Origin of the sequence: Colwellia sp. BRX8-9 (genome assembly GCF_014077245.1) — a bacterium.
Classification (GTDB): Bacteria; Pseudomonadota; Gammaproteobacteria; order Enterobacterales; family Alteromonadaceae; genus Colwellia_A.
On record NZ_JACGVN010000013.1, the window covers coordinates 1 to 115,343 of the forward strand.

The 115,343-nt window shown below is 37.3% G+C and carries 103 protein-coding genes and 6 tRNA genes (1 of these 109 running past the window's edge); 55 read left to right on the forward strand and 54 right to left on the reverse strand.

The genetic code is table 11. The features are described from left to right. Positions 1–265: 265 nt before the first annotated feature. Together H4J70_RS12075 and H4J70_RS12080 are read right to left on the reverse strand one after the other, a co-directional pair. A complete protein-coding gene (locus tag H4J70_RS12075) occupies positions 266–4,894 on the reverse strand; it encodes an EAL domain-containing protein (protein ID WP_182251212.1) in 4,629 nt (1,542 codons plus the stop codon). Between the two features lie 259 nt (positions 4,895–5,153). Further along, the gene (locus H4J70_RS12080; protein WP_182251213.1) at positions 5,154–7,937 is read right to left on the reverse strand and encodes an insulinase family protein; all 2,784 of its coding nucleotides are present in this window, start codon (positions 7,935–7,937) and stop codon (positions 5,154–5,156) included. Between the two features lie 218 nt (positions 7,938–8,155). On the opposite strand from H4J70_RS12080, the gene sixA reads away from it, so the two are divergent. Beyond that, the gene (sixA, locus tag H4J70_RS12085) at positions 8,156–8,629 is read left to right on the forward strand and encodes a phosphohistidine phosphatase SixA (protein ID WP_182222081.1); all 474 of its coding nucleotides are present in this window, start codon (positions 8,156–8,158) and stop codon (positions 8,627–8,629) included. A gap of 8 nt (positions 8,630–8,637) precedes the next feature. Here sixA and smrB read toward each other — a convergent pair whose 3' ends face one another. Continuing rightward, a complete protein-coding gene (gene smrB / locus H4J70_RS12090; protein ID WP_182215041.1) occupies positions 8,638–9,195 on the reverse strand; it encodes an endonuclease SmrB in 558 nt (185 codons plus the stop codon). A gap of 282 nt (positions 9,196–9,477) precedes the next feature. Here smrB and prmB point away from each other — a divergent pair, with 282 nt between their 5' ends. From prmB to H4J70_RS12105, 3 genes are read left to right on the forward strand one after another with little or no spacing between them, the layout of a single operon-like run. Further along, positions 9,478–10,422: a 50S ribosomal protein L3 N(5)-glutamine methyltransferase gene (gene prmB / locus H4J70_RS12095; RefSeq protein WP_182215039.1), complete on the forward strand. Its 945-nt coding sequence runs from the start codon at positions 9,478–9,480 to the stop codon at positions 10,420–10,422. Between the two features lie 53 nt (positions 10,423–10,475). Further along, positions 10,476–11,567, forward strand: a complete 1,092-nt coding sequence (gene aroC, locus H4J70_RS12100) for a chorismate synthase (protein WP_070376082.1) — start codon at positions 10,476–10,478, stop codon at positions 11,565–11,567. A gap of 29 nt (positions 11,568–11,596) precedes the next feature. Then, entirely contained in the window at positions 11,597–12,760 is a 1,164-nt protein-coding gene (locus tag H4J70_RS12105; protein ID WP_182222082.1) for an MFS transporter, read from the forward strand. An 84-nt stretch (positions 12,761–12,844) separates the two neighbouring features. On the opposite strand, the gene H4J70_RS12110 is transcribed toward H4J70_RS12105, so the two are convergent. Then, positions 12,845–15,712, reverse strand: a complete 2,868-nt coding sequence (locus H4J70_RS12110) for a pitrilysin family protein (RefSeq protein ID WP_182251214.1) — start codon at positions 15,710–15,712, stop codon at positions 12,845–12,847. Positions 15,713–15,882: 170 nt separating this feature from the next. Beyond that, positions 15,883–16,686 carry an inositol-1-monophosphatase gene (gene suhB, locus H4J70_RS12115; protein WP_070376083.1) on the reverse strand — a complete coding sequence of 268 codons (804 nt, stop codon included), beginning with the start codon at positions 16,684–16,686 and terminating at the stop codon, positions 15,883–15,885. Between the two features lie 351 nt (positions 16,687–17,037). Here suhB and trmJ point away from each other — a divergent pair, with 351 nt between their 5' ends. From trmJ to H4J70_RS12190, 15 genes are all read left to right on the forward strand, one after another. After that, positions 17,038–17,844 (forward strand): tRNA (cytosine(32)/uridine(32)-2'-O)-methyltransferase TrmJ, encoded by an 807-nt coding sequence (gene trmJ, locus H4J70_RS12120; protein ID WP_182215033.1) that lies wholly within the window; start codon positions 17,038–17,040, stop codon positions 17,842–17,844. 115 nt (positions 17,845–17,959) lie between these two features. Further along, positions 17,960–18,766 carry a serine O-acetyltransferase gene (gene cysE / locus H4J70_RS12125; protein ID WP_182215031.1) on the forward strand — a complete coding sequence of 269 codons (807 nt, stop codon included), beginning with the start codon at positions 17,960–17,962 and terminating at the stop codon, positions 18,764–18,766. 172 nt (positions 18,767–18,938) lie between these two features. Continuing rightward, the gene (gene iscR, locus H4J70_RS12130; RefSeq protein ID WP_070376086.1) at positions 18,939–19,451 is read left to right on the forward strand and encodes a Fe-S cluster assembly transcriptional regulator IscR; all 513 of its coding nucleotides are present in this window, start codon (positions 18,939–18,941) and stop codon (positions 19,449–19,451) included. A 32-nt stretch (positions 19,452–19,483) separates the two neighbouring features. Next, positions 19,484–20,698 (forward strand): IscS subfamily cysteine desulfurase, encoded by a 1,215-nt coding sequence (locus H4J70_RS12135; protein WP_070376087.1) that lies wholly within the window; start codon positions 19,484–19,486, stop codon positions 20,696–20,698. Positions 20,699–20,767: 69 nt separating this feature from the next. After that, a complete protein-coding gene (gene iscU / locus H4J70_RS12140) occupies positions 20,768–21,148 on the forward strand; it encodes a Fe-S cluster assembly scaffold IscU (RefSeq protein ID WP_070376088.1) in 381 nt (126 codons plus the stop codon). Between the two features lie 15 nt (positions 21,149–21,163). Then, on the forward strand, positions 21,164–21,487 hold the full coding sequence (gene iscA, locus H4J70_RS12145) for an iron-sulfur cluster assembly protein IscA (protein WP_070376089.1): 324 nt from the start codon (positions 21,164–21,166) through the stop codon (positions 21,485–21,487). A gap of 106 nt (positions 21,488–21,593) precedes the next feature. Beyond that, a complete protein-coding gene (gene hscB, locus H4J70_RS12150) occupies positions 21,594–22,124 on the forward strand; it encodes a co-chaperone HscB (protein WP_182215029.1) in 531 nt (176 codons plus the stop codon). 115 nt (positions 22,125–22,239) lie between these two features. Beyond that, positions 22,240–24,102 carry a Fe-S protein assembly chaperone HscA gene (hscA, locus tag H4J70_RS12155; RefSeq protein ID WP_182222084.1) on the forward strand — a complete coding sequence of 621 codons (1,863 nt, stop codon included), beginning with the start codon at positions 22,240–22,242 and terminating at the stop codon, positions 24,100–24,102. Between the two features lie 21 nt (positions 24,103–24,123). After that, the gene (gene fdx / locus H4J70_RS12160) at positions 24,124–24,462 is read left to right on the forward strand and encodes an ISC system 2Fe-2S type ferredoxin (protein WP_070376092.1); all 339 of its coding nucleotides are present in this window, start codon (positions 24,124–24,126) and stop codon (positions 24,460–24,462) included. A gap of 249 nt (positions 24,463–24,711) precedes the next feature. Then, positions 24,712–27,099 carry an EAL domain-containing protein gene (locus tag H4J70_RS12165; RefSeq protein ID WP_182251215.1) on the forward strand — a complete coding sequence of 796 codons (2,388 nt, stop codon included), beginning with the start codon at positions 24,712–24,714 and terminating at the stop codon, positions 27,097–27,099. 169 nt (positions 27,100–27,268) lie between these two features. Then, entirely contained in the window at positions 27,269–27,898 is a 630-nt protein-coding gene (gene cobO, locus H4J70_RS12170; protein WP_070376094.1) for a cob(I)yrinic acid a,c-diamide adenosyltransferase, read from the forward strand. Between the two features lie 160 nt (positions 27,899–28,058). Continuing rightward, positions 28,059–28,622 carry a cytochrome b gene (locus H4J70_RS12175; protein WP_182215112.1) on the forward strand — a complete coding sequence of 188 codons (564 nt, stop codon included), beginning with the start codon at positions 28,059–28,061 and terminating at the stop codon, positions 28,620–28,622. A gap of 33 nt (positions 28,623–28,655) precedes the next feature. Beyond that, positions 28,656–29,240 carry a YceI family protein gene (locus tag H4J70_RS12180; protein WP_182215024.1) on the forward strand — a complete coding sequence of 195 codons (585 nt, stop codon included), beginning with the start codon at positions 28,656–28,658 and terminating at the stop codon, positions 29,238–29,240. Positions 29,241–29,530: 290 nt separating this feature from the next. Further along, positions 29,531–29,863 (forward strand): PBPRA1643 family SWIM/SEC-C metal-binding motif protein, encoded by a 333-nt coding sequence (locus H4J70_RS12185; RefSeq protein ID WP_182251216.1) that lies wholly within the window; start codon positions 29,531–29,533, stop codon positions 29,861–29,863. Between the two features lie 132 nt (positions 29,864–29,995). Further along, a complete protein-coding gene (locus tag H4J70_RS12190; RefSeq protein WP_182230458.1) occupies positions 29,996–31,396 on the forward strand; it encodes a hypothetical protein in 1,401 nt (466 codons plus the stop codon). A gap of 78 nt (positions 31,397–31,474) precedes the next feature. On the opposite strand, the gene H4J70_RS12195 is transcribed toward H4J70_RS12190, so the two are convergent. The 15 genes from H4J70_RS12195 to leuS form a co-directional block, all read right to left on the reverse strand. Then, positions 31,475–32,338, reverse strand: a complete 864-nt coding sequence (locus tag H4J70_RS12195) for a hypothetical protein (protein ID WP_182251217.1) — start codon at positions 32,336–32,338, stop codon at positions 31,475–31,477. Positions 32,339–32,348: 10 nt separating this feature from the next. Then, entirely contained in the window at positions 32,349–32,729 is a 381-nt protein-coding gene (locus H4J70_RS12200; protein ID WP_070376099.1) for a GntR family transcriptional regulator, read from the reverse strand. A 246-nt stretch (positions 32,730–32,975) separates the two neighbouring features. Continuing rightward, positions 32,976–33,944 (reverse strand): lipoyl synthase, encoded by a 969-nt coding sequence (gene lipA, locus H4J70_RS12205; RefSeq protein ID WP_182215017.1) that lies wholly within the window; start codon positions 33,942–33,944, stop codon positions 32,976–32,978. After that, complete coding sequence (gene lipB, locus H4J70_RS12210; protein ID WP_220463210.1) at positions 33,934–34,557, reverse strand: lipoyl(octanoyl) transferase LipB; 624 nt, start codon at positions 34,555–34,557, stop codon at positions 33,934–33,936. The genes lipA and lipB overlap by 11 nt, the downstream gene beginning before the upstream one ends. A gap of 142 nt (positions 34,558–34,699) precedes the next feature. Then, entirely contained in the window at positions 34,700–34,963 is a 264-nt protein-coding gene (gene ybeD / locus H4J70_RS12215; protein WP_070376102.1) for a DUF493 family protein YbeD, read from the reverse strand. 173 nt (positions 34,964–35,136) lie between these two features. Then, positions 35,137–36,324, reverse strand: a complete 1,188-nt coding sequence (locus H4J70_RS12220) for a serine hydrolase (RefSeq protein ID WP_083278044.1) — start codon at positions 36,322–36,324, stop codon at positions 35,137–35,139. A 102-nt stretch (positions 36,325–36,426) separates the two neighbouring features. Continuing rightward, positions 36,427–37,221 (reverse strand): septal ring lytic transglycosylase RlpA family protein, encoded by a 795-nt coding sequence (locus H4J70_RS12225; protein ID WP_310733545.1) that lies wholly within the window; start codon positions 37,219–37,221, stop codon positions 36,427–36,429. Between the two features lie 30 nt (positions 37,222–37,251). Further along, complete coding sequence (gene rodA, locus H4J70_RS12230) at positions 37,252–38,367, reverse strand: rod shape-determining protein RodA (RefSeq protein WP_182222091.1); 1,116 nt, start codon at positions 38,365–38,367, stop codon at positions 37,252–37,254. Further along, entirely contained in the window at positions 38,367–40,370 is a 2,004-nt protein-coding gene (gene mrdA / locus H4J70_RS12235) for a penicillin-binding protein 2 (protein ID WP_182215013.1), read from the reverse strand. The genes rodA and mrdA overlap by 1 nt, the downstream gene beginning before the upstream one ends. Positions 40,371–40,372: 2 nt before the next feature. Continuing rightward, complete coding sequence (rlmH, locus tag H4J70_RS12240; protein WP_070376105.1) at positions 40,373–40,843, reverse strand: 23S rRNA (pseudouridine(1915)-N(3))-methyltransferase RlmH; 471 nt, start codon at positions 40,841–40,843, stop codon at positions 40,373–40,375. A 28-nt stretch (positions 40,844–40,871) separates the two neighbouring features. Next, complete coding sequence (rsfS, locus tag H4J70_RS12245) at positions 40,872–41,189, reverse strand: ribosome silencing factor (RefSeq protein WP_070376106.1); 318 nt, start codon at positions 41,187–41,189, stop codon at positions 40,872–40,874. A gap of 70 nt (positions 41,190–41,259) precedes the next feature. Continuing rightward, positions 41,260–41,928 carry a nicotinate-nucleotide adenylyltransferase gene (nadD, locus tag H4J70_RS12250; RefSeq protein WP_182222093.1) on the reverse strand — a complete coding sequence of 223 codons (669 nt, stop codon included), beginning with the start codon at positions 41,926–41,928 and terminating at the stop codon, positions 41,260–41,262. After that, positions 41,915–42,958, reverse strand: a complete 1,044-nt coding sequence (gene holA, locus H4J70_RS12255; RefSeq protein ID WP_182251218.1) for a DNA polymerase III subunit delta — start codon at positions 42,956–42,958, stop codon at positions 41,915–41,917. The genes nadD and holA overlap by 14 nt, the downstream gene beginning before the upstream one ends. Then, positions 42,958–43,479: an LPS assembly lipoprotein LptE gene (gene lptE / locus H4J70_RS12260; protein WP_259364662.1), complete on the reverse strand. Its 522-nt coding sequence runs from the start codon at positions 43,477–43,479 to the stop codon at positions 42,958–42,960. Before lptE ends, holA begins: the two co-directional genes overlap by 1 nt. A 30-nt stretch (positions 43,480–43,509) precedes the next feature. Continuing rightward, on the reverse strand, positions 43,510–46,113 hold the full coding sequence (leuS, locus tag H4J70_RS12265) for a leucine--tRNA ligase (RefSeq protein WP_182222095.1): 2,604 nt from the start codon (positions 46,111–46,113) through the stop codon (positions 43,510–43,512). Between the two features lie 248 nt (positions 46,114–46,361). Between leuS and H4J70_RS12270 the strand changes: the two genes are divergently transcribed. The 4 genes from H4J70_RS12270 to hppD all read left to right on the forward strand — a co-directional run bounded on the left by H4J70_RS12270 (position 46,362) and on the right by hppD (position 53,004). Beyond that, the gene (locus H4J70_RS12270; RefSeq protein WP_182215005.1) at positions 46,362–46,847 is read left to right on the forward strand and encodes a zinc ribbon-containing protein; all 486 of its coding nucleotides are present in this window, start codon (positions 46,362–46,364) and stop codon (positions 46,845–46,847) included. 117 nt (positions 46,848–46,964) lie between these two features. Continuing rightward, entirely contained in the window at positions 46,965–49,367 is a 2,403-nt protein-coding gene (locus H4J70_RS12275; RefSeq protein ID WP_182215003.1) for an ATP-binding protein, read from the forward strand. A gap of 499 nt (positions 49,368–49,866) precedes the next feature. Continuing rightward, positions 49,867–51,669 carry a DEAD/DEAH box helicase gene (locus H4J70_RS12280; RefSeq protein WP_070376112.1) on the forward strand — a complete coding sequence of 601 codons (1,803 nt, stop codon included), beginning with the start codon at positions 49,867–49,869 and terminating at the stop codon, positions 51,667–51,669. 279 nt (positions 51,670–51,948) lie between these two features. Next, positions 51,949–53,004: a 4-hydroxyphenylpyruvate dioxygenase gene (gene hppD / locus H4J70_RS12285; RefSeq protein ID WP_070376113.1), complete on the forward strand. Its 1,056-nt coding sequence runs from the start codon at positions 51,949–51,951 to the stop codon at positions 53,002–53,004. A 157-nt stretch (positions 53,005–53,161) separates the two neighbouring features. Here the strand turns inward: hppD and H4J70_RS12290 are convergent, their stop codons facing one another. From H4J70_RS12290 to H4J70_RS12300, 3 genes are all read right to left on the reverse strand, one after another. Continuing rightward, on the reverse strand, positions 53,162–53,884 hold the full coding sequence (locus H4J70_RS12290; RefSeq protein WP_182222096.1) for a tRNA (adenine(22)-N(1))-methyltransferase TrmK: 723 nt from the start codon (positions 53,882–53,884) through the stop codon (positions 53,162–53,164). Between the two features lie 8 nt (positions 53,885–53,892). Beyond that, the gene (gene rlmF / locus H4J70_RS12295; RefSeq protein ID WP_182251219.1) at positions 53,893–54,858 is read right to left on the reverse strand and encodes a 23S rRNA (adenine(1618)-N(6))-methyltransferase RlmF; all 966 of its coding nucleotides are present in this window, start codon (positions 54,856–54,858) and stop codon (positions 53,893–53,895) included. Between the two features lie 137 nt (positions 54,859–54,995). After that, positions 54,996–56,108, reverse strand: coding sequence for a DUF3083 family protein (locus H4J70_RS12300; protein WP_182222098.1), 1,113 nt, complete (start codon positions 56,106–56,108; stop codon positions 54,996–54,998). Between the two features lie 588 nt (positions 56,109–56,696). On the opposite strand from H4J70_RS12300, the gene yegD reads away from it, so the two are divergent. From yegD to H4J70_RS12325, 5 genes are all read left to right on the forward strand, one after another. After that, positions 56,697–58,055, forward strand: coding sequence for a molecular chaperone (gene yegD, locus H4J70_RS12305; protein ID WP_182214996.1), 1,359 nt, complete (start codon positions 56,697–56,699; stop codon positions 58,053–58,055). A 101-nt stretch (positions 58,056–58,156) separates the two neighbouring features. Then, positions 58,157–58,834, forward strand: coding sequence for a hypothetical protein (locus H4J70_RS12310; protein WP_182171239.1), 678 nt, complete (start codon positions 58,157–58,159; stop codon positions 58,832–58,834). A 121-nt stretch (positions 58,835–58,955) separates the two neighbouring features. Continuing rightward, positions 58,956–59,300 (forward strand): YajD family HNH nuclease, encoded by a 345-nt coding sequence (locus H4J70_RS12315; RefSeq protein ID WP_070376120.1) that lies wholly within the window; start codon positions 58,956–58,958, stop codon positions 59,298–59,300. 125 nt (positions 59,301–59,425) lie between these two features. Beyond that, positions 59,426–59,764: a ribosome hibernation-promoting factor, HPF/YfiA family gene (gene hpf / locus H4J70_RS12320; protein WP_070377205.1), complete on the forward strand. Its 339-nt coding sequence runs from the start codon at positions 59,426–59,428 to the stop codon at positions 59,762–59,764. A 214-nt stretch (positions 59,765–59,978) separates the two neighbouring features. After that, positions 59,979–60,929: a DUF808 domain-containing protein gene (locus tag H4J70_RS12325; protein WP_070377206.1), complete on the forward strand. Its 951-nt coding sequence runs from the start codon at positions 59,979–59,981 to the stop codon at positions 60,927–60,929. Between the two features lie 68 nt (positions 60,930–60,997). Here H4J70_RS12325 and H4J70_RS12330 read toward each other — a convergent pair whose 3' ends face one another. From H4J70_RS12330 to H4J70_RS12340, 3 genes are all read right to left on the reverse strand, one after another. Continuing rightward, on the reverse strand, positions 60,998–61,954 hold the full coding sequence (locus H4J70_RS12330; RefSeq protein WP_070376121.1) for a histone deacetylase family protein: 957 nt from the start codon (positions 61,952–61,954) through the stop codon (positions 60,998–61,000). After that, positions 61,951–63,822, reverse strand: coding sequence for a GNAT family N-acetyltransferase (locus H4J70_RS12335; RefSeq protein WP_070376122.1), 1,872 nt, complete (start codon positions 63,820–63,822; stop codon positions 61,951–61,953). The genes H4J70_RS12330 and H4J70_RS12335 overlap by 4 nt, the downstream gene beginning before the upstream one ends. 226 nt (positions 63,823–64,048) lie before the next feature. Then, on the reverse strand, positions 64,049–64,366 hold the full coding sequence (locus H4J70_RS12340) for a DUF2956 domain-containing protein (protein ID WP_070376123.1): 318 nt from the start codon (positions 64,364–64,366) through the stop codon (positions 64,049–64,051). Positions 64,367–64,520: 154 nt separating this feature from the next. Between H4J70_RS12340 and H4J70_RS12345 the strand changes: the two genes are divergently transcribed. After that, on the forward strand, positions 64,521–65,294 hold the full coding sequence (locus H4J70_RS12345) for an ABC transporter substrate-binding protein (RefSeq protein ID WP_182230464.1): 774 nt from the start codon (positions 64,521–64,523) through the stop codon (positions 65,292–65,294). 196 nt (positions 65,295–65,490) lie between these two features. Beyond that, the gene (locus H4J70_RS12350; RefSeq protein WP_070376125.1) at positions 65,491–66,132 is read left to right on the forward strand and encodes a LiaF domain-containing protein; all 642 of its coding nucleotides are present in this window, start codon (positions 65,491–65,493) and stop codon (positions 66,130–66,132) included. A gap of 170 nt (positions 66,133–66,302) precedes the next feature. On the opposite strand, the gene H4J70_RS12355 is transcribed toward H4J70_RS12350, so the two are convergent. Next, a complete protein-coding gene (locus tag H4J70_RS12355) occupies positions 66,303–68,753 on the reverse strand; it encodes a DUF748 domain-containing protein (RefSeq protein ID WP_182230465.1) in 2,451 nt (816 codons plus the stop codon). Positions 68,754–69,048: 295 nt separating this feature from the next. Here H4J70_RS12355 and H4J70_RS12360 point away from each other — a divergent pair, with 295 nt between their 5' ends. From H4J70_RS12360 to H4J70_RS12385, 6 genes are all read left to right on the forward strand, one after another. Further along, complete coding sequence (locus tag H4J70_RS12360) at positions 69,049–69,933, forward strand: alpha/beta hydrolase (protein WP_182222102.1); 885 nt, start codon at positions 69,049–69,051, stop codon at positions 69,931–69,933. A 532-nt stretch (positions 69,934–70,465) separates the two neighbouring features. Next, positions 70,466–71,944 carry a VCBS repeat-containing protein gene (locus tag H4J70_RS12365; protein WP_182230466.1) on the forward strand — a complete coding sequence of 493 codons (1,479 nt, stop codon included), beginning with the start codon at positions 70,466–70,468 and terminating at the stop codon, positions 71,942–71,944. Positions 71,945–72,079: 135 nt separating this feature from the next. Then, positions 72,080–72,469, forward strand: coding sequence for an acyl-CoA thioesterase (locus H4J70_RS12370; protein ID WP_070376128.1), 390 nt, complete (start codon positions 72,080–72,082; stop codon positions 72,467–72,469). Positions 72,470–72,720: 251 nt separating this feature from the next. Continuing rightward, on the forward strand, positions 72,721–73,077 hold the full coding sequence (locus H4J70_RS12375; RefSeq protein WP_182218583.1) for a GntR family transcriptional regulator: 357 nt from the start codon (positions 72,721–72,723) through the stop codon (positions 73,075–73,077). After that, on the forward strand, positions 73,074–73,934 hold the full coding sequence (locus tag H4J70_RS12380; protein ID WP_182218584.1) for an ABC transporter ATP-binding protein: 861 nt from the start codon (positions 73,074–73,076) through the stop codon (positions 73,932–73,934). The genes H4J70_RS12375 and H4J70_RS12380 overlap by 4 nt, the downstream gene beginning before the upstream one ends. Next, the gene (locus H4J70_RS12385; RefSeq protein ID WP_182222104.1) at positions 73,931–74,848 is read left to right on the forward strand and encodes an ABC transporter permease; all 918 of its coding nucleotides are present in this window, start codon (positions 73,931–73,933) and stop codon (positions 74,846–74,848) included. Before H4J70_RS12380 ends, H4J70_RS12385 begins: the two co-directional genes overlap by 4 nt. Before the next feature lie 259 nt (positions 74,849–75,107). Here the strand turns inward: H4J70_RS12385 and H4J70_RS12390 are convergent, their stop codons facing one another. Next, positions 75,108–75,347 (reverse strand): hypothetical protein, encoded by a 240-nt coding sequence (locus tag H4J70_RS12390; RefSeq protein ID WP_182222105.1) that lies wholly within the window; start codon positions 75,345–75,347, stop codon positions 75,108–75,110. Positions 75,348–75,544: 197 nt separating this feature from the next. On the opposite strand from H4J70_RS12390, the gene H4J70_RS12395 reads away from it, so the two are divergent. The 3 genes from H4J70_RS12395 to H4J70_RS12405 are packed head-to-tail and all read left to right on the forward strand — an operon-like array spanning position 75,545 to position 77,929. Next, positions 75,545–76,420 carry an alpha/beta fold hydrolase gene (locus H4J70_RS12395; RefSeq protein WP_182230467.1) on the forward strand — a complete coding sequence of 292 codons (876 nt, stop codon included), beginning with the start codon at positions 75,545–75,547 and terminating at the stop codon, positions 76,418–76,420. Position 76,421: 1 nt separating this feature from the next. Continuing rightward, positions 76,422–77,561 carry an RNA polymerase sigma factor gene (locus tag H4J70_RS12400; protein WP_182222108.1) on the forward strand — a complete coding sequence of 380 codons (1,140 nt, stop codon included), beginning with the start codon at positions 76,422–76,424 and terminating at the stop codon, positions 77,559–77,561. A 29-nt stretch (positions 77,562–77,590) separates the two neighbouring features. Then, positions 77,591–77,929: a HopJ type III effector protein gene (locus H4J70_RS12405; RefSeq protein WP_182222109.1), complete on the forward strand. Its 339-nt coding sequence runs from the start codon at positions 77,591–77,593 to the stop codon at positions 77,927–77,929. On the opposite strand, the gene H4J70_RS12410 is transcribed toward H4J70_RS12405, so the two are convergent. From H4J70_RS12410 to H4J70_RS12420, 3 genes are all read right to left on the reverse strand, one after another. Beyond that, positions 77,930–78,118 carry a hypothetical protein gene (locus H4J70_RS12410; protein ID WP_259366450.1) on the reverse strand — a complete coding sequence of 63 codons (189 nt, stop codon included), beginning with the start codon at positions 78,116–78,118 and terminating at the stop codon, positions 77,930–77,932. It abuts the gene before it with no gap. A 16-nt stretch (positions 78,119–78,134) separates the two neighbouring features. After that, positions 78,135–78,839 carry an ABC transporter substrate-binding protein gene (locus H4J70_RS12415; protein WP_182218589.1) on the reverse strand — a complete coding sequence of 235 codons (705 nt, stop codon included), beginning with the start codon at positions 78,837–78,839 and terminating at the stop codon, positions 78,135–78,137. A gap of 73 nt (positions 78,840–78,912) precedes the next feature. After that, positions 78,913–79,887: a methylenetetrahydrofolate reductase gene (locus H4J70_RS12420; RefSeq protein ID WP_404842436.1), complete on the reverse strand. Its 975-nt coding sequence runs from the start codon at positions 79,885–79,887 to the stop codon at positions 78,913–78,915. 312 nt (positions 79,888–80,199) lie between these two features. Between H4J70_RS12420 and H4J70_RS12425 the strand changes: the two genes are divergently transcribed. Genes H4J70_RS12425 through H4J70_RS12440 form a run of 4 tightly spaced genes read left to right on the forward strand, consistent with a single transcriptional unit; the run spans position 80,200 to position 84,142 of the window. Further along, the gene (locus tag H4J70_RS12425) at positions 80,200–80,919 is read left to right on the forward strand and encodes a YIP1 family protein (protein WP_182215500.1); all 720 of its coding nucleotides are present in this window, start codon (positions 80,200–80,202) and stop codon (positions 80,917–80,919) included. A 15-nt stretch (positions 80,920–80,934) separates the two neighbouring features. After that, positions 80,935–82,140: an efflux RND transporter periplasmic adaptor subunit gene (locus H4J70_RS12430; RefSeq protein ID WP_182215497.1), complete on the forward strand. Its 1,206-nt coding sequence runs from the start codon at positions 80,935–80,937 to the stop codon at positions 82,138–82,140. Positions 82,141–82,173: 33 nt separating this feature from the next. Next, entirely contained in the window at positions 82,174–82,914 is a 741-nt protein-coding gene (locus tag H4J70_RS12435) for an ABC transporter ATP-binding protein (protein ID WP_310733593.1), read from the forward strand. Next, positions 82,907–84,142, forward strand: a complete 1,236-nt coding sequence (locus tag H4J70_RS12440; RefSeq protein ID WP_182230468.1) for an ABC transporter permease — start codon at positions 82,907–82,909, stop codon at positions 84,140–84,142. Before H4J70_RS12435 ends, H4J70_RS12440 begins: the two co-directional genes overlap by 8 nt. Positions 84,143–84,278: 136 nt before the next feature. Here the strand turns inward: H4J70_RS12440 and H4J70_RS12445 are convergent, their stop codons facing one another. Both H4J70_RS12445 and tpx read right to left on the reverse strand, forming a co-directional pair. Further along, positions 84,279–84,770, reverse strand: coding sequence for an Hsp20 family protein (locus H4J70_RS12445; protein WP_182230469.1), 492 nt, complete (start codon positions 84,768–84,770; stop codon positions 84,279–84,281). A 295-nt stretch (positions 84,771–85,065) separates the two neighbouring features. Then, on the reverse strand, positions 85,066–85,728 hold the full coding sequence (tpx, locus tag H4J70_RS12450) for a thiol peroxidase (RefSeq protein WP_182230470.1): 663 nt from the start codon (positions 85,726–85,728) through the stop codon (positions 85,066–85,068). 173 nt (positions 85,729–85,901) lie between these two features. On the opposite strand from tpx, the gene H4J70_RS12455 reads away from it, so the two are divergent. Together H4J70_RS12455 and H4J70_RS12460 are read left to right on the forward strand one after the other, a co-directional pair. Continuing rightward, positions 85,902–87,011 carry a response regulator gene (locus H4J70_RS12455; protein ID WP_182215489.1) on the forward strand — a complete coding sequence of 370 codons (1,110 nt, stop codon included), beginning with the start codon at positions 85,902–85,904 and terminating at the stop codon, positions 87,009–87,011. 2 nt (positions 87,012–87,013) lie between these two features. Beyond that, positions 87,014–87,982, forward strand: coding sequence for a diguanylate cyclase (locus H4J70_RS12460; RefSeq protein WP_182215488.1), 969 nt, complete (start codon positions 87,014–87,016; stop codon positions 87,980–87,982). 61 nt (positions 87,983–88,043) lie between these two features. Here H4J70_RS12460 and H4J70_RS12465 read toward each other — a convergent pair whose 3' ends face one another. The 6 genes from H4J70_RS12465 to miaB all read right to left on the reverse strand — a co-directional run bounded on the left by H4J70_RS12465 (position 88,044) and on the right by miaB (position 95,273). Continuing rightward, a complete protein-coding gene (locus tag H4J70_RS12465; protein WP_182230471.1) occupies positions 88,044–89,705 on the reverse strand; it encodes an amidohydrolase in 1,662 nt (553 codons plus the stop codon). A gap of 26 nt (positions 89,706–89,731) precedes the next feature. Next, positions 89,732–91,300: an apolipoprotein N-acyltransferase gene (gene lnt / locus H4J70_RS12470; RefSeq protein ID WP_182230472.1), complete on the reverse strand. Its 1,569-nt coding sequence runs from the start codon at positions 91,298–91,300 to the stop codon at positions 89,732–89,734. A 5-nt stretch (positions 91,301–91,305) separates the two neighbouring features. Next, entirely contained in the window at positions 91,306–92,181 is an 876-nt protein-coding gene (locus tag H4J70_RS12475; RefSeq protein WP_070376146.1) for an HlyC/CorC family transporter, read from the reverse strand. 108 nt (positions 92,182–92,289) lie between these two features. Then, positions 92,290–92,748, reverse strand: a complete 459-nt coding sequence (gene ybeY, locus H4J70_RS12480) for an rRNA maturation RNase YbeY (RefSeq protein WP_182215483.1) — start codon at positions 92,746–92,748, stop codon at positions 92,290–92,292. Beyond that, positions 92,748–93,794, reverse strand: a complete 1,047-nt coding sequence (locus tag H4J70_RS12485; protein ID WP_182215481.1) for a PhoH family protein — start codon at positions 93,792–93,794, stop codon at positions 92,748–92,750. The genes ybeY and H4J70_RS12485 overlap by 1 nt, the downstream gene beginning before the upstream one ends. Positions 93,795–93,830: 36 nt before the next feature. Further along, the gene (gene miaB / locus H4J70_RS12490) at positions 93,831–95,273 is read right to left on the reverse strand and encodes a tRNA (N6-isopentenyl adenosine(37)-C2)-methylthiotransferase MiaB (protein WP_182215480.1); all 1,443 of its coding nucleotides are present in this window, start codon (positions 95,271–95,273) and stop codon (positions 93,831–93,833) included. A gap of 252 nt (positions 95,274–95,525) precedes the next feature. Between miaB and H4J70_RS12495 the strand changes: the two genes are divergently transcribed. Continuing rightward, positions 95,526–96,737 carry an FAD-dependent monooxygenase gene (locus H4J70_RS12495; RefSeq protein WP_182215478.1) on the forward strand — a complete coding sequence of 404 codons (1,212 nt, stop codon included), beginning with the start codon at positions 95,526–95,528 and terminating at the stop codon, positions 96,735–96,737. 101 nt (positions 96,738–96,838) lie between these two features. On the opposite strand, the gene H4J70_RS12500 is transcribed toward H4J70_RS12495, so the two are convergent. From H4J70_RS12500 to H4J70_RS12545, 10 genes are all read right to left on the reverse strand, one after another. After that, a tRNA-Gln gene (locus tag H4J70_RS12500) sits at positions 96,839–96,913 on the reverse strand. Positions 96,914–96,965: 52 nt separating this feature from the next. Further along, positions 96,966–97,050 (reverse strand) — tRNA-Leu (locus H4J70_RS12505). 132 nt (positions 97,051–97,182) lie between these two features. Continuing rightward, positions 97,183–97,257 (reverse strand) — tRNA-Gln (locus H4J70_RS12510). A 102-nt stretch (positions 97,258–97,359) separates the two neighbouring features. Next, a tRNA-Gln gene (locus H4J70_RS12515) sits at positions 97,360–97,434 on the reverse strand. Positions 97,435–97,486: 52 nt separating this feature from the next. Further along, positions 97,487–97,571, reverse strand: a tRNA-Leu gene (locus tag H4J70_RS12520). 37 nt (positions 97,572–97,608) lie between these two features. Then, positions 97,609–97,685: transfer RNA gene (locus H4J70_RS12525), tRNA-Met, on the reverse strand. Between the two features lie 216 nt (positions 97,686–97,901). Then, complete coding sequence (locus tag H4J70_RS12530; protein WP_182222688.1) at positions 97,902–98,249, reverse strand: DUF3718 domain-containing protein; 348 nt, start codon at positions 98,247–98,249, stop codon at positions 97,902–97,904. A gap of 292 nt (positions 98,250–98,541) precedes the next feature. After that, positions 98,542–99,633, reverse strand: a complete 1,092-nt coding sequence (gene ychF / locus H4J70_RS12535; protein WP_070376152.1) for a redox-regulated ATPase YchF — start codon at positions 99,631–99,633, stop codon at positions 98,542–98,544. A 43-nt stretch (positions 99,634–99,676) separates the two neighbouring features. Next, a complete protein-coding gene (gene pth, locus H4J70_RS12540) occupies positions 99,677–100,261 on the reverse strand; it encodes an aminoacyl-tRNA hydrolase (RefSeq protein WP_182215476.1) in 585 nt (194 codons plus the stop codon). A gap of 19 nt (positions 100,262–100,280) precedes the next feature. Further along, on the reverse strand, positions 100,281–100,901 hold the full coding sequence (locus H4J70_RS12545) for a 50S ribosomal protein L25/general stress protein Ctc (RefSeq protein ID WP_182215475.1): 621 nt from the start codon (positions 100,899–100,901) through the stop codon (positions 100,281–100,283). A 344-nt stretch (positions 100,902–101,245) separates the two neighbouring features. Between H4J70_RS12545 and H4J70_RS12550 the strand changes: the two genes are divergently transcribed. After that, positions 101,246–102,367, forward strand: coding sequence for an alanine--glyoxylate aminotransferase family protein (locus tag H4J70_RS12550; protein ID WP_182215473.1), 1,122 nt, complete (start codon positions 101,246–101,248; stop codon positions 102,365–102,367). Positions 102,368–102,486: 119 nt separating this feature from the next. Here the strand turns inward: H4J70_RS12550 and H4J70_RS12555 are convergent, their stop codons facing one another. The 3 genes from H4J70_RS12555 to lolB form a co-directional block, all read right to left on the reverse strand. After that, a complete protein-coding gene (locus tag H4J70_RS12555) occupies positions 102,487–103,434 on the reverse strand; it encodes a ribose-phosphate pyrophosphokinase (RefSeq protein ID WP_070376156.1) in 948 nt (315 codons plus the stop codon). A gap of 129 nt (positions 103,435–103,563) precedes the next feature. Next, on the reverse strand, positions 103,564–104,487 hold the full coding sequence (gene ispE, locus H4J70_RS12560) for a 4-(cytidine 5'-diphospho)-2-C-methyl-D-erythritol kinase (protein WP_182222689.1): 924 nt from the start codon (positions 104,485–104,487) through the stop codon (positions 103,564–103,566). Continuing rightward, the gene (lolB, locus tag H4J70_RS12565; RefSeq protein ID WP_182230475.1) at positions 104,480–105,115 is read right to left on the reverse strand and encodes a lipoprotein insertase outer membrane protein LolB; all 636 of its coding nucleotides are present in this window, start codon (positions 105,113–105,115) and stop codon (positions 104,480–104,482) included. The genes ispE and lolB overlap by 8 nt, the downstream gene beginning before the upstream one ends. A gap of 232 nt (positions 105,116–105,347) precedes the next feature. Here lolB and hemA point away from each other — a divergent pair, with 232 nt between their 5' ends. From hemA to kdsA, 7 genes are all read left to right on the forward strand, one after another. Beyond that, complete coding sequence (gene hemA, locus H4J70_RS12570) at positions 105,348–106,607, forward strand: glutamyl-tRNA reductase (RefSeq protein WP_070376159.1); 1,260 nt, start codon at positions 105,348–105,350, stop codon at positions 106,605–106,607. Positions 106,608–106,770: 163 nt separating this feature from the next. Beyond that, the gene (prfA, locus tag H4J70_RS12575) at positions 106,771–107,859 is read left to right on the forward strand and encodes a peptide chain release factor 1 (protein ID WP_070376160.1); all 1,089 of its coding nucleotides are present in this window, start codon (positions 106,771–106,773) and stop codon (positions 107,857–107,859) included. A gap of 8 nt (positions 107,860–107,867) precedes the next feature. Then, the gene (gene prmC, locus H4J70_RS12580) at positions 107,868–108,755 is read left to right on the forward strand and encodes a peptide chain release factor N(5)-glutamine methyltransferase (RefSeq protein WP_220470386.1); all 888 of its coding nucleotides are present in this window, start codon (positions 107,868–107,870) and stop codon (positions 108,753–108,755) included. Positions 108,756–108,776: 21 nt separating this feature from the next. Next, positions 108,777–109,139 (forward strand): SirB2 family protein, encoded by a 363-nt coding sequence (locus H4J70_RS12585; RefSeq protein ID WP_182215468.1) that lies wholly within the window; start codon positions 108,777–108,779, stop codon positions 109,137–109,139. A gap of 59 nt (positions 109,140–109,198) precedes the next feature. Continuing rightward, positions 109,199–109,999, forward strand: a complete 801-nt coding sequence (locus tag H4J70_RS12590) for a SirB1 family protein (RefSeq protein ID WP_070376162.1) — start codon at positions 109,199–109,201, stop codon at positions 109,997–109,999. 71 nt (positions 110,000–110,070) lie between these two features. Beyond that, positions 110,071–111,333: a DUF819 domain-containing protein gene (locus H4J70_RS12595; RefSeq protein WP_070376163.1), complete on the forward strand. Its 1,263-nt coding sequence runs from the start codon at positions 110,071–110,073 to the stop codon at positions 111,331–111,333. A 36-nt stretch (positions 111,334–111,369) separates the two neighbouring features. Then, complete coding sequence (gene kdsA, locus H4J70_RS12600) at positions 111,370–112,218, forward strand: 3-deoxy-8-phosphooctulonate synthase (protein WP_182171330.1); 849 nt, start codon at positions 111,370–111,372, stop codon at positions 112,216–112,218. A gap of 163 nt (positions 112,219–112,381) precedes the next feature. Here kdsA and H4J70_RS12605 read toward each other — a convergent pair whose 3' ends face one another. Both H4J70_RS12605 and H4J70_RS12610 read right to left on the reverse strand, forming a co-directional pair. Next, positions 112,382–112,933 carry a DUF805 domain-containing protein gene (locus H4J70_RS12605; RefSeq protein WP_182230476.1) on the reverse strand — a complete coding sequence of 184 codons (552 nt, stop codon included), beginning with the start codon at positions 112,931–112,933 and terminating at the stop codon, positions 112,382–112,384. Between the two features lie 428 nt (positions 112,934–113,361). Further along, positions 113,362–114,714: a dicarboxylate/amino acid:cation symporter gene (locus H4J70_RS12610; protein WP_070376166.1), complete on the reverse strand. Its 1,353-nt coding sequence runs from the start codon at positions 114,712–114,714 to the stop codon at positions 113,362–113,364. Positions 114,715–114,887: 173 nt separating this feature from the next. Here H4J70_RS12610 and H4J70_RS12615 point away from each other — a divergent pair, with 173 nt between their 5' ends. Continuing rightward, a protein-coding gene (locus H4J70_RS12615; protein ID WP_182230477.1) for an Ig-like domain-containing protein crosses the window boundary here: on the forward strand, positions 114,888–115,343 show its beginning. It continues 2,064 nt past the right edge of the window; the window shows 456 of its 2,520 coding nt (coding positions 1–456); its start codon is at positions 114,888–114,890; the stop codon falls past the right edge of the window.

The window sequence follows — 115,343 nt, forward strand, 5'->3', positions numbered from 1 at the left end:
CCAATTTCATTCATCATAAATGAATCAGACTCTATTACTGGAACAGGTGAAGTTGACATTGCTAGTGATAAAATAAGTGAGCTAAGCATTCATATTTCCTTAATTATTATTATTAATTTCATGAATGTTAAAGCATATAGTGTGCCAAAAATTTAAAGCCTTATTTAATAAGGCTTTTAGAGAGGGGGGTTAGTGGAATCGTATTTTTGTCAAAACTTTGTTAAAGGCAGTACCGTTTTTTAGTCATTTTATTTACAAAGTGACATTAACGTGACGTTTTACCAAAATTAGTCGATTTGTTAGTTATTTGGTGCGAGAGGAGATATTTCTGAAAGTCATTTTCTGGCAAGGGTTTACTATAGAGGTAACCCTGTAATTGCTCACAGCGCAAACCAGAGAGGAAGTTGAGCTGTTGATTCGTTTCTACCCCCTCTGCGACTACTTGCATGCCTAAGTTGTGCGCAATTGTCACTATGGTCGCAACCATGTTACGTCCTTGTTCAGACTCTTCGATGTCATCCACAAAAGCTTTATCTATTTTTAAGGTATTCAATGGAAATTTTTTCAGATAAGCGAGCGACGAATAACCCGTGCCAAAATCATCTAACGATAAATGAATACCCATCGCTCGAATTTGCAACATAATGTCAATGGCTTTTTGGGGAGAGTCCATAACGGTACCTTCCGTTATTTCTAATTCAAGGTACTTAGCCGGTAATTGGCTTTCTTTGAGAATGTCAGCGATCATGCCAACCAAATTAGGCTGGGTAAATTGTACCGCTGATAAATTGACCGCTACCCGACCACTAAATAGCCCAGCATCAACCCATTTTTTAGTCGCAAAACATGACTTTCTTAAAACCACCTCGCCAATGTCAATTATTTGGCCTGTTTCTTCAGATATAGGGATAAAAGTTATTGGACTGATAATGCCTTTTTTAGGGGTTTCGAAACGCACTAAGGCTTCCATACCAGCGACTTTACCGGTAGAAATTTCAATTTTAGGTTGATAGAAGACTGAAAAAGAATCTTCTTTTAAACCATGGCGTATTAAGCTTTCAACTTGTAAGCGTTTTACGGCTGCTTTATTCATCGAATCACTGAAGAACTGATACTTATTACCACCATTGTTTTTAGCATGGTACATGGCTGTATCGGCGTTTTTCAGTAGCTCTTGCGGGGATATGCCATCTTCAGGATAAAGTACAATACCTAAGCTACTAAAAAGAACCACTTCTTGATTTCTCAGTTTTAGCGGCTGGGCAATGGTCGTTAGCACATCTTTAGCAATACTGGTGATCGTATGAATATCGTTGGTGTTTTCAATAATAATACTAAATTCGTCACCACCTAAGCGGTAAACCGTATCTTGCTTTCTACCAACAGCTTGCATTCTCTTTGCTACTTGGCATAGAAGTACGTCTCCTACTTCGTGTCCCATAGAGTCATTAATCTTTTTAAAATTATCTAAATCAAAAACCAATAGAGCATGAGGGGCTTTTTTATTAACTAGCAGAGTTTGATTAGCTTGAAAATATGAGCGATTAGGCAGGCCTGTTAATGTATCGCTATTGGCGAGTTTTCGCAGTTCGGCTTCTGTTTCTTTGCGCTTAGTTATATCAGAAAATACACCAACAAAATGAGAAATACTTTTATTCTCATCAAGTATCACATCGATATTAAGGTCGGTTAAATACTCTTCGCCATTATCACGTTTACTTTCGATTTCATCGTGCCAACTGCCTTTGGTTATTAAGTGCTTTTTTACATCTTTGGTGAAACTTTTTGGATATTGAGCAAACTCTAAGGTTATACCAAGCATTTCTTTACGCGTTTTTTGGGTGATGCGTTGGTAAGATTTATTGACATCAACAATATTAAAAGCACGATCGTATATAACAACCGCATCTGAAATATTTTCAATACACTTGGCAAATAACTTTAAACGTTCATCAGCTTTTTTTATGCGGCTTATATCTTTTAAAGTACCTGTCATACGGGTTGGGGTGCCTTTTTCATCGCGTTCGACTATTTTTCCGCGATCAAGTACCCATATCCATTTATCATCTTTATTTTTAACACGATAGGTCGCTTCAAAATGGTCGGTATCGTTATCGAAATGGTCGTTTATTGCATCACGAACTCGCGCGATATCATGTTCGTTAATGTTGGTTTTATCGGAGCCGACATTACGTTTTCCATCTTGTGGAAACTCTAAAATACCCCAAATATTTGAGCGATATATCTTGCCAGTGATTATATTCCAATCCCACATTTCATCGCCACTGCCCCATAGAGAAAGCTTCAAACGTTCTTCACTTTTTTGAATTTGTAAGTGAAATAAACGCTTATGGCGTATTTGCTGAACAAAATAAGCAATAACTAATAATATAAATAGGGCATAAACAATAATGGCGCTTTTTGATAACCACCAAGGAGCCAGTATATGAATGTTTAAGGTAGTCTTTTGATTTGGAACAGTACCGAGTAAATCATAGGCTTCAACTTCAAAGCTGTAGTCACCATGACTCAGGTTGGTATAGGTCGCTCGGTAGTTATTTTTACCTGCCTCGATCCAATTCTCTTCTAAGTTTAATAAACGATATCGGTAGCCTATTTGGTCAGGATATTTTGCATTCGGCGAAATAAACTCAATGGTAAAGGGGGATTGTTCGTGTTTTAAGGTTAAATTATTTAACTGACTTAACTGTTTACCTAAAGAGAATTCGCTATTACTCGAAGGCCCTTCTTTATCCCTTACATTAATTTTTTTATTAGCTATCAATAATTTTGTTAATTTTGGCGAATTCAATTGTTGGGTAATCTTTAGTACTTTTTGTGGATTAAATTTATATACACCATCACGACTACCAAAATAAAGCTCATTGTTAATTGTTTTTAAAGCGGAGTTGTTGATAAACTCATTATCAGCAAGGTGCAGATCCTTACCAAAGTTTTTAACTTGTTGAGTTGTTGGATTAATAAAAGAAATAGCTCCATTCGTTGTAAACCAAGCATTTTCTTTATTATCTAACAAAACAGATTGAATTGAATTGTTTAATAACTTGTTACTTTGATTAAAGTAAGTAGTTTTCTCATTTTTCTTATCATAAAGTAAGATACCTTGTTTAGATGTTAGCCAAACCCATAAGTCTGAAACTTTTATTGAAGTTATCTCGATTGTTGATAAATATTTAATACCTTCAATATTATGATTATCAAACTTTCTTTGGCTATCTGAAGATATCGATAAGTCAAAAGAGAGTAATTGGTTATTTGCCGAGGTTAACCAAATGGTATTATTTTTATTATCGATATCAAAGGTTGTTAAACGTTTATTATCTTGTGGCTGGTATCGATGAAAGTCATTTGTGGATATCAGATAGGAGGTAAGGTGGCCATTAGTATCTATAAACCAAACTTTATTATTAAAAACTTTAAAAGGATAGCTTTGGTCATAAAGTGAATTTTCTTTCCAACCTTCAACTTTTACTGTTTTTTTAGAAGTAACGTTATAAATAAATAATTCACCAGAGTCGTTATCTGGTGAGGTATTTATCCATAAATTATTCTTATTGTCAGCTTCTATATGATCAATATCTTTGCTTTTCATTGAATTAATATAATTACCTGAAGTTGTACTTTTTATATAATTCAATCCGGAATTTCGTTCATTAAACCAAACTTTTCCGTCCGTTGTTTCAGCTAATAACTCAATGTAACTGCTAGTGCTTCCATTTGAATAATGCTCAAAATGAAGCGAGTCATTAAAAAATATATTTACCCCTTTTCCGTATGTTGCAAGCCATAAGTTACCCGTTATATCTTTGATAATTTTTAGGGTTCTATTTTCTGAAAGACTGCTAGGTATTTGATTTTTTTGATAGGTTCTTATACTTTTTAAACTTGGGTCTATAATATTCAAACCATTGTTAGTGCCAACCCAAATTTTTGAATTATTACTGAGCACTATACTTCTTACGTTGTCTGAAATGATTTTATTTTTTTTATGAGTTGTGTGGTAACGATCAACTAAATTATAATTTTCATCTAAGACATAAATACCATCATCGGTTGCTAACCAGTAGTTACCCTTAATTTCTTTTATGTCAAACAATGAATTAGCTGGTATGGTTATGTGAAATTTATTTTTTTTCTTTTGTAATGACGCAGAGTAATTTAAGTTTTCATTCACTAAGAAAATCCCATTATCGTAGCTGCCAAACCAAAAGTTTCCTTTCAAGTCTTGATAAATCGTTTTTATTTCTTTTAATTCATTTTCGAGTCCGTGAATTTTTATTTGTTTAAAATGATTATTTGCTTCGTTAAATTTATGAATACCGTTTGCGGTAGATACCCAAATATTATTGTCTTTATCTTGATAGATATCCCAAACCACATCGTCTTTTAATGATTCATTATTACCTTCTTGATGATAATAATTCTCAAAATTATCAAGTAGTACATTATATTTACTTAAACCTTTCCGGGTACCAACCCACAGCACTCCATCTTTATCAATAAACACTTTACGGATAAAGTTATTGGCAATGGAGTTAGGGTCTTCTAAGTTGTTTCGATAATGTACGAAGTTTTTTCCATCATATCTATTGAGACCTTCTTCTGTCGCTATCCATATAAAACCATTGAGATCTTGGGCAATATCAAAGACGTTGTTTTGGCTTAAGCCATCAGTGGTTAATAAATGCTTGAATTTTAAAGTGGCTTGGCTAGATAGTGAGGTGCTCTCTGCGATAAGGTTTTCTGTTGTTGCTGTTGTTTGTTCAGCCAAAGCACTTTGGATACCAAATATTAATGTGAGAGTGAGTAAGCATAAAATGCGGAAGAACTGTTGGTATTTTATCAGATGAGTCTTTGGAAAAAAATTAAGCACAAATACAACCTTGGATAGAAGCTTCAATTAGGCTTATTTACACCACTCATAATATAAAATAGAAGAAAAATATTTATAATGAATTATTTGACCGTTTGAACGGTATAAATTAAGCAAGCAATTTTATTATTTTTGTTATTTATATTGCATCAAGCCACATTAAAAATCATGGCTAGAGCTAAGTCAACTTATTTACCCTTATATGAATTAGATACTCAGATAAGTTAATATCATTAGCCCTAATATTTTATCGGCAGGTTTAGTATTTTCTTTGACAATTTTTTAATTTTTTTTCAATACTTTCATTGTGCTGCAATGTTTTCTCATCATTTTCTGCAATGTTTTCTTGGTAACTTGCTAAGGTTATCCTGTCGGTATTGTTGTTAAATAAAAGTTGTTGAGTAAAGAAGCGACTAATATCATCAATCGTCAATGATAAAATAACGTTGATCAATTGTTGTTTCTCATCGAAATTCGTTTCTTTATTACAAATAGCGGCCCAAAATCGTTGGCTCTTTATTCGTAAACTTGAGTCTTTTTCTTGTAATTGACTCGCCAAACCTTGTTGAATATGTTGCCAATCTTGCTCAGATAACAGTGTTAAATTGTCCTGTGCTCTATTAATAAACTCGTTTATTTCTTTTACTAAAACAATAGCGTCAACGTGCGGTGACTGTATATAGAAAGCGATACCAGGATAACGATTAATAGGAATGAAGCCAACTCCTACCAGATAACCAAATTGTTTTTCAGTGCGCATTTCTTGAAAAAATAGGGGTGACAATATTTGGCTGGCGATCATCGTTATCGCTATTGTTGTTAAATCTTTTCCTACGAACGGGTAATACACCACGGCAGCATGATCATGTTCTGGTAAATGCAAAGGAAGGTGAATGTCACCTTGGTCTTCAATATCAAGAACAGGTACATTAACGGCATACTTATCTGAATAATGATGACTAAATGCTGCTTTTAATTGTTCACTAAATTTCAATGCATGTTCAGGTAACCAGTTGCCATGCATTAACGCCTCAATAGTTATCTCATCAAACAAGTGTTTTCTAAAGGCGACAAACTCTTCGAAAGAAGTATTTTCTAGCGCGTTAGCGAGTGAACTACTTGTTGGGTTTTTAGGTTGCATTGTTGAGCTAAGAATCGAAAATAATTGCGAAATAGATTTACTGGTTTGCGCGTTATGCCAGTGGTTAATTAATTGTTTTTTAAATAACTCAAACTTTTCTTCAATGAAATCCTCAGTGACTAGACTTATCAATAACTGTTCGAGTAACTTGTCTTGTTTAGTACTAACCCCTGATAGTTGTAGAGTAATACCACCTTGGTGCGAAAATAAATGGTAATGAATTCCAGCTAATTCAGCATCATAATGCTGTTCAATAACAGCATCGCTATACAAATCAACAAATAACCGTGTCATTGCAATATGTTTGCTGTCTTTTATCGTTAGGGGAGCATCAATACCTATGTAAATATAGCCCTTGGGGACAATAAAAGTACTGTCTTGTTTAAACCATACAGATAAACCATCAATTTTTTCAATTAATTTGGGGGTTTTATTACCCTGCTTAGCAACAGGTTGACACGGATATATTTTGGGCTCTTCGACAATATAAGGATTACTTAGCGGCAAAGAAAAATTAGCTGTTAATGCTTCATTTTCCCAAGTGTTAATTTGCAGTTGAGTTATTTTTTCAATACTGAAAGGGACTTGGTACCAAAAACTATTTTTATCAAATTCATTTTGCGCACTAATATGAATAATGCGCATATTGCTTGCTGATAAATAGCCCAACAAGACATTGATTTCTTGTTGTTGCATACCATCCATTATGTAGTCACCGTAAATATAATCTTCGGATCCGTAATGCTGCATGTTAATAACTAACTGACAAACAGAATCTAATGGTTTTAGTTTTTCTTGGTGCTTGAACGCTAAATTAGCGATTGCCTGCTTTTCTTGATAATAAAACTCATCAACAGGTTTGCTCTTCATTAAATTTAGGTAAGAAAAAATACTGCTAATGATTTCGTTAATATGTTGCTCACCTAATTCAGTAAGTGAAATACTTAAATTGAAATCTTTAAAGTTTGAACCATTTACTCCTGAACCAGCGGTTAAGCTAAGTGCCCAACGCTGTTTTTTAAGATAAGACAATATACTGCCTTTACCCTCATGACCCAGTAAATAGGTCAAAATAGATTCTGGTTTGTTACGGTAGTAGGGATCAATGCTGGGCATTGCAAAACTAACAATAAGTTGCCTGTCATTCTTTACCGGTTTTACATTAATTTTTATTTGTTGGTGTTCAGGTAAATAAAGCGGTATATCTATTATTTTGGGGCTTGAGGTTGCGGCTTTTATATCGGTAAATTTATTCTTTGCTAATTGTGATAACTCATCAAGTGACTGTGGGCCCTCTAATACAAGTGTCATTATGTTGGCACGATAATGCTGTTGAAAAAAATCACGTATTTCGGTTGTCAGATCGCTTTCTTTTCTGTCTGCTAGAGTATCAATTGAACCAACCGAGAATTTTGAAAACGGATGGGCTTGATTAATCGTCTCTTTGTGAACATCGTATAGACGACGAATATCGTCTTTAAGTTTAAGTTTAAATTCAGCATCAACATTTTGGCGTTCTTTTTCAACAAACTCTTGTGAGAGTAAAGGACTGATAAAGAATTGGCTAAAACGATCTAAAGCAAAAGTAAAATGTTGATGTTGGATATCGAAGAAAAAACAGGTGTGCTCAGTTGCTGTCCATGCATTATTACTACCGCCATGTTGACTAATATATTTTTGATATTCACTGCCGTCTGGATAAGACTTAGTGCCTAAAAATAGCATGTGTTCTAGAAAATGGGCTAAACCTTCACGGTTGCTGGGGTCACTAAAGTGGCCAATATTTACTGCCAATGCTGCAGCTGATTTATTGGTTTGTTCGTTGTGAACTAATAGAACACGCAAGCCATTAGCTAATGTTAAGGTTTTATATTGCTTGTTGTCATTTGGGCTTTTTTTCAATATCGGCTCCGGCAAACACTGCAGCAACCTCATTTGTGACGAACACTGGAAAGGTAAGCGTTTGTTTCTAAGATTATTTTAATTATCTAGTTAAATTACCTGAAGCACCAACTAGAGTCTATTGTATTCTTAATTTATCTATTAATTATCTATACTATAGACTGAAATAAGCGCTAAAATGCCATCGATTTGAAAAAATGATGTTATTTGGAAAATTTATGCGAATATTTGTAATGCGACATGGTCAAGCTCAAGCAATGGCTCCTTCTGATAAAGGTCGTGAATTAACTGCCGTTGGTCAACGTGAAGCTGAAATGATGGCAAAGAAATTGGTCCATCAAAAAGAGCATTTTGATGCTATTTTTGTTAGCCCTTATGTTCGCGCTCAACAAACCGCAAAAATTGTAAAAAACATCTTAGCAACAACAACAACTCTAACCACGCTTGAATTTATAACGCCAGAAGACTCAGCTCAACAAATGCATAATTATATTGATGTCACTTTCATCGATAATGCCCAGGCAAATGTACTTATTGTTTCACATATGCCTTTGGTCTGTTATTTAGTGGAAGAGTTTACCTGTGGTCAACATGCGCCGTTATTTGAAACTGCCTCTATTGCGGTTATTGATTATGATATAAGTACCGCGAAAGGGCAGTTAGTTTCGCATACGACACCCAACAGTCTTTAGCGCTTTGGTTAGATAATATCAGCGAAGCGATCATTAAGTTCAACTAAAACCAATAATGCGCCATTACCACCCCACTCAAGTGGTGCTTGATGAAAAGCCATTACGTCAGGGTGTTGCACTAGCCAATGTGGGACTTTATTCTTTAGTACCTGTGAACCTAAGCCATGTACAATACAGACACACTTCGCATGTTCTTTTTTACAAGCAAACATTAGCGCGGCAATTTCTAACTTGGCTGTTTTCTGATCTAAACCATGTAAATCTAAAATTAAATCGGGTGCGTACTGACCGCGTCTTAAATTTTTAGCCTCAAAGCTGTCAACATCTTCACGCACATATTTCATCGGCCCTTGCTGATTCAGATTTGGTTCAAACTCATCAGAAAAGTAGAACTCAGCATGTTGTTTTTTCTTCGCATCTGCTTTGTTTTTTCCAAGATGTAAAGATTGATTTTGGCTTTGCTTTTTTATAGGCGCAATTTTATCTTGCACAATTGGCTTTACTTTACCAATAGCCTGCATAAATAAATCTTTCTCATCGGGTGTCAATGCGTCTTTAAATTTCATCTTGGAAACTACATTCTTACTTTAAGAGGGAAAACAATTCAAATTCTAAAAACATCTGTGGGCAATAACAAGCAAAAGGTTATAATACCGAGTAAATTAACTCAATGATCAATGTTAATGCTCTAAATATCCAAAAACAGCGTTGCTTTTAATCCCAATAGCCAGCTATTAGTCAATCAATCGTCTTGTTCTTGAAAATTTATCTTCATTTAAATTTGCACCATGAATTAATTTAATTGTTATAGTACCCCTTATAAAACTTGTTAAATAAAGAGAGTAAATGTGAACGAAGTTGATTTTTCACCGATTAAGGATGAACTGTTTACCATAGGTGATTATCTACGGTTTGCCACCAGTGAATTTAATCAAGCCGAGCTTTTTTTTGGTCACGGTACTAATAATGCGTGGCATGAAGCTATAACTTTAGTGATGTTCGCTTTAAACTTGCCAGTAGAGTTAAATGAACAAGTGTTTAATTGTCGTTTAACATCAACTGAAAAATCAGCGGTATTGGCCTTAATTGAACGACGTATCGTCGAACAACTGCCGGCTGCATATTTAACCAATCATGCCCAGTTTGTTGGCTTACCCTTTTATGTCGATGAGCGGGTTTTAGTGCCACGCTCCCCTATTGGTGAATTAATAGAGCAACACTTTTCGCCAAATTTTTCACCCGAAAATCCACCTAAACGTATTCTTGATTTATGTACGGGAAGCGGCTGTATTGCCATTGCTTGTGCGGTAGCGTTCCCTGAATCCGAGGTTGATGCGCTCGACTTATCAATTGATGCATTAAATGTTGCACAAATTAATATTGAAAATCATGGTTTAACAGAACAAGTTATTCCAATTCAATCTGACGTTTTTTCTGGGGTTGAGGGGCTAAGTTATGATTTAATCGTAACCAACCCACCTTATGTTGATCAAGAAGACGTTGACGCATTACCGCAAGAATACTTGCATGAACCTGAAATGGGCTTAGGTTCGGGTGTCGATGGCTTAGATATTGTTCGTGAAATTCTTGCTCAAGCGGCGAGTCATTTAAATGAGAACGGTGTGTTAATTTGTGAAGTAGGTAACTCTCAAATTCATGTTGAGCATGTTTATCCACAGGTGCCTTTTACGTGGTTAACCTTTAAAAATGGTGGTCATGGTGTGTTTATGTTGACTAAAGAACAGTTAACAAGCCATCAGAACAGTTTAACGCAAGCATTTGAACAAAAGTAATTTAGCTTATTTACCGTAATCGTGTATTCAAATAATAGAGAGAAGATATATTCATGTCAGGCAATACCTTTGGAAAATTATTTACCGTAACATCATTTGGTGAAAGCCATGGTTTAGGCTTAGGTGCAATTATTGATGGTTGTCCGCCAGGACTCGCCTTATCAGAAGCTGACTTACAAGATGATCTTGACCGTCGTCGTCCTGGCACTTCTCGTTATACTACGGCACGTCGTGAAGCCGATCAGGTTAAAATAATGTCGGGTGTTTTTGAAGGCAAAACCACAGGAACGCCTATTGGGCTGTTAATTGAAAATACCGATCAACGTTCAAAAGATTATGGAAATATCGCGCAAAGCTTTCGTCCAGGTCATGCCGATTATACCTATTGGCAAAAATATGGTATTCGTGACTATCGTGGCGGCGGAAGATCGTCAGCACGTGAAACCGCTATGCGAGTCGCCGCAGGCGCCGTAGCTAAAAAGTACTTAAAAGAAAAATTTAACGTTGAAATTCAAGGGTGTGTTACCCAAATAGGTGATGTTTGCGCAACTAATATTGATTGGGATATTGTAGAAAATAATCCATTTTTCTTTCCTGACGAAACTAAACTTGAAGCCTTAGACGAATTATTGCGTGGTATTATTCGTGAAAAGGATTCTATTGGCGCTAAAATTATGGTGCGAGCCACTAACGTTCCTGTTGGTTTAGGTGAACCTATCTTTGATCGAATGGACGCAGATATCGCTCATGCGCTTATGGGCATAAATGCTGTTAAAGGTGTTGAGATTGGTGATGGTTTTGCTGTCGTCAATCAAAGAGGCTCTGAGCACCGCGATGAGTTAACGCCTGAGGGTTTTGCAAGTAACCACAGTGGAGGCATTTTAGGCGGAATTTCATCAGGACAAAGTATTGTTGCAAATATTGCGATGAAACCAACTTCAAGTATTGGTGTTAGTGGTAAAACCATTGATTTAGATGGTAAAGCGACTGACTTAGTGACTAAAGGTCGCCACGACCCTTGTGTGGGTATTCGTGCGGTTCCTATTGCTGAAGCTATGTTAGCACTAACCTTGATGGATCATTTTTTACGTCATCGTGGACAAAATGCTGATGTCGTTTGTGTAACACCTGATATAGAAGCCTAAGTCGTCTTTATTATTAAATACCAAAAGTGATGACATCAGTTAAGTTCGTCAGACTGTCTTCGAGTTACTTTTGGTATTTTGCTATCTTAGGCTTGATCATTCCTTTTCTACCTGTTTTTCTTGATGCCAAAAGCTTCAGCTCAATTGAAATAGGTGAGATTCTGGCTATTATTACAGCCACTAAAATCATCGGTCCAACCTTTTGGGCTTTTGCCGCCGATAAATCAGGTAAACAATTAACCATTATTCGCAGCGGTGCCTTGTTGGCATTATTGAGCTTTTCATTACTTTTTTGGCTAAATGGTTATTGGCCTGTTGTTTTTTGTTTAGCGATTTTTAGCTTGTTCTGGACCGCTGTTTTACCTCAGCTTGAAGTGCTTACTCTTAATTCTATTAGACGTAGTGCTAAAATTTATGCGCGTATACGCTTATGGGGCAGTATCGGTTTTATTTTCTTGGCTGTGATAGCCGGGGATTTAATTGAACGGTATTCCGCAGATGCTTTTACTTATTTAGGTGTCATTGTGCTGGCGGGACTATTTCTTTCAAGCATGAAACTCCACCCTGCAAAAAAGACTAAAAATCCTGTGCAGCAAATCGAAAAAATCAGCGATAAAATATTCAGTCGCTCATTTATATTCTTTTTTCTTGCTGGCCTGATGTTACAAATGAGTTTTGGTCCTTATTATGGTTTTTTTGCGCTTTACCTTCGTGAGCTCGCTTATCCAGGATTTGCGGTTGGTATCTTCATTACCATCTCGGTATTGGCTGAAATTCTTATTTTTATCTATGCGAGTATATTCTTTCGATACTTCCGACTAAAAACCTTGCTGGCCATCAGTATATTACTCACCTCGTTACGTTGGTTTATGACGGGTAGTTTTGCCGATGTCATTTGGGTACTTGTTTTAGTACAGTGCATACATGCGCTGAGTTTTGGTTTGTACCATAGTGTTTCTATCCAATTTATCCATCAACATTTTAATCACGACCAACAAAATCGTGGCCAAGCTATTTATATCGGTGGTGTTTATGGTCTAGGTGGCGCGATTGGCGCTTATATTGCTGGTATCGTTTGGCAAGGAGGGCAAGGCAGTGAACTTGCCTATAACCTAGCGGCATCTGCAGCATTTATTGGCTTTGTGTTAGTGTTATTCATGCAAGATAGGCAACAAGTTAATGTCAGTGGCTAATACTTATCCGCGTTCTCATCCTTTTATACTCAATATATTTTTCAGCCTAGTGGTTAATCACTAGGCTGACATTCATCTTTCTAATTAATTAGCATTTATAAGAATAGGTTCTCCTAAACCTAATGCTTTTAGACGTGGTAGTTGCGATTTTGCATCACCTACCACTAAGTAAATCATTTGTTGATGGTGTAAATGTTGATTGGCTAAAGACTTGACGTTAGCCAAAGTTAAGCTTTCAACTGATTTTGCTCGTGCTAATACATAGTTTATCGGCAAGTTGTACTGGCTAATATTTTCTAACATGGTCAGTTTAGCGTTATATGTTTCGAATTTTCTCGCATTACTCTTTAAATAATAGCTTTGAGTAGTTGCTAAATCTTGGTCAGTAAAATCAGTTTGATAATTTTCTACCAGCGATTTTATTAATGCTGTAGCCTCTAATGTGACATTGGTGCGCACACCACTGCTAATGATAAACTCGCCACTTGATTTACTGCCGCTAAAACTTGAACGCACGCCGTAGGTATAACCTTTTCCTTCACGTAATTCTTGGGTGAGTTTTGAAGCGAAACTACCGCCGCCTAGAATATAATTCATCACTTGAGCACTATAGAAATCTTTATGCATAGCATTTAAGGCTGGGAAGCCAATTCTCAACTGCGATTGCTTAGCATCGGGCACATCATAAAAATATAGGGTTGATGATGTGGGTAGCGCTGCTGGTAACATCTTAGGCAAAACAGCTTTAGTATTAAGCCAATTATTTTCTAATTTTTTAAAAGCCGTTAATACGCTTGTTTCATCGATATCGCCAACAATATGAATATCCGTTAAATTTGGCGACAGTTTTGTTTGATAAAATATTTTTAAATCAGCTAAAGTGATTTCCTCAACAGACAATAATGTCCCTAATAAGTTATTCGATAAAATATGAGTTTTACCATAAAGTAATTTATTCATTTGGTTATTAGCCAATTGGTTGGGGTTGGTTTGCTGTTGTATTATTTGACTAATAATATCTTGCTTGGTGAGAGTAAACTCTTTTTCATCCCAACGAGGTGCTAAGAGCATCTCTGTGATCAAGTCGACAGTTGCTTGATAGTTTCTTGCTAAAGTACTGGCTGATAGCTTTATTGATTCTTGAGTTGCATAAATACTAATGGTAGCGCCAAGTTTATTAATCGCTTCTTCTAGTTGTTGAGGGCTTTTATACTTGGTCCCTTTATTCATCATTTCAGCGACTAAGTTGGCGACACCGACTTTTTGTATATCATCAAATAATAAGCCACCAGCAACCGTTATCTCAAGCTGTACTAAAGGGACTTCGCTATTTTTTATCCCGTAAAAATGTAGCCCATTGCTTAACTGACTTTGCCAAACGGTAGGTACCGATAGCGTTGGGGCTTCACCATATTTAGGTTCACTCGCTCGATCGAAACTTGAAGGCGTATTTACATAACGTGATTGCTGGCCAGCATCAAAACTTTGCTCTGCATTAGCGACAATTTTTTCTTCAATAATTTGTGCTTTTATAGAGTTTTCTAATGCTAAGTCTTTTTGGCCTTTCGGTACAAAACTGGTGGCAACAAAACTTTTGTCTTTAATATATTGATGATAAACACGTAAAACATCTGCTTTGTTGACGGCTAAAATATTTTTAGCTTCTTGGTTAATAAAACCAGGATCCTGAGTGAAAATATTATATTGTGCTAATTTAAAGCCCTTACCTAATACACTTGAAAGCCCACGATAGAAGGCTGTTTCTTGACCTGCCTTAATCGTAGCAAGATCTTCATCACTAAAACCTTTTTTTTCAAACTCGCTAAGTGCTTGACTAATTGCTTGGTCAATCTGGTTTAAGTCAGTGTTCTCAAAGCCTCGTACCTTTACCATTAATTGGCCAGCCAACTCTGATTGGTAGTGATACATGGTTACTCGAGAGGTTAAGGTTAATTCATCAATTAGCTTTTTATTGAGTAAGGCTTTCTTACCATCACTGAGCAATTCAACTAAAACATTTAATGCGTAACTGTCTGAGTGATATTGTGGGACTGTCGGCCAAGTTAGGCTGAGTTCGGGTAACTTAGCAAAATTATCTTCATGATAAATTTTCTTGGTTGTTGTTAGATTTGCAGCTTGCTTGGCGAGGGGCGATATTTCATTACCCGCCTTAATCTCATCAAAATACTTATGTACCCAAGCTTTTGCTTGTGCTTCATCAAAGTCACCGGCAATAACCAAGGTAACATTATTGGGGACATACCAGCTTTTAAAGAAATCTTTAACATCTTGAAGTGTTGAGTTTTGTAAATCAGATAATGAACCAATCACTTGCCAGTTGTAAGGGTGACTCTCTGGATAAAGATTTTTATCAATAACATACTGTGTATGACCATAAGGGCGGTTGTCATAACTTTGTCTTTTTTCATTTTTAACCACTTGTTTTTCTTTAGCGAGTACTTCTTCGGTCACCGTATTGATAAAAAAACCTAGTTTGTCAGCTTCTGCCCAGATCATTTTTTCTAAAGCGTCATTGGGGACAGTTTGATAATAATTTGTTCTATCGCGGCTAGTCGAGCCGTTTGCACCTGAGCCGCCAATACGGGCACTCATTTTGTCTAATCCACCTTTACCCAGGTTTTCAGACTCGAGAAAGAGCAAATGTTCAAATAAATGAGCAAAGCCTGTTCGTCCTTGTGTTTCACGAGCAGATCCAACATGTGCCGTTAATGCAACAGCAACAACTGGGTCTGAACGGTCTATATGAAATACAACTTCTAAACCGTTAGCTAAGACGAACTTGCTATATTCAATATTTATAGCGCTATCAACCACATTCGTCTGTTCAGATTGTTGGCTGATTGTTACTGAGTTAATTGATTTTTCTGCTGTATTACAGCCAGTGTTCGCAAGAACGGTTAATAATGAAAAGCTTAGCGCTGCCCACTTCATGAGTGAAACCTTATTTTAATGATTAATAATATTGCTGATATTGTGCCTTTTATTTATCCAAACACCAATAAAAGTAACGATATAAAGTAAATTTAATGTTAATAAATATTACCAAGGTATAAAAAAAGCGCCGTAAGCGCTTCTTTCAAATCTGTTTATGTAAACTGTGACTATTTATTTAACGCTTCACCTAAGTGAGGGCGGATATCTTTTAGAATAGTTTTTAATAAACGAGGACAAGCAGCAACAATATTACCTGAAACAGTATGGTTGTGATCGCCAACGAAATCAGTGACTAAACCACCGGCTTCAATAATTAATAATTCACCAGCAGCAGATTCCCAAGGTTTTAAACCAATTTGGAAATATCCATCAACACGTCCGGCAGCGACATAAGCTAAATCTAAAGCTGGAGAGCCCGAGCTGCGAAGATCTGATGATTTAGTAAATAATGTTTTAAACATTTCTAAGTAAGCGTTGCTGTGTTGCTTGTGCTTAAATGGGAAACCTGTGGCAACAATTGCACCAGAGAGTTCTTTATGTTGTTTTACGCGAATACGAAAGCCATTGAGTTGTGCGCCTTTACCACGACTAGCAGTAAAAAGTTCACCGCGAGAAGGATCAAAGATGATAGCTTGATCTAATTTACCTTTGACTTTCAAAGCAATAGACACTGAAAAATGTGGAATGCCTTTAATAAAGTTCGTTGTACCGTTTATTGGATCAATAACCCACTGGAAGTCGTCATCTTTTCCTTTAATCACACCACATTCTTCACCAATAATTGTATGGTTAGGGTATGATTTTTTTAATGTTTCAATAATGGCTTCTTCAGCGCTTAGGTCAGCACTAGTGACAAAATCATTTGTCCCTTTTGCTTGAACTTCAACTTTATCTAACTGTTCGATGGCACGAACAATAACTTTACCTGCGTTACGCGCAGCGCGAATACCAATATTAAGCATAGGATGCATATAGAGACTACCTTTTACATATTTGTAAATAGAATTAAACAGTATAACAACTTTTATAAAGAACGAGGCTTGCCGCCGAGCGGATTTTCAAGCGCGAAAATTATAGCAAAGTTATCAGTAATTAGCGACATTGTTTTTTATATAAAATATCAAAGAAAAAATTTCATAGATGTTTAATAACTAACACATAATTTTTCGCACTAACCATTTTCAATAAATTTGATGATTTTTTCTCAGCACAAGGTTAATGTTCTATGATAATATTATTGTTAATTTTAGCCATCTAGATAGTTAATACCAGTAGGTATAATTTATTTTATAAATTAACTATAAATTGAGTAATTTAAGATAATGTCAGAGCAATCATCACTTTTAAGTAATGTTCGGATTGTATTAGTTAATACTTCCGATTGTCGTAATATTGGTTCAGCCGCACGCGCTATGAAAACAATGGGGTTAAGTGAACTTATATTAGTTGATCCTATTGAAATGCCAAATGGTCAAGCACAAGCTTTAGCTGCAGGGGCTACTGATGTATTAAAAAATGCCAAGGTAGTTGCTACTTTAGCGGAAGCTATTAGTGATTGTGGTTTAGTTGTTGGCACCAGCGCACGTTCTCGTACTTTACCTTGGCCAATGTTGGAGCCAAGGGGCTGTGGAGAAAAACTTGTCGAAGAAGCCTATAACTTTCCAGTTGCTTTAGTTTTTGGTCGTGAAAGCAGTGGTTTAACTAACGACGAATTACAACTTTGTCATTTTCATGTGCAGATCCCAGCCAATCCTGATTACAGTTCATTGAACTTAGCGATGGCGGTTCAAACCTTAAGTTATGAAGTGCGGACCAGTTTTTTAATTGATCAACAAAAAGCATTTCAAACAAAAGGCGAAAATTTAAGTAAAAATTTACCCAAAAAGACGCTTGATGAAGACGAATATCCGATTATGGACGAAACTGAGCGCTTTTATCAACATTTTGAAGATGCTTTAAAAGAAACTGGCTTTATAACGCCGAGTCATCCAGGCCTAGTGATGACTAAGTTACGACGCTTATTTAATCGTGCCCGTCCCGATGTTAAAGAAGTCAAAATGATGCGTGGAATCTTAGCTTCAGTGCAAAGAGCCGCTAAAGCTAATGATAAAGAAGCAAACAAAGAATAATAAAAGTAAGCAATCGTACCCGTTTCGATGCAAAGTGCCTTCTAAATTCTGCATTTTGACCGATAACGGGTATATATTGGTACTTGCCTTAACCAATATATAGAAGGATAGAAATATGTTCAGCCGTATCAGAGAAGATATTAAAAGTGTCTTTGATAGAGATCCCGCCGCTCGAAATACGCTAGAAGTTCTCACCAATTATCCTGGTATGCATGCCATTTGGATCCATCGCTTGAGCCATAAGTTGTGGAAAAATAACTGGTATTTACTTGCGCGTAGCTTATCAACATTTTCACGTTGGTTAACTGGTGTTGAAATTCATCCAGGAGCAACACTTGGACGTCGCTTTTTTATTGACCATGGCATGGGGATTGTTATTGGTGAAACCGCTGAGATTGGTAACGATGTTACCTTGTATCACGGTGTTACTCTAGGAGGCACAAGCTGGAATGCCGGTAAACGTCATCCAACATTAGAAGACAACGTGGTTATCGGTGCAGGAGCTCAAGTCCTTGGCCCCATTACTATCGGTAAAGGCGGTAAAGTTGGCTCAAACTCTGTGGTGGTGAAAGATGTGCCTGCTAATGCAACAGCTGTTGGTATTCCGGCACGTATTGTTAATGAAAAAAGCCAGTCAGAAAAAGAACAACGTGACCAAGTGGCTAAAAAGTTTGGGTTCGATGCCTATGCGGTATCTGCGGATAATCCTGATCCTGTCGCTAAAGCTATTGGTCGAGTCCTTGATCATATGCACTTAATGGATAAAAAAGTCGCTGACTTATGTAAAGAAGTCAATCATCTTGGTGGTGAAGTGTGTCAAGAGGATCTACCTGAACTTCGAGTTGGCGAATTTATTGACGATGAAATAGCGGCAGCTAAACGTCGAGAAAAACGTGTGGAGTCATTTGATCCCGAAATTTAATAGAAAATAATTGATGAGTTACCCGATGTTTGATCCCTATCAAACTAAGGTATTGGCTATTAATTGCTTATTTTTACAACAGGTGTAGAATACTTGAGTAAAACAGTCGGGTATTTAGTTGACTATTTTATAAGGTTATGTAGAATTGCTAACGATTCGATAGGGGCACACAATGAAACTGACTTCAAAAGGGCGTTACGCCGTAACTGCTATGTTAGATGTAGCAATACATGCAGTAACTGGACCCGTACCTTTAGCCGATATTTCAGAGCGACAGGGGATCTCGTTGTCATATTTAGAACAACTATTCTCTCGGTTAAGAAAATATGGCTTAGTAAATAGTATTAGAGGTCCTGGCGGAGGTTATCGCTTAGGGATGTGTTCTGCAAAAATTTCGATTGCTGATGTTATCAATGCTGTTGATGAATCTATTAAAGCGACGAGATGTGACGGTAAAGGTAATTGCCAAAACGGTGACGAATGCTTAACCCATACATTGTGGGAAGGTTTAAGTGACCGAATCGAAGATTTTTTAAAAAACATAACGTTGGCCGAACTTGTCGAGCAACGCAATGTGAAATTAGTGTCTAGACGACAAGACAAAGCGCATGCGCGAGCAAACAAAGTTATGCCGTCATTAGAAACATTAATTAAAACCAAGAATATTATGCACGACATGCACTAAATGCGTGTTGTCAAACTGGAGAACGTTAGCGAATGAAGCTTCCTATTTATTTTGATTACTCAGCTACAACACCTGTAGATAAACGTGTTGCAGAAAAAATGATGCAGTATATGACTACTGACGGTTTTTACGGTAACCCTGCATCTCGTTCACACAAATTTGGCTGGCAAGCTGAAGAAGCGGTTGATATTGCACGAAATCAAGTCGCAGAGCTTCTTAATGCCGACCCTCGTGAGATTGTTTTTACCTCAGGAGCTACCGAGTCAAATAACTTAGCCATTAAAGGCGCTGCCAACTTTTATCGTAAAAAAGGTAAGCACGTTATCACCTGTAAAACAGAGCATAAGGCTGTTTTAGATACTTGTCGCGAACTAGAGCGCCAAGGCTTTGAGGTGACTTATTTAGATCCTGAGAGCAATGGCTTGATTGACCTTGATAAATTAGCAGCAGCTATGCGTGATGACACTGTATTAGTTAGCATCATGCATGTTAATAACGAAATTGGTGTTATTCAAGATGTTGCAGCAATCGGCGAAATGTGTCGTGCACGTAAAATTGTTTTCCATGTTGATGGCGCACAAAGTGTTGGCAAAATCGAAGTAGACATGGAAAAGTTGAAAATTGATTTAATGTCAATTTCAGCACATAAATTCTATGGTCCAAAAGGTATGGGCGCTATGTATGTGCGTCGTAAGCCTCGTATTCGTCTTGAAGCTCAAATGCATGGCGGCGGACACGAACGCGGTATGCGTAGTGGAACATTACCAACGCATCAAATCGTTGGTTTAGGTGAAGCTTGTCGCATTGCCAAAGAAGAAATTACTCAAGACATCGCTCACGTAACTGAAATGCGCGATCGTTTATGGGCTGGCTTGAACACCATGGAACAAGTTTTTGTTAACGGAGATTTTGATAATCGCTATCCGGGTAACTTAAACGTAAGTTTTAATTTTGTTGAAGGTGAGTCTTTGATTATGGCGCTTAAAGATTTAGCGGTTTCTTCTGGCTCTGCATGTACTTCAGCTAGTTTAGAGCCTTCGTATGTTCTTCGTGCTTTAGGTTTAAATGACGAAATGGCACATAGTTCAATTCGTTTTAGCTTTGGCCGTTTTACCACGACTGAAGAAGTAGACTACGCGATTACACTTATTCAAAAATCAATTGGGCATTTACGTGATATGTCACCACTTTGGGAAATGTTCCAAGACGGTATTGATCTAGACTCAATTGAATGGGCTGCTCACTAAGCATCCCCACTAAAAATTTTACTGATGAGCGGGCATTTTGTTTCGTTCATCGTTATTAGGAGAGAAATCATGGCTTATTCAGAAAAAGTAATTGATCACTATGAAAACCCACGTAATGTTGGCTCAATGGATAAAAATGATCCACAAGTAGCAACAGGAATGGTTGGCGCACCGGCATGTGGTGACGTAATGAAGTTACAACTAAAAATCAACGCTGACGGTATTATTGAAGACGCTAAGTTTAAAACTTATGGTTGTGGTTCTGCGATTGCCTCAAGTTCATTAGTGACTGAATGGGTAAAAGGTAAGTCAATTGACGAAGCAGGGAAAATTAAAAATACTGCTATTGCCGAAGAGCTTGCTTTACCGCCTGTAAAAATTCATTGCTCTATTTTAGCTGAAGATGCTATTAAAGCAGCGATTGAAGATTACCGCAGTAAAACTGCTTAAACATCGGAGTTATTTATGAGTGTTACAATGACGAAAGACGCAGCAGACCGTGTTCAGTCATTTATTACCAATCGAGGCAAAGGTCTCGGTTTACGTCTTGGTATTAAAACAACGGGATGTTCTGGTTTAGCTTATGTGATGGAATTTGTTGATGAGTTAAATGAAGATGATACGTTGTTTTCAATCTCTGATGTGAATATCATTATCGATGGAAAAAGTTTAGTTTACCTTGATGGTATTGAAGTTGATTTTGTTAAGGAAGGTCTAAACGAAGGTTTTAAATTCACAAACCCGAATGCCAAAGGCGAGTGTGGTTGTGGTGAAAGCTTTAACGTTTAATACCAAGTCTCTAAGCCTTTTAAATATTGCTGAGTAGCAAGTAACTTAGTCGCAGTGGTATATATTTTGTGAACGACTTAATGTTAAGTCGTTCGCTGGAGTTTTTGTGAATTATTTTCAGATTTTCGGTTTTACAGAGCAATATGAACTCGATGTTCATAAATTAGCTGATATTTACCAAACACTACAAAAAAAAGTACATCCAGACAAGTTCGCTCATGCTTCTAGTCAAGAGCAATTAGTCGCGGTTAAAAGATCAACCTTAATTAATGATGCCTATCAAACACTAAAACACCCCTTGAAACGTGCACAATATCTATTAACATTACGAGAAAGTGATCAGCCAAATGAACAAGCTTCATTTAGTGATAACAGTTTTTTAATGCGCCAAATGGAATTACATGAAATGCTTGACGATGTTAAGCATGCTGACGACCATGAAGCTGCCATTCTAAATTATGCTGCAGTATTAAATACCGGCTTTGAAGAACTCGCTTTAGAGATGCATACCTTGCTTGATGAAAACTCCATCCAGTCAAACTTATTGGCAGGTGATAAATTACGAAAGTTAAAGTTTTATCAAAAGTTACGCGTCGATCTCGATAAATTAGAAGATCAACTTTTCAATGACGACTGATCGTTAGTTCATATGAATTTTAGTTTAATAAAATAACAGCAAATCGATGTTTTTTTATTTACAATGAAATATCATACCGCCCGTTAATCGTAATCGAATATAAAAGAGTCTAAAAATGGCGTTATTACAAATAGCTGAACCTGGCCAAAGCACGGTTCCTCATGAACATCGCCTCGCCGCAGGTATTGATTTAGGTACAACTAACTCTCTTATCGCCAGCGTTAAAAGTGGTTTATCTGAAACCTTAGTTGATGGCGAAGGTCGAGATATATTACCCTCAGTGGTGAGTTACCAAGCGAATGAAGTATTAGTAGGCCATGCCGCTAAAGCACATTCGGTGAGTGATCCAGAAAATACTATTGTTTCAGCTAAGCGCCTTATTGGTCGTTCATTAGCTGATATCAGTAAAAAATACCCTTCACTGCCATATTCTTTTTCAGGTGATGAAAGTCATCCAAGCATCACTACACGTACTGGTGAAGTAAACCCAGTGCAAGTATCGGCAGAGATATTAAAAAGTTTAAAACAACGTGCAGAACATGCATTAGGTGGTGAGTTGACTGGTGTTGTTATCACCGTGCCTGCTTACTTTGATGATGCCCAGCGCCATAGCACCAAAGATGCGGCAAAACTTGCTGATCTAAAAGTTTTACGTTTACTTAATGAGCCTACAGCCGCTGCGGTCGCTTATGGTTTAGACAGTGGCAAAGAAGGTATTATTGCTGTTTATGATTTAGGTGGGGGTACCTTTGATATTTCAGTATTACGTCTCAATAAAGGTGTCTTTGAAGTATTAGCGACCGGTGGTGATTCAGCGCTAGGTGGTGATGACTTTGACAATCTTCTTGTTGACCACATTATCGAACAGACGGGTTTGCAACGACCATTGTCAGCAACCATAGAGCGTCAATTGTTACAGCAAGCCTGTTACGTGAAAGAACAACTGACAGAAAATGAAGTTATTAGTTTCTCATTAACGCTAGAAAATGGTGATGAAAAACATGGCGAAGTTAATCGTGTGATGTTTGAGTCTTTAATCAATACTCTAGTAACTAAAACATTACGTGCTTGTCGACGCGCATTAAAAGATGCCGATATTAGCGTTGATGAAGTCATTGAAGTGGTGATGGTTGGTGGTTCAACGCGTGTTCCTATGGTTCGCCAACAGGTTGAAAAATATTTTAATCGCTTACCGTTAACGTCTATTGATCCCGATAAAGTGGTTGCCATTGGCGCTGCGATTCAAGCCGATATTTTGGCGGGTAATAAGCCCGACAGCGATATTTTGTTACTTGATGTTATTCCTCTATCACTCGGCCTAGAAACGATGGGCGGATTGGTTGAAAAAGTTATTCCTAGAAATACGACAATTCCCGTTGCTAAAGCACAAGAGTTTACGACCTTTAAAGATGGGCAAACGGCAATGGCTGTTCACGTGTTGCAAGGTGAGCGTGAGCTTGTTGAAGATTGTCGTTCGTTAGCTCGATTTGAATTGCGTGGCATTCCAGCGATGACTGCCGGTGCTGCTCACATTCGTGTTACGTTTAAAGTTGACGCTGACGGTTTATTAGAAGTGTCAGCCATGGAAAAGTCAACAGGTATTGAAACAGGTATCACGGTGAAGCCCTCATTTGGTTTAGAAGAGCAAGAAATCACTCAAATGCTCAGAGACTCAATGAGCAATGCTCAGCAAGATATACAAGCGCGTATGTTGAAAGAACAACAAGTTGAAGCCTCACGCGTTATTGAATCAGTACAATCGGCACTGATTAATGACAGCGCATTACTAAATCATGACGAAATTACCACAATAAATAACGCAATAACCGCTTTAGCGAAGATTGCCCAAAGCACGGTTGCCGATGATATTGAAGCAGCTATTGAAATATTAAATGAAAGTACCGCTATTTTTGCTGAACGTCGTATGGATTCTTCGATAAAAACAGCACTAGCAGGACATTCAGTAGACGAAGTTTAAAAACTTTTAGGAGCTAAGAAAATGGCGAAAATTATATTCCTTCCTAACGAAGACTTATGCCCAGATGGTGCAGTGGTTGAGGCAGAAAAGGGCGAAAGTGTACTTAACGTTGCACTGCGTAATGATATTGGCGTTGAGCATGCTTGTGAAAAAGTATGTGCTTGTACCACTTGTCATATGATCATACGTGAAGGTTTTGATTCAATTGCAGAAAGTGATGAACTTGAAGATGACATGCTAGATAGAGCTTGGGGATTAGAGCCTGAATCTCGTTTAGGCTGTCAAGCGCTGGTAGGTGATGAAGACTTAGTTGTTGAAATCCCAAAATATACGGTCAATATGGTTTCTGAAAACCACTAGTCATTTTTGTCAATTTGATAGATAGGGCAGTAACATGTTAATGTTACTGCCCTTTTTTGTTGTAGTACCGCTATAACTATTTTTTAGAGGAAGACTTTAGTCAACCTTTCCGTACGGCTAAATCAACTGTATTACTTAGATAAATAGACAGGACATTAAAAGTTTGCTCTACTCACCATGAATATTTATGTGTTGTAATCGCTTAATAATAGTGAATATATTTTAAAAATAACTTTAGGCATAATGAATTTGTCCGAACTATCTAAATCAGAAACGATAAAAAGCTTAACCATCACTAATCAGTTTGCGACTGATATATTGTTATTAAATACCCCAAGTGAAATTTGGCAATATTTAGCTCAAAATATTGTCGAAAAATTAGGTTTTGAAGATGCCGTTATTTACACCTTAGATTCAGGGGGTATGACGCTAAGTCGAATGTCGGGCTTTGACAAAAAAAAATCCTTCAATGATGGTGTAATCACGACTAGTTCCATAAGAGATACTTCGTCTAATTCTATGACCATACCTTTTAATGAAGGCGTTATAGGGAAAGTTGCTGCGACCAAACAACCAATATTGGTAAAAGATACCCGTGAGTTTGAAAGCTATATTGTTGAGGATGAAACGACCTTATCTGAGTTAGCTGTTCCTATTTTATTTAAGCAGCAATTATTAGGTGTTATTGATTCGGAACATGCCAGTGTTAATTTTTACACTGAGTTTCATCTGAAAACACTCACTGCGTTAGCAACAATTACCGCAATGAAAATTTCTCAAATTATTAAAGTCGATGGCCTAGAAGAGGTAATAGAAAATTTAGAGTATGCTAATAAAATTCAAGATGCACTGTTTGAAATAGCAGAAATCATTTTTAAAACTAAAAATATTGATGAGTTTTATCAATATTTGCACCAGTGTATTGGCAGACTGACCTTGGCGAAAAATTTTTTTGTTGCGCTATTAAAAAATGATGGGCTAACAATAGATTTTCCTTATGCTATTGATGAGTTTGATGATAGATCAACGTTTACTAGTATTAATATCGATCCACATTTTTTAAGTATTACCGGTTATGCGTTAGCTAAAGACCAGCCTTCTTTATTATATGAAGCAGATATCCAAAAGATGCTTGATGAAAAAGCCATTTATATTCGTGGTAACATCCCCAAAGCTTGGTTAGGGGTGCCTTTTGGAAGTGGGATAAATAAAGGCATAGTTGTCGTACAAAGTTATAGTACTGAATTCTTATTTCAAGAAAAAGACAAACAATTGTTAATGTTTGTGGCTAAGCATATCAATAATGCCATCGAAAGAATGGAAGCTAAACAAAAGTTACAATTTTTAGCCTTACATGATCCTTTAACCAATTTACCGAACCGTTCGCTATTCAAAGATAGAACCCAACATGCATTTTTACATTGCCAGAATAATCGCCAAGACAATATAGCGATATTATTTATTGATGTAGACAGGTTTAAGCAAATTAATGATACCTATGGTCATCACGTTGGCGACAAATTACTGATTGGTATCGCGCAAGCAATAATGACTAGGTTGAGAAATACGGATACGTTAGCTCGCTTAGGTGGCGATGAATTTGCCATACTACTTGATGGAAAAATTGATTATGAGACTATCTGTCGTATAACTGAAAGTATTCTTGTTGCTACGGCTTCTGCCTTCAATATCGACGGTTTGAATATCTTTAGCAGTGTTAGTATCGGTATAGCGACTTATAACAATTCGAGTGAAAGCGCAGAACAATTATTGATTGATGCCGATCATGCTATGTATCAAGCTAAGTTGAAAGGGCGTAATCAGTATGTTTTCTTCGAAGCGCTCGAAGAACAAAATAAATCAACCAATGTCAAAGTTGAGTATGATTTTGATAATGCGGTAAAAAATTCAGAGTTTATTGGTAATTACCAACCCTTGATTGATTTTGACAGTGGCAAGGTTATTGGTGCTGAAATACTCGTACGTTGGCAGCATCCTAAATTAGGGCTTTTGTATCCCGATTTTTTTATTCCAATTTTAGAAAAATCAGGTCAGATAGTACAGCTTGATCTGTATATGCTCAAGCTTGCGGTCAGTAAATTAAATCTATGGGCTGACTGGTTACCAAAACAATTTAAGTTGAGTGTTAACGTTTCAACATCAGGATTTGCATCTAAAGACTTTATTGGCTATTTACAAAATCAGCACCTAAAATCTGCAGATATTACTGATCGCTTATGTGTAGAAATCACTGAAGAAAGCCTCATCCTAAACGTTGACGCGGTCAAAAACCATTTAGACATTTTGAAAAGTATTAATATCCCAGTCGCCTTAGATGATTTTGGAACTGGCTTTTCATCGCTAAGTTATTTACACCAATTTTCTTTAGACTTTTTAAAAATAGATAAAAGCTTTGTTGACGACTTAAATGCAGTCAATAGTAAGGTCTTGATACTGGAAGCTGTGGTTAATTTAGCTAAATCGTTAAAGATTAAAACTACCGCAGAGGGAATTGAAACTGCGGAACAATATCAGAAGCTTAAAGAAATTGGTTGCGATTTAGGGCAAGGATATCATATTGCTAAGCCATTACTTGAGAGCGACTTTAAACGCTTCTTCTTAAACAGAGTAAGCTAAGGTTTATGTGCTAATCATCATCCACTAGTTAAACGATGTTAAGCCATAAAAGAAAGTTTGTTGTTAAATTAAAATACTCTAATTTTAAACCTCTTTGCAATTATAAATAATTTATAAAAAGATTAAACTGCCGAGTTCTTTCAATAGATACCGTTAAATAGGAAATAATATGAGTGATTTACCCTCGGCGGCTGATAAAGCAGCGGCTAAAGAAAAAAAACATATTGAACGCCAAAAGAAAATTAAAGCCAACGTTGATCAACGAATTGCTCAAGCAACAGAAGAACGCGGTGTTTTTGTAGTAATAACGGGTAATGGCAAAGGTAAAAGTACCTCTGGTTTTGGTACGGTATTGCGTGCTATTGGTCACGGCCAAAAAGCTGGCGTGGTGCAGTTTATTAAAGGCACTCAATGGGAATGTGGCGAGATGAATATTCTTAAGCAATTTGCTGTTAAGCACCATGTTATGGGAACCGGCTTTACCTGGGAAACACAAAGTACCGAAACTGATGTAGCAGCAGCAAAAGTCGCTTGGCAAAAAAGTAAAGAAATGTTGAGTGATGAAACGCTTGATATTGTTTTACTTGATGAAATGACCTACATGGTGACTTATGGCTATATTGAACTAGACGAAGTTATAGAGGCATTGAATAATAGACCTAAAATGCAGCATGTACTTATAACCGGACGCGCTTGCCATCGCCGTTTAATCGAGTTGGCTGATACCGTATCTGAAGTTCAACCGATTAAGCACGCTTTTAAAGCTGGCGTTAAAGCACAAAAAGGACTTGACTGGTAAAGTAGGTAATCTACTAAAAGCACGGGTCTTGTTATATTATCGACTCAATTAGAAGCTATATGGAAACAATGAATCACGCTTTAGCGACTTAATCTGTTCACGAAACCCCTGTAGTATTATTAACAGTAAACTAAATAGTAATATGCTAATGAACATCGAAATTAACATCAAAAACACCACAAAGCACTATGGCTGGGTCAGTATCTTTTTACACTGGTTCGTTGCGTTAACCGTTATTGGACTCTTTGCTTTAGGCTACTGGATGGTTGATCTCGATTATTACAATCCTTGGAATAAACAAGGGCCTGATCTTCATAAAAGTATTGGTATACTTTTATTCTTTGTAATGATTTTTCGTTTGATTTGGCGCAGCGCTCAGATAAAACCAAAAGCGCTTAAAACACATAGCGATACAGAAAAAAAACTTGGACATTTTATGCATTTATTTTTGTATACTGCACTGTTTATTTTAATGATCTGTGGTTATTTAATTTCTACGGCTGATGGACGTGCAATCGAAGTTTTTCAGTTGATATCAATAATGAGTTTTGGTGAGCTGTTTACTAATCAAGAAGATATTGCCGGTGCGGTGCATAAATATCTTGCTTACCTATTGATGTGTTCTGTTGTTTTACATGCATTAGCGGCGCTAAAGCATCATTTTATCGATAAAGATAACACCTTAACTAGAATGCTTGGTTATCAGCGTTTAAACAATAAATAGACTTTATTCATACGATTAAAAAAAAGGACTCACATGAAAAAATTATTACTTGCCTCAATATTGCCAACGCTACTTATGACATCTGCTTTCACTCCAACAGTTAATGCAGCAGACTACATCGTAGATTACAAAGGCGCGCATGCCTCCGTTAACTTCAAAATTAAGCATTTGGGTTACAGTTGGTTAACGGGACGTTTTGATAAATTTAGTGGCAGTTTTAGTTATGATGCAGCTGATTTATCTACGGCTAAAATTGAAATGTTGGTGGATACCACCAGCTTAAATACTAACCATGGCGAACGTGATAAGCATGTCCGTAGTGATGACTTTCTTGATGTGGATAAGTTTGGTAGTGCAAAATTTGTTAGCACTAGCATTACTGATAATGGTCAAAATAAATTAGCAATTAACGGCACTTTAACCTTACACGGTGTTAGTAAAGCCATTATTATTGACGCGATAAAAATTGGTGAGGGTAAAGATCCTTGGGGTGGTTACCGTGTTGGCTTTAGTGGAACAACAAAAATTGGTTTAGCTGATTTTGGTATTCCAGACACGTTAGGACCTGCTTCATCACATGTTGAATTAGAGCTCCATATTGAAGGTATAAAGAAGTAATAAGTGATTGTCTGGCTTACCAAACTGGTTAATGTCGATTCATATCGTCCCAGTCTCTACTGATAAACTAAAGCCAGCACTGATGCTGGCTTTTTTATAACAATATCTTCATTTTAGAGGCGGAACTGTGAGAAATAGTCGTCGCCTAACGGTGTTATCTCATTAAGTCTGGTTTAGCTCTATAGGTAAACATTATATAAATTTAGCTAAAATTACGTTTAGCTGTTAGAATTCGCGCGAATTTTTTAATGGCTGATTATTCGGCACTCACATTCAATTAAGGTGCTTTTATGTCTAAATTTTTTTATCGCGGTACTCCTGATGTTATGGGCACTCACGGCAGTGCAGGTTATAAACCTAATCGCGGCGTTAAGCTCGGTAGTGCAGCAAAACCATTAATGCTCGTTGTTGCATCAAAAGAAAGGCAGCAAGAAGTTATCACTATTGTTACTGAGCACAATTTTATTGCTAACATTGAAATTAATGCTGATGTAAAAGAGAATATTGTTGAGCTAGAAGCGGCATTAAATGTCCCTAAAACACAGCGTTTTGATAAAACACCGAACAGAAACGATCCTTGTTCTTGTGGAAGTACTAAAAAATATAAAAAATGCTGTGGATAAATAAGTCATAGTTTTAATAAAAAAGGCTGAGAAATTATTTCTCGGCCTTTTTTATTAAAGCAATTATGGTAAAAAGAGTAAAATTGACAGATACTTACCCCTCAGTTGTTGTTAATAGGAGAGGATCATTAAGTGAAAAAAATCAGCTTAACGCAAGATGAAAATTTATCATTTAAAGTTAGCCAGCAATTATCACCACAAGAATCACAACGTTTTGATCTTTATTTTTCTATTCCCGAAGAAATGGGCATTAATGCTATTACCCTCAGTGAAGATAATTACTTTCACAGCAGTATCCGAAGCCATAGTGCTTACTTTTCTCGCCAAGTGCATTTACCTTTAGTGCGTAGCCGATTTATAAGTCAAAAAAAGGGTGATCAGGGCGACTATCGCAGTAACTTAAATTTATTTTCTTATCAATTTAGGGTCGCACTCGAAACAGATATCAAGCAAGCCCTACAAGAAAAAGATATCGAAATTTTTTATCAATATGCACTTGAATTGGTTGATCAAACACAAAGCTTGTTAAAAAAACTGCGCCGCTATACCCCTTTAGATCAAAAACTAAGTTCTTACTTTGAAAATGTAGATAATTACCTAAGCTGGTATACAGAGCAGTCATTTCTTAATTTGCTTGCCAATGGACCAAAAAGCTCAGAGCATTCAGAAACCCGAGAGGTGTTGTTTGCCTTGTGTCGCCAAGAAAATAATTACCGAACAGAGCGCCAGTATAATTCAAAAATTACGCTAGCAGACCCAAATCGTATCACTAACAAAATGCGCTTGTTGCAGCGATTAAGTGAATTTGGTGTGGTCTTTAAAAGAACCACTCATGACCTAGACAATAATCTAAGACGCTTAGTTCGTGGTAGTATTACCGCTGTCGTTATGGCGTTCGTGATGTCAATTGTGCTCAACGCTCGCTCAGCATTTAACGAAGTAACTTTAGTACTGATCACTTTTTTAGGGGTGATTTATGGTGTCCGTGAAATATTTAAGGATGATCTCACACGCTATCTTTGGCGAAAAATTCAGCGAGGACGCCCTAAGTGGCAGCATGTATTTACCGATAGTATGTCTAAAAATAAAATGTCTATGCAAACCCTATGGCTTGATTATATTAAGAACAAAGACTTACCTGATATTGTTAATAAACATTTTCAACAACGCCGTCAACAAAACAAGCAAGCGGCACAACTCTTACATTTTCGCTGTAATTCAAAAGTTATTGCTAAAGAGTTTATCCCTGGCTTTAAAGAGATTCAGCACCAGATGTTTTTTAATTTAACGCCTTTTGTGCGTTTTTTGAAAAAAGGAGAAGGGCGTTTATATGCACTTGATGGCAGTAAGATATCTAATCAAGGTGTTGAACGACGTTATCAGATAAATTTAGCGGTTGTGCAAGAGCAAAAAATACCGGGTAATAAAACAAAACAATACATCCAGCGTTTTAAAATAACAATGAATCGTTCGAAAATTATTAATATTGAAGGGATGAAATCAGAACAAAATTTTGAAGGTAACCCACAATAGCATAAGTTGGCCAGCTCATTTGCAAATATGTTATTTGTCATTGAACTGGCCGTAATAAAGTTACCGGTTAATCAATCGCTAAACTATCGAATTATCGGCCTTATAAACATCAAAATTAATCGTCTCTATTTTAACGGTTCTAAGCATACCGCCAATACCAACAAAGGCGATAACTTGAAAGTAGATACTGTTAATAATAATCTCCATATAACCTAGTTCATAAACATCAACTGCTGTGTTTGCCATTAAAAATAAACTTAAGAAAATACTCACAGAGCCCATTGATTGTAAAGCAAATTGAGTTTGGCTACTTCTGTCCTTCACTGCTTGGTGGGGATCTAAACGTTTGCCGGTAAGGTGCCAAATGGCTAAACCAATAAAGAGTGCATGTACCAAACTCAGTGTCACTATTTTAATAATGAAGTCGCTGGTAATCGCAAAATTATGAATATATAAATCAAATAAAATATAAGAAAATAATAACACCACAGCTGAAATAACCAATAAAGGTGAAACATAATTGAACAAGTGACGTGGTGTCAAATCTGCGGTGCGGTTGGTACGCTTATTGGCTTTTCTCATCAGTTTAAATTGTCTACACCCAGAGATTTCTAATAACATATAGGGGATAAACTGCACCATACCAAACATTAAGGGCAATCCTTCTGCAAATTTCTGCTTATCACTATAATCTTTTGACATCAAAACATAGAACCCCAGTAATATCAGACCAATAACCAGTATTATTTGATTAAGTAATCGATAACGAACCTTAGCTACGTTCACCTGTTCAGTTGACTCAGGGTAAAGTTTTGGATAACTCTCCGGCGGAAATTTTTTTAAAACCCCATCAATTTTTTTAATTATTTGCTTAGGGTAATAGTATGAAATGAGTATAATTTGGCTTAAAAATAATGTGTAAAATAAAATGTTAATAGACATCTTCTGCTCCTTAATTGTTTTTACTGTTCATTGCACTACTAAAAGCAATACGTATTTCTGAGTCGGTTACCCCTGCCGTTTTACAGGCAGAAATAGCATTATCTAACTGTGCTAAAACATCAGCATTTAAATCCATTTTACTATTTACGATTGCATCAGGGTGAACAAAGGTCCCTCGATAACCTTTGCTTTGAATGACTAAGTCTCGTTCTAATAATTTGTAAGCTTTAGCAACAGTTTTACTGTTGAGCTCTAAATCATTAGCCAATTGTCTAATCGAAGGAAGTGGGTCTCCCGGTCTAACCTTGTCGCTAATAACCGCTGATTTTATTTGTTCAACGAGTTGTGTAAATAACGGCATCGGATCTTCTATATTAATGGTAATTTCCATATTTCTTTCTATGCCCCAGTTGTTCCGTGTGTGGTAATGGTACAACTATAACCTGGATCAAGGCAAGTAAAAATAGTTTGTTTTTTGAACTATTGAGGTATTAATAAAAGTGGTTGTGATTTATTTTAATAAAATCAAATTCTTGCGTGGATGTGTTGGTACAGAGGTCGCATACAATAAAGCCTGAATATTTCGATGATATCAGTGATATCGAGATATTCAGGCTTTAGGTTATTTGCAAGGGGATTACTTAACTTCTTCTCCTGCGGCTTGTTTATCAGCATGGTAGCTTGAACGCACTAAAGGCCCACAGGCTGCATGGTTAAAGCCCATCTTAATCGCTTCAGCTTGATACATATCGAAAACATCAGGGTGAACGTAGCGTTCTACCGGTAAATGATGTTTACTCGGTTGTAAATACTGACCAATGGTAAGCATAGTCACGCCATGGCTTCTGAGGTCGCGCATAACTTGTAAAATTTCTTCGTCTGTTTCACCTAGGCCAACCATTAAACCTGACTTTGTCGGTACTGCAGGATTGGCTTCACCAAATTTTTTCAGTAAATCTAACGACCATTGGTAGTTAGCGCCCGGACGTGCTTTGGTATAAAGACGCGGTGCGGTTTCTAAATTATGATTAAAGACATGTGGAGGATTAGCATTTAAAATTTCTAAGGCACGGTCCATGCGACCACGAAAATCAGGGACTAAAATCTCAACTTTAGTATTTGGTGCATGTATGGCTATTTCACTAATACAATCAGCAAACTGTTGAGCGCCACCATCACGTAAATCATCACGGTCAACCGAAGTGATCACCACGTATTTCAGTTTCATATCTTTAAGTGTTAGTGCTAACTTTTTAGCCTCATCAACTTTAGGGGCTAAAGGACGACCGTGGCCAACATCACAAAAAGGGCAACGGCGTGTACAGATATCACCTAAGATCATAAAAGTGGCGGTACCGTGGTTAAAACACTCGGATAAGTTTGGGCAAGAAGCCTCTTCACAGACTGAATGTAAGTCATGTTTACGTAGCGCTGCTTTTATACTGTCAATCCGTTCTGTCGTACGAGGTAGTTTAATACGTAACCATTTAGGCTTTCTAAGCATGGTTTCACGCTCTGAGGGCACAATTTGAATAGGGATATGCGCCATTTTTTCTGCATCACGCATTTTTGTGCCAGGGATAACTCGAGTTGTTTTAGTGGTCATTCATTTCGTCCCAACCAGTTTTATAACTGATATTATTGGTATTTAATAATTTAGCGAGGTGTTTTACTAAGGATTCACCTGCTTGAGCAGTATCTGTTAATTGACTGATATCGGCTGTCTGCACCATTTCTAGTCCTTGATAACCACAAGGATTTATCCGAAGAAAGGGCGATAAGTCCATATTTACATTCAGTGCCAAACCGTGAAAAGAGCAACCTTTACGCACTCGTAAACCTAACGATGCAATTTTCTTTTCGCCAACATAAACCCCTGGTGCGTCAGGTCTAGCTTTGGCTATAATGTTAAAATCAGCTAATGCGGCAATTAAGCCATTTTCAAGTAGCGTTACTAAATCACGCACGCCCATTTTTCGGCGACGTAAATTGATCATAAAATAGATAACTTGTTGACCAGGGCCGTGATAAGTCACTTGTCCGCCACGATCTACTTTTACTACTTCTATATCACCTGGCATTAGCAAGTGTTCTTCTTTACCTGCTTGCCCTTGTGTGAAAACGGCTGGATGCTCGACTAACCAAAGTTCATCTTGAGTGTCTTCGTTACGATCATCGGTAAATTTTTGCATCCCTTGCCAAACCTTGGTGTAGTCCATAGTGGCAAGTTGTCGAATGATTAACGAATTTTTCAAGTTTATACTTCACTTAATTCTATTGATGCCGATTATATCCAAATAATAATAGGAATACACCGGACAAATACTAAGGTTATTATCGTTACGCTAAAGCGTAATTTTTTTAAAGAACGTAGCGGACGATATCAATAGCCGTTAATTCTGTATATATTGTTTCTATATGCTCTTTACTGGTAACCGTCACCGCAATTGAAAGCGAATGGTAAGTCCCTTTCGAACTGGCTTTAATTTTAGGAGAGTAATCACCGGGTGCATGCTTTTGTAGTTCATTAATCACTAAATCAGGTAATTCGTCGCAAGCAACGCCCATAACTTTAAAGTTAAGTACGGTCGGAAATTCTAATAATTCATCAAACTTGGTTTTCATTTTCTCTCTCTAAATAGTACTTGGTCAATAGTCAATCTGGGGGTATTTTATCATTAATCAAATAAAATGTGATCATTGTATTTACCGCTTTTATTATTAATCACAATTTTGTCTTAATAATAAAAAACTCGGCATGAGCCGAGTTTAAAATTACAAGGTTTTTTATTTGCTAACTAGTTCACAAATTGTAGTTTCACATAGTCGACTAACTTGCTAAACATGCCGCCTTCATTAACTTCTTGCAAAGTTACTAACGGGTATTCTGCGATGTCTTCTCCGTCTAAGCGTAAAAATAGTTTACCAACAACGGTTCCCTTAGCTAACGGCGCTTTTAATTGTTGGTCAAGTTCAATACTGGCGGCTAAATTTTTACGTTGACCACGCGGGACTGTGATAGGTGTATCGAGTAAAATACCCAAGTCGACTTCTTTTACATCGCCCATCCAAACACGATTGGTAGCAAACTTATCACCCGCTTTATAAGGGGTATAGGTTTCGAAGAAACGAAAGCCATAATTAAGTAACTTTTTACTCTCAACTTTTCTTGCTCGTTCGCTTTCCGTCCCCATAACGACACTAACTAAGCGCATTCCGCCTTTGGTAGCGGATGAAACTAAACTGTAACCTGCCTGAGCGGTATGACCGGTTTTTAAACCGTCAACATTCATGCTTTTATCCCATAATAAATTATTACGGTTGTATTGTTTAATATTGTTATAGCTAAAAACTTTTTGGCTATAAATTTTATATTCTTCTGGTACATCTCGAATAAGTGCCATTGCCAGTGTTGCCATATCACGGGGTGTTGTCTTGTGTTCTTGGCTGTCTAGACCGTGGCTGTTTTCAAAATAACTAGAACTCATTCCTAGTGCTGCCGCATGACCATTCATTAACTGAGCAAAGGCACCTTCGCTACCTGCAATATGTTCAGCCATAGCAACACAAGCATCATTACCTGAAGCGACAATAATCCCTTGATTTAATAACTCTACAGAAACTTCGGTACCAACTTCAATAAACATAAGCGATGAACCAGGGAAGTTCTTTGCCCAAGCTTTTTCACTGACTTTGACTAAGTCAGTGTTGTTGATATTACCACTTGCTAATTCTTTACCTATGATATAACTGGTCATCATCTTTGTTAAGCTGGCTGGCGCTAACAAAGCATCGGCATTACTCTCTGCAAGAACTTTACCGGTATTGAAGTCAATAAGGATATGACCTTTTGCTTTAACTTCTGGTGGTGATGGAATAATGGTTAACGCTTGGGAAAAAGATGAAAAAGTTAAAGAAATTGCGCCTAAAAGGCAGAGAAGTTTTGTTGAGGTTTTAGCCGTTTTTTTAGCTAATGGGTAAGTCATAATATTCCTACGAAACTGAATGATAAAAGAAGAATTTTTCAGCAGTATACCATCTTTGTTACTGATTGCTATGGTGCTATCGTGGCAAATTGTTACGAATGATTACTTCAGACTGAATGCTTTTGGATAACCTGATTTTTTTAAACTGGTCAATAGGGTGTTTAACGCCTCTTCATCGTTGATTGGGCCGATTTGTACACGAAAAAGGCCATCGTTCATTGGGATTATGGTATTTATTTGATATAAATTCTCTAGGGCTTGGGCTGTTTTATTGGCAAGTACTTCATTCTTAGTGGCGAAAACTTGAATATATTTACGTTGTTCGCTATCTGTAGGTAAGTTATTTTCAGTCAGTTTTTGTTTTATCTCAGTAACAGCAAAATCAGTAATGGCAGTGATCGTGACATTAGCCACGCCTGTTTTCATCATACCTAGTTTATAAGCCGCGCTGTAAGATAAATCAATAATACGGTTTTGATGAAATGGTCCGCGGTCATTTACTCTAACAATTACTGATTGACTATTGGCGTTGTTAGTTACTTTTAAGTAAGTGGGTAGGGGTAAATTTTTATGAGCCGCACTCATAGCGTACATATTATAAATTTCACCATTTGAGGTTAAATGACCATGGAATTTTTCGCCATACCAAGAAGCAATACCCGTTTGGCTAAAATTTTCAGCACTTTTTAATACTGAATAAGTTTTACCACGCACCTGATATTGGCTTTTATTCCCCCCTCTACTATGGGGCTCTGCTCTTGGCGTAATATTAATAAGCTCACTTGCCGTAGGCGCTCGGCTGGGCATACTATCTTTGTGTTGTTGATAGCGTCCGGTATTGACACTGCAGGCAGAAATCGAGACTAAAAGCGTCATCATTAATAGTTGTATTTTCACTGGCAGATTCTTTTTATGTTGTTAATCAATTTAAGCAATAAAACGCTTATGGGTGCTAATCGCCATCAGCATGCCAAAACCTGCAAGTAATGTCACCATTGATGTTCCGCCGTAACTGACTAAGGGCAAAGGAACGCCAACAACAGGCAATAAGCCTGACACCATACCTATGTTCACAAAGACATAAACGAAAAAGGTTAAAGTTATACTACCGGCTAATAGTTTTGTGAAGGCATGGTCGGCATGGACAGCAATCCATAAGCCTCGCATCACTATCATTAAATAGACACTGAGCAGTACTGCGACACCTACAAAGCCAAATTCTTCACTAAACACCGCAAAAATAAAGTCGGTATGGCGTTCAGGTAAAAATTCCAGTTGTGACTGTGTACCTTGTAACCAACCTTTGCCATGCAAACCACCTGAACCAATGGCTATTTTTGATTGAATAATATGATATCCAGAGCCAAGTGGGTCTTGCTCTGGGTCAAGAAAAGTTAATACACGCTGCTTCTGATAGGGCTTCATCAAAAACATCCAAAGAACGGGTGCAAATGCCGATGCTAAGCCAATACAAGCGATAATTAGCTTCCAGCTTGCTCCGGCAAGAAAAATCACAAAAATACCTGAACTGGCGATTAACAGTGACGTACCTAAATCAGGTTGCTTAGCAATTAATAAGGTTGGCAATAACACTAAAATAAATGCAATGGTGATGGTAGATATTTTAGCGGGTAAGTCATATTGGCTAACGTACCAAGCGATCATAATGGGGACAATCAGTTTCATTATTTCAGAAGGCTGAAATTTCATAAAACCCAAGTCTAACCAACGCTGTGCGCCTTTACCTATATGACCGAATAAGAGTACGGCGATTAAGAGCAGCAAACCTAAAATAAATACGGGTACCGCCCATTTTTGATAGGAAAGGGGCGGGATTTGAGCAACGGCGAACATCACCAATAATGCTATACCTAAGCGGGTTATTTGACGGTAAACAATGGCTGCTTCTTGACCACCTGCACTATAAACAACAAATAGCCCTAAGGTCATTAATGCTAAAATACCCAACAAAAGAGGCAAGTCAATATGAATTCTTTGCCAGAAACTTCGCTGTTTTTGTTGGTCATGACCAATATTACGCACTAGTTACGTCCTGTGTTTTTGTCAACACCATAAACATTATTGTGTTGTGGATGCTTACTTTTATCGGTACTAATAATGACTCTATCACCAAAATATTGATCCATAACTTGGCGTGCTACCGGCGCAGCATTAAAACCACCACCACCTTCCAAAACATTTTCAACGACAACCGCAACCACTATTTCTGGATTCTCATAAGGAGCAAAAGCCACAAACATAGCATTGTTTCGCTGCTTTTCTTTAGTGGCTTCTGCATCATATTTCTCATCTTGTTTTTTTGCAATAAGTTGTGCTGTACCCGACTTTCCTGCGGCGTCATAGCGAGCACCTTTAAATGCAGGATATTTCTTTTGTGCCGTGTTATGCATAGCATCAAGCACTAAACTCCAGTGCTTACTGTCTTTTAAAACAATAGGGGGTTTATCATCATATTCTGCCATTTTAGTGACCATTTTATTGATAATATTAACATTACCCTCAGTCTCAGCGGTGGTGATTTCCTCATTGATTTTAACTTCTTCCGCGACTAACTCTGCAGTAGCACGTAAAAAATGTGGGATTTTTATGTCGCCTTTATTCGTTAAAATAGAAAAAGCTTGAGCTAGCTGTAACGGTGTTACTGTCCAGTAGCCTTGACCAATACCAACAGCGATTGTATCGCCGGTATACCAAGGTTTATTGTATCGACTACGCTTGGTTTCTCTACCAGGCAAAATAGCGCGTTTATCTTCCCAGATATCAACACCCGTAAGATCGCCAAAACCAAATTTTTCCATCATGTCGGTAATCGTATCAATATCTAATTGATACGCTAAATTATAAAAGAAAACATTACATGAGTGTTCAATGGCTTGATTAAGATCTACCCAGCCATGGCCGGGGGCCCACCAATCGCGGTATTTACGTTCAAGACCTTTTAGCTGAAACCAGCCAGGGTCGTAGAAGCGTGATTCATTGGTAATTACACCTGCTTCTAATCCTGTTAATCCGAGCAAAGGTTTGACTGTCGAGGCGGGTGGGTAACCTTGTACACTTCGATTAAGTAATGGTCTGTCGTTTTTAGGATTAAGTAATTTACGATAGTTTTTACTACTAATGCCATGAACAAATAAGTTTCCATCATAACTTGGGTTTGAATACATGGCCAATATTTCACCACTTCGTGGATCAATTGCTACTACAGCGCCACGCTTGCCTGCTAAGGCACGTTTAGCAATCATTTGTAATTCAATATCAATACTCAGGGTTAAGTTTTTTCCTGATATTGGGGGCGCATAATCAAGCGTTCTTATAATGCGACCTTGATTATTTATTTCAACTTCTTGATGACCAATAGTGCCATGAAGTATATTTTCATAATATTTTTCTAAACCAAGCTTACCTATATTACGCGTTGCTGCATAATCTTCATCTAAATTTTCTTCGGCCAAACGAATTGAATCTTTAAGGTTAATGCGGGCAACATAACCCAAAGAGTGGGTCGTTAAATCACCAAATGGGTAATATCTTTTAAGACGAGCATCAATAAAAAAACCAGGGAATTTGTGTTGGTTGACAGAAAATAATGCAACTTGTTGTGCGCTTAACCGCGAGTGCAGTTCTACTGGTTTAAAGCGTCGTTTGCTTTTTAGTGCTTCAAAAAGTTTTTGCTGCTTTTCTTCACTGATATCAAGCAACTCACTGACTTCTACAATGTGTTTCTTCAAATCAACCGTTTGCTCAGCAATAACCTCAAGCGAATATACGGGTTTGTTATCAGCAAGTAGAATGCCATTACGATCGTAAATTAGTCCGCGATTAGGTGCAACTGGAAGGAGTTTTATTCGATTGGAATTAGAGCGAGTTTGATATTTTTCATAAGAATTAATTTCTAACTCGTAGATATTGCTAATTAAGGTTAACAATAAAGCGAGTATGCCGATAAAGGCAATAAATGTTCTGCGCGCAAATAAATTAGCTTCTGCCGAATGGTTTCGAATAGCAACACGTTTGTTCGATGCCATTATTACTCTCGGTGATACGGGTGATTATTGTTAATGCTCCAAGCTCGATACAGACTTTCAGCAACAACAATACGCACCATTGGATGTGGCAAGGTTAATGGCGATAAAGACCATTTTTGTTCTGAAGCTTTAATACAAGCGGGGGCTAAACCTTCGGGGCCACCAATAAGTAAAGCAACATCGCGGCTGTCTAATTGCCAACGCTTAAGTTGTTGGGCAAGCTGTGGTGTTGTCCACGGTTTACCTTCCACTTCAAGCGTAACAATACGGTTACCTTTTGGAATTGCGTTTAGTAATAATTCGCCTTCTTTTTCTAGAATGCGAGCTATATCGGCGTTTTTACCACGCTTACCTGGCGGGATTTCTACTAAATGAAACGACATGTCGCGCGGAAATCGACGACAATATTCGTTAAAGCCTTGAGTAACCCATGCTGGCATTTTATTGCCAACAGCATATAAGGTAAGTCGCATAATAGTTTAGTTAACCTTCACTATTAGCTTAGTTCCACAATTCTTCTAACTGGTAACGGTCACGAATTTCGTCTGTCATTACGTGAACAATTAAATTGCCTAAATCAACTAACGCCCATTCGCCAACATCATTACCTTCAATACCTAACGGCTCAATACCTTTAGCGCGGCATTCGATGGCAACTGATTGTGCAATAGATTTAACATGGCGATTCGAGTTACCTGAACAGACAACCATATAATCAGCAAAGCCTGATTTTTTTCCGATGTCTAAAGTCGTGATGTCACGACCTTTCATTTCTTCGATTTTTTCAATAACAAATGCGTTTAACGCTTCAACTTGCAAGGGAATTACTCTTAGTGTAAATAATAATGCGCTATAATATCATCATTTTTTCTGCAGGTTAACTAGCAAATTATTTTTGATAGAGTTTTTTTTCAATAATGTAATGATGTACGCATTCTGTTAAGTGATTATTGTGTTTATTATTGCTTAAAAGTTGTTGGCGTATTTCACTTGAAGAAATATTAAGCGACTGGTTTTGATGGAAAATAATGCCGCCGGCATCTTGTTGCTTTATTTCTGCTAGGTCATCTATTTGATGGTTTTTTAATAGTTCTTGGGTGGCGGTATTAATTTGATTTAATTGATAGCCAGGTCGAATATTGACGACAATATGGCATAGTGACAAAATAGTTTGCCATTGATGCCATAGGGTAAAGTTAAGGAACGAGTCCATACCTATGATAAAGAAAACCCGACTGTTGGGTTGTTCTTGTTTTATTTCACGTAGACTTGTTACGGTATAAGAAGCGCTATGTCGTTTTAGTTCGCGATTATCAAGCTTAAATAATGGCTGCTGTTGGCAAACAAGGTTCACCATAGCTGTTCGGTGCATAGCGCTGGCTGTTGTGGTGTTTTTATGAGGTGGCAAATGCGCAGGTAAAAAGAAGAGTTGTTCAACATTAAGCCATGCTGCTGTTTCTTTAGCTGTTTCAATATGACCATTATGAATAGGGTCAAACGTTCCCCCCATTATGGCAATATTTTTCTTAATTTCGCTTACTCGTTTAGCCGAATTCATAATCTAAATTGAATTTTTTGGTGGTTTGTCCGTGATAGAGACTTATACAAACATCTGCCAATAATATAAAAGGGTTAAAGTCACTACTGGTTTTACTGATCAAATCAGTTTGTGCTAAACGCGCTTGAGCTTGATAAATATTGTCACGACTAATATGGTTAAGGGCATACTGATACAGAGGTTTCTTTTTATCCCAAATCCGGTGTTTTTTATAAATACTATCGATACTCTCACCTTGTTCAATTTGCTCTAGCATAGTTGATAATTGCGTTATCTCTTTGTGAATAAACCAAATAAGCTGACCGATTGCAGCCCCTTCGTGTTGCAGTTGATCTAACATGCCAATGCACTTTGGCAGGTCACCACTAAGTAAGGTATCAACCACCTGAAAAGGATTGAATTTTGCTTGTTTAATCAGTAATTTTTCTGCGTCTTCAGCAATAATTAGTTGTGTACCAAACAGCAATGAAAATTTTTGTAACTCTTGCTCTAAAGCCGGTAAGTTACCTTCAAAAAGCTCTATCATCAATGGGGTAACATCGTGATGAATATTTAATTTATGCTGTTTGATTTGTTGATTTAACCACTGTTGTAATTGACGACCTTCAATATCATAAAGGGGGACAAAACAACCTAACTGTTCTAATGATTTAAACCATTTTCGTTTTTGACCCGCACTGTCAATTTTAGGACCATGAAAGATTAGCTGTACATCAGGATGAAAGTTTTCACTGAGTTTAAGTAGTATTTTACTGCCGGCGTCAGCTATTTTTCCGGTGACTAGTTCTATTTCAATGATGCGCTGTGCTGAAAATAAGCTCATCGCTTGATACTCTTCAACCAAAAGGTTCCAGTCAAATTTATCGTCAGCACTAAAACGGATAACTTCACTAAATCCCTGTTGCTGACAGTGCTGTTTTATTGTGGTTAAGCTGTTGTTCTTTTGCCAAGGCTCATCACCAAAAACTAACCAAACAGGCTTAAAGCCCTGATTGAGGGTATTAGATAGCTGGTTATGATAGATCCGCATTAGATTTTAATCGTAGAGAGGTCGCGTAAGATTTTATTAGCCGCTTCTTTGCGCATTTCGCTTAACATTAATTCCAGTTCCCGACTTTTAGCAAGCGCAATATTGGGATCATCTTGATAATCGCGATTAAGTTCAAAAACAAAAGAGCGAACATCCTTTTGTGAAAGTACTAGCTGATATCTAACGGTATAAATCAATTCGTATTCTGCCACTTGCCCATTTGGAAATACGGATAAGGTGCGACGGTTTAGGCTGTCTTTTGAAAGTTTAAGTTGCGGGACATTCTCTGTAGCTTGGCTCAGCAACTTTATTTTATTTATCGTTAAGTGCTGCTTAACTTGGCGAGTAAGCTCCCCAAATTTATCAGCGGAACTTAAGTGCAAAGTTTGCAGTTGCGGCGATAATAAATAATCACCGCGTAAAGCAAAGCCACAGCTTGATAAAAACAAGGTGAATAACACCAAAGTAGCCGCGGCTACCCGTGTTTGGTGTTTTGTCGTTTTTTTGTGCATATGGCTCATTTTTATTACCTTTGTAGGACTTTTTCGCGATTAGTTAGCAACAATGTTTAAAAGTTTACCCGGTATATAGATAACTTTACGAATTGTCTTATCATCAATAAAGCGGACCACTGTTTCATCACTTAAACCTAAGGCTTCAACTTCTTCTTTGTTGGCGTTGGCTGAAACGGTAATTTTTGCACGTACCTTACCGTTAACTTGCACGATAATTAACTTCTGGTCTTCAACCAAAGCACTCTCATCAACGATAGGCCAAGATGCTTCTTCAATCGAAGCATTATCGTTATTAGCGCCGCCTAATGTTTTCCATATTTCATGACACATATGTGGTGTAATTGGTGTCAACATTATAATGACCGCGCGAACGGCTTCTTGCATAACCGCTCTGTCTTCAACACTGACTAAACTTGCTTTCGATAAATGGTTCATTAATTCCATAATTGAAGCTATAGCTGTATTAAAGGTGTTTCTTCGGCCAATATCATCACTGACTTTTGCTATAGTTTTGTGTAACTCGCGGCGTAATGTTTTCTGCGCTGCATTCAAGGTTAATGTGCTCAATAAAGCCACTTCGCCATGTTCTTTTACTTGTTCGCTAAAATCAAAGGCGAGTTTCCAAACACGCTTTAAGAAACGGTGTGCACCTTCAACACCTGAATCAGACCATTCAAGGGTTTGCTCTGGTGGTGAAGTAAACATAATAAATAAACGTACAGTATCTGCGCCATATTTGCCGATAACTTCTTGTGGGTCGATGCCGTTATTTTTTGACTTTGACATTTTACTCATACCAGCAGAAATAACTGGTTTGCCATCAAGCTTGCTAACAGCCGAAGTAACTTGTCCTTTTTCATCACGCTCAACGTCTACATCTGTTGGTGAAATCCAATCTTGACCACCATTATCTGCCTCGCGGTAATATGTATCTGCTAGAACCATGCCCTGACATAATAACTTTTTAAACGGTTCATCACAGTTTACTAAACCTGCGTCACGCAATAACTTGTGGAAAAAACGTGCGTAAAGTAAATGCAAAATAGCATGCTCAATCCCGCCGATGTATTGATCAACCGGTAGCCAATAATTTGCTTTGGCGGGGTCAATCATTTGTGTATCATCGTTCGGTGAACAGTAACGTGCGTAATACCAAGAGGATTCCATAAACGTATCAAAGGTATCAGTTTCACGGAATGCTTCTTCACCGTTATAAGTGGTTTTTGCCCACTCAGGATTGTCTTTAATCGGTGATGTAACGCCATTCATGATGACATCTTCAGGCAATTCAACGGGTAACTGGTCAAGAGGTACCGCGACAGATTCACCATTTGCTAGGTGCATCATAGGAATGGGAGTACCCCAATAACGCTGACGAGAAACACCCCAGTCACGCAATCGGTAGTTAACTTTTACAGAGCCTTTATTTTCACTGATTAATTTTTCTGATATCGCTTTAAAGGCCGCTTCAAAGTCTAAACCGTCGTATTCGCCTGAATTAATTAATAATCCCTTTTCAGTAATTGCTGCCTTACTGAAATCGTCGTCTTTGCTACCAGCAATAACTTGGGTAATCTCCAAGCCGTATTTAGTGGCAAATTCGAAGTCACGTTGGTCGTGGCCAGGAACAGACATTACCGCACCTGAACCGTAATCCATTAAGACAAAGTTTGCTGCCCAAACTGGAACGATGTTACCGGTTAGTGGGTGAATCGCTTTAAGACCGGTATCGGCACCTTTTTTCTCCATCGTTGCCATATCGGCTTCGGTAGATTTATTGGTTTTGCATTCAGTGATAAAGTCGTTCAATGCAGGGTTGTTTTTTGCTGCAGCTAAAGCCAGTGGATGCTGCGCAGCAAGTGCTACGTAAGTAACTCCCATGAGTGTATCTGGACGTGTGGTGTAGATGTCAAAGCTTTCATCTGAATCTGCAACTTGGAAGGTCATTTCAATACCTTCGCTGCGGCCAATCCAATTACGTTGCATAGTCTTAACTTGTTCAGGCCATTCAGTAAGTTGGTCTAAATCTGTAAGTAACTCTTCAGCGTAATCAGTAATTTTAATAAACCACTGTGGAATTTCTTTACGTTCAACCGGTGCGCCTGAACGCCAACCACGTCCGTCAATAACCTGCTCGTTTGCCAATACTGTTTGATCAACGGGATCCCAGTTGACCGTAGCATTTTTCTTATAAACTAAACCTTTTTCGTAAAGTTGCGTAAAGAACCATTGTTCCCATTTGTAATAGTCTTTTTTACAAGTCGCTAATTCACGGCTCCAGTCGTAAGCAAAACCCAGTGATTGTAATTGGTTACGCATGTAATCAATATTTTCATAGGTCCATTTAGCCGGCGCTGTTTTGTTTTTAATTGCCGCATTTTCTGCAGGCAAACCAAATGCGTCCCAACCCATAGGTTGCATAACATTTTTGCCTTGCAGGCGTTGATAGCGAGAGATAACATCGCCTAAACTATAATTACGCACATGCCCCATATGTAAACGTCCACTTGGATAAGGGAACATAGCAAGACAGTAATATTTTTCTTGGCCGGGCTTTTCTTCGGCTTTAAAGGTATTGTTATCAGTCCAAAATTTTTGAACTTGCGCTTCGATAGCTTGGGGATTGTAAATGGATTCCATTAAAGATTTCTCAAACACTTTAGAATGTGGTGTTCATTAGCCAATCAATAGTAAATTGACCGCGATCATGAACGCATAAAAATAATGGCGATAGAATACCTTATATACCTGTCTCACATCAAGATACTGTTTTGAGCATATTGAAGTAAAGTAAGGATATGTTATAGTTTTTAGAAGTTTATTTGATTTGTTTTTCTATAAAGCTATGACTAGCTATACTTAATCTATAAGTCGTCGAGGAATGTGTTATGAAATCAAAAAATAGTGTTTTTCAAGAGCTTTATCAAGCTTTAGTTACATGGGCTGAAGATGTTAACCAGCATGAGATAACTGATATCGTTAACAAAGTAGAGCAAAGTAAGCTTTACTTGCAAGCGGCAGAAAAATTACCCGAAGAGAAAGTTAAGCAGTTTGTTGATAATTTACGTTTTGATATCAACGAATTTATTATTCAAAATGAAGCACAAGCCAAACATTCCCTCTATTTAGGCTTACTCAATGAGTCTTTCTGGAAAAATATGCAAGCGATCACTGATAAGTCACAAGTGGAGTGGTCAGAGCTTGATGAAGATATTAAGCATCGTGGTCTATATAAAACGGGCGACTTTATTGGTTTTGGTTTGTTAGAGTGCCAGCATTGCCAAGAAAAAATAACATACAGTCATGCGGCGGATGTTGCTGATTGTTTTAATTGCGGCGGTAGTTCTTTTATAAGGTTACCCTTTGCTCCTTAAAACGAAGCTGGGACGCCACTAAAATTTACTAATTATTTAAAATGAGGGTACACTGGCAGTATTAAATTTATTAATTATTATACGCTTGTTTTTTAAGCGTTATCAGTGAGATATTGCATGCCTTCATCCGTTAAGTTAACTTCTTCAATTACTCGGTTACCTGTTGAAAAATTAACTGCTCAATTATCTGCTGAGCAGTTTTCTAATGCTGAAGTCACTCCTGATGTAGAGCAAATTATTATCGGTCATGCTCGCGCTAAAGAGGCGCTTGAATTTGGTTTGTCTATGGAAGCTCCCGGTTTTAATGTTTTTGCTATGGGAGAGCATGGTACGGGTAGACAAACCTTAATTAAGCAAATGTTAGCGACAACCGCTGGCAATCAAGAAACGCCTTATGAATGGTGTTATATCAATAATTTTGATGATGTTCATGCACCGCACAACCTCTATTTAAGTCCCGGAGATGGTAAACAATTATTGGCACGTATCAATACTTTTATTGATGAATTATTAGACTTATTTCCTGAGATTTTTGATAACCCAAGTTATCAACGACAAAAGTCGGCGGTTGATCGCGCATTTAATAAAAAATATGATCAAGCCATCGCTGAAGTCGAAGAAAGTGCTTTAAAAGATAATGTTTTATTGTTTGAAGAAAATGGAGAGATTGGTTTTTCTCCGCTGGTTGAGGGAAAACCTTTAAATGATAAAGAATTTGCCGGTTTAGATGAAGGCAAACGTGCTGACTTTTATCTGTTGTTAGATAAATTAGAAAATTTCCTCTCTGAAAAATTGATCGAATTACCACAATGGAAACGCATCTCATCTGATAAATTACGTAAATTAAAAAATGAGACAGCAGAACAAGCTATTAGGCCATTTCTAGAAGAATTAGAGCATGAGTTTGCCAGTAATATTGGCGTGTTAAAATACTTGTCAAAAGTAAAAACCCATGTAGTTGATACTGTTTTAGAAATTCTTGTTGATGAAAGTGTTGAGAACAGAAACGATAAAGATGCGCGTAAACTTATGGTTGAACAATTTTTACCTAATTTACTTGTTTCTCAAAAACCTGATGCTGGCGCTCCTGTTATTTATGAGCAAAACCCAACCTTTCAAAACTTATTTGGCCATGTTGATTTCGCGAGCTTTCAAGGAAGCACCTATACCAGTTATCGATTAATTAGACCTGGAGCGTTACATAAGGCTAATGGCGGTTATTTAATTTTAGAGGCAGACAAGCTACTCAATCAACCCCTTGTCTGGGCACGTTTAAAATTAGCGCTTAAATCACAAGAAATTACCATTGAAAATCCTTACTCTGAATATAGTCAACCGGGCTCATTTAGCTTACAACCTGAAAAAATTCCATTAAACGTTAAAGTTATATTGCTCGGTGACCCCGAAATTTATTACATGTTGCAAGACTATGATCAAGAGTTCACCGAATTATTTAGGGTCTTAGCAGACTTTGATCAGTATCTTGAAAGTAACGAAGAAAATCTTAATGATTACGCTCATTTGATTCGCCAGCGTGCACATAAATACAACTATCCACATGTCAGTAATGAAGCTGTATTAGAGCTAGTGCGCTATGCATTGAGACGTGCAGAGCATCAACATAAAATTTCGGCTAATATTGTTCAAGTAAACGACTTACTTGATGAAGCTTTTTATTTGTGGAAGAAAACAGACAACAAAGGTCATTTAACTGCCAGCCATGTTGCTTTAGCGCTTGCAGCTAAACAGCGAAGAACTGGCCGAATGAGTGAGGCATGGTTAGGTGAAATAAAAGAAAAACAAGTATTGATTGACACCCAAGGGCACCATATCGGTAAAGTAAATGGTTTAACTGTCTTAGAAATAGGGGACAGTGTTTTTGGAACGCCTGCGCGCATCACAGCAACCGTTTATGCGGGAAGTGAAGGCGTCACCGATATAGAAAGAGAAGTAGACTTAGGTAAGTCTATTCACTCCAAAGGTGTGCTGTTATTAACCGGGTATTTAGGACATAAATACGGGCAAGGTTTTCCAGTGTCAATTTCTGCCAACCTTGCAATAGAACAGTCTTACGGACATATTGATGGTGACAGTGCGTCTATGGCGGAACTTTGTGCGCTTATTTCTGCTATTTCTTTACTGCCAATTAAACAAGGCTTTGCCATTACTGGTTCGATTAATCAGCACGGAGGTGTGCAATCAATTGGTGGCGTTAATGAAAAAATTGAAGGTTTTTATCGTTTATGTAAAGACGAAGGCTTAACGGGAAAGCAAGGGGTTATTATTCCGCGCACCAATGTTAATAATCTGATGTTAGCGGACGATGTTATTGAAGCGGTTAAAAACAACCAATTTGCCATTCACGCTGTTGAAGACATTGATCAAGCATTAGAGTTGCTGATGAATGAACCCGCTGGAGAAATTAGTCGAACGGGGCGCTACCCAAGAAAATCTATTCATGGTTTAGTTTTAAATAAACTTTCACTTTTTTCTGATTTGTTAACGGGTGCTGACGAGTAATTAAAATATTATCTACGTTTAACTGATTTTAATATAGGTCAGGCATATATAAGCGTCTGGCCTTTTTTATATCAATGTCTACATAAAATGACCGATATAGCTCAGGCCACAGAGGATTACTTGTCAGTATTTGTAATTTAACCATAGCCGTTTCTTTTTCACGGTCAATCTCATTACCCCTGTTATTTATCTTTATTGGTATTAAATACATTTTTCTGATTGTTTTTTGAACAAAATGATTTATATACCTTGAATAATAAATAAATGTCAGTATAATGCGCGCCTCGATAACAGTGATTCTGACTTGAATATTTTCTTTCACACTGGTTATACGAAATGAGTGGGGTTTTCCGCCCAATAGACTTCTTAGCTAATATTCTTTATTAGCCCTATGTTCTTTAGTGAACGTGCCTTAAGTCTTCCTGGTGGTTTCCTCGTATATAACGCGGAATGTTTTGGTTACTTTTAACCTATTCCGCCACAAGAGAAGACAAAATTTATGACTACTTCTAACGATGCTCCTGTGAGCTTTGACTCTTTAGGCTTGCCTGAAACTTTATTATCTGCTGTAAAATCTATCGGTTTCGAAAACTCAACTGATATTCAAGCAAAAACTATTCCGCCATTATTAGCTGGTAAAGATGTTTTAGGTGAAGCACAAACAGGTACAGGTAAAACTGCTGCCTTTGGTTTACCTGCATTGGCTAAAATTGATGTTTCATTGAAAAAGCCACAGTTAATGGTGTTAGCACCAACACGTGAATTAGCGATGCAAGTTGCTGAAGCAATTGAAAGCTTCGGTAAAAATATGAAAGGTTTATTGGTTGCTACTTTATACGGTGGTCAATCATACCAGCCACAATTTCAACAATTAGAGCGTGGCGCTCAAGTTGTTGTTGGCACACCTGGTCGTTTAATGGATCACTTACGTCGTAAGAGTCTAAAACTAGGTAACTTATCTTTTTGTGTACTTGATGAAGCTGATGAAATGCTTAACATGGGTTTCCTTGAAGACATTCAGTGGATACTTGACCATTTACCAGAAACGACGCAAATGGCTTTGTTCTCTGCAACTATGCCACCAGCAATTCGTAAAATTGCTAACCGTTTCTTAAAAGATCCAGAACATATTAAAATTGCTGCTGTTAAACAGTCAAAAGCAAATATTTCTCAATTTGCTTGGAAAGTTAGTGGCATTCGTAAAATTACCGCTTTAGAGCGTATAGCTGAAATCGTTGATTACGATGCGATGATAGTTTTCGTACGTACTCGTAGCGACACGGTAGAAGTTGCAGAACAATTAGAGCGAGCTGGTTACCCAGCATTAGCTTTAAACGGCGACATGAACCAAGCACAGCGTGAACGTTGTATCGAACAAATGAAATCAGGTAAGTCATCTATATTAGTGGCAACTGATGTTGTTGCTCGTGGTTTAGATATTCCACGTATTTCATTAGTGGTTAACTATGATTTACCAGGCGACAATGAAGCTTATGTTCACCGTATCGGTCGTACAGGTCGTGCAGGTCGTGAAGGTATGTCAATTGCATTTGTTCGTCCTCGCGAAATGCACTCTCTACGTCATTACGAACGTTTAACTTCAGGTGTTATTAACACTTATGAATTACCAAATATTGAAGAAATTGGTAAAAAACGTATTGAACGTACACGTGTTGAAATGGCACAAATTGTTGCAGATAAAGATTTAGTAAACATGCGTGAAATTGTTGAAGCAATGGCCAATGAATCAGAGCTTTCTATGACTGATTTAGCTGCAGCTTTATTGTTCCAAAAACAATTAAACCAGCCATTACAACCAAAAGAAGATCCTAAGCCTCGTCGTGAAACGCGTGAGCGTAGTGACCGTGATTCTAGAAGTGAGCGTGGTGGTCGTAACGAAAGTCGTGGCGGCAGAAATGAACGTGGTGGTGAACGTGGCGCTGAGCGTGGTGGCGAACGTGCTCCTCGTAAAGTTAAAGTTAACCGTACCGACGTTGATTGGCAGACATACCGTTTAGAAGTAGGTAAAGAGCATGGTGCACGTCCTGGTGATATCGTTGGCGCAATCGCTAACGAAATTTCGTTAGATAGTAGCTACATTGGTGCAATTAACTTACATGATAAACATACTTATGTTCAGTTACCAAAAGGCATGCCAGAGAAATCATTTGAGCAATTAAAGCGTGTTAAAATTCGTCGTCAATCATTAGAAATTACGGTTTCAGATGTTAAAACGGTTGAATCAACACCAACAACTGATCGTCCTCGTAAACGTCAAGAGCGTTCTAATCGTCCTAGCTAGTCGATAAATAAATAATAAAAAGGTACGTATATCGTACCTTTTTTTATGCCTGTAATTTACCAAAAAGCATGAATACTTTAGCGTTAATTAGTCATGTAAACATAACTGAACAGCTGTTGGCTAAGCACTATATGGCTTGTCTCGACGTCGAATACATTCCGCACAGATAGCACGTACATTTTCTGTTACGCTGCGATGTTTTATTAGATTTGCTTTGCGCTATCTCTTCATTGAAAACCTAGTAATAATGCACCCATTGATTCTTTAAGAGAGATAAACATGACTGATGTAAAAAATCCACTTAACCTTCGTGGTATAGAATTCACTGAATATGCGACACCCGATTCAGATTTTATGGAAAACGCTTTTTATGGTTTTGGTTTTTCAAAAACGAAAAAGTTTAAAGGTCGTGATATCGATTACTTTAATCAAAATGATATTCATTTTTTATTAAACAATGAAAAAGCAGGCTTTTCAAAAGAATTTGCTAAAAGCCATGGTCCTGCTATTTGCTCTATGGGCTGGCGTGTAGACGATGCTGATTTTGCTTTTGAAGAAGCGATTAAGCGTGGTGCTAAATCTGCGGCTAACGAAGACAACAAATTACCCTATCCAGCTATTTTTGGTATTGGTGACAGTTTAATTTATTTTATTGAGAAATTTGCAGCATCAACGACTAATCCGGGTTCTATCTACGAAGATGACTTTGAAGCGATTGACGCTCCGGTTATTAACGAAGATAAAGGTTTTTTACGTGTTGATCATTTAACGAACAATGTTCATCAAGGTACGATGGAGCATTGGGCTAATTTCTATAAAGATATTTTTGGCTTTACCGATGTGCGCTACTTTGATATTAAAGGTGAGAAAACTGCACTAATTTCATACGCGTTAGCATCGCCTTGTGGCACTTTCTGCTTACCAATTAATGAAGGTAAGGGTAAGAAGAATAACCAAATCGATGAGTACTTAGATGAGTATAACGGTCCTGGTGTTCAGCATTTAGCCTTTATCAGTGATGACTTAGTTGGTTCTTTAGACAAGTTAGATAAAAATATTATTGATACCCTTGATATCGTCCCTGAGTATTATGATGACGTATTTAAACGCATTCCTTGGGTTAAAGAAGATCATAAACGCATTCAAGATCATCAAATTCTTGTCGATAGCCAAAAAGAAAACTCGTATTTATTACAAATTTTCACTAAAAATATTTTTGGTCCAATCTTTATCGAAATGATTCAGCGTGTTGACGACCAAGGTTTTGGAGAAGGCAATTTTACCGCTTTGTTTAAATCTATTGAGCTTAACCAAATGGAAAAAGGTACCGTTTAATTTTTATAAATTAGCGGTATAATGATTAAAGGTCTGCTTATGTAGGCCTTTTTTGTTGCTATTTTGCGTTTGTTTAAGTGGCTTAGTTACTTGATTTTTAACGAATAAACTTAGATGTAATACAAATTAATCAAGATTTGTTTTAAGGTTTTCTTAGCTAGGTTGTAAGGGAAGAGTATTGTTCAATAATACGGTTAATCGTTTGTTTCTCATTATCTTTTGCGGCCAGTAACATACGCTTATAATGGCCAATGGTTTTCGCTAAATATTGTTGATGTGATTTAATCGACAAATCCCACATTTTATCACCGGTAGGTGATATTTTATTTAAAGGATTATCAATTTCGGCAGATGCACCAAACTGTTTTTTGACATGGATAATTTCATAGCAACGTTTGTTTTCAGTAACGATACATTCATCCAGTAAAATAAAATTATGAGCTATTAGGGTTTGTCTTACAGGGTAGTTGTAATGCACGGGGCAAACGATAAACTCTATTTCGCTTGTTGGGGGAACGAGCGAGTTTTGCTGAAAATTAGTGATGATACTTTCAATAAAACTAATGAGTAGCTCTCCACCAACGCCAGCAATAATAACTAACTGTTTATCTTGTATTGCCAACGGTAGCTTTGCGACATCAATACAATGGACCTGCCAAGCTTGAATATAGTCGTCTGCACTAAAGTGCTTTTGTAATAATGATTCAAGATGCGTGGTTAATGAGGGAACAATATCGACAAAATGCACGGTGTCAGCTGTTTGGCGCTTTAATAATGTTAGTCCCAGTAAACCATGATCACAGCAACAATCCCAAATGCTTTGATAGTGAGTACTGACCATATTATCTATTTTTTGCAATCGTTGACTAATGTTTCTCATCTGCGTGCTTAAACCAAATTAAACCAATTTTTTTGCTGGCTTTCATCGAGAAAACTCCAAGCAATAAAACGACTGATTTTTTGTCCTTGCGCCATATCTACAACTTTTATTTGTTTGGCTTTCGACTTATTAAGCGTCTGCTTTAGTTGGCTAATGTGGTCTTTTTTTGACACTAAGCAGGTAAACCATAGCACTTGTTTTTGGATAGATTTACTTTCTTTTATCATCTGATTAATAAAGGCAAGCTCGCCACCTTCGCACCATAATTCCGCATTTTGACCGCCAAAATTTAACGGTACACTGGGACTGGTTGTTAGCGAGGGGTTGAACGTTTTTTTATTTGCCGCTAAATTTTTGACTTTCCGAGCTGACCCTTTTGTTGCCTCAGCCAATGAACGATGAAAAGGAGGGTTACACATGGTTAATTCAAAGCGATCATCTTCTTCAATGATGCCATTAAATATTTGTGATGAATTCGGCTGTAAGCGACAAGTAATCGATTTTTTAAACGACTTGTCAGCAGCGATTATTTGCTTGGCAACTTTAATGGACGTCGGATCTATATCGGTGCAAGTAAACTGCCATTGATATTCACGTTGACCTAAAATAGCATAAATGCAACTTGCCCCAGCGCCTATATCAAGCACTGATACTTTGCTTTCCTTTAAGGTTGAAGTTGCAGGGAGTGATATTGCTAATAAATCAGCAAGATAATGAATATAGTCGACTCTGCCAGGGATAGGTGGACATAAATACCCCGTAGGTATATCCCATTGATTTACTTGATAGTGATATTTCAATAATGCCTGATTAAGTGCTTTTACCCCCTTTGCATTGGCAAAATCAATAGATAAGTTCTGATATTTATTGGTATGAACAAAGGGTTTTAATGTCGGTAACGACTGGCACAGTGCTAAAAAATCATAACCGTTGTTATGGCGGTTGCTTGGATGAAGGTTTTGTTTTAATGGCACGAATTTTCTCTACAAATAAATATCCCTAACATTTTAACATTTCCTTTATAGCCATGCCACATGATAATAAATGATAAGTTTGTCGTATATAAAGGTTATACGACAAACGTCAATAGCATCATCTTTACTTGGGTGGTTTAAAGGTCATAACCTAGGTGCTGGTGTAAGCGGATGACTAATTCTTCTTTCGAATTAACATAGCCTAGTTTTACAGCAGTTGAACGCAGTGCTTGTTCAGCTAAATTAAGGAATTTACCATAGCCTTGACTCGTTTTATGATCTTCTGTTGCTATGATAACAAATTGTATGGAATCAACTAAGCAATCGCCAGCAAAATGTAAGGTGAAGTTATTATTAGGTTCAAATGGGTTGAAGCTTAATTTTTGTAACTCACCTGCAGCTTTATGCTTTTCTTCCAAACGACTTCTGACGATAGGTATTAAACCATTAGCTAAAATAGCACCTTCGAATAAATGTTGCTTATTAGCCGACTCAATAAAAGCATGGCTGATTAAATCATAGAGTGGTTGATAAGGTTGCTCTTTTGATTTATCAATATTAAGTAGTTCTTTGATGCGGCGGTTAATAGGTAAATCAGCCACTACATAAGTAAGTACATCTCTTTTGTCTGGCAAGCTAATATCATCAGCGGCATAGCGATTTTTTAAAGTACGTAATTTATGGGTTTGTGTACCCGTAACGCCTTTATCTTTAGAGAATAAATCATAAGTAAAATGTTGGTGATCACAGACTCTTACTGTTGATTTATTAATGTGGTTAACGTCAATAAACTCATTTAAAGCGAGCAGAACATTCTTATGAAACTCTGCTGAGGTTTGGCGAACATCGTCACCATTAGCTAAAAATACCAGTGTAATAACTCGCACGCGCTTTTTGCCATTAATGTAAGTGTTTTGGCTGTAATGGTTGCGTGGACTGTACAAAAAAAGAATTTCTTCATCAGTTTGTACGGTTAATTTTTCTGGGCTATAACGGATACGAGCAAATTTTCCGTTAGCAATAAATTGTCCACTTTCTATGTCTAATTTATTATTCACGTCAAAGAAACTGTCAGCTAAATGTTGATATAGACGCTGGTAGGGCTGCTCACTAGTTCGATCAATTAATTGATTGTTTAGGCTGATTAACTCGTCAGTCAGTGGGAATTTAACTAACAAGTAGTGATTAGTACGCGCAGATGACGGAATGTATACTTTATGCTGATTATTACGAGAACGTGAGATAGGCATTTTATTTCCTTATTAAATAGAGTCATAAATCTTAAAGGCATTATAACAAGAAGCGTCTGTATTCACATGATCTAAAACAAAAATTTGGAGTATGATCACTTTATCCTCACGTTTAAAAATTTTCGAGGGTAAATAAATATCAGCAAGTTAGTGAACTAATAGCCATTTTATTATTAGAGCATACCCCGATGAAAATACTAAAAAGTAAATGTACTATTAAGCTCATTTTTTTTATTAAGTAGCGCATTTTGCAAATGAGCACCTAATGCGCAGGACTTAGTGGGTAAAACATACGGTGTGGCACATTTATATCCACTGAGAAAAATATATTTTGATAGTCGTAATAATCATGTTCAAAAGAGACAGTTAATTAACTAAGGCGTTTTTAAACAAAAGTATTAGATAAATAAAGTTATTTTTAATTGTACTGAAGATTATTATTTAATGTCATTGGTACCAACTGAATAAAATGTAAATACCCGCGTTATTAAACCGATTACATCACTGAAATTTATTAATGAGTTGAAAATTACTCACTTGCCCAGTATGCTACGCGACCCCTTTTAGACTCAGTGGTATAAATAAACAATGATAGGTTTTGATTACGGTACTTCAAATTGTGCTGTCGCAGTAATGGAAAGTGGCCAGCCGAAGATATTATCTTTAGGCGAACATGGTAAGTATATTCCTTCAACACTATACGCACCAAGTCGAGACATTATTTCTCATTGGTTATGTCAACAATTAAGTGAAGAGCAACAGCTCCTGTTCAAACAACAACGGGTTGGTCCGTTACAAAGGGGTCAGAATGTATTACGAGAGCTAAAGCTCGATGGCATCCCTAGTGAATTATCGTTTGGCCAAGCGGCGCTGAATCTATACTTAGAAGATCCTGAAGAAGGTTATTATATTAAGTCACCAAAATCCTTTTTAGGGGCGAGTGGTTTGGTTGATAGCCAAATTAACTTGTTTGAAGATATTGTTGCTGCAATGATGAGCAACATAAAAACATTGGCTGAAGAAAACCAGCAAAAAGAAATAACGCAGACTGTTATTGGCAGACCGATTAATTTTCAAGGCTTAAAAGGTGAAGAAAGTAATCGTCAAGCGTTAACGATATTAACTAATGCAGCTAAACGAGTCGGTTATAAGAGTGTAGAATTTCAATATGAGCCAGTTGCCGCTGGTTTTGAATATGAAGCAAGTTTGCAAGAAGAAACGAAAGTTTTGGTTGTTGATATAGGTGGTGGTACTACTGATTGCTCAATGTTATTGATGGGACCACAATTTAAAAGCAGTACTTCAAGAGAGCAACACTTGCTTGCGCACACCGGTGTGCGTATTGGTGGTAATGATTTCGATATTCAATTAGCGCTCAAGGGAATAATGCCAAGCCTAGGGATGAATGATACGTTAAAAACGGGTAAACCTATGCCTGTTAATAGTTTTAATCAAGCTGTGGCCATTAATAATATTAACGAGCAAACTAATTTTTACAGTCAAGCCAATTATCGTTATTTGCAAACGCTGCAACGCGATGCTAAACAGCCTGAGGTATTCTCCCGTTTGTTAAAGGTTCACCAGCAAAAATTAAGTCACCTTATTGTTAATGGTGCAGAGCAAGCAAAAATAGGCTTAACCGAACAAGACTCTCAGCCAATATACCTAGATGAATTAGCTGATAATTTAAAAGTAGAAGTTAATCGTGCCTTGATGTTGAAAGCAAGCTCTTCACAATTGAAGCAAATTGCTCAATTGATGAATGAATGTGTGGTGCAAGCTAATTGCCAACCTGATGTGATTTTTGTTACTGGAGGCTCAGCAAAGTCACCGGTGTTAAACCAATTTTTACGTGAGCAAATGCCAAATACGCCGGTGATTGCTGGCGATCACTTTGGCAGTGTAACCGTTGGCTTAGCGCGCTGGGCTGAAAAAGTATTTCAATAGCATGACTATTTCACTGCAATTATCTTGTAATAGTAGTGTCAACAATGTTAAAAACAATACTGTGGAGTTGTGACTGGTTTTACATTTAAAAAGGAATTGATATGTGTATTAAAACATTAAGTTTTATTTGTTTTATTTATAGTTTTTTCACCTTCAGTGGCTTAGCTAATAATTATCAACCGATAGTTGTTGGCGTTAATGAGAGCATTGCCGGTAAATCACTTGATCAATATGCGAATACTTGGTGGCAATGGACCCAAACAATGAGTGATAGAAGCTCTCCGGTGCGTGATAGTACGGGAGAGTTTTGCGGTGTTAATCAAAAAGGGAATGTTTGGTTTTTAGCCGGTGGTTATGGCACCTCGAAAATAAAGCGGCATTGCATTATTCCTTATGGTAAACATATCTTCTTTCCTATTATTAATATGGCGTATTGGCCAGAACAAAATGTCAGTAAAACCTGTGATGAAGTAAAACAAGAAGCGGCATTAAACAATGGAGAGTTGTATTTTGTTTATGCTGAACTCGATGGCCAATCTATTCCCAATATCCGTAATAATCGAATAAAATCAAAAGAGTGTTTTGATTTACACGCATTACTTGCGAAAACACAAGCAACAGAAAAAGTTTATCCTTCTGCTACTGATGGCTATTGGTTAATGTTGCGCCCCTTAGCTAAAGGTGTTCATACGTTAAAGTTTAATGCCCAGTACCATCATGATAATTCGGTACATGGACATATGATGCAGGATATTGAATATAAGATTGAAGTCATTTAAATGCGTTAAGCCTTTGAAGCGTTATGTTGATTGAATTGAATTGAATTGAATTGAAATAGACATTGAACATATTTAAGCAGCATTTTACAATGGTTTATGTTTACTTTCATATTGCTTAATTATGTCATCTGATACCTTAGGCGCAAGCCTCAATTACAAAGCCAAAGAAAAGGGTTATCGTGACCGTGCCCTCAAATTATTTCCTTGGGTCTGTGGCCGCTGTGCTCGTGAGTTTGTTTATTCAAACCTTATGGAGTTAACTGTGCATCATGTTGATCACGACCATACTAATAATCCAAATGATGGAAGTAATTGGGAACTGTTATGTATTTACTGTCACGATAACGAGCACGCTAAATATACAGATCACGCTAAATATAAAACAGAAGTTATTGCCGGTGATACTAATCAAGATACGGCAACCTATAATCCATTTGCTGACTTGAAATCAATGCTTAAGAAGTAATTTATTTATATTTCAATATGGTTACAATTTTTTTTCATTTTTTTACAAAATTACCATTGTGTTTTACCGAGATAACCCCGAGTATATTAACTGAAGACAATTTTCTCTTAGTAAAAGGTAACATTATGAAAATAAATATTTCCGGTCACCATGTTGAAATTACTGAAGGTATCCAGCAGTCAATTGAGGACAAGTTTAAAAAAGTTGCTAAGCATTACCCAAGTCTCACTTCTATTAGCGCAATTATTACCGTCGAGCCTCATCAACAAAAATTAGAAGTTTCTACTCACTATGAAGGTAATGAGATCTCCGTAACGGCATCAGGAAAAGAGTTGTACGCTGCTATTGCAAGTGCCGCTAAAAAGATGGAAGCAGCCCTCGCTCACCGCAAAGGTGTCTTAGCTGCAAAATTACATAAAAAATATGAAGTTGAACAATCAGATGCATTTTTACCTGTGGAATAAATGTAATCGAATTAGTTTATTATCTTAACAAAGGTTGCTATGAGCAGCCTTTTTTATGTTCAGGAAAATGTTGATAACAGCTTTAGGCATCCTAGTCTTTGCTGCAATAGTGCTTGTTGCACGTTATTTTAGCTGCCGACAAATTTAGACCTTCCATTGTGGATGGTAAATAACGATGATGTCTATAACTGGCAGCGTAAACAGGGAGAAACCATTGGCCGGATCAAGTTTATTAACCTTACTCGATGATATTGCAACAGTACTTGATGATGTCGCTATCTTATCAAAAGTCGCAGCAAAGAAAACAGCTGGCGTATTAGGGGATGATTTAGCACTGAATGCTGAGCAGGTCTCAGGAGTTAAAGCTGAACGTGAATTACCGGTAGTTTGGGCTGTTGCTAAAGGGTCGCTGTTAAACAAACTTATCATTGTGCCTACCGCTTTAGTTATTAGTGCTTTTGCGCCGCCCTTAATTACTCTCTTGCTTGTTATTGGCGGGCTGTTTTTATGCTTTGAAGGTTTTGAAAAGGTCTTCCATAAATTCTTCCAACATAATGATAATTCATCTCAAGATCAAAAAGAGGCACATCAAAAAAAGTTGTTAGCTTTAGCCGATGAAAACGTAGATTTAGTCGCCTTTGAAGAGAAAAAAATTAAAGGTGCCATCCGCACTGATTTTATATTATCAGCAGAAATTGTTGTTATTGCTTTAGGCACAGTTCAAGAGGCTGCCTTTGAAGTTCAAGTTGCGGTCGTTTCTGGACTTGCCCTAGCAATAACCTTTGGTGTTTATGGGCTTGTTGCCGCTATCGTTAAACTTGACGACTTAGGCTTATACTTATTAAGAAAGTCTGTTTCGGGGCGCTTTAATGCCATTCAACGAGCTTTAGGGCGCGGTTTACTTATTTTTGCCCCGGCATTAATGAAAACGCTGACAGTGGTTGGTACTATTGCAATGTTCTTGGTAGGCGGTGGTATTTTGGTCCATAGTTTTTCATGGTTGCATAAGCAGGTACATCATCTGGTTGAATTTCTGGCGAACACTTTTGGGGCGATCGCTGAAATTATAGTACCGATATTAACCGAAGGTATCATAGGTATTATTGCCGGAGGCTTAGTGTTATTAGTCGTAACATTAGTAAAGTCACTTAAAAAAGCCCATTAATATGTTTTCTGTGGTTAGTTTAATGTAGCTGATGTTTAAAAATATTCAGCTACATGCTTGATTACTGATTACTGATTACTGATTAAACCTTTCATATGTTCAACGACACTTCGTCCTAAAGCACTTAGAGCATAGCCCCCTTCAAGCATTGATATTATTCGACCTTCGCTGTACTTATCAGCAATGGTCTTAAGTTCATCCGTTACCCAACGGTAATCACACTCAGTCAGGCTAATTTGCGACATTTCATCTTCGATATGAGCGTCAAAACCAGCAGAAATGAAAATAATTTGCGGTTTAAATTTCTCTAAAGCCGGCAACCAATGCTTACTTATCGCCGCTCTAAACTCAGGGCCTTTGCAAGTGGCAGGTAAGGGGGTGTTGATAATAGGTGGCGTATCACTTTCTTGCATTTCAAAAGGATAAAAAGGGTACTGGTAGCTTGAACAAAATAAGTAACCTTGTTCTTTGCCATTAGCGGTGGCTCTTTTAATAATATCTTCGGTGCCATTACCATGATGTACGTCAAAATCTACGATCGCGACACGTTCTAGTTTATATTTTTTCTTTGCGTAAGCGGCTGCGATAGCAATATTATTAAAAAAACAAAACCCCATACCTTTATCATATTCAGCATGATGCCCAGGAGGGCGCGTAGCACAAAAAGCGGCCGTTAAGGTTTTATCCATCACTAAATCAACGGCATTAATCGCTGCACCAGCCGATAATAAGGCAGCTGGTAAGGTATCAGCATTCATGCTGGTATCATCATCAAGGCGAAAAATGGCATCTTGATCGCTTGTTTTTGGAGCATTATCAAAAATATATTGGATATACTTGTCATCGTGAGCAAGTGAAATGAGATCTCGGTCGATAGGTGTAGCATCATATTGGCGGATAACATATTCAAGACCACTGCGGATCAACTGATCTTGAATCGCCCCCAGTCTTTTTGGGCTTTCTGGATGATAATCCCCCATACTGTGCCCATTACATTTATGATGACCAATTACACCTACTGTCATGATTGTTCCTCTATTTCTGCTATTGTTGATGCTGTTAATTGTAATTCTAAATTGAGTTCGTCCATCTCTTCAGAATATTTCCGAAGAAATCCTGCTTTTTCAAAGACCTTTAACATTGGCGCATTATCTCGTCTTACACAGGCAATGAGCTTGTCTAGCTTACGTAGGGTAGCAATTTTTATTATTTCATCTAATAAGGTTTTTGCCATTCCTTTACCACGTTTATGCTCGCTGATAACGAAAGCTACTTCACCACAATTATGACTTTCGATGAAGTAGTAGCGACCAACGGCATGGATAACATCAGCTAAATTAGTGCGCTGAGTAAAGCACAAGGCTAAATCTTTATGTTGGTCGACACTGACTAACTTACAAGCGTTTTCACGGGTCATTTGTGTGGCATGATGGTTATAACGCATGATCAAGGTTTCTTTGGTATGCGAATAGAAAAACTCCTGTAAACGACGTTCGTCAGCGGGAGCTAAGGGGCGTAAATAATAATTAATGTCTTCAAAGGTAAATTTTTTGAGTTCTATTTCGCCTAATTCAGGTACTGAGGTTGGCGAGCTCTCTTGATATTCTGGCACCCAATAATTTTTCCTGACATCTTTTAAAAGTTGCTCGCGAAATTTTGGATGAGCAATACGAATAAGTTCTAATGCCCGTTCACGGATACTTTTCCCTAATAATGAAGCAATACCATATTCAGTAACAACATAAGAGACATGACCGCGAGAAGTGACCACACCACCACCTTCGGTAATATGGGCAACAATACGAGAGGTTTTTCCATCTTTTGTTGTCGAGGGCAGCGCAATAATGGGTTTACCACCTTTACTCAATGACGCGCCACGTACAAAATCGACTTGACCACCAATACCACTATAAAATTGATAACCAATAGAATCTGAAACGACCTGACCAGTCAAATCTACTTCTATAGCGCTATTAATAGAAACCATATTATCATTTTTAGCAATATTTACCGGAGAGTTAACATGCTCTGAAGGATAGAATTCAACATGGGGGTTACCATCAACAAAATCGTAGAGTCGCTGCGTTCCCATACAAAAAGTTAACACGGCTTTTCCTTTGTGGAAGGTCTTTTTACGGTTGTTAATAACACCCGAACGTATTAAGTCGATTACGCCATCAGAGATCATCTCACTATGAATGCCTAAATCTTTATGGTTCGCTAAATAGCGTAAGACCGCTTCAGGAATTTTTCCTATACCTATTTGCAGGGTTGAGCCATCTTCAATGAGCATAGAAACATATTGACCTACTTGCTCTGCCACTCGGTCAATACTCGGTTGTGCTAAAACAGGAAGAGTTTGATCTGCCTCTAACCAAGCATGAATTTGATTAACATGAACAAAACTATGTCCATTCGTTCGTGGCATTTTTGAATTGATTTGTGCAATAACATATTTTGCTGATTTTACTGCCGACGACACTATGTCTACGCTCACGCCAAGTGAACAATAACCATATTCATCTGGCGGACTAACCATAATTAATGCCGCATCAAGTGGTAAAACATTTTCACGAAATAAACGGGGAATATCAGAAATAAAGCTCGGTGTATAGTCAGCTCTGCCTTCTGCGATAGCTTCGCGAATATTTTTACCACCAATAAATAGCGCATTTACTTTGAATAAATCTTTGTGCTCAGGTGTTGCCCACTTATTATCTGAAAGCGTTAATATATGAACCGTTTCAATGTCATGCAATTTTGCACTGTTGGCAATTAAATCGTCGATTAAGGCGTTTGGTACAGCGGCATTAGAGCCAATGAAAATGCGATTACCTGATTTTAAGAATTGTTCCCATTTTACTGTTTTCTTATCTTGGTCGAATAATGACATAGTAAGTGACTCTCATTAATGATGATAAATAAAGTATGCCGCAACAGCTAAAGGCTTTATTGATTAAAATCAAGGCAATTGAGTATAACGTAACGTTATTGTCTATGGTCTTATACCTTAGTCTTAACGTGTGAATATTTTGTTGTTTATACTTAAATAAAAATTAAAGGGTTTTAACATTGAGATAGATACTTTTTGGTTATAAAAGTAATCAATTTATTTATCATCATTGACTGAAAAGAATAAAACCAATCCAGCTGATGACTAAAAGCAACCAAGGTAAGTAAAGTGCCCTTTTAGGTGGTATCTCTTGAGGGCAAGCTTCAGTGCTTTTTTCTTGATTGTTCTTTTCTCTCAGTAATGATTTTTTGGCCTTATCACGTATGCGAGATTTTTTACTCTGCTGCTTCTTATATTCAGCAATACCTTTCTCAATACCTTGGGCAATAAGTTTAGTCTGCTCCTTCGTTTGTTTAGGCTTTTGTATGCTTTTAGCTATTTTTATTGCTTGTTCTTGTACTTCAGGAGAGTGTTTATCTAACATTTTATTTATTATCGTCTAATATTAATATCATAAGGATGAATCTATAAGAACCTCACCTGTTGAGCAAGGCTTATCTTAACTTTTAAAAAGTGATAAACCATGCGTATGCCAGCGAAGGTATTTGTTGAACTTTGAATGAAGATTTTTTAATTGTATGACCTTATTATTTAAAAGAGAATTACTTGTCTTACTTATCTTTATTAATGTCGATAGTTACGCATCTAATGAAAATCAAGTAAAAACCTTCAAACAGGAGTCACCTGGCATTCAGGTTGTATCTGAAATTTATCCACCTTACCAAGTTATCAATGAAAATGGTGAGCTTAGTGGGCTGTCTGCTGATAAAGTAAAATTGCTCTTTCATCATTCCTCTATTGATTATCAGATAAAGATATATCCGTGGGCACGGGCTTATCAACTAGCGTTAACGCAACCCAATATTTTTATATTTTCGCTGTTAAGGACACAAGAGAGGGAGTCTTTATTTCGGTGGGTAGCACCATTATGTTCGATAGAATTTTCATTTTATCGCTTAAAAACTAGGCCTGATATTCAAGTTAATTCATTAGCAGAAGCAAAAAATTATCTTATTGCTGCACAAAAAGGGCAAGCTTCAGCCGAGTATTTATTAAGACTAGGTTTTGAACCTGAAAAAAATCTATCCATTTCATATAATAACGATAATTTTATTCAAATGTTAGCCTTCGACCGTGTTGAGTTGATCGTTCTCTCATCAACATACTTTGCATCGCTCATTGAAAGCAATTCACCCTATGCGGACAAGATAGAACCTATTTTTCCTATTGATTACTTAACGCGTAATTTATATTTAGCGAGTAGCCTTAATACCTCCTCCGATTTGATAAATAGACTTAATATATCCTATGATGAGTTAGCACCAAATTTTGACCATGACTGTAAAGAATAAACCTTGTTATTGCTTGATGGGTTGGTTGAATTACATGGATATTGGTTAAAAATACTAAATCATCATGTTTTATCTGTCTATTTATTACCGTGGATATGTAGGGTGTTGTAATTTAACATTATTATTAATGGTCTGTTTATTGCTTTCATTTTAATAATATTTTAATAATATTTTAACTGTTTAAAGGAATAATAATATGGCCGTTAACATTGCAGATAGACCTACCGACAAAGTAAGAGAAGAGGTGGTTGACCAATTAGTGATGAACTATAGTCACGGTGAACTTTCACATGAAGCTTTTGAAAGGCGATTAGATCAAGCAATGGCTTTTGAATCTAATGAAGACCTTGTTTCACTTGTTGCTGATTTAGACTTAAAAGTTGACGAAGAATATATCGAGAAGAAAAAAGAAGACTTTCGCTTTAATTATTCTTCAACGCCAACAGATGACAGTGATTTACTTATTAATATCTTTAGCGGAAGTGGCCGCAGTGGTGAATGGCGAGTCGCTAAAGAAATTAAATCAATAAGTGTCTTTGGTGGTTGTGATATTGACTTTAGTGAGGCTATTTTTACTCAGCGTGAAGTTACGGTGAAAGTTTTTTGTTTGTTTGGCGGAATTGATATATTCGTACCTGAAAATGTTAAAGTTGTTTCGAAAGCTTTTTGTATTTTTGGTGGCATTGACAATAAAGCGCCATCAACTGATTATATTGATGCACCAACAATATATGTTGAAGGTTTAGTTTTATTTGGTGCACTAGATATCAAGCTGAAACGTACCTTAAAAGAACGTTTCACCGCTTTTGCTAATGGGTTAAAAGATATATTTTATTAGCCTAGATGATGTTATTTCAACGCTAAATTAACGGCTTTATTCCTCAAGGAAAGTAAATTTAATTTTGGTAGAGAAACGTTTAATAAAGGCACTTGCGATAATCTCCTAATAGATAAATAAAAACGCTGGCACATTACGTGTCAGCGTTTTTTTATTCGCTAATAAAATAGTTAGTCTGTAAAGGTAATTCTTGGTTTAGCACCCTTAGTAGAGTCTATTTTTGGTGAGCAAAGTAACAGCCTAGAAGAGGCGATGCCGTGCTCTTTTACCATATAATCTTTAAAAGCCTCAAGGCGCTGCCCAGAAATTTCAGCCAATTGTTTTATATCATCTATGTCGGTAATCTTAGTCCCTAACGGTTTATCAATGTCTTCTGGTGTTGCAATAGCACACAAGGTTAATTGTGTATCGAGCTTATCTGTCATCAGGGCTGAAAATTGAGCCAAAAATTGGCTTTGCTGAGCCGTTAATTGTGTTTCTTTTATTGGAAAGTTTAAATCACTAAAACGAACTTTTAATAAGTAATCACCCGCAGACATAGCAACAGTAACTACATTGGCGTAAGGCACAAAGGTAGTGATCAAATATTCTTTAGCAGCAGACATCGTTGCTTTTTTTACCAGTAAATTAATAAAACCACTCATGCCAAAAGAAGGATCATCAGTGCTACCTTTCAACGGAATATCTAGCTCTACGTTGCCATCACCATCTTTTAACATCCCTAAGGCAATGTTAAAAGGTATCGATGTTTGGCTTTTCACTGTGCCTGTTTCATGATCGTTTGCTGCACCTAGCTCCACACCTCTTAAAAATAACTTGGTCTTGCCAGCAATTTTTTTATCATCAACGGTTACATCTAGATCGACATCAAGCTGACCGCTTTTAAGTTCGTAGTTAAGTGCTTGCGCAATATAAGTCGATAATGAAGGCAAGCTGACCTCTTTGAAGAAACCATTCAATTTATAATAATCTTTTTTACTAAAAGGTTTAGCAACGGCAGATAAGTTGAAATTGGCGTATTTATCACTGTTACCGGTTAAGATAAAATTACTTTCTTGCTGTGGCTTTTGGTTATCAAAAGGGCCAGCGTTAAACGTTGTGATGTTAAATGCTCTTTTGTAATAAGGACTTGTGCTGCGATCAATAAAAGTAATACCGGCGCTATCACCAAATGAAAAAGAATTAAGTGACAATAAAAATAAGCTTTCTTCGCTTTCTACTTCACCCTCAATGGTTTTTGGTGAATTAATTGTTTTGGCTAGCGGCTCGGCAACGGGCGATTGATCTTTTGGTGAAGTGGGTAAGCCAGTAATATTTTTTTCTTCGTCTAAGTTGGTATCAATAGTTAAACCTAATAGGTTAATCGTATCGATGAATAGACCTTGCTGAGAGACAGTTACATCATTAATACTTAGGTTTTTGAATTGGGCTAAAGGGGGAAAATCATCTGTGGTATTTTCAGCAAATAGACTTTGCTCAATAATCAGATTTTTGATATTGGCAGTTATTAATGACTCTGTTGTAGTCACCGCAATATCATCAAGTTTTATTGCTGATACTTTAGCTAATAGTTGCGCGCCTTCACCTTCATAGGCCTTTAAATCTTTAATGTTTAATGAAGCGGTGCCGGTTATTTTAGGCGCTTGTTCATTAACAAGCGCAATAGAAAAGTTTTCTAAAGTTAGCGGAAAAATATTAAGTGCAAGCGTTTTGTTTTTTTGTGTCGCTTTAAAGTCAGTTGTTTTTAACTCAAAGGTTTCAACGTTAATGTCGGTGACAGCAGTCGACATAGAAATTGACTGCTTGCTATTAAGACTGATAGAACCCTGCATTGTTAGTGGTTCTTGCTCGGGGCTATTAGCGGTTAACAGCGGCTGTAATGGGGTGAGTGCTAATTCAGACAAGGTTATTTCAGAGCTTATTTTACGCTGCTCTGAAGTCAAATCGGCATTTAATTTTAAAAACAAAGGGGCCTTATTAATTAAAGCATTAAGTACAAGCTCTGCTTGTTGTGTTTTTGTCGAGGCAAGTACATTTTTTATAACAAGTGAATTAATGATAAATTCTTGTTGGCTTTGTTCAATACCTAGATTAAAAATAGCATTGGAAAGGCTAAAATAGGGTAATGAAACTTGATAATTATTGGCGACCTCATTATTTGAATTTTTTGCTAAATCTGTTGTTTGTGCTGTAGGTGTTTCGATGGATGTTTTAGTCTCGTTTGAATTATTGGCAATAACAAAGCCACCAATAACCGGTGCCTCACCATTTAAATTAACATCTAGATATAAGCCATCAATAGCAAACTCTGAAACATACAAAGTATCAGTTAATAGTTTAAATAAACTCACCGTAACGTTTAAAGACTTTAACGATATAAGGGGCTTATCGATATTTTCTACGCTGACTATTTCTAGTTCTCGTATATTTAAATTCGACCAAAAAGGGTTATAACGTATGGCTGTTTTATCAGCTAGGGTGAGCTGCTGCTCATTTAGGTATTTAGTTAGGTAATGTCGACTAACAAATGGTGAAGAGAGCCAGATAATTAGCAAAAGAGCAATAATAAATAAGCCGACAAACTTAATTACCTTAGCTAAGGTTTTTATCGAAGAAGACATAGTTTTCCTAATTTAGGGAGCTGTTGTTATTAAAATTATTATTCATTAAATGAAGCGGATGTTTAATACTTTTGCATCATGTTCTTGTTACACAAATGATGCTTAACGGCAATAATATTGTAAATGTGAGTAGGTTATTGACTTTTTTATCGACTGTCTAGTCTTATGGTTGGGATCTTACCAGTAATCCAAGTGTTAAGTTATTTTTGTTGCTCAACAGTATCCAACACCGTATGCTGATTGTTAACTGGTCTGACCTTTGTTTTCTTCTATTCACGAACATTTTAATAATCCTATGACAAATCAAGAATCTTTATTTTTATCTCATGGAGATCATCAACTTCATTTAAGGCATATTTGGCAACAAAAGGGCGGTACGCCTATTTTTATGTTACATGGTGCTATTGAAAATGGCCTTATTTTTTATACTAAAAAAGGTAAAGGTCTAGCATGCTACTTAGCAGAGCAGGGCTTTGATGTTTATGTCGCCGATTTACGTGGCCGTGGTGAAAGCACGCCTCGTATTGATAAACATGCTGTACATGGTCAATTTGAAGCGATCACTGAAGATATTCCACATTTTATAAATTACATTTTTCAAGTCACACAACAAAAAATTCATCTTGTTGCACATTCCTGGGGAGGGGTTTTATTGGCGAGTACGTTGGCCAGATTTCCTAAAATAATTGAACGTATTCGTAGTAAAACTTGTTTTGGTACCAAGCGCATGGTGACGGTAAAAAGTTTAGAAAAAATGTTTAAAGTGGATATTGTTTGGAATAATGTCGCCCCTAAATTGGCAAGGAACAAAGGATTTTTAGATGCTAAAAAGCATGGTATTGGCTCTGATAATGAAACCGAACAATCGTTAGCCGATAGCGTCGCTTGGGTTAAAAAAAGTGCTTGGCATGATACGACAGATGGTTTTGATTACTTTCAAGCAGCTAAGTCAATTGATTGGCCCCCAACATGGCACTTTACTGGTAGTAAAGATAAAGTGTTAGGACATGCTAGCGATGTAAATATTTTCATTCAAGAATATAATCCGAAAGCGAAATTTACTTTGTTGTCAAAATCTTCAGGGAATATGCAAAATTACGATCACATTAATATCCTCACTCATCCTAATGCTAGAATTGATCACTATCCACAGTTAGTAAAATGGTTAAAATCTCACTGACTTACCGAACCGTTAGGTCGTTTTTTAAGTGGTTATACAGATAACCTTTTATCCGATACCTTATTAAGTCAATAATGTTATTAATTCAGTGTAGATATTTAGCCTATACTTTAGTACTTAAAAAGTTGCTGCAATCGCCTTTACTGAATGCTGTAAGGGTAAAAGCTATTCCTCTAACCTTCCTACCGACAACATAAAATGATGTGATGCGTAAACATGAAGGTGTTATCAATGAATAACCTTGTGGAAGGTATTTATCTAGGATTAATCCTAGATAAATACTTTGTTTAATAACCCTAGTAAAAGATAAAATCAACATAACGACAAGCACAACTCATCCTTATTAAATGATAGGTCAGGCAGCTCAACTTTGTAAAAACAGCCATTGTTACCATTTATTACTTGGTATTAGAGGATAATGCTATTAAATTTGAACTATGTTAATTATTTGTAATCAATATTAGTTCAATATCTTTGTGTTCACTTAGGTGGGGATAAAGGCTAGCAATAAATCAGACACCAAAGGATTATTATGTCAAAGATAGCAACAATAACGATGGTTTTATTATTAACGACTTTAGCTTCTCCTCTACTTCTAGCAAAAGCTAATAAATTAAATTTTAATAAATCTCAGCAAAGCTCGCAGCACAAAATAACAGGGAAGTTGCTGTATCTAAATGAGAAAGATGGTGATGTTGATCTACTTATTCATGATGATAACCGCTTTAGTTATTATCCCCGTATCAGTGAGAGTGGATTAGTTGAACAAGCACAGATTATTGATATTCCAGAAAACGCACAGTTCTTTAATCAAGCAACATTGGCGAAGCAAGTAGGCGAAGTGATTGTTTACTTAACAACTAATGCGGTGATGTCTTACAATCTAGAAGATAAAACCATCAGTAAATTGATAGACGTTGATACCTTATACAAATACCAAGGAACTTTTGACGTAAACTTTGGTGATTTTGTCCACGATTTTAATCAGGATGGCCTAAGCGATTTTATTACTCATAGTTTAGATACAACTCATATATATTTGCAAAACGCTACGGGAGCATTTACTCAGCAATCCTTTGCTATATCACCTCGTATTGAAAAGTCAGGGCGTGGTCTGTCATTTACCCCACAAAATTTTTACCATGCTGACTTTAATCACGATGACAAAAAAGATATCGCCTTCCAAATTGATGATCAATTGATGGTCTTTGCTCAAACACCTGCTCAGTTATTTGATCATAATCCCATGGTTATTAACTTAAATGCACATTTAGAAAATAAGAATTCTAAGATAAAAAAACAGCAAGGTGAAAAAAGTGCTTCTGTAAAGCTTGAAACCATTGAAGATATAAATGGTGATGGGCTCGTTGATATTGTCACCAAAGAGTCAGTACGAGAAGGCATGATGTCTAGAACTAATCACCTGATGATACGTTATGGGTTCATAGAAAATGGTCTGATGCAGTACAAAAAGGAAGCTGATGGTCATGCGACTTTTGATGGTGAAGGTATGATAAAGTTTAAAGATGTTGATGGTGATGGCTTGAAAGATTATTACACCTTAAGTGTTGAAATGGGCATAGGTACTATGATGTCGGCAATGTCTGGTGCTATAGATATGGATTTACGCTTCTATAAGTTGGAAAAAAACGGTAAGTATGTAAAAAAGCCTGTTTATGAAAATGAAGTTGAAATAGCAATTAATTCTGGCAGTGACGGTGAGGCACTAACCGATGTTAGCGACTTTAATGGTGATGGCATTAATGACTTGATCCTTAAAACTGATGATAAAGAATTTACCATCTACTCGGGGGCTAAAGGCAAACGTTTATTTGCTAAACGTGGCGCTGATTATGAAATTTCCTTACCTAAAAGTGTCCGCACTGAAATTAAAGATTTTAATAATGATGGTAAAGCAGACATCCTCTTTTTATATGGCACCCACTATGATGAAGATGAAGAGAAAGAAGTGGGCGAAAATAAACTGACATTATGGTTATCAGCGAGTTAATTAACACTAAAGTTCGCTATACTATCACGGGTGAATGCCGATGTTCTTTGCTGCAAGCAAATCAAAAGCCTTCCCTCTTTTTTAGCAATGTCATGGTGCTATGAATAACATCATGACAATTTTTAAGGTCACATTATGCGCTTTTTATCCCGTAGATTGGTTCTTCCTAATGATTTAAACTATGCAAACTCACTTTTTGGTGGCCGCGCATTAGCCTGGATTGATGAAGAGGCTGCTATTTTTGCTATTTGTCAATTAGAGACTAACTGTTTAGTGACTAAACATATTGGTGCGATAAATTTTGAATCACCAGCCGTGCAGGGTGATGTAGTTGAGTTTGGATTATCAACCAAAAGTGTGGGGAAAACGTCAATAACAATCACTTGTTTAATGCGTAATAAAATTACTAAAAAGACCATCTGTTTAGCTGATGATATTGTCTTTGTACAAGTCGACCCTGAAACTAAAGCACCTATCCCACATGGAAAAACCTTACTAGCTTTACAAGCTCAAGAAGCCGAATAAATCACGCCAGTTTAGATTCTCATCAAAAATATCCCTGTCATAAAAAATCAACATTTCCTGTTGATTTTTTTAGTTTTTTTATTGATTTTACTCCGCTAAAGAATCATTTTGAAATATTTATTTACATATGTAGATTATTTTATCTAGATATTTTTCTTGTGTGTTAGTGTGTTGGTGGTGTATAACACATGTATTGTTTTTATTTAAACATAAATAACAGAACTTAAGCATAACTACCGTTAGGAAATATTATGACACCTCAGTGGGATAATGAAAAACCGATATACCTACAGTTATACCAGCAAGTTGTTGCTCGTATTCTCGATGGTTATATCAAAGAAGGCGAAGCATTGCCATCAGTCCGAAAAGTGGCTGCAGAATATCAAGTGAATCCAATTACTATTTCTAAGGCGTATCAAATGTTACAGGATGAACAAGTTGTAGAAAAACAGCGTGGAAAAGGTTTATTTGTTAAATCAGGAGCGCAAGAGCTAATGCTTGATCGAGAGCGCGAAACTTTCTTGGTTCAGCAATGGCCAGAAATATTAAAACAAATAACGCGATTAAAACTTTCTGCTGAGCAGTTGCTAACAGGAGATAAGTTATGAATGAATTGATTTCTATAACAGGCTTAAACAAATCTTACGGTAAGAAACATGTTGTGTCTGATGTGAGCTTAAGTATTCATAAAGGACAAATTGTTGGTTTAGTTGGTCCTAATGGTGCGGGTAAAACCACATGTCTTCAATCGATGCTAGGTTTAATTGATTTTGAAGGTGACATTAATGTTCTTGGCCATCATCCAAGAAAAGACCGTGAAAAGATGCTTAACGATGTCGCCTATATTTCAGATGTCGCTATATTGCCCAAATGGTTAAAAGTTACTCAAGCATTAAGCTACATGAATGATGTTCATCCTAATTTCGATATTGAAAAGGCACGTACATTTCTGGCAAAAACTAATATCGATATGAATGATAAAGTGAAGGCTTTGTCTAAAGGAATGGTTACTCAGTTACATTTATCTTTAGTGTTAGCTATAGACGCTAAAGTGCTTGTTTTAGATGAACCAACGTTGGGGTTAGATATTTTAACCCGTAGACAGTTTTATACGCACTTATTAGAGGACTTTTATACGGAAGATAAATGTATTCTTATAACTACGCATCAGATTGAAGAAATTGAGCATATTTTAACAGATGTTGCCTTTATTCAAGAAGGTAAAATTGTTATAGCTGAAAGCACTGAAAATATTCGTGAACGTTTTACATTGTTAACCGTAACTCAGGACAATATCGAGCAAGCAAAGCAATTTAAACCGCTCTTTTCAAATAGTTTAATGGGGTTAACGACCATGCTTTTTGACAATCAAAAAAATGAGGACTTACAAGCGTTGGGTAAAATAAGTGTACCGAGTTTAGCTGACATTTTTGTTGGCGTGATGACCAAGGAGATATGTTCATGAACACGAAAGTATTAACAACCTCAATTAAAAAAGAATTATGGGAATTTAGCAATATTCTAAAATGGGTGCCCATGGTTATCGCTGCTTTGGTCATCGTGATGCCTCTCGCTATTTTTATGCAAAGTAATGAAAGTTTTAGTGACTTATTTCAGTTTTTAACGACATTCCCTGAACAGTTTTTTTCTGCTGAGCATGCGCCGATGATTCCTAAGTTATTCTTTGTAATGGCTCTTTCTTTATTTGCACCCTTTTTAGTGGTGGCGTTAATCATTCAGCTTTATTACTTTACTGTCTGTCTATTTGATGAACGCAGAGATTTATCTATTATGTTTTGGCGCTCGTTACCTGTTTCTGATGTCACAGCAATTATTGCCAAATTAATTACCGGAGCCTTGGCAATTCCAGCTATATTTTTAGGCGCCGCAACCGCTACTTTGTGCTTGATTCTTTTGTTAGCGTTTTTAGTTTGCATTATATTGTCGGTTGGTTACGATGCTAGCTTATGGGCATTGTGGGTTGATGCTGATATTTTAAGTGGAGTATCACTTATTTGGTTACACCTTATTCCTCTTGCTATTTGGATGTTACCTTTGTTTGCATGGTTAATGTTAGCGTCTATGTATGCGAAGAAAGCCCCATTTTTATGGGCAATATTACCTGTCGCCGTTGTTTTATTAGTGGAAGGTTTTGTCGTGCACTACTTCCATTTATCGCAATTCTATATAGGTGGCTTATTACTAGAGTATTTCTCACTTTCATCACAATTTGTTGAATCTGTGCAAGGGCAAGAAAATTTTGCCAGAACGGTACCATTGCAAGCACTTATTACTAAATTAAATATAGGAAGTGTATTAGTGGGTATTTCATTACTTTATGGCACATATTGGTTAAGAAAGAATAAAGCTGAGGTGTAACTCAATTACAGAACATTAATCTTTATTATTTAAATCTGCATCACCAACATATTCAATATATTGGTGATGCAGTTTTTTTATGGTTTAAATTAATTAACCAGAATAAAGATGAGTTATTATTTGTTGTTAAATATACTTGAGGCAGTTCTATTCTAAATGTAGCAGAATAAATTATTAATGTGTGAACAGGTAAGGAGTCGGTTATTCTTGCTGAAAACTAGATACGCTATAGTTGATACTATAGCGTGATAAAGATAAATTAAGCGGTAACTATTTTTGCAAAAAAACCTTCAACTTGTAGCTTTAAGCGATTTTTAACCTGCTTATTGAGCCCTAGTGTAAAAAGTATACTTGAAAGCGTGATAACAATAATCACTGTTTTATATAACTTTATACCCGTAAATAAAATTAAAACCATTAATAACAGTGTATAGGTTAACCCCATTACGGCAAGACATAAGCACAAACCTTGCACTTCTTTATTTTGAAATATCTTCATGCTTTATTTCTCTTCTTTGTTCAATATGAATTAGCTTAGCAAAGTTATCTTATTCACTCTATAGCCAAATTAATTACAAATGTTACATGAGGTTTCGAAAGTTAATTTAAAAAAATGTCACGAAATAAAAAGTGATGGTGTCTTGGTAATGAAATAGGAAGTTTCTGTCTTCCTATCGATTACAACAAGGAAAAATGATGAATATAGTACATATAATATTAACCGTACTCGTGATTTCGATAAGCCTGAATACCAAAGCTGAAAGTTGCATTAGTGTTGAGGTGCACGGTGAAGGACAACCGATAATTTTAATTCCAGGACTAATGAGTAACGGCGAGGTTTGGCAGAAAAGTGAAGAATATCTAGCAAAAAATTATCAGGTGCATACGGTGAGTATTGCAGGATTTGCAACGACAGCCCCATGCCCTAGTGCAGATAATATTATACCCGCGGTAAAATCTGAATTATTGAGCTACATACAAAAACATCAATTACAAAAATCAGTATTAATAGGGCATAGCTTAGGGGCTTTTTTATCTTATAGTTTAGCGATAAAAAATGAGGCACTATTTTCTGCCATTATTGCGGTGGACGGCTTACCTTATATTGCGCCAATATTTACAAAAACACCTGCGACTATACCAAAAGATATGCAACGACAAGCTGACTACATTCGAAGTATGTATCAACAAGCAACGGCTCAGCAAATGGCTGATATGACTAAACAAACCATTGCTATTCAAGCCACATCAATAGAAAATCAGCAAGCGGTTATTGCTATGGCAAAAGTGTCTGATCAAAAAACAGTGGCTTCAGCTTTGCATTTTTTATTACTCAATGATTTACGAGAGCCATTAAAGCAAGTGAAAACGCCCTTACTGCTTATTGCTGCGCAAGGTGCATTTACCGATGAAGAATCTCGACGATTTGCTACCGTGTTATATCAACAACAAATAGAAAATGTGCCTAATGCCCATTTAATTACCAACATTGATGCTCGACATTTTATTATGTGGGATGATAATAAATGGTTAATGGCACAAACAGATATATTCTTACAGGGGGTGTTATAAAATGCTATTTACTGATGAGCAACAATTACTTCCTGATATCGCACTAGCAAAATCGGGGGATCAACTCGCCTTTACCCGTTTAATTGAACAACTAACAAATACCGTAGGCGCTATTGCTTTAGCTATTACCAAAGATCTCGATAGCAGTGAAGATGTGAGCCAAAAAGTTTTCATTAAAGTATGGCGAGAAATCAACCAACTTAAAGAGAATATAAGCTTTTTACCTTGGGTTCGACAAATCACCCGTTACACCGCGTTAAATCATATAAGAGACGAAAAGGTTAACCGTAACGTAAAAGGTGATGAAACCGATATTTTACTTGCCACACTTGTTGACCCAAGTCATTCGGGCGATGCAAGTTTACTGCGCGAAGAACAAAATACTTTAATTCAAACGCTATTAGCAGAGCTACCCGACGAGAGTCGAGAAATTGTTTTGTTATATTACAGAGAGCAGCAAAGTAGCCAGTGTGTAGCTCTGCTATTAGGTTTAAACGAAGCGACGGTTAGAAAACGTTTAAGCCGCGTACGAGCATTAATAAAAGAACAAGTCTTAGCACGTTATGGCAAAGTTATTTTATCAACGAGCCCGTTAGGTTTAACGGCGTTAGTTTTATCAGGACTTTCAGTGAGTTCACCTGTTGCTGCAGCTGTTGTCACGAAAAGTATTGTGAGTAGTCAAAGCCATTGGTTAGTAAAAGTACTATTGGCTTTAGGAGGCGCAATGATAGGCGCTTTACTCGGTATGGTGGCAAGTTATATTGGTATGTCCAAAGTCATTGAAAAGATGGTAGATGAAAAACAAAAAGCTCAGCTTAAGGTGTTACGTAATAAAACAGCTTTTCAATTGTTCCTCAGTGGTATTTTTTTCACGTTAAGTTATGAATTCACAGAAGGTTGGGGTATGCCTTGTTTATGTTTTATAACATTATTTTATTTTATTTATCGTTCAACTCAACAAGTGAACACACTCGTGGGGCTTTCGATTGCTACAACAGAATTAAGTGACACTGATTTGATTAAGCAATCAAAAAAAGATAAGTTATGGTGCCAGTTCGGCTTGATAATGGGCTTCTTGGGGGGTGGTTCAGGTTTACTTGTTGGTTTATACAATAGCGGCCGTTTTGCGACTTTTTGGTAATAAAAAATATAGATTTAAATAGGAACACTATGCAATTAAATGAGTTACTTGAAAAGGTAAATGCTACCCCAGAACTGATTGAATTTAATGAAGTGATGGCGGTTATTTCTGCTAATTACCATTATCAGCCATGTGCATTTGAAAATGGTGAATTAACTAATCTGTCAGGCACGAATGAAGGTTCATGTAAAATTTTTGCTTTTGCACAATTACAGGGGCTATCTAAAGAAGCAACATTGGCGTGTTTTGGTCATTATTACCGCGAGGATGTTATGTTGAATTCTGCGGGGACAGATCACGGAAATATTAGAAACTTCATTAAGCAGGGCTGGCAAGGTATTAATTTTTTTGGTGTTGCGCTTTCGTAATTATGCCTCTTCTATTAGGTATTGTTCGTAACCTTTTACGCCAAAATATCGAACAGATTTTTTTAGTTTGATCATTTTGGCGATAAGTGACTCACCAAAATAAACTTTCACGACTTGTTTTTCGCCATTAGTGTCGCTTTGGTATTGATGGAGCGGATTGTTTCTTAAATTATCAAACGCTGTTTTCATAATTAATTTCAATGGCTTAATTTTCTTCTTTTAACGTGCTGGTATATTTACTGACTATAGCACTTATTTTTCCATTATTTATTAAGCTATTAATAGCTTGGTTTATGATCGGCACGATATGCGCTTTAGATTTATGTATACGTAACGGGCGTAGGGAATGTTCATGAACTTGACCTATGACAACGGTTAACTGATGACTTCTACTCAGGTAGTTAACTATGGTTCTATCGACAATGCCGACTGGTAACCTATTGCCTTCAATAAGTTTTAATAATTTCAGTTCACTTTCAACATCATAACGGGTGAAAACGGTATCAAAAGCGTAGCCAAATCCGTTGATCGTTGCAATGGTTTCATCTGCTAACGGACCTATATTTCTTAATTTTCCTTGCGGAAATACATAAACGTCTTCAGTTTTAAATAGCGGTTGGCTATAGATAGAAATGGCCGTTTCGTTTGCTCGCCACGCGCCAATAGGACAACATTCGATATCGACTTTACCGTCGGTAAAGCTAGAACGTACTCGTGCAGAAGAGAGATAAACAAACTCTAATTGATAAGGGGTTAGTTTAAATATCTCTTGAAACACTTCGACATAAATACCGCGATGCTCTTGTTCACCAAATGAATAAGGAGGCTTTCCATCGAAGGAAAGTGCCACCCTTATCGTTTCTGCTTGAGCGCTTAAGCTGATAAACAATAAAATACAAATCCACTTCATGCTATAAAAGACTCGTTGTTTCGGTTTTCTTCTCTCTCAATTATAACAAAAATAATAGCTTGTGCTTAAATTATTACTTCTGATGAATTAATCGCTCGAGCTCTTGTTTGGACAAGTAGTTTTCCATGGTTGAACGCAGTAATTTGTATAATAAAATAGAGCCATCAATTTCTTCTTTACGGTTGGTTAAACTCTCAATATTTAACCCTAATGGTAAATCGTAGGGTAAAACAGCATCGAGTATTTGTTGTAAAGTATTTAAACAGATGCGAATAGATTCATATAGTGGTTTTTCCGCATTAAGAATACGTAGACTAGTCGCTTCAGGAACACTAACACCTAACCATTCAATAAATTCGAGTGTTTTTTTACTGCCACAAGGTGAAAATGTTAAAATTATCCGCTGAGGCTTTAATCCTTGCTGCTGACATTCAATCGCATAGCGCGTCAACATATCTATAGTGGCTTGTGGATTATAGATAGCTTGAGAAATAAAGAAATTGCAGCCCTGTTGATGTTTTTCTATCAACCGAGTATGTTCATTACCTTTATTTGCATGACGTTCTGCAATGGTGATCCCACCGATAAAGAAATCATTTTTATTATCAACTAAGGTTTTATAAGCACTGGCAAGTGGCAATGAAATCGTGTTTTTTTGCGAAGGGCTACCAACAAGAACAACGTCACGAATGCCATATGTGTGCCAAGCTTCATTTGCCCATTGATCAAAATCATCGTTATTTGACTGAATAACACTTTTATAAGTGATCACGGGTCGTTGAGATTGATTCTGCAGTAATGATGAATAATAACGGGGATCTAATGTTGATTTAAAAGGAAAAGGACGCGGTACATTGGTACGCGAATTTTCGTCTTGTATATCATAAACAATCAAACCATCAAAATCGATATCACTGACACGTTCAAGCAGCTTATTAGCAATAATTTCAATTTGCTCTGCGGGTGTATCACTTTTAGGAGGTGTTGTGCCAATAAAATAGACGCCGCGTGTATTATCGTTATAGCGAGCTCTTAATTCTGATCCTATGTTCACTTTATTCTATACCGTAAATTTGATAAAACTGATGTCATGATAATACCTTTTTAGCCACTAAAAATCTTTGTGATATTTATATTTTATTGTTAATAAAAAATAAAAATGGCATTAATCATTTTTATTTTAGTTATTTCTTATCAAAGTTATCATTAATAATTTACAAATAGTTTACAAAAAGAGTTGACGTAATACTTCGTAATGATAGGTTAGCTCTATATTTAATTAGCTGTACAGTGTTGGCAATAGAACTCAACAAGTTATTGCTGTATATAAAAAAACTAAAAAAACTAAAAAGAGAAGATTATGAAATTGTCTGCAAACCCTTTTCAAGCTTGCTTGGATACTATACTTTCACCCCTTGTTGCTTTTGATACGGTTAAAGAAAAAAAAGGCTGGTCATGGTTACCTTTTATTCTGCTGACTAGTTCTACTTTTGTGTTATTTATCTATTACTTTAGTGTTGTTGATTTTACTTGGTTAAAAGAGCAAATGATTAACCAAATTGCGGCGTCAAAACCGATGACCGATGATGAGCTTAAAGCCGTAGCAAGTTTTTATCAAAAGGATACCATGATTTGGACAACCGCTATTGGTGGCTCTTTAGGTTTTGTGGTTATTAACATGCTGACAGCCGTCTATTACCACATAGTGACGAAAGTCAGCGCGGCAAGTGAGTATAAATTTACTCAATGGTTTGCGTTTACTTGGTGGGCAAGTTTTCCTGCTATTATTTCTGTCGTGCTAAGTGCACTTGTTATTGTATTTGCTGGCGATGGTAGGGTGTCAATGCAAGATTTGCAGCCAACAAGTTTTAATAGCTTATTATTTTCTGTTGAGGCAAACAATGCTTGGTTTGGCCTGCTTGAAGCGATTAACTTATTTTCATTTTGGCTGATTGCAGTGACCACTATCGGTCTGCGCTCTTGGTTGAATATTAACACTCAAAAAGCATTTTTTATTGCTGCTGCTCCGCAAATACTTATCTTTATTTCTTGGGCTTTATACATAATGTTTATCGCTTAAAAAGAGCACGATTTTATGAAAAAAATACTGATTATTATTGTGGTTATTATTGGGCTAGTCAGTTTAGCTTACTTTAAAAAAACGGGTCAATCCCAGACGCTTGAAGTTAAGGTTCAGCAAGTGGCTGCTGAAAACATTAAACGTTCAATTTTGGCCTCAGGCACTTTAGTTTATAAAGAGCAGGTTCAGTTACGCTCTGAAGTTATTGGCCAAGTCAGTGAAATGTTAATAGAAGAAGGTGATGAGGTGACTAAGGGGCAAGTATTAATGCGCCTTGAACCTCGCACTTTCCGTGCTGATGTCGAGCAACAAGCGGCTTTTGTTCGTATTCAAAAGATTGCCATCGAGCATCAAAGCAAGAAAATTGAAAACTTAAAATCTCAATGGCAGCGCAAACATGACTTATATCAACGAAAAATTCTTGACCGTGACGCTTATGAACTTATCGACAATCAATACGCATTAGCAAAAATTGATTTACGTTCTCGTCAAGAATCTTTACTGCAAGCGCAAGCTACACTTGATAAAGCACAAGAGCGTTTAGATAAAACCGTTTTTCGTTCTCCTATAAAGGGTATTGCGACGTCAGTTGATATTAAACAAGGCGAAACAGCCATTAGTGGCAGCACAAATATTTCAGGATCAAATTTAATTACTTTAGCTGATCCCTCTTCTATTCTCATTGAAGTAGAGGTCGACGAAGCAGATATTGCAAATATTCTTGTTGGACAGCAAGCCGATATCTTTGCGGTCGCCTTTCCTGATAAAGCGCTTAAGGGGCAAGTTCAGAGCATTGCCACCACAGCTAAGCGCGCACAAGGACGACAAGGTTTAAGCTTCAAAGTTAAAATATTATTGTCTGACTCAAATACTATCGCCGTTCGACCTGGTATGAGTTGTCGCGCCGAAATATATACCCAGAGTAAAAGTAAAACGATAGCGGTACCCAGTGAGTCAGTCATTTTTGCTACACAGGGCAAGAACGTTCAAGTAGACGATGAAAGCGATAACGAAGCGCTTGCAGATAATGTTGACCACGTATTTGTGCTTATTGATGGTAAGGCTGTAAAGCAGAATGTTGAGCTAGGTATCTCAAATGATCGCTTACAAGAAATTACTTCAGGCCTAAAAGTAGGTGATAAAGTGATCATTGGACCCGCAAGAGCACTTGGTAAATTAAAAGATGCTCAGTCGGTGAAAGTGATCGATAAAGAGGCATAAATGATGTCTAACATTTCTCAAGAAAAAAAAGTGATAGCGCCAATTATTTCATTAAGAAATATCGCTCGCCTTTATAAAATGGGTAATCAAGCGTTTTATGCACTCAATAATTTTGATTTGGATATTCAATATAATGACTTTATTGCTATAACCGGACAGTCGGGGTCAGGTAAATCGACCTTGATGAATATTCTTGGCTGCTTAGATTATCCAACAAGTGGTGAATATAAACTTAAAGACAGAGATGTAGCTAAGCTTGATGAAACAACTCTGGCGGGTATTAGAAATTTAGAAATCGGCTTTATTTTTCAAAGTTTTAATTTATTACCCAGATCAAGTGCTTTACAAAATGTCATGCAACCATTGATATATCGAGGCATGCCAATCAAAGAACGCCGTATAAAGGCTAAGCTAGCCTTAACCCGGGTCGGTTTAAAGGACCGCATTGACCATTTACCGAATCAGTTGTCTGGTGGACAACGTCAGCGTGTCGCTATCGCTCGGGCATTAGTCACTGAACCTGCGATATTGTTAGCAGATGAACCTACCGGGAACTTAGATTCAGCAACCACAATGGAAATTATGGCACTGTTTGATGAGCTTCACCAAGATGGCCAAACCCTAATTATTGTAACCCATGAACAGGAAATAGCCGATCGTTGTCAGCGAGTTATACGCTTAACTGATGGCTGCTTAGTTGCTGATTCATTAAACCCAAATATTGAACAGCACTATAAAGAGCAGCAACTGATAAAGGAGAGTGCTAATGTCTAGTGTTTTCTTTAAAATTGTTGAGAGTACTCGTTCAGCGGCACATTCGGTGCGTGCTCACGGTTTTCGAAGTTTTTTAACAACCTTAGGTATTATTATTGGCGTTGCCTCAGTGATTGCTGTTGTCTCTGTCGTACAAGGATTAAGCAGCAGTATTACTTCGCAGTTCGACGATATGGGCACTAATGTTGTCAGTATTAATGCTTTTACGCCGCTAAAAGAACGTCTTCAAGGCAAAGTTGCCAAATTAACTTACCGTGACTTTTTAGAAATACAGTATAAAGTTTCAGGCATTAGCCATATCACTCCAACGGTTGCCGCAACAGGCCCAAATGGCGTAGTTCAGTATAAAGGGGAGTCAACGGCAACACGCGTTGTCGGTACAGGCTCTAGTTATCAATCTCTATATGGCATCTTTCCTGAAACGGGGCGCTTTTTTAATATAAATGATGATAAGTCTCGACGCCGCGTAGCCGTGTTAGGGGACTCGATTATAGACAAACTTGAAATCAAAGGTTCTGCTGTTGGTCAGTATATTATGATTGGCGGTGAGTGGTTTAAAGTGATTGGCGTGCTAGAAAAGCGTGGTAAACTTTTTGGCTTTGATCAAGATGACTTTATACTGTTGCCTTATACAACAACAAGAGCTTTGTTAGGTGGTGCTGAAGAACCCGATATCAGTATTTCGCTGCAAGTGGACGATGCAAATCAACTTGAAAGTATTAAGCAGCATATTCAAAATCTACTGCGTCGAAATCATAATATATCTAAAGAAACAGCGGATGATTTTAAAATTAGTACCGCAGAGCAAATGCTTGAAACCGTCAATAGTATTACCTCAAGTACGACTATGGTGCTCAGTGGTGTTGTTGGTATTTCATTATTGGTAGGCGGTATTGGTATTATGAATATTATGCTGGTTTCAGTGACTGAACGCACCCGCGAAATAGGTATTCAAAAAGCGCTTGGCGCAACGCGAGTTGACATACTGCTACAATTTCTAATTGAAGCGGTGTTCTTGTGTTTATTAGGAGGACTAATTGGCTTAGCTATTGGCTATGGTATTGGCGCATTAGTGAGTAATTTAATCGACTTACCCTCTGCAGAAGTTCCGTTGTGGGCGGTGATGCTGTCGTTTGGTTTTAGTGCAGGCGTTGGGCTGTTATTTGGTATTATACCTGCTGCGAAAGCCGCTAACCTAGACCCTATTGACGCACTACGCTATGAATAACTAACGCGAGTATTAATGGTAAGGACCACTTATCTTCGAGGTTAAGTAAAGTAAGCCAATATTTAATTGATTAAAAAAAGCCCAGTCATTGACTGGGCAAAAAATATAAGGGATAAACACAATCAATCAAAAAAGGTTAACTTTCGTTGCCTGATATTGATTTATTAACCGTAGAGACGGGACGTTTTTGCAGTAAACTTTTACCATTTATCGCAATTTTTCTTGGTTTTAACGCTTCAGGTATTTCTCTCTCTAAATCTATATGCAGCAAACCATGCTCCATAAAAGCACCGATGACTTTGACATGTTCACCGAGTTGAAATTTACGTTCGAAGTTACGCTCAGCAATACCTTGATGTACAAAGTTTCTTGGTGAACCATTATCGTTGACAGGTTTGGTACCGGTAACGATTAAGGTGTTCTCTTTTGATTCAATTTCAAGATCTTCATCGGCAAAGCCAGCAATAGCCATAGTAATACGATATTGGTCTTCGGCAAGTAATTCTACATTGTAAGGGGGGTAAGATGATTGCTTGTCTGTACGAGACGCTTTTTCAATTAAACCCGCTAAGTGTTCAAAGCCAATAAATGAACGGTAAAGTGGGCTGATATCTGTTTGTATACGCATAATTCATATCCTATTAGTTATACCCATAATTGAGATGTAAGGGTATTAGCAATATGGGATCTCTTTTGAATATTTCTGTGCTTACTATAACCAACATAAAGTCGCGATATAGCTAGGCTGAAATTATTATTCTCAGAGATTTAAGGTGCCTTTCAATATTGAACAGGCGGTTAATGTAGTCCCGTTTAGCTTGTGGCGACTACATTAATAAAGATGGGCGCGATGTTTTATTTTTCAAGTTTTAAATTTAAATTAAAATTGATTTTAATTTAAGTCTTTGAAATATTGTGATTTATTATTTGTCGTTATTCTCTTGAACCGTTTCCATATCCAGTGTTTCACTTGGGCTTAATGCTTTTATGGTCGAAAGGGCTAATTCATAATTAGGGTGCTTTGAAATATCAGCAACAATTTCCTTGTAAGCGATCATTCCTGATGAATCAATAATAAATATCGCTCGTGTTAATAAGCCCATATCTTTAATGAGTAAGCCGTAATTACTACCAAAGTTGCGCCACACTGAATCAGATAAGACCGTTATTTTATCGATACTTTCTGCTTCACAAAAACGTTTTTGCGCAAAAGGTAAATCATTGCTAATCGTTAACACAACAATGTCTTGGGGTAATTTAGCCATTTCTTCGTTGAAACGTTTTGTTTGTAAGGCACAGACGCCGGTGTCTAAACTTGGTACCACAGAGATAAGAATGTTTTTTCCTGAGAATGCTTCGAGAGTTACCGGCACAAAGCTGGCATTAACCACTTTAAAATTAGGGGCTTTTTGACCAACATCAACTTGTGTACCTAATAGCGTGATGAATTTGTTATTTGCCTTAACTAAGTCAGTTGTTTGTTGTAAATTATCTTCATCAAGTGGCTTTGCAGATGCCACAAAAATGCTCAGGCTATTTAAAGTTAAAATCAGTGAAAAAGTAAGAAATACGGTTGAAAATTTCATAATGTTAAGCGCGCTTAAAAATTTTGGATAAAGAGATGTTAACTTTGACGATAAAAAATAGCCATTATTTAGTGCTTTATTTCAAATATTATCTATTGTTATTTATAGATAAACAGTAAAATGTTGAAAAATCATCACCACAACTATTATCTGAAAATAGGAATAACGAAAATATGTCAATACCCTTGTTAATTTGTGATGACTCAAATATGGCGCGTAAGCAGGTAGCACGTTCTTTACCTGATGATTGGGATGTCGAGATAAGCTTTGCTACCAACGGCGAAGAAGGCATTCAAGCAATAAAAGCTGGTAAAGGTGATGTACTTTTACTTGATTTAAATATGCCAGTGATGGACGGTTACCAAGTCCTTGAAACTATTATTAAAGAAGACTTAAATACTATGGTGATTGTAATTTCTGGCGATATACAGCCAGAAGCACACCAACGTGTTACGAGCTTAGGTGCTCTAGACTTTATTCAAAAGCCAGTCAATAAAACCAAACTAACAGAAATATTATTGGCTTACGGTATTTTTACCCAAGACAGCGAAGAAGAAAAGCCTTTACCCGTTGAAATCGAAAAACCGCCGGTGATAGCCCCAGCTCCTAAACATAGCGAGTTGGCACCACTGACACAAGCGGCAGAGACAGTTAGTATTGAAAGAGAACAATCAGATGAAGCGTTTTTCTTAGACCCTGAACTACGAGACTGTTACCAAGAAATAGCCAACGTCGCTATGGGACAAGCAGGAGATTTATTAGCGCGTTTACTTGATGTTTTTGTTGTTCTCCCCATTCCTAATGTCAATTTAATTGAAGTTAGTGAACTGAGCATGGCGCTCTCTGATGTAGAAGAACAAGAAAGTACTTCGGGAATTTGCCAAGGATTTATTGGCGCAGGTATTTCTGGTGAAGCACTACTTATTTTAAATGACTCAAGTTTTAAAGATGTTGCTTCATTAATGAATTATAAGTATGAAGTTGATGAAAGTACTGAGCTTGAATTATTAATGGATCTAGCCAATGTACTTATTGGTGCTTGTTTAAATGGTGTTTCTGCCCAATTAGATATGCCTTTTAGCCAAGGCCACCCCGTTGTTTTAGGACAACATAAAAAAATATCTGAGTTGATAGCGACCAACTCTAAAAAATGGAAGCGTACCTTAGCTATCGAAATTAGTTATAGCATTGAAGACTATTCAATCAAATGTGATTTACTCTTACTCTTTACCGAAGAGTCTATGCGTACACTCAATAATAAAATCTCTTACTTACTGGATTAACTATGTCATTAGAAACATCACAAATAAATGAATTACATTGGTTAATGGAAATGTTACACACCATCGATGTAGGATTGGTTGTACTAGATAGAGATTATAAAGTGCAAATATGGAATGGTTTTATGGAGAATCATAGCGGTCTGTTACCCCGTGAAGTGAAAGATAAAGTGCTATTCCCTTTGTTTGATGAAATACCTGAAGCATGGTTTAAGCGCAAAGCTGAATCAGTCTTTTTACTAAAAAATAAAGCCTTTACAATTTGGGAACAACGTCCTTATTTGTTTAAGTTTCAAAATTATCGTCCTATCACAGGGGCGGCTGATTATATGTATCAAAATACTACTTTTATTCCTTTGATGTCAGCGACAGGAATAGTGACTCATTTATGCCTCATTATTTATGATGTGACTGATAATGCTTCTCATAAAAAAGACTTAGTTAAGGCGAATAAAGAATTAGCTATTTTGAGTCAAACTGATGGCCTAACAAAACTGTTTAATCACACGCACTGGGAGCATTGCTTGCAAGCGGAATACAAGCGTTGGATCCGTAGTCAAAACCCTAGTTGCTTAGTGATGATTGATATTGATCATTTTAAAGTGGTTAACGATACCTATGGCCATGTCGTTGGTGACGAAGTTATTCGCCATATCTCAGGACTTATTCGCCATCATGTGCGTGAAACAGATGTTTCGGGGCGCTACGGTGGTGAGGAATTTGTTATATTATTAGCGGACACATCATTAGATAATGGTAAAGTATTTGCTGAACGATTAAGAGAAGAGATTGAAAAATCTGTGGTGAAATATAATGACATTGATGTTAAATATACGGTAAGTATGGGGATTGCTGAAATAGACATTAGTATTGAAAGTTATGAAGCTTGGATTGAGTGTGCTGATGCCGCTATGTACCGAGCAAAAGATAATGGCCGTAATCAAATAGCCTTGCACCCTAAGCAACTAGTTTAGTTCGTTACAAATAAGTCATAAAAAAAGCCCTTATGGGCTTTTTTTATATAAAATATTTACTTTAATGAGCGTAAACTTTTTTTCCATTTACCCAAGTCGCTATGACTTTATTCTTCCAGATATCTTGTTGGTTTTCTGTAAAGTAATTATCTTCTAATAAAATAAAGTCAGCTTTTTTACCTTTTTCTAAGCTACCTAAAGTATTTTCTTGGTGTGCTGCATAAGCCGCGTCAATAGTAAAAGTTCGTAAGGCTTCTAAGCGTGTCATACTTTCTTCACTGAACCAGCCATTTTTCGGTTGGTTCTGATGATCTTGACGGGTGACTGAAGAGTGTAAACCAAAAAATGGATTAGGGGATTCCACTGGGAAATCTGAGCCTGCAGCGATTATAGCCTTGGCATTCATCAATTTACGCCATGCATAAGCACCTAAAATACGTTCTTTACCAATTCGGTCAACAGCCATGTTTTTATCACTAGTTGCGTGTGTAGCTTGCATTGAAGCGATAATGTTGAGCTCAGCGAAGCGAGGAATATCACTTAATTGTAATATTTGCGCATGTTCAACTCTATGACGAAGCGCTTCGGTATTTGTTGCTTTTATTTGGTGTTGATATAAATCTAGAACCACTTTATTAGCATTATCACCAATGGCATGAGTATTCACCTGAAAACCTGCCTTCATCGCAGTATTCATATACAAGGTTAACTTTTCTTTGTCATGTAACATTAAACCTTTATGACCAGCATGGTCTGAATAATCAGCAATTAAAGAGGCGCCACGACTACCCAAAGCACCATCGGCTTGAATTTTCACACTATTAAAATTAAGCATGTTATCACGGCTAGTGAATGGTCCTTGCTTGAGTGTTTCCTGCCAATTTTCAGAGGGTAAATACAACATAGCGTTGACACGCATAGGGAGGGCGTTTTCATTGCTCAATTCTTTGAATAGTTCAAGGTTATCAGTAAAAATACCAGCATCATGAACACTGGTTAAACCAAAAGAGACCAATTTATTAAGCGCTTTTTTTAAGACTAATTTTTGTTCTTGCTTGGTCAAAGGGGCAATGCTTTTAGTAATCAAATCCATGGCATTATCAATAAAAATTCCTGTTGGCTGACCAGAGTCATCACGAATTATATCGCCACCCGTTGGACTTTGTGTCGCTGATGTTATACCAGCAAGCTCCATCGCTTTAGTATTGGCCCAGCCCGCATGTCCATCAACACGTCGTAAGAATACTGGTTTGTTAGGAAAGTGTTTATCTAGCGATTTTGCTGTTGGAAATTGGGTGTTTTCCCATTGAGTTTGGTTCCAGCCTTGTCCTTGTACCCAAGTAATATCTGGGTTTGCCTTTGCATAATTTACGGCTTTCTTTACCGCTGATTCTTCTGAAAGTGAGCCAAGTAAATTTGCTTGCATCAAACTTAAGCCGTAACTTAATATATGACCATGAGCATCAATTAAGCCCGGAAGTAGTGTTTTACCCTGGCCATCGATAACCGTCATCTGACCGGATTTAGGTAATACTTCACCATCGATAAAAAGTTTATCAATTTTATCATCGGTAAATTGAATAGCCGTAAACTGCTTTAATTGTTGGTCAGCTAAAGTATAGCCCTGAACATTGGTGATAATGGTTGTTTGTGCGAAGGCTAAACTGGTAGAGGTCAGTAAAAATAAGGTTAAAGTGGACAGGTGTTTAGTCAATACTTTCATAAATAAATCCTATGTATTATTGTTTTTTATGTTTTTTTATTGAGCATAGGATAAAGGCAGAAAAATAAAATTAATAGTATTAATGGTAATAACCAATGAATAAGTTGCCAATATTGACTATAAAAAGTCTTTCCTTGGACGAGTTCAAGGTCAGCTTTAAGCACAGCGTCAGTAAACTGTGGCAGTGTGGCTTGAATATTTCCTTGGTGATCAACGATAGCGGTTACACCATTGTTGGTGGCACGTAGCAGTGGTCGACCAAATTCCAAAGCGCGCATGCGAGCAATGTCTAAATGTTGATGTGGACCATGTGAATCGCCAAACCAAGAATCATTACTAACCGTGAGTAAAATGTCGGTTTCGTTGGTAAAGTTAGCGGCTAATTGCTCAGGAAAGGCAATTTCAAAACAAATAAGCGGTAATAGATGAACGCCTTTAGCAACAAGGTTGGGTTGAATATAGTCACCTCGGGTGAAAGAAGAATATTGTAAATTAAATATTGGCGCAATTTTTCTTAATATGTCACCAAAAGGCACAAATTCACCTATGGGTAGCAGGTGGTTTTTATAATAGCGGTTACTATGGTTATAACGGTAATGCCCAGTATCGTCGTTACTTTCTTTTTTACCGATGACAATCAGTGAATTGAAATAGGTTTTTGATTGATATTTGTAATCTAAAATACCGGTAATAATAGCACTATCATTGAGTGCGGCAGATCTATCGGCCATGCTGAGAAAGTCTTGTGCAGCGGGTTCTAATGCTGTTACTGCTGACTCCGGCCAAACAATAATGTCAGCATCATAATTTTCTCGGCTGTGATCTAGGTATTTTAATTGGATGGGCCACTCTTTTTCGGGCTGCCATTTCATTGATTGTTCAACATTACCTTGTACTAAAGCAGCGGTTATTGTTTTGCTGGTCGGTGTTACCCAAGCAACATGCGTTAATAAATAAGCGGAGATAGACACAGCAATCAATAAGATTATATGTGTCTTGCGATAGCAGTTATTTACAACATTAATAACCGCAATACTGATTACCAGCAGCAAAGCACTTATTCCTATTTCACCAATCAGTGGTGCAAAACTAGCTAGTGGACCATCGATTTGGCTATAGCCAATTGAAAGCCAGGGAAAACCAGTCAAGACGTTAGCACGCAAATATTCTGAAATAAGCCAGCAGGGTGGCAGTAACCACAGAGAGAATTTTTTCTTTGGCGCAAACTTCGTTGATAAATAACAAGCAAGTGCTGGATAAAGTGCCAAATAACAACACAATAACACCATCAATAACAGTGAGAAAAATAGTGGTAAACCACCAAATTGATCAATACTGACATGCACCCAACTAATACCGCTACCAAACCAACCAAGAGCAAAGATGAAACCTTGTTTAGTGGCTGTCTTTACATCAGTACCATTAATAGAATGGAGAAATAACGGCAGTACAATAATCATCAGCCACCATAGCGAAAAAGGAGCGTAGGCGAGCACTAAGCTGAGCCCAGCAAGGAAGCTGAGCCAGTTACGCTTATTAAATAAGTTATCGTGTAGTCGTTTTAGTAGGCGAGCGCCTAGTGTCTTGATCGCCATTGAGGTTAGTCGACTATCTTTCCATTGATTTTATGGTCTTTTGGAATCGTAATATGTAAGCTTTGGATACGGCGATTATCGCCGGCGGTGACTTTAAATTCAAAATCACCAATCGTCATTATTTCACCTTTTTTAGGCATATGGCCAAATTGATGTAAAACTACGCCACCAATAGTATCGGCATCGTTGCCATCAAACTCAGTATTAAAATATTCATTGAAGTCATCGAGCTCTGTTAATGCCTTAACTTGATAAACATTACCGGCAAGATACTTAATATCTAGTTCAATTTCATCATCTGTTTCATCTTCAATTTCACCAACAATTAATTCAAGAATATCTTCAATGGTGACAACACCAGAAACGCCACCATATTCATCAACAACAATTGCCATATGATAACGCTGAGAACGAAACTCTTGTAATAACGGTTCAACTCTTTTACTTTCTGGAACAATAATCGATGGACGAATTATTTTGGCTATGATGCATTCTTCTTGTTGACCAAAGCCGTAAGCGAGCAGATCTTTAGCGAGTAAAATTCCCTCAATGTGATCAATGTCGTCGTTAATAACAGGAAATCTAGAGTGACCAGACTCTAAGATGATCGGTAAAGAATGTTCAATCGGATCGTTGATATCAAGCGTGACCATTTGCGATCTTGGGATCATAATATCACGCACTCGCATATCAGAAACTTCTAATACACCTTGGATCATTAACTTGGTTTCTGGCTTAATTAAGTCGCGGTCTTCAGCGTCATTTAATACATCAACCAATTCGTCTTTACTTTTGGGCTCTCCGGTAAAGACCTGTACTATTTTATCAAGTATCGATCGATTTGCAGAGCCGTTGCTAGAGTGGGGGTGGTCATCGCTCATAGAGCTTATTTATTTCCTGTAAGGTTAACTTGTTGCTTATTTTCTAATCAATCGAAAGTAAATTCAAGTAGTAAGTGGTTATTTATCTATGAATTCTAAAGGATAAATTTATTCATTTATAATATAAGGATCGGATATATCGAGTGCTTTAAGTAATTTTGTTTCCAGTGCTTCCATTTCTGTGGCTTCAACTTCATCAATATGATCGTAACCTAATAAGTGTAAGCAGCCATGAATCACCATATGAGCCCAGTGATTATGCAGGTCTTTGTGCTGTTCATTGGCTTCTTGGGCGACGATGTCAGCACAAATCACTAAATCACCGAGTAAGTCTAGTTCAATTTCTGCTGGTACCTCAAAAGGAAATGATAAAACATTGGTCGGTTTATCTTTTCCACGATACTGTAAGTTCAGAGACTGGCTTTCTTTAACGTCAACGAGACGAATGGTAAGTTCAAAATCCGTTTTATCATTATTTAAAGCGATATTTACCCAAGATTGAAACTGTTCATTGCTGGGTAAATTTTTGGCATCACAAGCATGTTGAAGATCGAGTAGTGTTGCCACTATTGATTATCCATAGCATCAAGTGCCGCTTTATTTCTTTTTTCATCTTTTAAACGTTTTTCTTTTTGTTCAAAAGCATCATATGCATCAACAATTCTAGCCACAACCGGGTGGCGGACAATATCTTTTGATTCAAAGTAGTTGAAACTAATGCCAGGAATATCGTCAAGTACTTCAATCGCGTGACGTAAGCCTGATTTAGCACCACGTGGTAAATCTACTTGGGTAATATCGCCGGTGATAACAGCACGGGCATTAAAGCCAATACGGGTTAAAAACATTTTCATTTGTTCTACGGTCGTATTTTGACTTTCATCAAGAATTATAAAAGCATCATTTAATGTTCTGCCACGCATATAAGCAAGAGGAGCAATCTCAATGACATTGCGCTCGATAAGCTTTTCAACTTTTTCAAAACCCAGCATTTCAAAGAGTGCGTCGTATAATGGGCGCAGGTAAGGATCCACTTTTTGTGATAAATCACCTGGAAGGAATCCCAATTTTTCACCCGCTTCAACGGCTGGGCGTGTTAACAGAATTCGTCTAACTTCTTGTTTTTCTAAAGCTTCAACAGCACAAGCAACGGCTAAATAGGTTTTACCTGTACCCGCAACACCAACGCCAAAGCTAATGTCATTACTCATAATGTTATGCACATAACTTTGCTGGTTTGGATTACGAGGTTTGACTACACCACGTTTGGTTTTTATAGTCACTAACTTGTCGAAATCAACATCAACTTTAGTGGGCTCTTGCTCAAGCACTTTTGCGTCTAAAATAGCAAGATGGACCATTTTTTCTGTGATTTCTTTTAGTTCATTTTTTACGGTTGCTGTTTCAATATATAAATTCTTAAGCAAGACAATGACGGCTTCACAATTTGCGGGTTCACCCATCACTTTAAATTCATTGCTGCTGTAACTTATTTTAACACCAAGGCGACGTTCAATGGTTTTTAAGTTATCGTCCATTGAACCACATAAATTCGCTAGGCGATTATTATCAAGCGGTGTTAAGTCAAATTGTTTGCTAATACTTGTAGTCAAATTTATATCCGTTTTTATAGGCTAAGGTTTTAATTATTAAGGCGTAAAACTACCAACACCTAACTCGTCGATGTTACTACTTTTGCTAGTATGATGACTGTTCGCTAGGATGTCTTGTGGAGAATACGCAATGCGCAAGCCCATTTCACTTTCTTCGCGCACTAATTCACCGCGCAGCGAGTTAGCATAAACATCAGTAATTTTAATATCAACAAATTGACCAATAACCGTGTGAGGAGCAACAAAATTAACCGTGCGGTTATTTTCTGTTTTACCGCGTAATTCCATCGGATTTTTCTTTGAAGGACCTTCAACAAGAATACGTTGTTCTGTATTCAACATTTGACGTGCAATACGTAATGCTTGATGGGTAATTTGGTCTTGAAGCACTTTTAAACGTTCTTTTTTAGTGATATCAGAAATATCATCAATCATATCTGCTGCCGGTGTACCAGGGCGCGCACTGTAAATAAAACTAAAGCTTAAATCGAAATCTACCGCTTTAATTAAATCCATTGTTGCTTGGAAGTCAGCATCCGACTCACCAGGAAAACCAATAATGAAGTCTGAACTCATGCAAATATCTGGACGTGCTTTCTTTAATTTTCGAATTTGTGATTTATATTCTAATGCAGTATGACCACGTTTCATTTGCGTTAAAATTCTATCTGAGCCACTTTGTACCGGTAAATGTAGGTGACTCACTAATTCAGGAACGTCTTTGTAGACCTCAATGATATCATCGGTAAATTCAATCGGATGTGATGTTGTATAGCGAATACGGTCAATGCCGTCAACCGTAGCAACCAAACGCAATAATTCTGAAAAGCGACAAATTTCATCATCGTGCGTAATACCACGATAGCCATTAACGTTTTGTCCTAATAAATTAACTTCACGTACACCTTGTGCAGCAAGTTGAGCTATTTCATATAATACATCGTCAAGTGGACGACTGACTTCTTCACCACGAGTGTAAGGTACAACACAGAAGGTACAGTATTTACTACAGCCTTCCATAATCGACACAAAAGCGCTAGCGCCATCAGCTTTAGGTTCAGGAAGACGATCAAACTTTTCAATTTCAGGAAAGCTAACATCAACAACAGGATTATGATCACCAGTAACTTGTTGGATCATTTCAGGTAGGCGGTGCAATGTTTGTGGGCCAAAAACCATATCAACATAAGGCGCACGCTGGCGAATAGCATCACCTTCTTGAGAAGCAACACAGCCACCAACACCAATTAATAAACCGGGTTTATTGTCTTTTAGATGTTTCCAACGCCCTAGCTGATGAAAAACCTTTTCTTGTGCCTTTTCGCGTATAGAACAAGTGTTTAATAAGATGACATCAGCATCTTCAGCTTCGTCAGCCAATACAAAACCATGCGTTGAATCTAATAATTCGGCCATTTTCTGCGAGTCATACTCGTTCATTTGGCAACCCCAAGTTTTGATATATAGCTTTTTACTCATTAACTTTCCACTCATTAAATATTTAAAAATTTAGACAAACTAACATGAAATTTATTGCTTCGCAGTTAGTTCAATTTAAGGATGCATATTTTACTCCTTCTTGACGCTTGACGCCAGTACCCGATTCAACTTTAAGTGGCGCGGGTCTATCTGATCTCAATTATTGACCGCAACCATTAATAATATTCGTATAACTGATATAGGTTGGTTAGAATAACTTTGAAAAATCATTAAATAAAAAGTGTAAATTTTATGAGCAATTTTGATTGTGTCGTGGTCGGTGGTGGTATGGTCGGCGCTGCTAGTGCGTTATCTTTGGCAAACTTAGGGTTAACTGTGGCTATTGTCGAACCAAAGCAACCCGTCTGTTTTAATGAAACACAAGCACTAGATTTACGTGTTTCAGCTATATCGCTTGCTTCTGAGCATTTGTTAACACAATTGGGGGCTTGGCCACAATTAAAACAATGGCGAATGTGTCCTTATAAACGATTAGGTGTTTGGGAAAATCAGACAAGTTATACCGAGTTTAACGCCGATGACATTGGGCAATCTCATCTTGGCCATATTATTGAAAATCGCTTAGTTCAGCTTGCCTTATGGCAGCAAATTAAAACTCACAGTAAGGTGACTTTATTTGCACCAGCGAGTTTAGAAAGCTTTACTGAACATCAAAATGAAATCGCAGTAAGCTTGGCAATTAAACCGGCTGAAAAAGAGTGTAGTGAAATAGAAAAAATTACCACTCAAATATTAATTGCGGCTGATGGCGCTCATTCACAGGTAAGAAAACTAGCTCATATAGGTATAACGGGTTGGGATTATCAGCAATCAGCAATGCTTATTAATGTTGAAACTCAACATTTACAACAAGATATTACCTGGCAACAATTTTTTCAGACTGGCCCAATTGCTTTCTTACCGCTGCCAGGAGAAAGTCAATTAGGTGGTTATGCTTCCTTGGTTTGGTATCATCAAAAAAACGAGATAAAAAGGTTGTCAGCTTTATCTAATGAACAACTGCAAAGTGAAATCATTGAAAAATTTCCACAACGAATAGGTCAAATAAAGGTTATTAATAAAGGGGCATTTCCACTGACTCGTCGACATGCTAATACTTATCAAAAAGGTCGAGTATTATTATTAGGTGATGCAGCGCACACCATTAACCCCATGGCAGGGCAGGGAGTAAATCTTGGCTTTAAAGATGTTAAGGCTTTACAAACCGTCATAGCCAGTGCCATTGGTAATAATGAGTGTTGGCACTTGCCTGAGGTTTTATCACGTTACGAATCTAAGCGACGAATAGACAATCTATTGATGATGACAACGATGGATTCACTGTATGCAACGTTTAGCCACCCATCACCAGCTATTAAACTCTTTCGAAACATAGGGCTGACAATGGCAAATAAGATACCTTTTTTGAAAAATAAGGCTTTAGCTTACGCTTGTGGTGTATAAGTTGAAGTGATAATGGATCTTAAAAGAAATTTTTCAATGCAGTAAGAGATTAAGTCTTAAGATAATATTTATTGGGTGTTTAAGGTAAGATTCAAAAAGAATGGCAGGGGTAAGAGGATTTGAACCTCTGAATGACTGGATCAAAACCAGCTGCCTTACCGCTTGGCTATACCCCTGTAATGTTACTTATTTTCTAACAACTATCATGATGATAACTGTTAGTTAGAATGGTACGGGTCAAGAGACTTGAACTCTCACATCTTTCGATACTGGAACCTAAATCCAGCGCGTCTACCAATTCCGCCAAACCCGCATTGCTTCTAATACTACTAAGCATTAATAGCCTTGTAGATATTTCAAATAATTATTATGTCACTCAGTAATGTTTACTATTTTTTTAATAAAAACTAATTACGTTTTAAAAAAGGAATATTAAACAATAAAGTGGCAGGGGTAAGAGGATTTGAACCTCTGAATGACTGGATCAAAACCAGCTGCCTTACCGCTTGGCTATACCCCTGTAGGTATTCTAAATAACAAGTAAATATGACACTTATAATGTTTAATATTAGTTTTAATAAAGACTGATTGAGTTTTAAAAAAGGAATGTTAAACAAGAAAGTGGCAGGGGTAAGAGGATTTGAACCTCTGAATGACTGGATCAAAACCAGCTGCCTTACCGCTTGGCTATACCCCTGCAATGTTACTTACTTTCTAACAAATATCATGATGATAAATGTTAGTTAGAATGGTACGGGTCAAGAGACTTGAACTCTCACATCTTTCGATACTGGAACCTAAATCCAGCGCGTCTACCAATTCCGCCAAACCCGCATTTCTTCTAATACTTCTTTCACTACTAAGAGTTAAATGGTGGCTACACCGGGATTTGAACCTGGGACCCCATCATTATGAGTGATGTGCTCTAACCAGCTGAGCTATGTAGCCTTTCCGTATTGCCTCTCAGCAAGTGGCGCGTATTATGCAAATCTGCTTAGGCTACGTCAACCGTTTTTTTATAATAAATGCTAATTTCTTTCTGTTTGCTTGTTTAGTCTACAAATTGGGCGTTTAATATTCTAGGAAAGCGCAATCTCTTTAAAATAAAAACAAGAACGCTAAGTTCTTGCTTTATTTTAAAGAAGCGTAGATATCAACTTATGATTATTTTACACGTTCTTTTGCTTCTTCTTCTAAATGTTTTGAGTATTTACCAATATCGGCGATATGTTTAGCAACTTCTTTTGAAGGAACTTTACCAATAATAAATTCACCTGTTTCTAAAGCGCTATTAGATGCAGCAAAAACTAATAAATTTTGGCCGTTACATTCGATACTGCCAAAAAGTGCACGAATTTTTAATTTATTTTGTTTCATAAATGAACGTAAGCGGTTCTTATCATTAGCCGCAACGTATTCACAAATACGAAGAGATATATTATCGGCTTTAGTCACAGGGGCAAAAGTTACTGAAGCGGCAATTAAGCTAGCAAGTAGGAGTGTTTTTTTCATGGTCTGCCTTTTTATTGTTTATTAAAGTAATAGGTTATTGGTCTGACGTTGATGATTTTAACTTATATCAGATTGGTATTATGATAATTGTGGTATATTTTAGAAATAAAACAAGATATTTTTAAATTTTTTAAATTAAGTAGTCTATTGTTTTCATTGTTTATTATTTATATCTTTTTCTTTTTCAGTCATTTTTTTTAATTTTAATGACGAGTAATAACTTATTTTTAGAGACAAAAAAGGAGCCGAAGCTCCTTTTACTATTTAATTTATTCGCGTTAAAGCGTAAACATTACACGTTAAATCTGAAGTGAACCACATCACCATCTTTAACACGGTACTCTTTACCTTCTAAACGCCATTTACCGGCCTCTTTAGCCCCTGACTCGCCATTAAATTCGATAAAGTGATCATAGGCAATAACTTCTGCGCGAATAAAGCCTTTTTCAAAATCGGTATGAATAACACCCGCAGCTTGTGGAGCAGTAGCATTTTGCTTTACTGTCCATGCACGTACTTCTTTTACACCTGCCGTAAAATAAGTTTGCAAGTGAAGCAAAGAATAACCAGCATTAATAACACGATTAAGCCCAGGTTCTTCTAGTCCAAGGTCAGCCATAAATTCAACACGGTCTTCATCATCCATTTCAGACAATTCACTTTCAATTTCAGCACAAACAGCAACAACGATAGCACCTTCGGCATCAGCAATTGCTTGAACTTGATCTAGGTAAGGATTATTTTCAAAACCATCATCATTCACATTCGCGATATACATGGTCGGCTTTAGTGTTAAAAAGTTTAAGTAGTCTACCGCTGCTTTTTCTTCTTTAGACAATGTTAAAGAACGTATCATATGTCCTTCTTCAACATGCTTTAATATCTTTTCTAATACCGGCATTTCAAATTTAGCGTCTGCATCGCCACCTTTGGCTTTCTTCGCTAAGCGGAAAATCGCTCGTTCCGCTGTGTCCATATCAGACAAAGCCAGCTCAGTATTGATCACTTCTATGTCATCACTAGGGCTAACCTTATTGGCAACATGAATAATGTTGTCATTATCAAAACAACGCACAACGTGACCAATTGCATCGGTTTCACGAATGTTAGCAAGAAATTTATTTCCTAAACCTTCACCTTTTGAAGCGCCAGCCACTAAACCTGCAATATCAACAAATTCCATAGTAGTTGCTAGAACGCGTTCAGGGTTTACAATTTTGGCTAATGCATCTAAACGAGGGTCGGGCACGGGTACTACACCCGTATTCGGCTCAATAGTACAAAATGGAAAATTAGCTGCTTCAATACCTGCTTTTGTTAATGCATTGAAAAGTGTTGATTTACCTACGTTGGGCAAGCCAACAATACCGCATTTGAATCCCATGATAATACCTTAATTGTTTTGCAAAATTGTTTTAAAAGTTTAGTTATAGCGGTTTGAATGAATGCAAACGATTTTGAGCTTTCTTTAAATCGTCTGTTTGCCAGATGTCGATACATCGGCTTGCTTCATCAATCGCTTGATCTATTTTGTCTTGGTCAATAGCTGGTGCTTTGCCAAGTACATGTCCGGTAACGCGATCTCTATGACCTGGGTGGCCTATACCAATGCGTAACCGATAAAATTCTTTGTTATTAGCCAGACACGAAATAATATCGCGTAAGCCGTTATGTCCACCGTGCCCGCCACCCTTTTTAATTTTACAGACGCCCGGTTCCATGTCTAACTCATCATGAGCAACAAGGATATTATCGACGGGAATACGGAAAAAATTTGCAAGAGGCGCTACAGACTGACCACTTCTATTCATAAACGTTGTTGGAACAAGCAAATGAACAACTTCGTTACCTATTAGGCCTTTGCCGTAAAGTCCGAAATATTTTTTTTCTGGTCTGAGGGAGATGTTGTAGCGAGAAGCAAGTTCTTCGACGAACCAAACTCCGGCATTATGACGAGTTTTTGTATATTCGGGGCCTGGATTACCCAGGCCCACAACTAGTTGAATAGTCATTTAAGCTTATACTTAATGATTATTCAGTAGCTTCAGTTTCTTCAGCTTCATCAGTTTCTTCAGTTACGCCTTTCGGTGCATTTAATGAAACAACAGCTTGATCATGATCTTCGCCTTTTGCTAATTCGTCAGATGTTACGCCTTTAGGCAAAGTAACGTCTGATAAATGCAATGTTTGACCAACTTCTAAATCAGCAACATCAACTTCGATGAATTCTGGAATGTCAGCAGGTAAACAGCTAATCGCAATTTCGTTAATCTGGTGAGTAATGTTGCCACCTTTTTTCTCTGCTTCTTCTTCGTTAAGGAAGTGAATAGGAGCGTTAACGTGAACTGCATGAGATGCATCAATGCGTAAAAAATCTAAATGCATTACAAGTTGCTTGAACGGATGACGTTGCATGTCTTTTAAAAGACACTCAACTGGCTTACCGTCGATGTTTACAGTTAAAACGTGAGAGTAGAATGCTTCTTCTTGTTGTGCACGGTAAACATTTTTGTGCTCTAACGTTAAAGAAATCGGCTCTTGGCCTTCACCGTATAAAATTGCAGGAACTTTGTTTGCGTGACGTAGGCGGCGGCTCGCACCTTTCCCTAGGTCAGTACGAACTTCAGCTTCTAAAGTAAATAAATCAGTCATTTTTTAATACCTAATATTAAAGAGTTAGTTGAGTTGTTTTTTGCGACCAAAAACAACAATGAACCTTTACAACAATAAAAATAATTCAATCATCATAAAAGGCGCGGCATAATAACACCTCAACTTAAACATATCCAACGTTAATATGATTAATAAACTATTAATCATGGCTCCTTATTATGGGTATCATTGGGCTAAATGACCGTTATAGATAATTTTTTATTGAAATTTAGGTGTTAGACCCGTTACCATTCAAAATACACTCTAGCAACCTGCGTCCTGAAATTGAGCGGGTATATGTGCCTCATAACTTCTAATGCCTAATGTCGATAAGAGAATTAACTATGACAATTACATCTTTCTATCCAACTCCTCGTACTTTAATGGGCCCCGGTCCTAGTGATGTTTCACCCCGTGTTTTATCTGCTTTAGGTCGTCCGACCATTGGTCATTTAGATCCAGAGTTTGTGCAGATGATGGACGAAATTAAATCATTACTACAATACGCATTTCAAACCAAGAATGAATTAACGATGGCGGTTTCAGCGCCAGGCTCGGCAGGTATGGAAACTTGTTTTGTTAACTTAGTTGAACCAGGCGAAAAAGTGATTGTTTGTGTAAATGGTGTTTTTGGTTCGCGTATGGTGGAAAATGTTCAACGCATAGGAGCTCAAGCCATCGTTATAAACGATGAGTGGGGAACGCCTGTCGATGTCAATAAAGTAAAACAAGCTTTTAAAGACAATAGTGATGTTAAGTTTTTAGCCTTTGTTCATGCTGAAACATCTACTGGTGTATTGTCTGATGCAAAAGCCTTATGTGCCATAGCTCAAGAAAATTCAGCGCTTTCTATCGTCGATGCCGTGACCTCATTAGGTGGTGTTGAACTAAAGGTTGATGATTGGGGAATCGATGCTATTTATTCGGGTAGTCAAAAATGTTTATCGTGTGTGCCCGGCATATCACCGATTAGCTTTAGTACTAAAGCCGTTGAAAAATTAACAAGTAGAAAGTCTAAAGTGCCCAGTTGGTTTTTAGATTTATCTTTGGTTATGGGCTATTGGGGCGGTACAGGTAAACGTAGTTATCATCATACGGCACCGGTGAATTCTCTCTATGCTTTGCATGAATCTTTAGTGATGTTACAAGATGAAGGTTTAGAAAATGCGTGGCAACGCCATAAAAACCAACACCTGAAATTAAAAACGGGATTAGAAAAACTAGGCATAGCGTTTGTTGTTGAAGAGCAATACCGTTTACCACAATTAAATACGGTATTGATTCCTCAAGGCGTTGATGATGCAGCTGTTCGCCAAACCTTACTTAATGAATATAATTTAGAAATTGGCGCTGGCCTAGGTGGTTTTGCTGGTAAAGCATGGCGCATTGGTTTAATGGGCTATGCGGCAAGAACTGAAAATGTGACTTTATGTTTAGCGGCTTTAGCGGATGTTTTAGAGAAATAGTCAACGTCTGACAAAAGAATTAAGCGAGCGTAGCTCCAGTGTTGTGTTAAATAAAAAAGCCCCGAGTCAAAATATGACTCGGGGCTTTATTATTTATGAAGTTCTTTTATCAGGAATGCTTAACTGTCAAACATTGCTGAAATAGATTCTTCGTTACACACACGGCGAATCGCTTCAGACAACATACCGCTTAAAGTAAGTTGACGAACAATACCAAGCGCTTTAATTTCGTCGGTAAGTGGTATTGAATCTGTTACCACTAACTCATCAATAACAGAATCTCTTAGGTTTTGCGCAGCATTACCAGAAAGAACTGGATGAGTAGCATAAGCAATAACGCGTTTAGCGCCATGTGCTTTTAATGCTTCAGCCGCTTTTGCTAATGTGCCACCAGTATCTATCATGTCGTCGACAATAATACAGTCGCGGTCAGCAACATCACCAATGATGTGCATAACTTGTGCAACATTGGCTTTTGGACGACGCTTATCGATGATAGCAAGATCGGCTTCATTGAGTAATTTAGCTACGGCACGAGCGCGAACAACACCACCAATATCAGGAGAAACTACAATCGGGTTATCTAGATCACGAGAAAGCATATCTTCAAGTAAAATAGGTGTGCCAAATACGTTATCTACCGGTACATCGAAGAAACCCTGAATTTGCTCAGCGTGTAGGTCAACCGTTAATACTCGGTCAACACCAACACTTGATAAAAAGTCAGCGACAACTTTCGCAGTAATTGGTACACGAGCACTACGTACACGTCTATCTTGGCGAGCATAACCAAAATATGGAATAACTGCAGTAATACGACCAGCAGATGCTCGTCGTAATGCGTCAATCATCACAATTAATTCCATTAGGTTATTATTCGTTGGCGCACAAGTTGATTGAATAATAAAAACATCCGCACCGCGTACGTTTTCGTTAATTTCAACACTGATTTCACCGTCGCTAAAACTACCGACTTTGGCATCGCCTAAAGTCATATACAAACGATCAGCTACTTTCTTGGCCAGTTCAGGGGTGGCATTACCCGTAAATATTTTCATGTCAGGCACGGTCAGTTCCTCGGAAACTATTGACATTTTAAGTTACGCTATTAGTAAACCTTGAGTTTACTATCAGCAAATTATTAAATTTTTTCCAGTGGTTCTTGGCATTTTTATGAAAATAAATTCTCAATGGTATTAATATTCTGCATTTTCTACTTGCAATGTTACTAAGTTGTTAATGGCATTGCGTAATGGAGATGTATTGACACCTTTTGCCACAAAAGAAATTATTCCATTAGGAAGTAATGACTGGATGCGACAAGCCTCTTGCTCAGTATCAAAACGAGAAAAAATACACGCTCCGGTACCAGTCATTCGAGACGGGGCGTATTCTACCAACCAAGCCAGTAACTTGGCAACCTCGGGATACTTTTTTATTACTAACGTCTGGCAGTCATTGTGGCATAAGTCTATGTCTAACTTACTAATATCATCATTTAAATTAACTTTTGCCGTATTGCGAGTTAAGTCAGCATCAGTAAAAATACTGGCAGTAGAAATACTGACATCAGGTTTACTGACTAAAAACCAGCTTTCTTGAGGATAAACAGCAGTGAGTTCTTCACCAACACCTTCAGCAAAAGCAGAAAAACCATGAATAAAAATCGGTACGTCAGCACCTAGCGATAGGCCAAGTTTTGCTAGCTCGGTGGTAGACAAGTTGGCCTGCCACAAAGTATTTAATGCCAATAAAATAGTCGCGGCGTTGGATGACCCGCCACCTAATCCACCCCCCATAGGAAGAATTTTTGTTATTTTTATTTGTGCACCTAAATATACGTTATTAAAAGTAGTCGGATTTTTTAATAGGTAGTTTTGTAGTAACCGAGCTGCTTTTACAATTAAGTTATCTTCATGTAATACACCATCAATCGGCGTGAGTAATTCAATACTATTACCCTGAGTCTTTCTTATTTCTATGGTGTCGCTGTGATCTAAAAATTGAAAAATAGTTTCTAACTGATGATAGCCGTCGTTGCGTTGACCAATAATATGGAGGAATAAATTAAGCTTTGCCGGTGCAGGAAAACTATAAAATTGCTGGTTAGTCTTAGTCATTACTTGTCACGTCCCATTGATGAACATTAATTTTAATGGTGATGTTATCTTGTTTTATGGTGAACTTCGTTGCTAATTGATATTGGTCTACTTGTTGATAGCCACTATACTTAATAAACCATTTTTTTTCACCAGAGTAGCTGGTCAATGTTTGGGGTAATTGTGTTGTTTCGTTATAGGTTATTTTATCACTAGCTAAATAAGGTAAGCCTTTTAACCAGAAAGTCATCGCGTGTGTCGGTAATGTAAAACCTGTTAACGAAGCAAGCAGGGAGTTTAAATCAGGGCTTTGGTAGCGCTCACCATCGACATTAATAACATGCATATTATTGACCGACTCTAAAGTAAAAACTTGAATACCGAGCACTGTGGTTAAATTTAGCATCTGGCGATTTTTATCTCCTTGGTAATGCCAATTTAATGTTAAGCTATGACGCTCTTTAGGGCTGATTATGCCCATTTTCCCTTTTATTTTCCAATTCAACATTGCTGTGAGCTTTTTAGTGCGCTCGGTAATGTTTTGATGTTCAGTAATTTGCTGATGGTTATTCGTTAAAGAACTACAACCAGATAGAAATATCAGTAAAAAACTGAAAAAGAGTGGCAGCGATAAGGTAATTTTATTCATATAAACCATTATTATTGAGTTAATCGCCATAATATTGCGTTATCGCGTATTTGATGCTTTTAATTTTCTGCGATTTTTCGTAAAATTAACATCATTATTTATCATAGATCATAGGTTTTTTATAAAACTTGATTAATAATGTCGTTAATAAAAAGATTAATGGAAAAAAAATTGCTATCGATAATTTTTATTTCTTATATTAATCGTCTTAAAAAGGCTGAATCGTTCCGTTATGTCTATAGTTGCTGTTGGAATCAATCACAAAACTGCCCCTGTTGCCGTGAGAGAAAAAATCTCTTTTAATCCCGACAATTTAAGTGTGGCATTAACTGAATTACTTGGAAACGTAGAATGTCGTGAAGCGGCTATTTTATCAACTTGTAATCGTACAGAGCTGTATTTAGTTCAAGAAGGCGATGTAAGGGTTACCCAAGAAAAAGTTGTCCGCTGGTTAGAAAAACATCACAATGTTCCTGCTTCAACTATTACGCCAAGTTTATATTGGCATACTGATCAACAGGCCGTTAACCACATGATGCGGGTTGCTTGTGGCTTAGACTCTTTAGTTTTAGGCGAACCGCAAATCTTAGGTCAAATGAAGCAAGCCTATAGCCAAGCGAAAGCTGCTGGTTCTATGTCTTTAGTCATGGACCGTTTATTTCAACGTACTTTTGGTGTTGCTAAACAAGTTCGCACTGAAACTGAAATTGGCGCGAGTGCGGTTTCGGTTGCTTTTGCATCGGTAAATCTAGCAAAACATATTTTTGCCAGTCTTGAAAATGTAAAAGTACTATTAGTGGGGGCCGGTGAAACGATTGAACTGGTTGCTAAACATTTATACGAGAATAAAGTGGGTAAAATAACTGTTGCTAACCGCACAATTGCCCGTGCAGAAGCAATGGCTGGTGCTATTGGCGCTGACGTTATTACCTTGGCGCAAATCCCTGACAAAATGGCTGACGCCGATATTGTTATTAGTTCAACCGGTAGTACTTTACCCATTATAGGTAAAGGTATGGTTGAACACGCATTAGGAAAGCGTAAGCATCGTCCTATTTTTATGGTTGATTTAGCGGTTCCTCGTGATATCGAAGAACAGGTTGGTGATCTAGAAGATGTTTTTCTATATACGGTTGATGATTTACAAGGCATTATCGCGAAAAATTTAGCTAATCGTCGCAAAGAAGCTGTTCAAGCTGAGGCAATAGTTTCTACTCAATCTGATGTGTTTATGTCATGGCTTCGTGGCTTAAATACCCAAGATACCGTTATAGATTACCGTAAACAGTGTTTAGAACATCGCGATCTGTTACTTGATAAAGCATTGTTACAACTGCAGGGTAATAAGTCACCAGAAGCTATTTTGGCTGAGTTAGCCACTAAGTTGACCAATAAATTTATGCATGCACCCACTAGCGCTATTCAATCGGCGGCCCAAGGTGGCGAATTAGATAAATTGGTATACTTACGCGATATTTATAACATTAAATAACGGTCTCGACCTTACAACACACCCAAACCGTATTTTGATGAACATTTGAGCTTAGCTGGGTATTTACAGCTTTTTTACACCTTTGATTGAAAGTGCTCAACTAACCCTTTAAACTGCACATCACCAATTTTTATCCGCTGTTTCCTAATTATAAGATTTCTTAATGAATAAATCTGTTTATCAAAAACTTGAAATATTAGTCGAGCGCTTTGAAGAAGTTCAAGCCTTGCTTTCTGATCCTGGAACACTTTCAGATCAAGAAAAATTTATTGCCTTATCAAAAGAGTTTTCTCAATTAGAAGCAGTCACTAGTGTGTTTAATGACTACCAAAGCGCAGAAGAAGACTTTGCTTTAGCTGAAGAAATGCTAAAAGATGAAGACCCTGAAATGCGTGAAATGGCGCAAGAAGAATTTAAATCAGCTAAGAAAACCATTGAAGAATTAGCCGATCAATTACAAATTTTACTATTACCTAAAGATCCAAACGACAACAATAACTGTTTTGTTGAATTACGTGCAGGAGCCGGTGGTGATGAAGCGGCAATTTTTGCTGGCGACTTATACCGCATGTATAGCCGTTACTGTGAAAAGAAAGGCTGGCGTATTGAAGTTATGAACACTAATGAAAGTGAACAAGGTGGCTATAAAGAAGTCATTTTCAAAGTGCTTGGAGAAGGCGTCTACGGACAAATGAAGTTCGAGTCTGGTGGTCATCGTGTGCAACGTGTTCCTGAAACTGAATCTCAAGGTCGAGTGCATACTTCTGCTTGTACCGTTGTTGTTATGCCTGAGATACCAGAAGCTGACGCGATTGAAATTAATAAAGCAGATTTAAAAGTTGACACTTTTCGCGCATCAGGTGCGGGTGGACAGCACGTTAACAAAACTGATTCTGCCATTCGTATTACCCATATTCCAACAGGCGTAGTTGTCGAGTGTCAAGAACAACGCTCTCAGCATAAAAACCGTGCGCAGGCGATGTCGGTATTACAAGCTCGCTTACAACAAGCAGAAGATGAAAAACGCCGCAGTGAAGAAGAGTCTTCGCGTCGTAATTTAGTGGCAAGTGGTGATCGTTCAGAACGAATTCGTACTTACAACTATCCGCAAGGGCGTATGACGGACCACCGTATTAACTTGACTTTATATCGTTTGAACGAAGTTCTTGAAGGTAACTTGCATTTGGTCCTAGAGCCTATTATGTTAGAAAATCAAGCCGATTTACTTGCGGCTCTTGCTGAGCAAAACTAGTTATTGGTTTGAGCGAATCCTTAAAACCGTCAATAACATATTGCCAGCAGAGTTTTGCTGAAATAATTAATCAAGGGCAGCAGTTACTCGCTGCCTTTTCTGATAGCGCAAAACTCGATTGTAAAATCCTACTTGCCTTTGTTTTAAATAAAGAAACAAGTTATTTGTTAACTTGGCCTGACAAAAAGTTAGCAGAGCATGAATTCTACGCTTTTTTAGCTTTGTTTGAGCGCCGTTTGCAAGGCGAGCCTATTGCTTATATTACACAAGAACGTGAATTCTGGTCACTGCCTTTTTACGTATCACCAGCAACCTTAATTCCTCGTCCAGATACAGAGTTACTGGTCGAACATATTTTAGCGCGCCATCTAGCAAGTGATTTATCGTGCTTGGATCTCGGTACGGGTACCGGAGCTATTGCTCTGTCGCTTGCTTCAGAACAAAAACAGTGGCAAGTTCACGGCATTGATTTTAGTGACGCTGCGATTAGTTTAGCTAAAAAAAATGCTCAACGGCTACAGTTACCACAGGTAGAGCTTTATCAAAGTGATTGGTTCTCTAATGTAGCTGTAGATAATAAGTTTAATATTATCGTTAGCAACCCCCCTTATATCGATGAAGCCGATCAGCATTTAATTGCAGGCGATGTCAGGTTTGAACCGCTATCTGCTCTGGTTGCTCGGGATAATGGTTTTGCAGATATCAAACGAATTGCCAAAGACGCACAAGGTTATTTAACCAATAATGGTGCACTCTATTTTGAACATGGCTTTGAACAAGCGGCTGGCGTTAGCGATATATTAAAGCAATTGGGTTATCAGTCGATTGAAACATTTAAAGATTACGGCGGAAATGACCGAGTTACTTGCTGTATTTATGTACAAAAAGAAGAATGAAGATAAATATAAGGTTTTTGCATGAAACATTTACATATGACTCTGGCGGCAATAAGCATTATATTGTTCACCTACCGGTTTGCATTAACCTTGATGAATTCAGCACAATTAGATAAAAAATGGTTGAAAATCAGCCCTCATATCGTTGACACTTTTTTACTACTATTAGGTGTTGGTCTGGCTGTTAAGTTAGCGATAAATCCAATAGAATATTTATGGCTAGGCGAAAAGTTACTTGCCATTATTTTTTATATTTTTACCGGCTATTACACGTTGAAGTTAGCTCGTAACCGAATGATGCAAGTGATAGGTTATTTAGTAGCTATGGGCTGGATTATGTTAGTGGTGCGAATAGCGACAACAAAACAAACGATATTTTTATAATAAATATACCCTGAAATAAGCAATAACTATAAATAGAGTCAGCAATTAAAAATTACAGCATGAATGAATTATTATTTTCCGAGCTCAATGATGACGATAAATCACTTATTGAAGCTTTTGTACTTATTGAAGAAGTTGTTTTTGGTGATAGTGACTTTGAGCCAACAAACCTTAGTCAAATAGTTGAACAATGTTCAGAATTAATTTCTGATACAGAAGAGTATCTTGAAAAAGCTGAGCAATTAATCAACGAACTTTTCATTGGGCAACTTTTTATTGATAATCAACGTGACTTTTGGCCCGTTAGTGCTCATAAGTTACAAAGTGGACTCGATTTTAAGTTAATGGCCCCGGCGCTAAAAAGTATAGTGCTTTGCCATATATTTCGTCTTTGTGGTTTTGAAGCAGATGTGGTGTACGTTCCAAAGAAAAATATGATTCGCGTCGTCTGTGATGATGTTTATGCGATTGTTTTTGATCCCATTACTGGAGAGTCTTTAAATTGGCAGGAGCTTGATTTATGTATGGATGAACTTGATGGCGATCCACAAAGCGACCAAATTGAAGATATTTCAAGGTTAAGCTTAATTGTTAAGCACGTTAGCTCATTGAAAAATGCTTTGATCCGCGAAGGGCAGTTTGCTCAAGCATTAAAGTGTGTTGATATATTAATAGCGTTACGCCCAGAAGATCCGTTTGAGCGTCGCGACCGAGGTTTTTTGTTACATCAACTCGATTGTTTTAAAGTCGCTTACGATGATTACCAATATTTTGTCGACAAATGTCCAAAAGATCCTGCTGCGCAATTATTAAAAATGCAATTGGATAAAATCACTATAGCTGATACGGTATTACATTAATAAGCCTTAGAAATAAGGCTGTAGTTTACAAATAAAACCGATAAATCAAATAAAAATAACAAGGTTAATCAATGGAAGATCAAATTATCAACAATACACCTTTTATCACGAATGACGCCACGGTTATGGGGTTACTCGCACTAATACTTGGATTCGTTTTTTATACTTCAAATAGTGAACACCCCGCATTTAAGAAGTTCTATAAATACGTGCCAGCATTACTTATGTGCTACCTATTACCCTCTTTGCTAAACACTTTTGGCATTGTTAGTGCAGAATTGAGTCAAGTAGACGAAGTCGCCAAGTATTATTTATTGCCAGCTTGTTTGGTTTTACTCACTTTGAGCATCGACATAAAAGCAATTGTTGGTCTTGGTAATAAAGCGATTATTATGTTTTTAACCGGCACGGTTGGTGTGGTTATTGGCGGCCCAATTGCGCTCTTAGTTATTTCTGCTATTTGGCCTGAATTACTTGGTGTAACTGGTCCTGAAGCTGTTTGGCGTGGTATGGCTGCGCTTGCGGGTAGTTGGATTGGTGGCGGCGCAAATATGTTGGCGATGAAAGAAATTTATGGCGCTGATGGCAAAATATTCACCATTATGGTGACTGTTGATATTGTTGTAGCCAACTTGTGGATGGCGGTATTACTTTATTTAGCAGCAAACCATAAGCGTATTGATGCGAAGAGTGGCGCTGACACTTCAGCAATTGATAGATTAATTGATAAAGTAGAGTCTGCTCAACGTGAAAATATCAAGTTGCCGTTACTAAAAGACTTTATGATGATTATAGCGGTAGGTTTTGGCGCTGCTGGTTTAGCACATTTTGCCGCTGACTTTTTAGTCCCTTATTTTCAGACAAACTTTCCTGAATTAGAAAAATTTAGCTTACATTCAAAACTATTCTGGATAATCGTCTTAGTGACTACGATAGGATTGGCATTGTCGTTTACTAAAGTAAGAAAACTTGAAGCCGTAGGAGCTTCGAAAGTTGGTAGTAGCTTATTATATGTATTAGTCGCGACAATAGGTTTGCATATGGATGTTACTCAAATTGTTGAGTCACCGAAATACATAGCCATTGGAGTTATCTGGATGTTAGTCCACGTTGCTTTACTGCTTATTGTTGGCAAAATGATTAAAGCACCGATCTTCTATCTAGCTGTTGGCAGTAAAGCCAATATCGGTGGTGCTGCTTCTGCGCCCGTTATCGCATCAGCATTTCATCCTTCTTTAGCGCCGGTCGGTGTACTACTGGCGGTGTTAGGTTACGCTTTAGGTACTTATATGGCTTGGTTATGTGGCCAGTTATTAAGAATTATTGGTAGCTAATCGTTTGTTAGCTCCAGACTTTATTTTGGAAAAATTATGACAATAACTTCAATTAAATTGACTAAATACGATATTGAAATCGCTAACGATAAACCGTTTGTTTTATTTGGTGGTATGAATGTATTAGAGTCACGTGATTTAGCGATGAGCATTGCAGAGCACTACGTAGAAGTGACACAAAAGCTCAATATTCCTTACGTATTCAAAGCATCTTTTGATAAAGCGAACCGTTCGTCTGTTCATTCATACCGAGGACCGGGTTTAGAGGAAGGTCTGAGAATATTTGAAGAAATAAAGTCGACCTTTAACGTACCTATCATTACCGACGTGCATGAAATACATCAAGCGCAACCTGTAGCCGAGGTGGTTGATATTATTCAATTACCCGCATTTTTAGCGCGCCAAACAGACCTAGTGGTTGCTATGGCAAAAACCAATGCAATTATTAATGTTAAAAAGCCACAGTTCTTAGCAGCACATGAAATGCGCCATATTATTAATAAATTCGCCGAAGCAGGCAATGAGCAAGTTATTCTTTGCGAGCGCGGAAGTTGTTATGGTTACAATAATCTTGTTGTTGATATGCTAGCCATGGATGAAATGAAAGATTATGCGCCAGTCATATTCGATGCCACTCATGCTTTACAGCAGCCGGGCGGCCGAGCTGATTCTGCAGGTGGTCGTCGTGCTAAAGCTGCACAATTAGCGCGTAGTGGTATGGCATTAGGTTTAGCAGGTTTATTTATAGAATCACACCCTGATCCTGATAACGCTAAATGTGATGGCCCTTGTGCGTTGCCGCTTGATAAACTTGAGCCTTACTTACAGCAAATGAAATCAATTGACGATTTAGTTAAATCATTTGAACCATTATTGACTGATTAGTAACAATAAAAGCGGCGTTAAAACACAAAAACCTGAGTAGCTACTCAGGTTTTTTTATAGCTGATATAATATCTTGCTTAGTCATCTTAGTCGTATTTTTTTATAGTGGTTATTCGGGGGTGTCCTTAGCACGAGTATGGAACAATACTAAATGGCGCTGAAATCACTTAGGGTGATCCTCATCGGGCTCTTTTGATTGAGTTTTGTAGGTGAGTAAGTAGAGCAGTATAATAATACCGGCGACTGGCGCTAAGCTTATGAGCTGCCACCAAATACTTAGCCCAGCGTCACGCAGACGTCGAGTACATGCAGCGACCCACGGCAGTAAAACTAGTAATGAGGCAATTTGCACTGGCAGCGGACTAGCGAACGCCTCGGCGAGCAATTTGGCGAAGGCGAGTAGCATCGTTATGGCGAGCGCGAGCCACCAAAAATCTGCGCGTGATGTCAATCCACTAAATTCTAGGCCTTTTAATATACCTTCGTGAATTGATGCGAGGGCAGATTCGCTGGGTTTATCGGCGTTTAGCAGTAATCTCTCTGCAGGTACTTCAAATACGGCGGCAAGCGCTCGCAAAGACTCTGTTGATACTTTAGCACCAGATTCAAGTCGCTGGATTGTCCGAAGGTTTAAGGAGCTTAGTGTAGCGAGTTGCTCTTGTGACCAATGCCTTTCAAGGCGCATCTCCCTGAGTTTTACACTATTAATGTCCATTAATTTTCCTTGTACTGATGTGTTAAGATTATTCTCTATGATAATGCCGCATTGTATTATACGTGACGACAAGGCGGTGACATCACCTCGACATCGAGCCGACTTTAAGCTGTCGGTATCAACTTTAGCTATTTTTCTGTCGAAAACCAGCTTCAGTTTAACGTGATACGCTACTAGAAATTAGTATTATTTAACTTGAATATTAGCACCAGCGATCGGCTTACTACCACTATGACATTGCAAATAGTGTATGGTAAACATCCGTTGATAAGGTGATATCTGTACAAATTTGATAGTGCTTATAAGGGCGCTTGCAATATTGTTTTTGCTTAGCAAGGTATTATAAGTATTAATGTTTTAAATACCCAAAACATAAAAAAGGTGCTTTAAAGCACCTTTTTTTTGTTTATTATTCTGTCTTGTAAGTGCTAATCGCCACTTTGGTTTTTTTCTAAGTCTTGAAAATCAATATTCTCAATTTTACTTCCTGCATTTTCATCATAAAAAATATCTTCATCAAACTGATTTTCTGATTTAGCTACAACAATTGAGACCATGCTGTCACCCGTGACATTAACGGCGGTTCGTGTCATATCAAGTAAACGGTCAACACCTATAATTAAACCTATGCCTTCTACAGGTAAACCTACTTGGTCTAGTACCATGGCTAGCATAATTAAACCTACTCCTGGGACACCAGCTGTGCCAATTGAAGCTAAGGTCGCGGTAAGTATTACCATTAAATATTGACTAAATGTTAAATCAACATTAAACACTTGCGCAATAAATACAGTAGCTACGCCTTGCATTATAGCCGTGCCATCCATATTAATGGTTGCACCTAAAGGTACGGTAAACGAAGCGATTGAATTTTTAACACCCATTTTTTTGGTAACAGTTTCAAGTGTTACCGGGATGGTTGCATTACTGCTGGCTGTTGAAAATGCAAAGATAACGGTATCACGCATTTTTTTCAAAAAAGTAATTGGGTTTAAACCCGTCATTACTTTTAAGATAGTAGAATAAGTTACCGTAGCATGTAAAATTAGTGCAAAGAAAACGACTAAGAAGTAAACAATTAGGTTGCCGAATACCTTAAGTGACATATCAGTGAATAAACTCGCTAATAAACAAAACACACCATAAGGAGCAAGGTTCATTAATATAGTTACCAAGCGCATGATAACGGTACTCATGTCTTCAAATAAACTAGCAATACGTTCGCCGGCTTTACCTGAAAGCGCTATAGCAATACCAAATAACAAAGCAAATATAATGACTTGAAGCATATTGCCTTTTGCAAAAGCTTCAAACGGATTACTCGGAAACATTTGAATAAAGACTTGCGCTAAAGAAGGCGCTTCACGACTAGTGAACGTTGTGTCCGAGGCCATGTTGACCCCTTCGCCAGGGCTTATTAATAACGCTAAAAACATTGCAAAGCTAATCGCTATAGCTGTTGTAATTAAATAGAGTGAAATGGCTTTACCGCCAATACGTCCAAGTTTTGTGGTATCTTTTAAGGAACAAGTCCCACAAATCAGCGATACAAAAACCAGTGGTACTACCAACATTTTTAAACTTGAAATGAAAATTTGTCCAATGACTTCAAAAATCCCGTCAACCAAAAATGATCGTAATGAAAGTTCAAAGAAATAGAGTGGGATAACAAAGTCTGATTTGTCTGGCATAAGAAATTGTAAGGATACGCCTACCGCGATACCGGCAAGCATGCCAGTAACAATTCTAGCGGTTAAACTAGCTTTTTTTTTATCAGTCATAAAGAAATGCAACGTTATTTTTTATTATAAATTATGAATAGTAGATTAACAGGTAATTCATTGATAAAAAAGCTATTGATTAAAAAGCAACTATAGCGCTATTTTTAATGAAATTTCTAGAATATAAGTTACTATAAATAGAGATGTAAATAAAAATACTAAGGGATGCTTGTATGGCACTGCTTCAACGTTTGAGTTTTTGGATTTTAATTATCGCACTAAGTGGTTGTGGTGGTAGTGGTGATGGCGGTTTATCTAGAGTGGAAACTCCGGTTGCAGGTGGATCTGTTGCCAGTACTATTTCACTCAATATTTCCGATAGTACGGTGACCGGTGCTGCACCGGTAACGGTTACAGCAACAGTAATGCAAGGCAGTGCTCCTGTTTCAAACAGAGCGGTAACCTTCGCAACAAATTTAGGAGCCCTTTCGCCATCTTCTGGTTCTGCTTTAACAAATGAAGATGGTATCGCTACGATTACCCTCACAGCAGGTAGTGTTCGTGGTGCTGGTGAGATATCCGCTTCTCTTTCTTCTGGTGAGATCTCGTTAGTACCATTAGGCTTTAAAACACAAGGTGATGATATAGGTGTTGTCGGTGATATTAATATCAACGTCACTCTCATAGAT

Coding starts and splice junctions, on each gene's coding strand:
- kdsA (WP_182171330.1), top strand. CDS start 111,370: ATGACAATAACTTCAATTAAATTGACTAAATACGATATTGAAATCGCT.
- lolB (WP_182230475.1), bottom strand. CDS start 105,115: ATGAATAAAATTACCTTATCGCTGCCACTCTTTTTCAGTTTTTTACTG.
- H4J70_RS12545 (WP_182215475.1), bottom strand. CDS start 100,901: ATGACTGATTTATTTACTTTAGAAGCTGAAGTTCGTACTGACCTAGGG.
- hppD (WP_070376113.1), top strand. CDS start 51,949: ATGACTGATGTAAAAAATCCACTTAACCTTCGTGGTATAGAATTCACT.
- H4J70_RS12365 (WP_182230466.1), top strand. CDS start 70,466: ATGTCAAAGATAGCAACAATAACGATGGTTTTATTATTAACGACTTTA.
- sixA (WP_182222081.1), top strand. CDS start 8,156: ATGCGAATATTTGTAATGCGACATGGTCAAGCTCAAGCAATGGCTCCT.
- H4J70_RS12440 (WP_182230468.1), top strand. CDS start 82,907: ATGTCTAGTGTTTTCTTTAAAATTGTTGAGAGTACTCGTTCAGCGGCA.
- lnt (WP_182230472.1), bottom strand. CDS start 91,300: ATGGCGATCAAGACACTAGGCGCTCGCCTACTAAAACGACTACACGAT.
- H4J70_RS12605 (WP_182230476.1), bottom strand. CDS start 112,933: ATGGACATTAATAGTGTAAAACTCAGGGAGATGCGCCTTGAAAGGCAT.
- hemA (WP_070376159.1), top strand. CDS start 105,348: ATGTCTATAGTTGCTGTTGGAATCAATCACAAAACTGCCCCTGTTGCC.
- H4J70_RS12110 (WP_182251214.1), bottom strand. CDS start 15,712: ATGAAGTGGGCAGCGCTAAGCTTTTCATTATTAACCGTTCTTGCGAAC.
- H4J70_RS12430 (WP_182215497.1), top strand. CDS start 80,935: ATGAAAAAAATACTGATTATTATTGTGGTTATTATTGGGCTAGTCAGT.
- mrdA (WP_182215013.1), bottom strand. CDS start 40,370: ATGGCATCGAACAAACGTGTTGCTATTCGAAACCATTCGGCAGAAGCT.
- H4J70_RS12400 (WP_182222108.1), top strand. CDS start 76,422: ATGCTATTTACTGATGAGCAACAATTACTTCCTGATATCGCACTAGCA.
- iscU (WP_070376088.1), top strand. CDS start 20,768: ATGGCTTATTCAGAAAAAGTAATTGATCACTATGAAAACCCACGTAAT.
- ispE (WP_182222689.1), bottom strand. CDS start 104,487: ATGACTAAGACTAACCAGCAATTTTATAGTTTTCCTGCACCGGCAAAG.
- ychF (WP_070376152.1), bottom strand. CDS start 99,633: ATGGGATTCAAATGCGGTATTGTTGGCTTGCCCAACGTAGGTAAATCA.
- yegD (WP_182214996.1), top strand. CDS start 56,697: ATGATAGGTTTTGATTACGGTACTTCAAATTGTGCTGTCGCAGTAATG.
- H4J70_RS12310 (WP_182171239.1), top strand. CDS start 58,157: ATGTGTATTAAAACATTAAGTTTTATTTGTTTTATTTATAGTTTTTTC.
- H4J70_RS12595 (WP_070376163.1), top strand. CDS start 110,071: ATGGAAGATCAAATTATCAACAATACACCTTTTATCACGAATGACGCC.
- H4J70_RS12390 (WP_182222105.1), bottom strand. CDS start 75,347: ATGAAGATATTTCAAAATAAAGAAGTGCAAGGTTTGTGCTTATGTCTT.
- H4J70_RS12360 (WP_182222102.1), top strand. CDS start 69,049: ATGACAAATCAAGAATCTTTATTTTTATCTCATGGAGATCATCAACTT.
- H4J70_RS12590 (WP_070376162.1), top strand. CDS start 109,199: ATGAATGAATTATTATTTTCCGAGCTCAATGATGACGATAAATCACTT.
- tpx (WP_182230470.1), bottom strand. CDS start 85,728: ATGAAATTTTCAACCGTATTTCTTACTTTTTCACTGATTTTAACTTTA.
- H4J70_RS12335 (WP_070376122.1), bottom strand. CDS start 63,822: ATGTCATTATTCGACCAAGATAAGAAAACAGTAAAATGGGAACAATTC.
- H4J70_RS12345 (WP_182230464.1), top strand. CDS start 64,521: ATGACCTTATTATTTAAAAGAGAATTACTTGTCTTACTTATCTTTATT.
- lipB (WP_220463210.1), bottom strand. CDS start 34,557: ATGGACTACACCAAGGTTTGGCAAGGGATGCAAAAATTTACCGATGAT.
- prfA (WP_070376160.1), top strand. CDS start 106,771: ATGAATAAATCTGTTTATCAAAAACTTGAAATATTAGTCGAGCGCTTT.
- H4J70_RS12350 (WP_070376125.1), top strand. CDS start 65,491: ATGGCCGTTAACATTGCAGATAGACCTACCGACAAAGTAAGAGAAGAG.
- H4J70_RS12300 (WP_182222098.1), bottom strand. CDS start 56,108: ATGCCTATCTCACGTTCTCGTAATAATCAGCATAAAGTATACATTCCG.
- H4J70_RS12475 (WP_070376146.1), bottom strand. CDS start 92,181: ATGAGCGATGACCACCCCCACTCTAGCAACGGCTCTGCAAATCGATCG.
- trmJ (WP_182215033.1), top strand. CDS start 17,038: ATGTCAGAGCAATCATCACTTTTAAGTAATGTTCGGATTGTATTAGTT.
- H4J70_RS12275 (WP_182215003.1), top strand. CDS start 46,965: ATGCCTTCATCCGTTAAGTTAACTTCTTCAATTACTCGGTTACCTGTT.
- H4J70_RS12375 (WP_182218583.1), top strand. CDS start 72,721: ATGACACCTCAGTGGGATAATGAAAAACCGATATACCTACAGTTATAC.
- H4J70_RS12425 (WP_182215500.1), top strand. CDS start 80,200: ATGAAATTGTCTGCAAACCCTTTTCAAGCTTGCTTGGATACTATACTT.
- H4J70_RS12280 (WP_070376112.1), top strand. CDS start 49,867: ATGACTACTTCTAACGATGCTCCTGTGAGCTTTGACTCTTTAGGCTTG.
- H4J70_RS12445 (WP_182230469.1), bottom strand. CDS start 84,770: ATGCGTATACAAACAGATATCAGCCCACTTTACCGTTCATTTATTGGC.
- lptE (WP_259364662.1), bottom strand. CDS start 43,479: ATGAGCCATATGCACAAAAAAACGACAAAACACCAAACACGGGTAGCC.
- H4J70_RS12340 (WP_070376123.1), bottom strand. CDS start 64,366: ATGTTAGATAAACACTCTCCTGAAGTACAAGAACAAGCAATAAAAATA.
- H4J70_RS12330 (WP_070376121.1), bottom strand. CDS start 61,954: ATGACAGTAGGTGTAATTGGTCATCATAAATGTAATGGGCACAGTATG.
- H4J70_RS12105 (WP_182222082.1), top strand. CDS start 11,597: ATGACATCAGTTAAGTTCGTCAGACTGTCTTCGAGTTACTTTTGGTAT.
- H4J70_RS12460 (WP_182215488.1), top strand. CDS start 87,014: ATGTCATTAGAAACATCACAAATAAATGAATTACATTGGTTAATGGAA.
- H4J70_RS12550 (WP_182215473.1), top strand. CDS start 101,246: ATGACAATTACATCTTTCTATCCAACTCCTCGTACTTTAATGGGCCCC.
- leuS (WP_182222095.1), bottom strand. CDS start 46,113: ATGGAATCCATTTACAATCCCCAAGCTATCGAAGCGCAAGTTCAAAAA.
- H4J70_RS12185 (WP_182251216.1), top strand. CDS start 29,531: ATGTCTAAATTTTTTTATCGCGGTACTCCTGATGTTATGGGCACTCAC.
- smrB (WP_182215041.1), bottom strand. CDS start 9,195: ATGAAATTTAAAGACGCATTGACACCCGATGAGAAAGATTTATTTATG.
- pth (WP_182215476.1), bottom strand. CDS start 100,261: ATGACTATTCAACTAGTTGTGGGCCTGGGTAATCCAGGCCCCGAATAT.
- H4J70_RS12290 (WP_182222096.1), bottom strand. CDS start 53,884: ATGAGAAACATTAGTCAACGATTGCAAAAAATAGATAATATGGTCAGT.
- H4J70_RS12220 (WP_083278044.1), bottom strand. CDS start 36,324: ATGACTTACCCATTAGCTAAAAAAACGGCTAAAACCTCAACAAAACTT.
- H4J70_RS12530 (WP_182222688.1), bottom strand. CDS start 98,249: ATGAAAAAAACACTCCTACTTGCTAGCTTAATTGCCGCTTCAGTAACT.
- H4J70_RS12195 (WP_182251217.1), bottom strand. CDS start 32,338: ATGTCTATTAACATTTTATTTTACACATTATTTTTAAGCCAAATTATA.
- aroC (WP_070376082.1), top strand. CDS start 10,476: ATGTCAGGCAATACCTTTGGAAAATTATTTACCGTAACATCATTTGGT.
- miaB (WP_182215480.1), bottom strand. CDS start 95,273: ATGAGTAAAAAGCTATATATCAAAACTTGGGGTTGCCAAATGAACGAG.
- H4J70_RS12395 (WP_182230467.1), top strand. CDS start 75,545: ATGAATATAGTACATATAATATTAACCGTACTCGTGATTTCGATAAGC.
- H4J70_RS12495 (WP_182215478.1), top strand. CDS start 95,526: ATGAGCAATTTTGATTGTGTCGTGGTCGGTGGTGGTATGGTCGGCGCT.
- H4J70_RS12270 (WP_182215005.1), top strand. CDS start 46,362: ATGAAATCAAAAAATAGTGTTTTTCAAGAGCTTTATCAAGCTTTAGTT.
- H4J70_RS12315 (WP_070376120.1), top strand. CDS start 58,956: ATGTCATCTGATACCTTAGGCGCAAGCCTCAATTACAAAGCCAAAGAA.
- H4J70_RS12455 (WP_182215489.1), top strand. CDS start 85,902: ATGTCAATACCCTTGTTAATTTGTGATGACTCAAATATGGCGCGTAAG.
- hscA (WP_182222084.1), top strand. CDS start 22,240: ATGGCGTTATTACAAATAGCTGAACCTGGCCAAAGCACGGTTCCTCAT.
- H4J70_RS12135 (WP_070376087.1), top strand. CDS start 19,484: ATGAAGCTTCCTATTTATTTTGATTACTCAGCTACAACACCTGTAGAT.
- H4J70_RS12355 (WP_182230465.1), bottom strand. CDS start 68,753: ATGTCTTCTTCGATAAAAACCTTAGCTAAGGTAATTAAGTTTGTCGGC.
- iscR (WP_070376086.1), top strand. CDS start 18,939: ATGAAACTGACTTCAAAAGGGCGTTACGCCGTAACTGCTATGTTAGAT.
- cysE (WP_182215031.1), top strand. CDS start 17,960: ATGTTCAGCCGTATCAGAGAAGATATTAAAAGTGTCTTTGATAGAGAT.
- nadD (WP_182222093.1), bottom strand. CDS start 41,928: ATGAATTCGGCTAAACGAGTAAGCGAAATTAAGAAAAATATTGCCATA.
- H4J70_RS12370 (WP_070376128.1), top strand. CDS start 72,080: ATGCGCTTTTTATCCCGTAGATTGGTTCTTCCTAATGATTTAAACTAT.
- fdx (WP_070376092.1), top strand. CDS start 24,124: ATGGCGAAAATTATATTCCTTCCTAACGAAGACTTATGCCCAGATGGT.
- cobO (WP_070376094.1), top strand. CDS start 27,269: ATGAGTGATTTACCCTCGGCGGCTGATAAAGCAGCGGCTAAAGAAAAA.
- H4J70_RS12385 (WP_182222104.1), top strand. CDS start 73,931: ATGAACACGAAAGTATTAACAACCTCAATTAAAAAAGAATTATGGGAA.
- H4J70_RS12585 (WP_182215468.1), top strand. CDS start 108,777: ATGAAACATTTACATATGACTCTGGCGGCAATAAGCATTATATTGTTC.
- rlmH (WP_070376105.1), bottom strand. CDS start 40,843: ATGCGACTTACCTTATATGCTGTTGGCAATAAAATGCCAGCATGGGTT.
- iscA (WP_070376089.1), top strand. CDS start 21,164: ATGAGTGTTACAATGACGAAAGACGCAGCAGACCGTGTTCAGTCATTT.
- H4J70_RS12405 (WP_182222109.1), top strand. CDS start 77,591: ATGCAATTAAATGAGTTACTTGAAAAGGTAAATGCTACCCCAGAACTG.
- H4J70_RS12200 (WP_070376099.1), bottom strand. CDS start 32,729: ATGGAAATTACCATTAATATAGAAGATCCGATGCCGTTATTTACACAA.
- H4J70_RS12610 (WP_070376166.1), bottom strand. CDS start 114,714: ATGACTGATAAAAAAAAAGCTAGTTTAACCGCTAGAATTGTTACTGGC.
- H4J70_RS12410 (WP_259366450.1), bottom strand. CDS start 78,118: ATGAAAACAGCGTTTGATAATTTAAGAAACAATCCGCTCCATCAATAC.
- H4J70_RS12380 (WP_182218584.1), top strand. CDS start 73,074: ATGAATGAATTGATTTCTATAACAGGCTTAAACAAATCTTACGGTAAG.
- hpf (WP_070377205.1), top strand. CDS start 59,426: ATGAAAATAAATATTTCCGGTCACCATGTTGAAATTACTGAAGGTATC.
- lipA (WP_182215017.1), bottom strand. CDS start 33,944: ATGACCACTAAAACAACTCGAGTTATCCCTGGCACAAAAATGCGTGAT.
- H4J70_RS12415 (WP_182218589.1), bottom strand. CDS start 78,839: ATGAAGTGGATTTGTATTTTATTGTTTATCAGCTTAAGCGCTCAAGCA.
- H4J70_RS12465 (WP_182230471.1), bottom strand. CDS start 89,705: ATGAAAGTATTGACTAAACACCTGTCCACTTTAACCTTATTTTTACTG.
- H4J70_RS12180 (WP_182215024.1), top strand. CDS start 28,656: ATGAAAAAATTATTACTTGCCTCAATATTGCCAACGCTACTTATGACA.
- suhB (WP_070376083.1), bottom strand. CDS start 16,686: ATGCATCCTATGCTTAATATTGGTATTCGCGCTGCGCGTAACGCAGGT.
- holA (WP_182251218.1), bottom strand. CDS start 42,958: ATGCGGATCTATCATAACCAGCTATCTAATACCCTCAATCAGGGCTTT.
- ybeD (WP_070376102.1), bottom strand. CDS start 34,963: ATGAAAACCAAGTTTGATGAATTATTAGAATTTCCGACCGTACTTAAC.